Source organism: uncultured Fibrobacter sp., from assembly GCF_900316465.1.
Taxonomy (GTDB): Bacteria; Fibrobacterota; Fibrobacteria; order Fibrobacterales; family Fibrobacteraceae; genus Fibrobacter.
Window position 1 is genome coordinate 1 of sequence record NZ_ONDD01000006.1, and the last position, 102700, is coordinate 102700.

Consider the following 102700-nt stretch of genomic DNA (forward strand, 5'->3'; position numbering starts at 1 on the left):
TCGAGAGGACCTCTCCAGGTTCCCGAAACGGAAGACCCGATCTTTGCGAATGCACTTGACCGCCTGCGCGTAAGCCGCGTGAACCCTGAACTTTTGAAAGCACTGGAGGCAAACATGTTCGATCGTCATGAATACGAAGTTCTCGAAGCCGAAGCCTTCTTGAAGGGCCAAGCGAAAGGCCTTGCTAGTGGCATGGAAAAAGGTTTGGCGCAGGGCATGGAAAAAGGCGCCCAGCAGGAGCGCGAAAAGAATAATGCTGACAATGCTGTTCGCGACACCAAACGGGCCGACTACTTGCGTTCGCAGAACGTGCCGGAGAACGTGATTACGGCGATGCTCGCCTTGAAATAGCATTTTATGTTAGGTTAAAAAATCTAAAGTCGATCCTTGGGGTCGGCTTTTTCAATCTAAACATAGATGATGATATTTTTTTAAATTTGGCATAAAAGATTGAGGTTATTGGAGGTCTTCCATGAAAAAGATTTTTGCGTTATTGTCTCTTTTAGCCCTGCTCGCAGCATGTGGTGATGAATCTAGTAGCTCCGCTCCCGATCCAATCGGTGAAATCTCGTCGAGTAGCAATGAGGAGCTCGGTTCCAGTTCTTCTGTAGCGGAAAAGAATTCTTCTAGCTCCGTAAGTGGAAAGAATAGTAGCTCGTCGGTGGTTGAGCCGAGTAGTAGTGAATTGTTTTTCCATCGCTGTGATGATGGCGACTCAACATCTTCCCAAGGCGGTGGTTACATATACTATTTCATATGCAAAGATAATGAGTGGGAAGATTATAGAAAGGTTCGTAAAGATTCCCTTGATTCTCTCGCAGCAATCGAAAAAAATAAGGAACACCCCAATATGGATAGCCTTTTTTCGGGCTACGATGGAGAGTATTTAGAGTTCGAAGATCCACGAGATGGTCGCAAATACAAGTATTTTGAATTTGATGGATCCTCTGATTTTGGAAGCTATGCGACTTTTTATGTGATGGCTGAAAACTTGAATTATGGCAAGATGGTTCACAGCAGTACGACTAAATTTGACGACGAAGTGACAGAAAAAATGTGCTACGTAGACGACGAATGGTTCTGCGACAACCACTTTGGCGGTCTGTACACTTGGGCCGAGGCAATGAATTTACCCAAGGTTTGCGATTCTGTTGCCGTGGACAGTAATGACGCGTGCAAGGCCATAACAGAAAAACGTGGAAGTTATCCTGGTGAAGAGTATTTGAATATCATTTGGCAGGGAATTTGTCCCGATGGTTGGCATATTATGAACCAGAGGGAATGGAGATACGTCCATGGTGATATCCGTTCGAATATTCTGTGGAAAGATAACGCTGGGTATAATACAGCCGGCTTGGCGATTATTCCTGTTGGAACATATCATCCAAACGGTAACAGTGTGTTTAGTGGGGCTCGAGAACATGCTTCAATATGGATTTCGGCTGAAAAGAATGAAACAAATGCTTATAGCATATCTTTTTTTTCTTCATCGGGTGATCATTTTTTAAGACCTAGCAGTTCCACAAAAGGATCTTTCATCTCCGTCCGTTGTGTAATGGATTCCGACAATCCCTTAGCACAAAACTAGTCCATCCCTTTTGTTCGGGCGAGGAATGCTGATGCTGAACCCAGTTCAGCATGACAGGCGGGCCGGGGCGTTGCGGGGCGGCGAGCGCCCGCAGAGGGGGTAACGGCAGACACGGCGATAGCCTGGCCGCAAAGCGAACATTCCGGAACGGCCATGTGAGCGTGCGGAGCAGGCTGAGCCGTGGCTAGAGTTAGGGGGACCCCTCCCCCTTCAACATAAGCATATTTTTTTCAGTTTTATGTTCCATTGCCCATAAAAAATATACATTATGGGTGTAAACCCTTATTTTTAGGACACTTATGGCATTTTTCCGTGCAATTTTCTATTACCTGTTCATCGCAGTCGGACTATTCGTTGTTGGCATTCCCTTCATGTTCTACAAAGGCGTTCTTTGCAGGCGCTGGGCCGACAGCACCCGCGTTTGCATCCCGTTTTTCAATGTGCTTTTCAAGCTTTCGGGAATCAAGGTCGAAATCGTAGGCAAGGAAAACATCCCGGACCACAAGAAATTCGTGCTTATCGCGAACCACCAGAGTTTTTTGGACATCAACGTGATTTGGCCATCGATTACCATGACCTCGTTCATTGCGAAGGCGGAACTCTGGAAGATTCCCGTGTTCGGCTGGGTCTTGACTAAAATCGGCTGCATTCCGGTGCACAGGAACCCGCGCAAAAATCTGGGCATGGGCGCCACCGTGAAAAAGCGCCTCGAAGACAACGTGACGATTTCCGTGTTCCCCGAAGGCCACCGCAGCAACGACGGGCACATGCTCCCGTTCCAGAACGGCATTTTCCGCATGGCCAAGGAAAACGAATTCCCGCTCCTGCCGGTGACGATTGTCGATAGCGGCAAGCGGCTTTCCAAGACCAAGTGGGCGCAGACTCCGGGTGTGGTCAAGATTGTGGTGCACCCGCTGCAGACGCCCGAAAGTTTTAGAGACAAATCCGTCGCCCAGTTGCGCGACGAGATGCACAACATGATTTCATCCGCTTTGCCTTACAGACAAAACGCCCAACAGGAGGCTTAGTATGGCCCAGCATTTACCTAGTGAAGAACAGATTATTGCCATTTTACGCGACGAACCGATGGTCGGTAGCCGCTTACGTAGCGCGCTTGGCCTTCCGAAAAAGCAGAAGATGGCCTTTAAGCAGATGCTCGCCGACATGGTGGACCGCGGGCTGTTGAAGCGTACCAGCCACAAGGAATACCAGCTGGGCGATGGCGAAAGTGTCGAAGAAAAGCGCGAAAAACGCGTGAAGAAGATTGCGGAACAGTACCCCGAAGACAACCGCCGTCCGGGTGCCCGCAGCCGCCGCCAGACGGGCAAGGAAAACGAGACCCGCGTGAAACGCGGCATTCTGCACCAGACGGGCGAAGAAGACTGGGAAGTGCACGAACTCGATACCGGCAAGGTGTACGAGATGTGCCACCGCAGACAGGCCCCGGGCAAGGAAGGCGAAACCATCAGCTTTACGCTGTACCCGCATCCGAAACTCAAGCACAGCTACTTGGCAAAGGTAGACCGCACCGCCGAAGTCATGAACATCAGCTGGGACGAAGTCAAGACCAAGTTCATGGAAGACGCAAACTTGCCGAAGGACTTCAGCCCCGCTATCAAGAAGTATGTGGACGGCGTCAAGGAGCCGTGCGGCAAGGATTTCAAGGGCCGCGTAGATTACAGGCAGCTCACGATTCTCTGTATCGACCCCGATGGCGCCATGGACCATGACGACGCCATTAGCGTGGAACGCACCCCCAAGGGCGGCTATAGGCTGGGCGTGCACATTGCCGACGTGAGCTACTACGTGCCGGAAGGTTCCGAGCTCGACGAAGAGGCCCTGGAAAGGAGCTACACGCAGTACCTGCCGTGGACTGCCGTGCCGATGCTCCCGGAAAAACTTTCGAGCAATGTATGTAGTTTGCACCAGGGCGTTGACCGCTGCGCATTTACCTGCATGATGGAACTCGACAAGCACGCGAACGTGCTCAGCTGGGATTTCCACCGCAGTATCGTGAAGATTACCAAGTCCATCACCTACGAACAGGCGATGGAAATGATGCGAAACGGCGACGACGACATTAAGGCGCTCGCCGAGGTGACCGCACTCTTGAAGCAGAACCGCACCAAGGACGGCCTGCTGGAATTCCAGAGCACCGAATTCGGCTGCAAGTTCAACGAAAAGGGTGAACCGGAAAAGATTTACCCGCGCACGACCGACGAATCGAATTCGTGGGTGGAAGAATGCATGCTTATTGCGAACAACTGCTGCGCGAAAGAACTCAAGAAACGCAAGCTCCAGGGCATTTACCGTATCCATGAGGCTCCGGACACCAAGGACATCATGGAACTGTACTACATGTACCCGGACCTGTTCAAGGATTCTCCGGTGATGTTGCGCGACCTGGGCAAGCCCCGCAGCGGCGACACGAACCTGAACCCGACGGCATTCAAGCTGTACGAACATTTGGTGAAGCGCGCCCAGGGCGACGAGACTTTGACCAACCGCATTCTACGCAGCATGCAGAAGGCGCATTACGACAGCAACAGCTTCGGCCACTTCGCCTTGAACTGGCAGGACTACGCACACTTTACCAGCCCGATTCGCCGTTACGCCGATTTGTGGTGTCACCGTGAATTGGCGCGCAAGGGTGCCGAGATTACCGCCGAACGCAAGAACAGCGTGATTGAAGTCTGCGACCTGATTTCGGCAAACGAAGTCAAGAACCAGAAAACCGAACGCATCGCCATCAAGGTGTGCAGCTGCTGGATTTTGAAGAGCCACATCGGCGATGACTTTGAAGCTACGGTTTCGGGCATCGAGGAATGGGGCATCTACGTTTCTATCGCCGACCCGATTGCCGAAGGCCTGGTGCGCTTCCGCGATATCGCGGGCGATGACTTCTACGTATTCAACCCGGATCAGGGACTTGCCTTTGGCAAGAAGAGTGGGCGTACGTTCCGGCGCGGCGACAAGGTGCTGGTGCGCCTTTTGCGGGTAGACCCGCTGCGCGGTCAGGCTGACTTCAGCATTATCGAAAAGCTCTCTAGCGAACCGAAGAAGCGCCGCCGTCAGGGTGAATCGCGCGACGATTATGACGATTACCGCAACCGCGACGTTCGCGAACGCGCTGACCGCGCCGCCGCGGCGGAAGCCCTCGGCTACGTGAGCCAGCCCGACGAAGATTTTGACGATGACGTTCCGGAATTCGTTTCGGCACACAGCCACATGAACCGTGGCGGCCGCGGAAAATCACGCGGCGGCAGGTTCGATTCTGACGCTCCGAGCTTCGAGCGTTCTGGCCGCAGCTCTCGCGGCAGAGGCGGACGCAACGACCGTGGCGACGACCGCGAAGGATTCCACGTAGCAAGCAAACCGCGTAAGGGCGGCTCCCGCAAGGGTGCTGGCCGCAGCCAAAGCCGCGGACGCGGCGGCAGAAGGTAACGCGCAATAAGTAATGTGAGATGAGTAATGTCTAGTAACGGCAAGGTCATTCTTTACGCAAGCTACCAGACCGGGGAAAACCTTCCCGGGTATGTGCGGTTTGCGCTAAAGCACCTCGCCGAGACAGACTTTACCATCGTTCTGCTCACGAACAAGCGCCCGCTTTCGGCAGAGACGATGTCGTTCCTGGAAGACAACGAAATCAAGCTTTACCTGACCGAAAATCACGGGTTCGATTTCGGCATGTGGCGCCGGTTCTTGAAGGACCTCGCCAACGGGCGCAACAACCTGATTGAATTCAACAGCATCACTCGTCTGCTGCTCACAAACGATTCCATCGTTTACTTCCAGAACAACTTTGCCGACTTTATCCGCCGCGCCGAAGCGAGTACCGCCGACGTGGTATCGCTTACGCAAAACGACGAAGTGCGTCCGCACTTGCAATCGTTCTTCTTGTACCTCAAGCAAGAAGCCTTGGGCGCCTTCTACCTGCACTTGCTCGAAACACCCGAGCAAGAAACGTTCTACGACGTGGTGCATCGCCTGGAAATCGGCATGGCGAACGTCTTCGACGAAGCCGAAATCAAGACGGCATCGCTTTACAATACGCATTTGCGCGCCCTGTTCGCCTACCCCGAACTGATTGCGCAGGGCGGCGGGTTCATCAAGCGCAAACTCTTGCAGCACCGCTTTAGCTTTAAAGAGAAGGCTCATTTTATTCGCCAAAAGGCTTACAACGCCTTGAATGCCGATTACCACAAGATGATTCTTGATGCAGGCCTTGCGCCCGACTTTAAAGAAGAATGGCTCCCGAAACCCGTCGGGAACTTAACCAGCCAAGCCCTCGACAGACTTTGGCAAAAGGCCTTCTATAGAGTAGGCTGGCCCGTACTCAGGACAGCCATTAAAACGAAATACAAAATACTCGGCAAGCCGCTTGACGGCGACGAGTACAAGTAACTATTTCACCTTGATAAACGTGGTCACCTGAAGGGAATCGGTTTCAACGATTCCTTTTTCGTAATGCGTGTAGCCTAGAGTCCACGTGACCGTGGTGTCCGACGACGGCAATTCATCAGCAGCAAAATAATAGGAACGTTCTCTTATTTCTTCTTCCGAAGGCCAATACGTTATGATTGCGCCATCCTTTGTTGTAACAACATCGTATGTAGGTGTTGCGATTTTTACAGTGACAGGCAATTCCCAGAAATTCAACTTGGACTGAACCTTAAAAGAAACACGAGTGCTATCGGATCTGCTAAAATCAAGCGTATCTAAAAGCGCGCGCACCGCCGTAGAATCAAACGGACTCTTGGTCGCCTTATAAACAAACTCCGGTGGAATAAAATCTGTCTGGCGATTGTCTCCATAATTGACGAAAGTGGTATCGTTAATACTGACGTATTCTTCCTCGTGCCACGCATCAATATAAATCGTATCTAGAACATGGACGAAGATCGTATTCTCATCCGGCTCGAAGAAGACCTCATCGAGGGGTTCAATTCGAGTAATACAGCATTTATCCGTCCATACAATGTAGCGTTCCGCTTGGCAAGATACGCTGGAATCGTTCACATCACATGTCAAAGCTTTTGAATTCATCGTGACCGTATCGACCATTCCGCTATCCTTGCGATAAACAAAGCTCGTGTACGATGTGGTGTCATAAAGGGTGTCGTAAATCGTATCCTTGTAGACAACTAGAGTGTCATGCAAATATATCGTATCTTTTGCAATCTCAGGATTTTCGGGGCCGTCTACAACCACGGAATCCCCAGGAAGCATTTCAGCAATCTCCAAGGAATCATTCGCCGGATTGTCTACGGGATTATCAACAGGAGCTTTTGCCGTATCTTGCGGCAAAATGGCCGGCGTATTGGGGAGCGGATTTTCGGTGCTTCCATGCGGATTGGGGTCTTCCACCTCGATATTCAAAGAACACGCCCCCAAAAAGGCGGTAATCAGGAATGCCCCTATAGGGAAAAGTGTGCGTTTCATAAGTCCTCCTAGCTCAATCCAAACTTCTGTATACAAAAATAAAAACATCCTCGTCAAAACGGGGATGTTTTATTCATGTGTCAAAAATGAGTGACTTATGGCACGGATTTACGACATCCATGCGCGCAATCGAATTACTTCACGATTTCAGCGTCGACGACCTTCTTGCCGTTCATGGTTTTGGGGCCATTATTGCCGTTATCGCGGCGGATAATCTTGTACTGAATGATGCTCCAGAAGTTGGACACAATCCAGTAGAGCACGAGGCCAGAAGGCATCACGGCGCTGAACAGGAACATCATGGCAGGCATCATCCACACCATCATCTTCTGCTGGGCGGGATCCATGGCGCCGTTGCCGCTCATGGTCACCTTGGTCTGGAAGTAGGTGGTGACCACCATGATCCACGGGAGGAGTGCAAGGCCATCGGGCATGAGGAACGGAATGCTGAAGCCGTGGAAAATCACGTCGCTGCGGCTAAGGTCGGTAATCCAGAGGAAGGCCGGCATGCCGCGGAGTTCAACAGCGCGACCGAGCACGAAGAAGAGGCCCATGAAGATCGGCATCTGGATAATCATCGGGAGGCAGCCACCGGTGCAGCTAGCCAGCGGGTTCACACCGTTCTTGGCGTAGAGTTCCATGACGGCGGCCTGCTTCTTCTGCGGATCGCTGCGATACTTCACGTTGATTTCGTCGAGCTGCGGTTTGAGCTTGCTCATGGCAGAAGTCGACTTGAGCTGCTTGATGGTGAACGGAGTCGTAATACCGCGGACAATGAAGGTCACGAGGATAATGGCGACGCCGTAGTTCGGAATAATCGAGTAGAAGAACTTGAGCAGCTTGAGCAGCATGGCGCAAATCCACACGAACCAGACGCTGGAACCCGGGAACCACTTGGAACCGGTCACGATGATCTTTTCGTAGCCCTGGCCGAGAGCTTCGACTTCGGACCATTCGAGCGGGAGAACCATGAAGTTGTAAGCGATAGAATCACCGCGGACGGCGTCTGCAATGGAGAGGCTGTAGGTACCCGGATCCGGGTTGCCTTCGGTGGCGGTGTTAATGTGCTTGGCCTTGACCTGTGCGGGCACCGGAGAATCGAACTGCACCGACATAGCCACATACTTACGACGCATGCCGACCCAGTAGTAGTTGGCGTTGTCGAAGGTCATGGCGTCAGAGAAGGTTTCGCGTTCGGTGATTTCGTTGTTCTTGAAAATCACTTCGCTAAAGAAATAGCTTGTACCGCCGAAGCTCTTGCCCTTCGGAATCACTTCGGTTTCGCGCATGCCGCCCTTCCAGGAGAGCTCGTAGTTGTCGACGCGGAAACCCTTGAACTTGTTCACCTGGCGTACTGCGACGCCGGCCTTGGTGAAGCCGTAGCTACGCACCAACTGGTTGCCATTGGCATCGGTAAAGACGAACTGCACCGTGGTATCGTTTTCGACATTGATCCATTCCGGAGCGTCTACATTGAACATGACTTCGGAAAGGTCAGCACCGCCGAGGTTCAGGTCGAGGGCGCCGAGAGTCGTATCTTGAATGAGTTCGGGGAAATGGTTTGCGGAATCCGGCAGGGCCTTGACGATCACGCTCTGGACCTTACCGCCCTTATTAGAAAGGGTCATGATGAACTTGTCGTTTTCAACCGTGACCGTACGCTGGGCGATCGGCTTCGGGGCTTCGGCTGCGGCAGAGTCGCTTGCGGCAACCGAGGAATCCTTCACGGCGCTATCGGCAGCGACTTCGGTTGCGGCACCGAGAACCGGGGCAGCCTTGACTTCGGCAGTAGAGCCGGGGAGCACGAGTCCGTTTGCGGAAGGTGCTTCGGCAGAATCGGCGACCTGAGCGGCGGCTTCCTTCGCGGCAGCCTGCTTTGCGAGCTTGGCCTTTTCGGCAGCTTCGTTGTTTGCGTTCGTCATGGAGAACCACCAAATCATGATGGCTGCGATAAGGACTGATCCGATAAGAGTATTCTTGTTCATCTCTTTTCCTTTTTGGGCGGGACCGGGTCATAGCCGCCCTTGCAAAACGGGTTGCACCTTAAAATTCTATAAACCGCAAGAAAGAAACCTTTGAACACACCATGCACTTGGATTGCTTCGATCGCGTACTGAGAGCATGTCGGCTGGAACCTGCAAACCCCATGAAAGAAAAAGGGGTGAATCAACTGGTACAGCCGGATAGGCACAATCAAGGCGCCTTTCAAGACATCGTTAACCTTGTGCGTCCAAGCCATCGGTCCATTCCATTTTCTTGAACACCTTGAGCGCCGATTCACGCATGCGTTCCGAAGACATGACCTCGGAATTGTCGCTCACAATGATCATTGCCCAAACGGGCTTTGCGATATGGGGAACCCTTTCAAAAAACAGGGGCCGCAGTAATCTACGGCACTTGTTGCGGTAAACAGCGTTACCGTTCTTCTTTTTTGCCAAAAAGCAAAAACGACAAAAACCGTCCGGGCTTTCTATCCAACGCATCGTGAACGACGGCGTGCGGATGAACTTCCCATGGACGGCTACTTGCCGATAAGCTGGCTGGTTAGGCAGCCTATAGGAGCGCAACGAGGCTATGAGCCAATCCTACTTTTTGTAGATGGTGTCGCTCACGGTGAGGCGCTTGCGACCCTTGGCGCGACGACGGCTCAGAACAGCACGACCCCAACGGTCTTCCATGCGGGCACGGAAACCATGCTTGTTGGCGCGCTTACGATTATGAGGCTGGAATGTTCTTTTCATTGTAGTAACCTTTAGTAAAAGTCAAATTTTTGAGTCTCAAAATTAGAAAAATTCCTAGATAAATCAAGGGGTCAGGGGGCCACGTAAGCAAGTTTTACGGACATTTTTAGCCTTTCCCCCACGGGTCTATCAACATATCAACAATCTATCAACATCTATTTTGGGCGCACCCGACCCACGCCCACGCGACAAGACCAGGCCGGCATCCAAAAAAAGTTATATTTCCCGGCGCTATGAAGAAGAAAATCATTCTCGCTATTTCCCTTTCGGTGGCCACCCTGATCGCCGGATGCGCTAAGGGGCTCAAGCCGGATGACCCCGACGTTTACAAGAACAAGACCGGTATTATCGGCGTGTTCCGCCAGACCGCCTTCTACTGCGAAGACGTGATGCCCCAGTACATGACGCTTGGCGCCCAGAAGATCGTGGTGAAGCCGAGCTGGAGCCACGAACAGGACAACCTGTTCATTAGCGAAATGAAGCCGGGTATTGCTCCGCTGTACAAGTACGAATACGCCTGCGGTATCGACGAAACCAAGCTCACGCTCGATACCACCGACAACGGCAAGAAGCCCTTCCCGTACGCCGTGAAGATTCCGGACAAGGGATTCTGCAAGATCGTGATTTCGTTCCTCGAAAACGACAACCTGTTCTCGCATAACGACGACCTCTTGAGCGAATACTTCGAAAAGAACGAAGTGGCCGCCGGTTACCCGAACATTCCTTACTGCGACGTGATCGACACCAAGGGTAGCGTGGTGACCTTCATGAACCGCGACTCCCTTTACCGCGAACAGTACAAGGCCGCTCGCGAAACCGCCAAGAACCTCACTAACGACGACATTTACCCGCTGATCACCATCGAAGAAGGCTCCGACATGGCAAGCATGAGCGGCGACAACACCCAAGTGGTGCTGGTGACCTGGCACAACGACCCGGACCGTTTCAAGGATGGCGAAGTAACCACCCTGAAAGACGACGAAGTGCTTTGGGCCTACACCGACAAGGAATTCCTGAAATGGTTCCGTGAAAATCACGAAAAGGTGGACAACTGGGACATTCGTTTGAAGCAGCTTTTGGGCAAGTCCCCCGAAACGGACAACAGGTACTTTACCGTGTTCTGGGTAAGAGTGACCGACGTGTTCCGCCCGGCATACTTCCCCGAAATCAACAGCAACATGATGAATACGACCTTCACGAACACGCTTGAAGAAGACACCACTGCAAACGCCATGTGGTTCAAGAACTGGTTCGACAAGGAAAAGGTATCGCGCACCAAAGATGCCGCTCCGTGGACTCGCCTGGGCTATACTTACGACTGGGGCAATCCGGACAGCAAGTACGGGCTTTCGGAATTCATCGTGAAGGATGGAGCCGAAATCGAAGTGAAGTTCACGCGCAAGAACCGCGCCTTCCTCACGTGGCTTAAGGACAGACTCTAACCAGCGTCCTGTATAATTCCTGGCCGGCGGTTTGATACTTACGTTCGAAGGCCGTTTCAGGATTCTCGGGACTAAAGGCCGCGCACTCGACGCTGACATTTAACGAGAGACAGTCGCCTGCAATGCGGGCGGCTTCTTTGTATTCGCGGGCGTAGATTTCCCAATTGGTGCGGAGTTCCGTGACCGGGCTCAGGCGCATGAGCACCGGGAAAATCGGGTGCAAGTGAAAACGCCTGGTGGCTTCGCTTTCTTTGGGCCACGGGTTCGGGTAATAAAGCGCATGGTGCAAGATATTCCACTCGCCCGCATTCACTTTCTCGAGCGCGAGGCGCCAAAAATCCAAAAGTTCCGCGCGCACCCAGAAGGCATTCGCCGGAACATCGCAGGAGGCACCCGCCGAAACTTCGAGTTGCCGCTCGTTGCCCGCCTTCGAGAGGCGAACCGCCGACTTGTCGATACCGATGACCGGGACATTCGGGAACTTGCGGGCCAAATGGATGGTGCTTTCGCCTGTGCCGCAGCCGGAATCCAGCACGAGATCCAAGCGCCCCGTTGACCCGTAAAAAGAGCGCACGAATTCGGAGGCTTTTTCAAACGCTCCGCGGGTGTGATCCGCCACCGGACGCAAAAAAGTCGTGGCAGCGTACTTGCGCACCACGGCTTCTAAATTCTTGTAGATGTCGATTTGGTTGCTGGTAACAGAGCGAACGGTCACTACTTTTCCCAAATGGAGAGGCGGTCGCCACCGATCAGTTCGACATCGTCGAGCCAGACTTCGGCGTAGCCGTCGATCGTCTTGAAATCCCACGCCAACTGGTTCACGCACTTGAAGGCTTCCTTGTCGGCCGACAGCGGCACGCTCACTCGCACCCATACGCTATCAAGGCCGTATTCGGACTGAATCAACTTCTGATGGTCCGGTTCCAAGTTGGAATCGACGATGTTAAAGACCACGGAACCGATACCCTTGATACGGAAGGCAATGGAATCCACCGACGAGATATCGTTGCAAAGGGCCTTGTCGCTCTTGCCCAGTTCGACACCCATGGTTGCCCAGGGCCAGTGAGCGACTCCGGTAGAATCCTTGATGATATCGCCGAAGTGGGCCGCCACGTGAGCAAAGATGTTTCCGTCTTCGTTCGCAAGTGTAAAGAGATGGTTTTCGCCGATAATGAAGTCGGGGGTCACGTTGTCGGCAAAGTCAAAATACCACCAACCACCATCGTAGGTACGTGCCGGCATAAAGCGATTCTGGTAGTTGGAATCCTGGAAGTCTTCGAGCAACAGGGCTCGGCTTTCGTCAGCGAACGTGCCGGACACAGTGCTTTCGCCTGCGAGGACCTTCAAGTAAGTGCTGCTGGTATCGACGTCTTCGACATCGGGAATGAACACCAGGCTGAGCACGCCTTCGGGCAGGGAATCGAGCGTGAAGTTGCCGTCTTTCACCTTGGCGGAATGTTCCAGGCCGCGGACCTTGACAACGCCCTTCAGGGACTTGTCGCCCACAGAGCCAGAAACGGTCGCAGTCTTTTTAAGTCTGTCCTTACCGAGGTCGACACTTGCGCCCTTCACCTGGACCGGAATCTGCAGAGCTTCGCCAGCGAGCTTTGCTTCGAGCGTGTAGTCGCCATCGGCAACGCCTTCGATAGTCACGTTACCATTCTTGTCGGCTTCGGCAGAATAAGACTTTTCGCTATCGAGGCCTTCGCTGTCCATGAGACGGACCTTAGCGAGAGCCGCCGGAGACTTTTCGGCAGTCAAAATCTGTGCGGTAATGGCGTTACCGGCTTCGGTACCGCTCGGGCCACCGCCGGCTGTTTTAGTTTCGCCACAAGCCGAAAGACCAAGCCCGAAAGAAAGGGCGAGAATCGAGGTCGCGGCGAGCTTAGCCATATTTGCGGGGCATTCCTTTAACACGTCCCAAAAATAGAAATTTTCATTGAGTTCGCGCATTACACCCCCTTGTTTTGCGGAGCGGCACCAGTATCAGGGTCGTCCACCTTGTCAGACAAAGGGAACATCGCAATATTTAAAGCATAAACACGGTCGGCGCGTTCACTCTTACGAGCAAACTGCAACAGACCTCTACGGAATTCTTCGATGCGGTGACGGATCTCGGGCAGGTCGGATTCATCGGCCGTAAACACCACAGAAGAAATATCGCGTTCTTCGGGTTTGTGACGGTCAATCGATTCCTGAGCAAGTTCAATCGTATGCCTGTGGAAGTCGCGAACCGCCTGGCTCTTGACTTCGCCACCCGTACTGATAATCTGATCGGTAATATTCCAGCCGCCATTGCCATCGGGCACGACAAGGCCAAGCTGCTTGAGAATGCCAAGGGCAGAGCGGGCTTCATCCTGCGAAATAGCGGGGCTCAGGCTCTTGCCGAGTTTGCCGATATCGCTCGTGTCTTTGGTAATGCCAATCAGGGCGCGGAGTGCGGCACAAGCCCAGCTGCCGAAATACGAAAGCTCGGGTGCCGACAGCACGCGAGTTTCCATGGAACGCAATTCCATGAGTCGGTAGTACAACTCCGAAAGAGTCTGCTTTGCCTTGGTCTTGTTGAAACGGTATAAAGTCTTGAAGTATTCGGCACGACGGTCATCAAGTCCGCAAATGCGGATGAACGCCGGGAGCGTGCCTTCGTTCAAGTGGCCCTCTTTCTGGAATACGCGCACAAGCCAGGCCGGGTCTACGCCGGTCTTCTGACCAAGATAGCGGTACGAGGTGAAGGGGCTGCCTTTCTTGGTTTCGACGAACCAATCCTTCAGGAACTCGCGGTATTCCAAATAGTCTAATACTTCGGGCATGTCTATAATTTACCATTTAAAGATAGAAAATGTTTACAAATTTCATAAACCGAAGTATTTCCGTTGCAGAAATTTCAACAACCTCATCGGCCTTTCTGAAAGTTGTATCATATAGCAGCCATTTTGTTTCATTAACACAAAAATATTTTCAGCACATCATATTTTTCCGCATTTTTAGCTAAATTTCAAAGTTTTTGTATCATCACATATTGACTTTTGAGTTTTTAGAGCTATATTAGGAGCAGGAGGAAATCAATATGAGACCTATCACCGAATACCAAGATTACCGGCTTTACATGCGGGACTTTTACGAAGAACGCAAAAAGTCAGGCTTTACTTGGAGAGATTTTTCGAAGAGCGCCGGATTCGCCTCGCCCTCGTACCTGAAGCTGGTTTGCGAAGGCAAAAGCAGCCTGAGCCGCGTCGGACTCCCGCGAGTCGCAAACGCCATGGACCTTTCGGGCTACGAGTTCACCTACTTTGAAAAGATGGTGGAATTCGGGAACGCTACGAACGACGAAAAGAAAAAAGCCGCGTTTACAGAGCTCACCCGGATTGCAAAAGAGCAGAAGGCCCGCGTGATTGACGCCGACACATTCGCCTACTACGAATCGGGCATCAATTCTATTGTTCGCGAATTGGCGCCACTCATGCCAGGCGCACTCCCCAAGGACATGGCAAAAAAAATCAAGCACATTTTTACGGCACAACAAGTGCGCGATTCGCTTGAACTTTTGACCAAGGCAAAGTTCCTCGAAGAAACCGGCGAAAACACCTACCGTCAAGCGGACAAGGCCATTACCGGGTCTACCGAGGCAATCCCGCTGGCGCTCCGCTCCATGAATCGCGAAATGACCGACCTCGCGAAAGAAGCGATTGACAAAGTAGAGGCGAAGGACAAGAACATTTCGGGCGTCACCATGGGGGTCGACGCTCCGACGCTTGCACGCATTTCCGAAGAAATCGACAAATGCCGCAAGCGCGTTATCGCCCTCGCCAACGGCTGTAAAAACATCAACCAAGTTTACCGTTTGAATCTGCAACTTTTCCCGTTGACAGACAAAGTATAGGAGGAGAAACCATGAAACCCTACACCACAAAAATCGCCTTTGGGGGCATACTATTTGCAGTCTCGCTGTTTACCGCCTGCAGCGATTCCAAAATCACCGGCACCGACGAACAGTCCAGTTCCATAAACGCCCTAAACGCCGACTCCACTATTCAAACATGGCTGGAAGCCGATACGTTGAGACCAAATCCGGAATGCACAAATTGCTTGGACACCACAATCGACATCATTCACGATTTGCCTTCTGGAATCAAAACTAAAAATGGCGAGCTGAAACACGTCTACAAGACTAATTTTGAATCCGTTTTCTGCGAAACAACGGAGATGTGGTTCGTCTATTCTGTTTCCGTTTCCGACACAGCCGTCATAAAGTACTATGACATTCCCGACACCCTGTCGCCTGAATCCTTCAAGCAAGACTGCGCCAATGACGGAGGCATTATTGCAGAAGAAAGTCCTCTATTCCAAGGCCGATACGAACTCTCTTGCACATTGCCGGCTCCAATGAAGACCGAAATTACTCCGGGAGGCATGCAATACTTTGACGCCCATTGGAAAAAATACGCCCAGCAAATTATAGATGTCTGTGGAGAGCCGATAGAAGATAGAGAATCCCCAGAAGGCGACCCCTCCGTTATAATTGATGAAGAAGATGATCAGAAATTCCTTTCTGAAAACGAAGAAAAACTCGCCAGCTACTTACACAGCAATCCGCTTTCCAAGGAAATCCAAGTAGACAATCAGTGTGTCGAAACAGAGTTCACGTACGAATGCGGAAATAACGGCGTGCCCCTGGACAACGGAATTGTGTACTACACGTACCTCAACATCTTTGAATCCATTCGCTGCCAAAACTATATAAGCGATTCCTTGGGCGAAATCGAAAAAGTCCATTCCTATACCGTTTCCTTGGACGGCAATACCGTCACAAAGAAATGGAGTGAAGATGATTTCAATCGAATGCCGGCCGAAGAACTCGCCCTCGCCAAAAAGAATTTCACCGAATATTGCAATCTTGAAAACGGGGCCATCATTAGCGACACGTACAGAGAAATCACCTGCGAAATCAAAATCGAGCCTCTCAACAAAGACGACGTTGATGCGAACGGCGCAGAACCATTCTACAATTACTCTGACCCTGTATGGGACATTTACGGAACGAAAGTGATTGCAGCCTGTAGATACGGGAATTAGATTTAAATAATTTGATTTAAACAAAAAGCGCGGCAGTGATGCCGCGTTTTTTATAGTTCGATGCCCGTGTCGCGCTGAGCGACCGTTTCACAGGCCGACTTGAAAGCTTCGGGAGTGGCGAGGATGGTCACTGACTGTTTGGCGCGGGTTAGGCCCGTATAAAGAATCTGACGGTTCAAAAGCGGATGCCCCAAGCGCGTAGGCAAGAACATCAGCACATGATCGTATTCGGAGCCTTGGGCCTTGTGAATAGTCGAGGCATACGCCAGTTCAAAAACATCCTTCGGGAACAGGTATGTCGGATAAAAGACAAAGTCGTTTCCCTTCTTGAACATCACATAGCTTTCGCCGAACTTGTCGTAACAAAGAACGCACATGTCGCCGTTATAAAGCCGGAATGTTTTCTGGTTCTTGACCAACATGAGCATTTTGCAAACCTTTTTTCCACGATATTTTTCAAAGGTCTGCTTTTCTACAAACTGCTCTATATACTGGTTAATTGAATCGGTCCCGATAACACCCTGCCTTTCTGCCGAAAGGATTTTCGAATGCGTGCAGATATCCCAAACTTTCTGACGCAACTGAGATTCCTCATCTTGCGGAGAGCATTCCTTTTTCGGGTCAATTTGACTTGCCAAGGTTGCAAAGTCAAGCATGTATTGCTCAAACCATTTCTTAAGCAGGCTATCGATTTCTGCGCGGCTGATTTCTAGCGAGGTTGCAAGCAACTGCACTGCATTTTGCGACGTTTCGCTCGTCGCCCAAGAGGAGACAGGCTTGAAGGCAAAACGGCTTTCCACATTTTCAAGCGAGGCCAATTGACCGATTTCAGAATTCTTGTTGAACCTTCTAGAAACCGTCAGCTTTACAGTCGAATTGAGTTTTACGCCAAGCAAATCGCCGAGCACGGCGCCCGCATCGACAGGCGGCAATTGGTCGGCATCACCCAACAAGAAAATCTTGGCATTTCGCGGAATCGCTTTCAAGAACGCGCCGAAAAGCGTGATATCGACCATGCTCGATTCATCCATCACAAAGACCGCGTTTTCAGGGAACGGATTATCTTCGTCATGGAAAAACTTGTTTTCGTTCGGCAAGTAACCCAACAGGCGGTGAAGCGTATACGTTTCTGCCTTTGCAATCTTGTCATATACCGCAAAATTATTTTCAAGTTCCTCGGAACTGACCAAGTTCATGGAATTCACGATGCTTTCTTTCATGCGGTCTGCAGCTTTGCCACTCGGAGCCGCCAGATAAAGCGGATGTTCCAAAAGTTCCGGGTGCGTACAATAAAGTTCTCGCAGCAAGAAGAAGATAACCGTCGTTTTGCCGGTGCCCGGGCCGCCCGTAATAATCAGGTTTTCATAGACTCCGCGGAGAATAGCTTCGGCCTGAGCTTCTTCAAGACGCACCGGATTTCCAGCGCCATCCTTTGTGAAAGCGGCAACGCGGTCGATGCACCTAGCGATATTGTTCCTATCGAAAGAATGGGTGACAAATAATTCACGCACTCTCTTTTCGACGACTAGCTTGGAATAGAAATATTTTGAAGGATAAAGATAATTATCCTTCAGCGTAAACGGCTTTTTAAAGAAAGACTCTTCAGAATCGCCGCCACCCACAACGCCTTCGTAGCCGCCATCATTCATTTTCGCGACCGCATTCTGGAGCGATTCCATATAAGCGGGATTGCAAGGGACGGCAAAGCTTTCGAGTGTATTCAAAAGTCGCGATTCCAACCTATCCAATTCAAGCGGGATTCGCGTATCGCCGCGGCCTTGCCTACAAAGGAGTAACGCGAGCAAGTCTATCAAATGCGAATCGGCATCGGGGCAAAATTCGGGAATTGCATCAAGCAATCTCTTTTGCAAAAGAGTTACCGCGCCACATTCGACTAACGCATTCATCAAATTTTCGTTATTCTTGTCCATGGCTAGATAATCCCGTTATAAAGATTGCTCAGTTCTTCGTAAGATTCAAACGTACTCGACATGATGCCTGACAATTGCCCTTCGGCGCAGCCTCTAAAGAATACGTAATAAATACCGCCGAAATACTTTTCGAAAATCTGCTGTTCTGTCAAGTCCGCATAAAAGCCCTTGAGCCAACAAATCAGCACATAAGAATAGAGAATCTGCTGGACATCATAATGCCTGAGCATCATGTGTTCCTTCATCGATTCATTCCCGTAATCGGCAAGTACGTCTGATTTCCAGTCGAGAATGCAGTAGCGACCATTCCGCACAAACAGAAGGTCGATAAAGCCTTTGCAATAGCGGTCCAGAAGTTCTGTCCCTTTCACGCCATCTAGCGCCATATGGAACGGCAATTCACTCCGGCGATTTGCGAAGGAGACTTCTTTAAGATTGAACACCTCGTTTTTCTTTTGCGGGCCTTCCACAACTTCCAAATTGCCATTCAGCGTATGCCACACCATTTCGATGGTGCGCGTCACCCACCCCGGATGATGTTCGATATCCAGGTTTTCTTCGGTAAAGGAATTCTGCACCAGCGTCAAAAGCGGAAGATATTCCTGCGCTTCAGCAAGCGTCAACTTGCCCACTTCTTCGAAGTCTACCAATTCAAAAATCTTGTGGATGGCATTACCGAGTTCTGCGCCGCGGGGGTAATTGTCCGCTACCGGTTGCGGAGCGCTCTCTTGTTTTGCGGGCGTATTGTCGACTTCATCTTTTTGCAGACGGCCTTCGTCCGTTTCTTGTTCCTGCGTTCCGTGGGCAATCTGCGAATACGAAGTGGAATGCGGGAACTTGCGCCATACTTCAAAAGACTTGAGAACCTGCGCCGCAGATTCTACGCTCGCAGCCGAGACGGTATCACCGTTTTCTTGCATCGTTTCAAGAATCGACTGCATGGTCTTTTTGCGATCGGCAAAATTCTTGTTTTGGAGATAATCAAAAAACGCCTTGTTTTCTTTTTTAGCGCAAAAGCCCGCAAGAATATCGACATACCAATCCATGGCCTTGCAGCGAGCGCGCATTTTCCCGTTCTTGTCCATCTTTTGTTTCGGGAACCACGGCAAAATCATGAGGTACGACGCTCTGGTGAACGCGACATAGAAAAGCCTGCGCCATTCTTCTTCAGTCTCATGCTGGCAAATATCTTTTCCGTCTTGTTCAAAAGTCATTTCGCGGGAAAGGTCACCCGACTGGCTGTTATAAACATACGGCCCCGAAGACCCAACATGCCCACGTTCGCTGGCCACCGAAATCACCACCGGGAATTCGAGGCCCTTGGACGCGTGAATCGTCATGGTCTGTACCACGTCAAGGTCCGTACCCTTCGCAACAATATTTGAATTTTCAAGAGCGTCTTCGCTACCGACGGCAAGGCCGTCTAAATGGCGAATCAATTCTTCAAGCGAGGCGTTGGCGGTATACAAGTATTCAATGGAGTAGTCGCCCACTTGGCGAATCTTGTTCAGGCTCTGGAGCTGTTCCGGGTCATTGAGGCTTACAATATTGTAAGCGTCTCGATAAATCGATTCTTGCAATTCTGCCCAACGACGCTGTTCAGCCAAGGCATGCCACTGCGTAAAAATGGAAATAAACTGCGCGCCGTCTTCATCCGGTTTGAAGGCATTGATATAATCCATATCCTTGCCAAAGAAATCGGTCATGAGCGCCGTATAAAGCAAGCTTCTATTTCGATCGGAATAATCATCGGCATCGATTGCCCTGAAAAGAGCGGTCCATTCAGCGCATTCGCGGCTCCGAAACAAATTGTTGTCCATGTAACGCAAGAACGGGATGCCGGCCTTTTTCATTCCGTATTCAATATTCTCCAGTTCTGCACGGGTTCTCGCTAGAACCGCAAAATCCGAGAACTTGACATTACGCAAGGCTCCCGTATTCTTATCGGGAATCTGAAGGTTAGTCTTATTGCCTTTAAACGTACACAGGTCTACAATATTATTGACAACCGTTTCGGCGTAATCCTTCGGTTCCGTATCGGGTTCGCTAATCCAAAACGGTTTAACTACTTTGTCCTTATAAGTCGCATCATTCTTTTCTTTTTCAGGACTTAGGGAAGGTTCAAAATCAAAACCAAATGGTGGGAAAAGCGCATTGCACGCTTCAATCATTGATCTAGAAGAGCGCCAGTTTGTCGAAAGAACCTTTCCATTTGCAATTTGTGAAACAGCGTTTTCGTAGACCTTGACGTTTGCGCCCTGGAAACTATAAATTGATTGCTTCGGGTCGCCCACCACCAAAATATGGTGCATTCCGTCATCCGCATCAAAGAACACGCGCTTGAAAATTTCCCACTGCAACAAGTTCGTATCTTGGAACTCATCGATAATCGCGAAAAGGTACTTTTGGCGCAAGGACTGCACCAGCTGAGAATCATCTGCGATAACAGCCTTATAGACATTTCGAATCATGTCATTAAAGGACTGAATCTTACTCACATTCTTGTGGAGCTGCCAAGCGTCAAAAAGCTTGGGAATGTATTCGTAAAGGCAGCGATGCAATAACAGCTGTTCAACTCCGCCCGATTTTTCATCCAGCAGAGCCTTGAGATCCTTGATAACGCCAAGAGCAGAGTCCAATTCCTCGCCGTTTCCCGACACCTTGAATCGGAATGAGACGCCGTTATACAAGGCGGAGCCTTTTTCCCATGATGACACCACCTTAAGCAAATCGCCTGCCGTCTTGGATTTAGAAATCGGTTCGTCCTGATGGATTTTGAGGACATCACAAGCGGCATCGACGCAAGAAATTTTCCGAAGGTCTTTAAATGAGACCGCCTCAGCCAAGGCGCCTGCTTCGTCGAGGTCAAAGCCTTCTGCACCGAGATGGAATCCCGCATCGCCCGAGAGAGAAATTGTTTCAGGAATATAGCCGGCAATAGCCGCCTTCAAAAGTTCCGTAAAGGTATCGATATCGCCGTTGTACTTCACAAATGTCCGGAAGAGTTCATCATGAGCCCAGACATCGCGAATCATTTTTTGAATTCGTTCTTCAACAGCGCTGTCGTCAATCAGTTCCTGCTTGAGCGGGACATCGGTTTCGTAAGCGAATTCCTGCGTGACCTTTTGGCAGAACGAATGAATCGTGCCAATAGGCGCCCCCTGCACATCATGCAAAGCCTGCTGCAAGTAAATATTTCCGCTATCCTTCTTGAATTCTTCTTCAATCTTTTTGCGAATACGGTCTTTGAGCTCGCCTGCAGCCTTTTCGGTATAAGTCACAATCAAAATCTGGTTCAGGTTCATTCCCTGAGCCACAAGCTTACCCACAACTTGTTGAATCGTGTAGGTTTTGCCCGTACCTGCCGAAGCTGCGATAAAGAGGTTTTCGCTTCCGTCAAATTTTTTTATGTCGAAAACTTCATTACTCATCTTCTTCGCTCCAGATAGGATCCAGCAAGTGGATCTGTTCCGACACGGCATCATTCCAGTCGTTCAAGAAATTATCGCGGGAGAAACCGGAAAATTTTTCGGGGTCAAAAAGATTCTTGCCGTCAAAATAAGACCAGGCGCCAAACTTGCCCGCCAATTTTGTGCGGTAGCTGACAAAAGTCTGAACGTCGCGTTCGTCGTACATTTTTGCCGGAACGCATTTGCGGTAATTTTCGACAAAGCAACGGTGGTATATCTGTTTCAAGCGAAGAACTGCATCAGTCCAGCTAATGACAAACTCTTTTTTGACCTCCTCGTTCTTGCTCGAGAAAATTCTCAGTTCAAAGGGAGTCACACTATCAGGGTCTTGTTTAGCAGCGGCAATCAACAATGCATCCAAGAAAAGCTTAGTAAAATCGGTATTGGAAACACTGCCGGACTTTACGCTGAACAACCGGTGCGTTCCATCGACCATAACTTGATGCCAGTCCAGTTTAGAGCGCAGCGTCCAACTATGGGAACCTTCCGACAAAGAAACTTCCACTTTTTCTTGATAAGCTATAGATTTGCCCTTGAAACTATCGGAAATCAAGTTGAAAATCACCGATGATTCTGCATTGATATCATCGAGAGCGACCTCGCCGAACACTCCACGCGGAATTTTCTTCTTTAGAATCCATTCCTGTTCTGTCGTAGAATCCTTGATTTTTTCGCTATCCAAAATGGATTGCACAAAATCCTTGAGCAAGATGGACTTGTCAAGATTATTGAGCGATACTGGTTCGTAGAGTTCCTTTTCGGGGTCGTTTTCGACCGAGGGCAGCGTTACCTTTCGAGAAAGCTGGAACTGGAACGGATCATCAAAGAAACGCTTGAAATCTCGCACATTCACTGTATCGGGCAAGGCAATTTGCAACTCTTGCGGTTGAGCATCCTGATTTTCTGTCGGGCTTACAAAGACTCGGTTCAACTTATTACGAATTGAACGGAGCGTGAAAAGTTCGTCATCGGCACGGGTTTCGTCCAACGGAATCTTGCGTTCCTTAAAGGCAGCACTATTCGGGCAGGCGCTTTCGCCAATAAAGAATTGCAAGTCCCTAATCACCGAAGACGGGAAAAGTTCTTCATCTTTTTTCAGGTTTCTGTTAACATAGCTGATGTGGAATCCTTCTGCGGCGCTCATCAGCTGGCACAAGAAGGTATAGCAATTCTTGTCAACCGGAGTATCGTCACCCGGCCAGCGAGTCGTTTGCGTACGCAAATCCATCGTATTCGCTTTCTTTTGCCCAGGGAACACGCCCGCATTCGCCCCGATAAAGAAGATATGCCTTGCGGGAACAACCCTGTTGACCGCGAACCGCATAAATGTAAGGCCATTGCTGAAAAGTCGCGTATTGCCCGTGCGGGAATCTTCGCAAGCACTCGAAAGCATCTGGCCGACAATTTTCCACGAAATGAGCGGAGCTCCCGCATCGAACTGAAATTCCATCAGGTCAATTGCATTCTGAACCTTCTGCCAAATTTTCTTTTCGACCGCAAAGCGGTCTTCTTTGGCATTCAGGCCCACCCAATGCGCCAAATGCGTTTTCAGCAAAGCAAGCGAATTGGCCTGAGTCTTCTCAATGCCTTCTGCCGCGAAACGAATCCAGCGATTGAGTTCATCGATGCAGTTGATAAACTTCAGCGTGAGATTGCCATCGGACGATTCAATATCTTCGTAAGGCAAGTAGCGCTCATGGGCCGAGGCAAACGGAGCATCGGTCACCTGCGAAAATAGCATCTGATTTATGCAGCGACTCCAATCGTCTTCGCCGGCGTGGCGGTAAACGTTCATGTTCACCACCCACTTTTCCCAAGCGGCGACATCGCTGTCGGTAATCTGCAAAGTCGATTGTACTACAGGATTCTTGACAAGGTCAAAGAACGCGGGTCTCGAAATAGAGCGCTGCTGATGGATATCCAGAAGGTTCGCGATGGCCTTGCCGACCAGGGAATCTTTTTCAGGATAGTCCGTAATCGCATACGGAATATAAAATTCACTGTCACGCGGAGCCGCATTGAACACCTGTTCAATCGGGGTCCTGTAAAAATCAAGATCCGGAGCGATAACCACCATCTCGTCGAGGCGCACGCCCTGTTTTAAAAGCTGGCACACCTGCGTATGCAAGTTTTCAACTTCGCGCAAAGAAGATGGGGCTGCCGCAAGCGTCAGCGAAGCATCCGTTCCGGGCGTTTCAAGCGCAACCGCCTCAGATTCGTCAAAGCGATTCAAACGGTGCGAAACAAGGTACTGCACCTGATGCAACAGCGAATCCGGCGTGTATTCGTAACCGACAAAATCAAACGTGTAATCCGATGCCAAACACCACAAGCGAATGTTTTCTCGACCAGTACGTCCCCAATTTTTGAGCAACATGTTTTCGTTTTCAGCAAGACCTTCTTCCGTCAAGGAATCCTTGGGTGCCGGGAGCGCAATTCGCGAAGGTTCATTTTTCTTGCTCCAACGGGTAACCGGCTTACTCCCGACATCTTCCCAGAATTCCATACACGGATTCTGGATAAAGGCAAAAATATCGTGCTCCGCGGCGAACTGCTGCAAAATAACACGGTAAAACTGGCCCATACCCGAAAGGCCGAAAACAAACACAGGCTTTGTCCACTGCGAAGTATCAACACGTTGCGAGAACAAGTAAGGAATCGTCAAGAAAGCCGTATTGCTACCGGTACGCTTGCAAGTTGCCTCGAAAACCTGGGTCAACAGCGATTTGCCCTCTGTGTTATGGAACAGGCGAGCATATATTTCACGCTGCCATTTTTCTTTAGGCAAGGGCCGATTTTCTTCTGAGAAAAAGTCGCGCAAGGCCCCCTGCTTCCAATAGGCGAGCAAGCCCTCGTGATGCTTGTTCTGCAAAGGCGAAATGAATCCGCCCGGACGGCTCGTTTCATATTCCAAGAAAAGGCCTGCCAACGTGCGCGCGAAATCAAATAGTTTCGATTCATCGATTTCGCCGGATTTTTTATAAAGATAATTCCGGATTTCTTTCGGGATAGACGCTGCCTTACCAGAATACGCCTCGTTAAAATAAGCAATCAGCACATTGCACAAAATATCTGCGGTCAACTTCTGCTTAGAAGAATCCCCTTGCGTCAAATACTTGAACAGAAATTTATCGAGTGTGACAATCTCTAAATTCGCAAGAACGCCGCACTTGGCAATATAACGCAACCTGAACCATTGCTCAATTTTAGGGTCCGGAAAAACGACAATGGGCGAATCAAAAGGATCCGTCCAATGCTTGCCGAGAGCGTCGATCATCTCGTCGGCAAGGTTTTCCAGATTCAATGCAAATTTCAGGTGCAGCATAGCGATAATATAGTCAAATAATTTGTCACTTGAGTGTCAATTTCGCGACTTTGTTTATCCATGATATAGAGCAATCAACCTCACCCCAACATATCAATCATCGCATGATAAATTTCCGTGCATTCAACCTGCATAATGGAGGTAATTTTATTGCCCGCATCTTTGGAAGAAGCTCCACAATGGAACAATTTTTCATTTTTTGACCCATAATCCAAGAAAATATAACGGTCGTAGAATCTTTCGTAGCTGATGGCTTTTGGGCATAGGAGCTCCTCGAAAAAAAAAGAAAAACATTTGATAATCATCAAATGCCTTTCGGAGCCTACACTATTAGGAACCGCGGGAGAAATGTAGCATATACGCTAAAGTTGGCTAGGGGCCTAAGGAAATTTTACACTGAGAATCAGTACTTCACTTGTTCAGGAATACACTGGATCAGTCTTTCTTTAGGGATTGTCAAGAAATACTTGACGAGTTCGGCGTCCAGCTGCGTACCAGCAACATCCTTAATAATCTCAAGCGCGTCTTCGTGAGTCTTGGGCGCTTTGTAGGAGCGACGCATGGTAATGGCCGAATATGTATCGGCAATGGAAATAATTCGAGCGGGCAACGGAATTTTGTCGCCCGGACAGCTGTAGTAACCGTGGCCATCGATTCGTTCATGATGGTAAAGAATCCAGCTCATGATATGTCCAAAGGTCTGGAGCGGTTGCAAAATCTTGACGCCGACTTTGGGGTGGCGCTTCATGACAACCCATTCGTCCGCATTTAGTTGAGCGGGCTTGTTCAAAATAGATTCCGGAACGCCCAATTTGCCCACATCGTGCATCAGTGCTGCATATTCCAAACTAACCGGGTTAATGCCTCGCTTGATAGATGCGGGCAGGTATTCGTAGAACAGCATTGTCAACCGCTGGACATGACGACTATGCCCATTAAGGTTTGGGTCACGAGCATCGATAACGCCCACCAAGACTTCTGCAATATCAATACTTCTGGCTTTAGCGGTTTCAAGCAACCGGAACATAAGTGTCAGAACTATGGCTACAAAGACGCTCCCGCCAAAGAGAATCATCGCCATCACAATGTCCGGCTCCCCCACAAACGCACAGAACAAGTAGCCTATCAAGAAAAAACACAGCAAGATTCCGGCAATAATTTTCCAGACGCGGTCACGTTGACTCCCTGCCGAAAGCACATCGTGGGTGCTCTTGACAAAATGGAAATACCTGACGATGTTTACCACCATCAGAATTGCCCCCAAAATAATCAACAATGTTACCAAAGCGTCCACTAAAAAGAAAATACATCTTTTTCAGAGGAAAGCAAGCCGATATATATTCCAAGTTGGAAAAAAAGTCCAAAAAATCAAATTTTTTCAGCAAAGCTGATCCCGAATGACTTGGGAATGACGATTTCCTTATAGGCGTTCATCAGGTAGTCATCGGTCATGCCGGAGACATAGTCGGCGACAACGCGCGGCTTGGGGGTCGAATCTTTATATTCGGCGCTCATGGAATTGAACCAGTGATTGATGCCGGTGACTTTTTTGTCGGAGCCGAGTTCTTCGAGGCATTCATTCAGAACCGTCTGGAACATCGTCTTGATTTTTTCGTCTTGCGTTGACTTTTTCGGATTCAGGTAGATGTTCTTGTAGTTCCAATCTTTCAGGCGGTTCAGAGCGTCAAAAACAGCCGGCGAGAAACTGAGCGTTTCCTTGTCGATGCTGTTATTGACCAAATCCTTGATTAGCGTATCCACGATGGTGCTATTCTTATCGCCAAGCACTTCCGTGACTTCGCGGGGCAAGCTTTCGCGTTCCACCAACTTCAAGATGATAGCATCTTCGATGTCGCGGCCCACGTAGGCAATCACATCCGAGATGCGCATGACGCAGCCTTCGAGCGTCATCGGCACCATGTCTTTCGATTTAAAAGTTCCCTTCAGACTTTCGCGGTATTCTGCAAGCAACTTTTCGGGGGTCTTGTTGCGGTCGCAGCCATAACAGTTCTGCAGAATTTCGCCGTTGTGGCAGATGATTCCGTCAAGAACTTGTGCGGTAAGGTTCAAGCCTTTTCCGTAAGCTTCGAGGTCGTGGAATAAGCGGAAACTTTGAACATTGTGTTCAAATATGCCTGCGCCTTGTTCTTGCAGAAAGGCAGAAATGATTCTTTCACCGTCGTGGCCAAAAGGCGTGTGGCCGACATCGTGCCCTAACGAAATCGCCTCAATCAAGTCTTCGTTCAAATTCAAGAATCGCCCGATGGTTCTTGCGATTTTCGCCACCAGTTGCACATGGAGCACGCGGTGCGTAATGTGGTCATTTTCAACCAGATAAAAAACTTGCGTCTTGTCGATGTAGCGGCTGTAGCAATAGGAATGGATAATCTTGTCCGCATCGTGGAAAAAATTCGGGCGGAGATCTTCGGGAGCCTCGTGAAAACGAATCGCTTGGGCAGACTTGCAGGCGTATGCGGCAAGCGAGTTTTCTTTTTCGTTCAAGCGAGATTCAATTCGTTCTTTTGTTTCGGCATTCCATTCCATAGAAAATCCTTGTTCGCGCGGGGCTATTCTGCCGTAGAACTATTCCGCAAATCCCGGAGGCGGCAAGTGCATGCCGGCCATGGTGAGTTTGTTGTCGCGGGCGTATTGCATTAGGCGCTTGCGGCTTTCGATGGACTTTTCCTTGTCCATGTCATAATTGGAATTGATTTCAGGATGGTCCTTCTGCAAGGCATAACCGTGCATCAAATCGCCAATCACGAGCAGGTTCGAAACTTGGAAGGCGGTGTGGCCGGGAGTATGGCCCACGGCATCGAGCGCGAGCACCCCCTGCGGCAAGCTGTCGCCGAAAGCGAACAGATGGAGCTTATCCTTGTAGATACCCATGACGGCTTTCTGCAAGTCGTTTTTCGGGATATCGTTCATCCAGGCGTCATATTCCACTTTGCCTGCGTATACCGTAGCGTTATTGAAAACCTTTACGTCTTTGCCGGCAGAATCTTTTGTAACCATGCCTGCGATGTGATCCACATGGAAATGCGTCAAGTAAATCAGATCGATTTTGTCAGGAGTTACGTCTAAAGCGGCGAGGCGATCCAAAGTCTGGCCGCCGAAGGCGCCGAGGCCCGCATCAAACAAGATGTTCTTGCCGTCAACCTGCAGCAGGAACGTGCTCACCGAGGCGGGAATGCCGTCGGGCAAATTCAAACTTGCAAACAGGGAATCGCTTGCATCGCTAAAGAGGCTACGGGGGTTCAGCTTTTCGCCCTGATTGTCCTGAATCCAGGTCACGCTCGCGCCATTTGCGAGCTTGATCGTTTTGGCAACCTGTACAACATTCGCGGCTTCTGCAGGGGCTGCATTTTCTGCCGGTTCCGTAGCGGGTTTGGCATGCTCCGCCGTTTTTTCAGTAGCGGGGGTCTTGGTGTCGCTGCAGCCGAATACGGCGAAAGACGCCACAATGGCAATGAGAGAAAGAAAATGCTTTTTCATAAGGACTCCTGTTTAGAGTGAATATAAAAAAGAATTTCTCGATTTCAATTAATTATTTCTTTTCAAACTCGAGAATGTCAGCCTGGAGGGTGACATCGTCCGGGAAGTAGCTCTGGGCAGTGCGCAGCAGGCGCAAGGCTTCGTCGTCGCGCCTTTGGGCGTGGGCGTCGTAAGCCATGTTCTTGTAGCCGAATACGGCTTCGGCGTTACCTTGTTTGGCAGCGAGTTCGTAGGCGGATTCGGCGCGGTCGAGGAACTTGGCGTCGTAAGCCAGGTTCCCGAGGAAGATGGCAGCATCGCTAAAGTCAGGCTTGATTTGCGTGAGGTTATTGAGCACATCCATCGCGACAAAGGGTTTATTGTCTTCGGCGAGAACGTCAGCAAGCTTGTACATGGTCGCCGGGTCATCGGGGCGCACGCCCAACGCTTCGCGGTAGGCAGCGGCGCTTTCTTCGTACTGTTTGTTCAGACGGTAAACATCACCTAGGTAAACCAAGAAGTCGATTTCTTCGGGGTGGGCGGCATAGCCTTCGCGAATCACGGTCACAGCGCGTTCGAAATCGTTCAGCGAGATGTTCGCTTCGGAAAGCTGGTACACGATGCTGATATCTTCTTTGTCGAGCTGGTAAGCTTTTTCGATGGCACGCAAGGCGCCGACCGCGTCGCCGGTTTTACTGTAGGCTTCGCCTAAGTAAAGCCAACCGGAAACATTTTCCGGTTCCAGTTTCAACGCGCGGTGATACGCCGCCACACATTCCGGATACTGTTTGAGTCTAAAATACACGCTCGCCATGTTGAAGAGCGCAGGCGAAAATGCGCCGTTCGAAAAATCGATCGCCTTGCGGTAAGTGGCGGCGGCTTCGGGCAAATTTTCCAGCTGGTAATAGCTGTTCGCGATGTTGAAACTGGTGGCGACGGGGTCCGCGCCGCGAGATTCCGCCTTGCGGTAAAGTGTAATGGCCTGCTTGAATTTTCCGTCGCGGTAAAGGGCATTCGCGCGTTCCATCAAATCGTAAGAAGACTGCGCAGCAAAAGAGAGCGAAGCGAAAACAGCGACAGCGATGAGTAATGAGCGATAAATCATGACCTAGTCCCTAAACTTCACTTCGAACGGTTGTTCCATACCACAGAAAGGCACTGCCTTGCCCGCCTTTTCAGCAGGGCTAAACGTCATGCGGCCAAGAGCCTCGCGACCGGCCTGCGCAAGCCCAGAGCCCGCAGGAGATTCTTCCAGGACCTTGATGTCGTAAGCCTTGCCGCTGACATCGACGCAAAAACTGAGTCGGAGTGTTGCATCGATTTCGTTATCGCGAATCTTGGGCGGCACCTGGAAATTTGCCATGCTGCGACTTTCAGGCTTCTTATCCACATCGCCCTTTTCCGTCGAGAGCGCGCCGCCGCGGAAATCGGCCACCAAGTCGCGGCTTACAGCGGCGCCACCGTTGCCCGAAGCAGCCCCCAAGTTCATTGCAAAACGCGGGCCAGCCTTAGGCGAGCGGGAATTTGACTTCATGCGATTCGGCTTGCGTGCAGGCTTTTTCTTTTCGACTTTTTTTTCGACTTCGTCTACCTTCTTTACGGCGATTTCGGTCTTATTGTATTTCTTTTCGTGAAACACCTTGCCCGTCAGGAACAAGTTCGCCATCGTCACCGAGAACACGAGAAGCATACTCGCGAGAATCGCCGCAAGCAAAATGCTAAAACGCTTGAAAATCTTTTTCAAAAAATGCAACATTATTCCGCCTGAGCCGCAATCGAAACCTTCTTGACTCCAGCCAAGTTGCACATGTCAATCACCTGCACCAACACGCCCGTTTCGGCACCCTTGTCAGCAATCACCACCGCTTCACGATCCGGCGCCTTCGCAAGCGACTGCTTCAAGATATCCTGCAAACTCGCCAAGTCTACCTGACGTTCGTTCATGTGAATCGTGCCTTCGCGCGTAATGGCAATCAGCAAGTTCTCTTTTTCGAGCTGGCTTGCAGACTGTGCCTGCGGCTTAGTCACATCCACACCCGTTTCACGCGTAAACGAAGACGTCACCACAAAGAAAATGAGCAAGATGAACACGATATCCATCAGCGGGCCCATTTCGATGCCCATATCTTTCTGCTTTCTTCTCGGCAAATTGAATTCCATAACTAGCCTTCAGCCTTTTCCACAAAATAGTTTTCAATCACAGTCGCGCCCAGCTCCATCTTCTGACGCAAAATTTCAACACGTTCATCCAGGCGCTGTTTCAAAAGCGTGAGCGGGAATGCCACAAGCAAGCCACTCTGCGTCGAGATCAACGCTTCGGAAATGCCATCGGCCATGAGCACCGGGTTCTGGTTTCCGTAAAGCGTAATCACTTCAAAGGTTGAGACCATGCCCGTCACGGTTCCAAGCAAGCCCAGGAGCGGTGCGGCCGAGGCCATTACAGACACAATGTGGTTTCCTTGCTCCATGTAGCGCACCGTCTTGGCCAAGCGCACTTGCATGTAGTCGCGGAATCCTTCAGGATTGTTCTGCGCCACATTAATCGCTTCGCTCAGTTCGCGGCCCAAAAGCCCACCACGCTTGCGGAGCCTGCGCAAGGCCTTTTCGACGCTCGGGGGTTCAGCATTCTTTTCGTATTCTTCGTTGCCGCCGTTCAAGTCAAGACGCATACGCTTGATGACCCTGTGGATGTCGGCGCGGAAGAAATCACTCCCGATGCGGAACCAGCTCGAAAACAGGAAGTAGAATCCGATAACGCCTGCCAAGAGGATCGGGAGCATAACCACGCCGCCCGCCTGGTAAGTGTTCTGCAGAGACTCCAGGAATATGTAATGGGTGTTAGACATGCCCGATTACGCTTCCTTCCCGAAAATTCTGTTCAACAGCGAGGTACTCTGCACATACATTTCGCTCGTGACCTTTTCAATCTTTTCGCTCAAAAGGCCGTGCAAAATCATCACCGGAATGGCAATCACAAGGCCCGTTTCCGTCGTCACCAAGGCTTCGGAAATACCGCCAGCCAAAACGCGTGCGTCGTTGGTGCCGACTTCGGTAATCACGGTAAAGAGCGTAATGATACCAGTCACCGTACCGAGCAAGCCAAGCAGCGGAGCAATCGTTCCCATGGCAGCCAACAGGCCCATGCGGCGTTCCAATTTCGGCTGTTCACGGAGCATCGCTTCTTGCAGTGAGCGCTCGGCGTCTTCACGCTTGTCGCGGGCACGGTTCAGCACTGCAAACAGCACCAGCGAAAGACTCGTTTCCTTTTTCAGGCAAAGATTCGCAGCGTCTTCGTAACGGGATTCCTTGACAAGCGCATTCAACTTTTTCAAGAAGCGGCGGCCCAAATGTCCGCGGAAAGTCAATACTAAGAAGCGTTCCAAGCAAAGGAGCAACGCAAAGATCGCCACCAGCATGAGCGGGTACATCACGATACCGCCCTTCTTGAAGAATTCCTTGAACTGTTCGGTCATCGTGAGTTCCTTGGTATCGGTAATCGCATTCTTGATTGCCTTATTCTGGAGCACATCCAGCGGAATCACGACCGTCGGCGAAGCAGTTTCGCCAGCAGAACCTGCCTGCACCACAGCCTGCTTCACGTTACCGGCCATTTCAGGCGGGAGTACCGCATTCCATTCAAACACTTTACCCTGCAAGGCGCCAGAGCGGAGCAATGCCTGCACATCGCCATTGTCCTGCGCGACTTCGCCGAGGAACACGGTACCCAAGCGCAAACGGTTCACGTTCACATCGGGGCGACTGCCCACCTGCGAAGTTTCGCGACCATAGAACTGCGTATAAGTCAGTTCATGGCGGATCAGCAAATCATCCATGTAGCTCTGCACCGCACCAATCGTATTCGGTGTCGCCTTTTCGGCTTCGTTAGAAGCTTGCTTCAGGCGAATCAAGCGGCCGTTCATGCCCACCGGATAATCACCCATGGCATCGCCAAGTGTCTTGTCGATCGAAAGTTTCACCTGCGTATTCAATGCATCATAGGCCGATTCTTCGGACTGCGCCTTTTCTTCGGCTTCTTCGGTCAGGCTCTTGCTTGCCGCCACTTCTTCGCTCACGCGGCCAAGATCTGTCGAAAGCTTGGAATAGCGGGCGTCAAGCTCGCGCGATGCCGCCTGGTGTTCTTCAGTCAGCTGGGATTCGGCATAACGCTTGCGCCAGTGTTCGGCTTCAAGCTTTTCAAGCGAATCGGCCTTCTGCAGGCGAATGCGGGTCAAAGCCTCTACTTCGCGCTGCAAGTTGCGAACTTCTTCAGTCTGCAGGGAATCCTTGATTCGAGCCTGGTCTTCGGCAGAGGGCTTACTTTCGCCCGAACCCGACCACGGCCACGCAAAAGCGGATGTCGCCGAAATCATCAAGGCGCACAATGCAACATTCTTATTCAAAATCATTTCTCTCCCCCCACCACAGAAAGGCTTACGGGCAACTTCACGACCTGAGGCGGCTTTTTCGCCTGCTTCACGTCAAGCGCAAGCTTTACCGCAGCGCGTTCTTCCAAATTCAAGTCTTCGTTCCATTCGTAGACAATCTTGCCATCCACCATCTTGCGTACGAGCGTTCCGAAAACGGTGCCGTTGTCATCGCTGTAAACCATCCACTGGTTACCGATGCGCAGAATCGCTGCGTTAATGAGTTCGCCGTCTTTACGGGTCAGCGGGCTGTTGATGATTGCCACTTCATCACCGAACTTGGTTTCTTCGGCAACGAGCGATTTCAGGCGAGAAAAGGCTTCTTCTTCACTGGCGTTACCGCTTTCGATATCGCGGGTGAGCGATTTGACACGGTCCAGTCTGCTTTCGCGTTCCCACGGGAGCGTCTGGGCGACTTGCGCTTCTAAACGCTTGCTGATGCCGGCGAGTTCTTCGCGCAAAGCCTTGCGCTTGGATGCCACATTGTCGCTCTTGTTCTTGGCGCGGGCCTGCTTGTTGCGCTCCGTCTGGAGTTCGGCAGCCACGTTCTTGATTTTGGCATTCAAGGTATCGATTTCGCTACGACGGCGTTCCGTGTCGGCCTTGTAACGGGCCTGCAACGTCTTGTAACGGGAATCGTCCGCCTTGAGCATCGAATCGGTCGAGGCGATCTGGCGGTTCAATTTCTGGATTTCGGAATTCAGCTTGTCTTTTTCCAGCTTCAAATCGCGAATTTCGGCGTCACGATCAGCAAATGCCACCCCCGAAAGGAGCATCACGACAAGCGTCAACGGTAATAATTTCAGTCGTTTCATAACTTTCCGCAATAAGTGAGACATCAAAATTTACATAAATAAAACACCTGACCAAAACAAAAGTGTTACCGATATATCAAAAAAACTTTAGCGTTTGGCCCCATCCGGCGCCCCATTCCGCCCCTTTTTAATTGACATGAACCGGCCTTCAATGTATATTTATGTTTACAAAATTAAGAAGGTGATTATGGATATTAAAAAAATTGGCACATTCAGTGCTATTGTTGCCCTATGTTTCTTTTCCGCCTGTAGCGACGACGGCTCCACTGGCGCCATAGAATGGCCCGGAGAAAAAACGGCTCCGCTCGCCGAATGCACAATGCCAGCATTCCTGAAAAAAAGCGACAAGGTTGCCCTAATTTCGCCCTCGTACACCACCCCCGATTCCAACATCCAAAAGACCGCCGATGTCATCAAGGAATGGGGATTCACGCCCGTTATCGGCAAGAACGTGGGCAAACTTGAAGCAGGCAAATACGCCGGCACCGCCGAAGAACGCGCCAAAGACTTTATTACCGCACTCAAGGACACAAGCATCAAAGCTATTCTCTGCAATCGAGGCGGCTACGGCACCATTCAACTGGTCGACCTCATTGACCCGAAACTTGTGAAAAAGAACCCCAAGTGGCTTATTGGCTATAGCGACATCACCACGCTGCACGCCATGCAGACCAAGGCGGGCGTCATGAGCATTCACGGCACCATGAGTTCAAGCATCGCCAAGACCGCAGGCAAAGACGACAACAGTACACTCCTGCGCGACTTGCTCAAGGGCGAAGTGCCGACTTACAAGGTCCCCAAGCACAAATACAACCAGAAGGGCAAAGCCGAAGGCATTCTCGTAGGCGGCAACATGACCACCTTCGTGCCACTCATTGGCACAAGCGACATCGATATTTTCCAGAACGACGGAATCATCTTGTTCATGGAAGAAATCGGCGAGAACCTGCGTAACATCGACCGCATGTTCCATTCCATCGAGTTGCATGGTGTCATGGAAAATGTACGCGGCGTAATTCTCGGCGAATTCGTAGATTCCGGCACCGATCTCGATTACGAAAGCACCGAGGCCATGCTTTCAAGCTACCTCAAGAAATACGACATTCCTGTGATGTGCGGATTCCCTGCCGGTCATGACGATGTGAACTTGCCGCTCGTCATGGGTGCAAAGGTTGAGATGAATGTAACCGACAAAGGCGCCACACTCGCCTTTGACATCGGCGGCAAAAACAAAGACGTCGATACAGACAAACTCACAAACAAGACTACCCTTTCGAAGGCAATTCGCCTGATGCTTTCGGGTAAGATTTTTTCAATTGAATAATTTTTGAGATGTTTATGGATTTCAAGAAAAACGTCATTGCAAGCATCGCGCGGCAATCCATTTTTGCATTATCGTTAACCCTGACACTAGTCGCCTGCGGCGATGATTCTTCGTCATCGGCTTCTGACGATTCTAAAGATAACGCCACGATTGACGTAAGCAAGATGTCGATTCGCGAAAAAGTGGGACATATGTTCTTCATTCGCCCCGAAGCGCTTGACACGAGCATTCACTGGAACGAATACGCGGAACTTCCAGATTACAAGCTACAGCACGTGAACAAGACCATGCTCGCCATCAACAAGAACTACCCCATTGGCGGCATGATTCTTTACGCCCACAACATTGTAGACGAAGACCAGCTCGGCGAATTCATTGCTGAAATCAGAAAGTTGAATGGCAATCCGCTCCTTGCCATCGACGAAGAGGGCGGCCGCGTTGCCCGTATCGCGAACAACGAGAACTTTGACGTTCCCAAGTACGAAAGCATGGCCGCCATTGCCGAAAGCGGCGACCCGAACGAAGCCTATAAGGCGGCGTTCACCATCGGAAGCTACATCAAGGAATACGGTTTCGACATCGACTACGCCCCGGTCGCCGACGTGAACACGAACCCTGAAAACATCGTCATCGGGGCGCGCGCCTTCTCGGACGACCCCGAGACCGCCGCCGATTTTGTGGTAAGTTACCTCAACGGCCTCGATTCCGCAGGCATTATCGGCACGCTCAAGCATTTCCCTGGCCACGGCGACGTAAAGACCGACACGCATTCCGGCTACGCCGAGACCAACAAGACCTGGAAAGAAATGCTCAAGTGCGAAATGATCCCGTTCAAGGCCGGCATCAAGGCAGGCGCCCAGATGATCATGACCGCCCACATCGCGGCTCCGAAAGTCACTGGCGACGATCTGCCCGCGACACTTTCTCCTGTCATTCTGCAAGACAAGCTCCGCGGCGAACTCGGTTTCAAGGGAGTCATCGTGACCGACGCCATGGATATGGGCGCCATCACCACGCAATTCGGCAACGCCGAAGCCGCCATCAAGTCTATCCAGGCAGGTGTCGACGTGGTGCTTTGCTCCCGCGAATTTACACAGGTATTTGACGCTGTCGTCAAGGCCGTCGAAAAGGGCGACATCAAAGAATCCCGCATCGACGAAAGCGTCAAGCGCATCCTCGCATTAAAGAAGAAATAACTCTTCAGCATTCACAAAACTTGCATACAGAAAGGGCCCCGGCTTTATCGCCGGGGCTCTTGTCTTACAAACTTATTGCCATAACGTTACTGGCATTTCATGCGACCATCTTTCTGCTTTTCACACCAGTTGTCGCAAATAACGGGGTGGTAACGGTTGCAGATTTTCTGGGCTTCGCGCTTGAGAATGCTTGACTTCTGTTCCTTGAGGTAGTAGCGGCTCACCAAGGCGCTCTGACACTGTTCAATATCCGGCCAGTCACGGTCGGCGCACCAGGTCCACAGATATTCCTTGCAGTAATTATCTTCCGGATTCACGATGCAAAGCTCGTACAAGTTGTAGCAATCGGCAATCTTGTTGTTCTCGAAGTTGCTCGCCACACAATAACGCTTGAGGCCGTCGGCGTAGGCTCTGGACTTGTCTTCCGCATTGATCGTGTCGGGCAGGAACATGGACCACTTGGTGGTATCGAGCATCATGGCGGCCTTCACGTTCGAGGCATAGCATTCCTTAGAATCCCTGCTGTATACAGAATCTCGGTAGGTTTCGTAGGCATACCTATTCTGATTCGCCAAGTCACCTGTCCAATTGAGATCAATTCCCGCGCAGTAAATATCCTGGTAAAGTCTGCAACCCTTGGAATCCCAGCTATCCGAAAGGTCGCCCTCGGTATTGTAGCAGTTGTGATGAGCAATGTGCTTCATGTTCACGCCCTTACCGTTGACATGCAGCAACACCGTCGCCTTAGACATTCCGGTAAACACGCCCATGCCGTTTTCGATATTGGATTCCGGAATGATGCGCGAGTCGTTCACCGATTCCTTCACCTTGTCTATATAATCGATATAGGATTCATCTGTCGAATACAAGTCCACAGAGACATCGCCCAAGGGGAGCATCATGTTCATCAGGTAGGCGGTGTCCAGCGCACGGAAATCTGCCACCTTGCGGTTCGAGGTAAAGCCCAAATTTTCAGTCAGTTCCAAAGGGTCATGAATCGCAATACCGCGGTAGCCTTGGTCATCTTCGTCGGTAAAGCCCTTGAACATGTTGTTGATGGTCGTATTCTGCGATTCGGCATTACCCATGTCGTAATTCATCACCGCAATGACGCCTCTCACAGACTGATCGTAATCCAGGGCGCACTTCACGAATTCCATGTCCATGGGAAATTCCAGGAAGTCTATTTCGAACCGGGGACTATCCTCATCGTAAGCCATCCACTCATAGTCACCATTTTGCAGAGGAACATTCAAACCCTTGACTTTAACAGCTGGCGGAATAACCGCCTCCGCCTTGTAACGGGATTTCACCTTGTGGCCCAAGCTGTCCCATTCGAAGTAGGCTTCTAGCTTGTAGGTCTCGCCGATAACGCCTTCGTAAGTATCGCCGCCAAAGCAATTCGGCTTGTGACTGTAACGTCTCAAGACAAGCGTCGTATCCGCCTCGTCAATACTGCTGTAATGACTGTCAAAATGGCCCGATACCGTTACGTAGGCACTGTCGTAAAACGCAAAGTTTTCGGCCGCCGTTTCGTCAAGTTCGTAAACCTTCGAAAAGCAGACATAAGGAGATTCGCCACTGATAACGTAGCCGTAGGTGTAGATACCCGTGTACACGTCGCGCTTTTCGGGGTAATATTCCCACGGACCGTGAAAATCGCACGCCACCAACATGAACAACGCGCAAAGAGCGAACGGCAAAAAACGACGAGATGTAAGCAATTGTTTCATTGTACCCTGCAAATTTACATATTTGAAACACCTATACACCGCAAAAGTGTCACCACTGACAATTGTTTTTTTAATAAAAAAAGAGCCGCACCTTTACGATGCGGCCCCCATTCAAGCTTTATAAGGCTTATCCGAAAATCTTGGCGCAGAGTTCCGGTGCAAACTTGGACAGGTAACCCTGAATCAGGAGGATCGAAACCAGCAGCGGCAAGACCCACTTGAAGTAGATTCTAAATGCGGCGTTGTACGGAATCTTGTAACCCTTACCGGCGTTCATTTCGGTAAAGAACTTTTCCTGACCCCAACCATAGCGGCTAGAGCAGAAGATGGCGATGAACATGCCACCAGCCGGGAGCATGGTGTTGCTCACGATAAAGTCTTCAAGGTCCAGAACGCAGCTGCCGGGGCCGAACGGTTCAAAGCCCGAAAGCATGTTGAAGCCGAGGGCGCAAGGGAGCGAAAGCACGAACACGATCAAGATATTCCAATAGGCAACCTTGCGGCGTTTGAAACCCTTGAGGTCCATCCAGAACGACACCAGGTTTTCGAAAACGGCAATCAAGGTGGACATGGCCGCAAACGACATGAACAGGAAGAAGGCGGCACCGAAGAATCTACCGGCAGGCATCATGGCGAACACGTTAGAAAGCGTCACGAAGATAAGGCCCGGGCCCTGACCAGGAGACTGGTGGAAGGCAAAGCAGCTGGGAATCACAATGATGCCCGCGACCAAGGCGACGACGGTATCAAGAATACAGACGCTCGTGGCTTCTTTTGCCAGGGAATGATTCTTTCCGATGTAGCTACCGAAAATAGCCATGCTACCGATACCGAGGCTCAAGGTAAAGAAGGCGTGTGCAAAGGCGGCAAAGATAGCCTCGCCCAGCCCCTTGCCCGATTGCGTAAGGCGTTCCAAGGACGGCAACAGGTAGAACTCAAGGCCAGCCGTAGAGCCGGGGAGCGTCACGGCGCGAATCGCAAGGATTACCATAATGACAAGCAAGCAAATCATCATGCCCTTGGTGATGCGTTCCACACCCTTCTGGAGGCCAAGCGACACAATAAAGAGGCCAATGACAATGGCAACCGTCATCCAGAAAATCATGAGGCCCGGATTTGAAAGCATTTCACCGAAGCCAGCAGCAATCTGATCCGGAGTACCCATGAGGAACTTGGGGTCGGTAACCATCTTGTAGAAGTAATAGAACATCCAACCGGTCACCACCGAATAGAAGGCCATCAATATGTAGTTGGCCGAAATCAGCGGGAACTTGGCCCAATGCCACTTGGTGCCCGGTTTTTCCAGGTTGTCGAATGCGCGAGCGATACCGCTCTTACCGCCACGACCCAAGGCAAGTTCTGCCATTAAAATGGGCAGGCCCAAGAAGAGCAAGAAGCCGAGGTACGGGAGCACAAAGGCCGCTCCACCGTACTGGCCAGCAATGTAAGGGAAACGCCACACGTTGCCCAGACCAATGGCACAACCGGCGGCAATGAGGATAAATCCGAGTCTTGATTTAAAGGTTTCGCGTTCCATAGTATTAAAAACTATAGAAAAATCTAGACCCTTGTCAGCCCCACTTTATTCAAAATGCTAGAAATAATACTCGTAACTGAGCATAACCGGCAAGAACGGGAACTGGGTAACTTCCGTTTTTTCGGGCGGATTCTTGCTTGTATCGTAGAATGTGTAGAACATATTCTCGTGATCGGTTACGTTAATAAAGGTCCAGCTAAAGTTCCACTTGTTTTCACGACCGATATCGATAGCCTTGATATCGACACGGAAATAGTCCGTCTGGCGGGCGGCATTGCGGCTACCCGGCAACACCACTGTCGCATCGGTATACTGCTGGTGACCCATATCCTGCGACACGTAGTAACCCTTGTATTCGCTAATGGGCATGCCCGCTGAATACTTCATGATAACCGAGGTTCGAATATACATGTCCTTTTGGGTCGGGTGCACCGTCAACGCATCTTCCGGGCCGCGCCAGTTAATGCCCAAGTCCATCTTGAGGGCATAAGGCTGATGCCAGCTCGGGAAATACGGCTTGGTGCCGTCATCCGTCTTCATGACGCTAATGCTCTGGCTCCAGTTAATGCCGCCGAACCACCAGCCCTTATCTTTACGCAGCGAAAGTTCGTAACCGAAGGAATAGCCTTCTGCCGTTCCGAAGCCATCGGCCAGCACAAAGTCGTCGGAGGCGGTTTCATCGTTACTGTCCAGCACAGACACAAACGTATTCAGGTTGCTTTGGGTCTTGTAGTAAACGCCCACGGTCGCATCGTAATCTTCCATAATGCCGCGCTGGCTATATTCCGCGGCAAACAGCCACGAAGACGCCGGCTCGATATGCTTGCCCTTGGTAGTCGTGGTTGCCGGGTAATAGAATTCGTTCAGAGTTTCCTGGTCGGTATAGACAAGCGCATTCAAGTACTGCAGGTAATAACCGCCGTAGAATTCCAAGGTCTTGTCGTCGTCGATATTCACGGTCAAGGAGGCGCGCGGTTCTACGCCAAAGTCTTTTGCAGCCGTCTGGTAATTAAAGCGAAGGCCGTATTGCAACAGGTAATCGGGTGCAAACTTCCAGGCATCTTGCAGGTAGCCCACATGGTGGAAGGGTTTCTGAATATCAGCCACGCTGATGGTGGACATCTGTTCGCGGTAGCGCTCGTAGATGTATTCCAGTTCGTAGCCGGCAGTGAGCGTGTGGTTCGGAATGCCGCGATAGTTAACCCACTGCTTGCCTGCGAAGGTGTAAAGGAACATCTCGATAGACATCAGTTCACCGATTTTCATGGTCTGGTAGAACTCGCTGAACGCAAGAGTCGCGTTGTAGTCCCAGTCGCCATTGATGCGGTGCGTAATGTTGAGCGGAATGGCTACGTTACCCCAGTCCATATAAAGCGGGTCAAAACTCAAGCGGTCTTTACCGACATAGAAGCTAAGTTTCATGCGGGTGTCATCGGTAAAGTTATACATGAACGTGCCCTGCACGTCTGTAAATTCGTAGTCCAGGTTCAGGTCGATAATGTCGAGGGCGTTCATCAAATCGAGCATGTAGCCGATGTAGGTGGTACGGCCTGCCACCACCCAGCGTGCAGGGCCCTGATGGCCTTCGGTATGGAGTTGCGCCGCAAACGTACTGATCTTGATGCTTGACTTGCTGAACCATTCATTGACGGTATCCTGACCGCCGGCGCGGCCATCCATCTTGAGCACGGAACTCAGGCGGTTACCATACTGCGCCGGGAAACCACTCTTGTAGAATTGCACATCGTCAATGCCTTCGACCAGGAAGGTACTGAACAGTCCGAAGAAATGCACCGGAGAGTAAACGACCGCGTTGTCGAACAGGAAGAGGTTCTGGTCGGCGGCTCCACCGCGAACATAAATCTTGGAGCTGAAATCGGAGCTGGCGACCACGCCCGGGAGCGCCTGGATACTCTTGATGACGTCGGCTTCGGCGAGGCTGGGCATACGCTTGATGGACTTAGCCGACACTACAGATTCGCCGGGCTTGCGCTTAGGGCGACGGCGCAGCTGGACTACGACTTTCTTGAGTTCGGTGACCTTGGCGTTGTCGCCGCCAGCAAGGAGGGCATCGACATCGACGTCCTGGCTTGCGGAATCTTGCGCCAGCGTATCGGGGCGTTGCGGGGTGTCCCCACCCCCGCTAGAAGGGGTAGCGGATGCCGTGTCAGCGGCAGCAGCGAGGGGAAGGCCTTCCCCTTCTACTATAGAATCGGGTTCTGCAAAAGCCTCGCCCAGTGCCTGCGAGAAACTGCGTTCAGCGCCAATGTACTTGAGTTCGTAGCATTTTTCTTTTTCGGCGCCCGCCGTGTCCGAATTCGTGACGCACACATTCCAAAGGGTATCTTCGGGAAGCACAATGCTAAAGGGCGTGCCCACGGTGGTTTGCAGCGCCTCGCCCGATTCCAGGATTTCGACATTGAGTTTTTCGCCTGGGGCAAACGAGGAATCCTGTACGATTCCGTTAAAGGTGATTCCTTGGGGTGCAAGCGAATCGGGCACAGGTTCTTGTGCCACGGCAGCTACACTCAACATAGCCAGCAACAAAGCAAAAATTTCAATATAACGTTTCAAAATAACTCGCGTTCTAACAAAAATAGCAAATAGGAAACCCTATTTGCTATTGTAACACTATAAGGAGCAAAAAGTGTCACTTGTTTTTTAGAATTTTCTTTTAGAATCTTCCCACAGTAATGCCCGAGTAGAAGCCGGGCCACCAACGAGCCTTATGCTTTTCGCTACCAAAATCGTCGTGGTAGTTGTTCCAAGGCTTGAGCCAAATCTCGTCCGCATCGCCAATCGTCGCCCAGTTCAGCGAGCCACCCACCGTAAGGCCTAACCCTGGGAACAGCTTATGTACAAAGCCCAAGCGCAGGCGGTGGTGGTAATTGTAATTGTTTTCACCGCTGAAAGCAACATTTTCGAAGGCATTCAGGAACATGTATTCCAACTCAAAGTGGTTGCCGTACTTGCCGAACTGCGTACCGATACCGTAACCGCTTTCGTAGCGGTCTTCAAAGCGTTTGAATCCTTCACCCTTTTCAAAGGGACGAGCCCATTCAAAGGCGGTGTAGAAATAAGCTGTACCCAAGTGGAGCGAAAGATCCAGAGCACCCATTTCATTCAAGGATGTAGTTGCAGACCATACGCCGTTACCCACCACGCTAATAAAGCCGACCGGAGTCTTTTCGCATTCCAAGCATACGTTCACAAAACCCACCTGGCGACCCTTGGACTTGGGAGCCACATTCACATAGCCCACCTGCGTGCCGCCTTCCCAAGCCGTGGCATTCACAAAGCCCACGCCTACACGGGAATTGACCGCCACGTTCGTAAAGCCCACCTGAACATCGGCGTCCTTAGCGACATCGACAAAGCCCACCTGCACTTTGGAGCCCATATTTGTGTTCACAAAGCCAACATTAGTCTTGCTGTATTCAGAAGCATTCACAAAACCCAGCTGCAAGTATCGCATGGTATCGAGAGCGGCGTTCACAAAACCGATCTGCGCACCTTCGGATTTTTCAGACGCCCAGTTGATATAGGATAGCTGCAAACCATCAACGCTTTCGGCATAGTTCACGGCACCCGAAATCTGCGCGCCGTCAATATTTTCGTTCGCGATATTCAAGATACCTGTTATTTGAATGCCTCGCATATCTTTACTTGCGCTGTTCACAAACAAGCTCACCTGCGAACCGACCATGTAGTCTTTCGTCTTGGTGGCAAAGAGACCCAATTGCACGCCCTTGCGCGGATCCTTGTCGCGATCGTAAAAACCAAACGTTGTGCGGGAAACTCCGTTGCGGTCAAGCGAATCCAGGGAGCATTTTGCCGTATCGCCATTAGCGCAAGAACGTTCGCTCTTGATTTCGCCGCGAAGAGCCGTCTTTTCGACAGCGACCGCCGTGAACTGCTTTTTGCCGAGACGCGCACGGTTGTTGTCATAAAGCGTGATCGACGCTTCCTTATATTCGGCAGGACGTTCCAAGCGTACGCTGTACTTGCCGGCAGGGAACCCGAGGCTCATGGCGCGACCAGATTTCTTGTAAAGTTCGGCGACAAGTTCACCCTTTTCGTCGCGAATGAACAAGTGACCGTCTACATTCTCGTCCAATTCCAAGCCTGCGCTCGTGCTGCGCAAATCCGTCATCACCACATCCCCGGTGCCCGCCAAGTTCATGTCGCGGCTGGGGTGCTGGGCGCCACCCATGGTGGCTTCGGTCTTCTGGAGAGTTTCATTGAAGGCGAACTGGTAAGCTTCAGAAAGCGTCACCTTGCCGTCACCGCTCGCATCGCCTGCGCCGCGAAGGCCGCTCACCAGCGAATGCGTAAAGAAGGAACCCTTGAGTTTGTCGCTTTCCTGGCTAGATTCATCTTGAGTGCTGCTGGTGATAAAGGCGTAGCCTTTCATGTCGCTGCTTTTGTCGACCATGAACGCCGGCACAGCGACACCGCCCTTCGCGCGGGTAATAGCACCCGAGCCGCAAGCGTCAATCACGGCAATCTTCACGTCGGCATTCAAGGCATCCACACGCTTGCGGAATTCTTTCCAGCTATAAATTTCTTCACCGAGGCGCAGTCCCTTTTCGTCGGCGTGACCGCTGTAATACACCAGCACTTCTTCGCGGGAATTAGCGTCGGCGCCCTTCGCAGACTTTGCAGACTGCAACTTTTTATCAAGAGATTCCAGCTGGCTCTGCAACGAGGCCACACTCGGTTCCGTCACGCGGTACACATTCTGCTTGGGCACGCCACCCATCTGCGAAAGCACATTCGCAAAGGCGCGGGCATCGCTTTCGGCATAACGCAGCACCGGGCGGCCCTTACCGCCGTTATTCGCACTCACCGCGAACACGTAACGGTTAATCGCGATCTCGCCGGAATTCGCAGCGGCATGGGCATTGCTTGCAGCCGCCAAAATCGCCACCAGGCACACCAGGCAGAAAATGGCAGAGCCCGACAAAAAATCGCAGAATAAAATCTTACCCAAAATCTTTTTCATTTTCTCCCCCTTATTTCCCAACTTTGCGGAGCGTAAACGAAACGTTTTCTACACCAGCCTGCTTCAAGCTCTTGTCAATATCGTTGCCGTCAATTTCAAAAGCATTCTGCGACGTGAGCAAGAAGAACTTTTCGAATTTCGGAGCGTTATCAAGCTTGTAGGCAAACGGAAGCGTCGTCATTTTGCCGGGTTCCAGCTCAATAGCCTTGTTGCCTTCGCCCATGTGCATGGTAATGGTTCCGTTGCCGTCCATGCTAAAAAGCATGCCGAAGCACTTTTGCGGAACACGGTAACGCAACTGGATTTCGTCGCCTTCGTGGGCATCGCCCAGGTTCACCATTTGCACGGCACTGTCGCCCGTCTTTTTCCAGACTTCCAAAGAAGCCTGCATACCCTTGATTCGCGTGCCGTCATCTACATCGGCCATGGCGACTTCCATCGAGGCGACATTGTTGTCGTAAGTCGCCACATCGCGATTCAACACAACCACCGAGAAAATACCCAGCGCAATCACCAACGCGGCAGCCACCTTGAGCCACAAAATATTCTGGCCAGCCTTCTCGGCAGAATTCCCGGCGGCTTCGGCAGCCTCAATGCGTTCTTCAAGATCCGCAAACGGATTTTCCACTAAAAAGCGCTTGCCCTGCAGGCGCATTTCAGCCACGCGGGCGGCAAAGATTTCGTCGCTCAATTCGCGTTCCTGGAGTTCACGCATTTCTTTTTCGGAGAGTTCCCCGAGCAGATAGCGTTCCAGATTGAAATCGGAAATTTTATTGACAGATGTCATCTTTCAACCTCCAGATTCTTGATCTTGGCTTGCAGGGTACGCAAACGCTTGCGCACGCCACTCACCGAAAGTCCAACAGTTTCAGCAGTTTCTTCCAGAGTCATGCCGTCTACATAATGCAGCGTCGCAATCGTGCGGGTCGATTCCTGCTCCTTCGAGAAAATCTTTGCCAAAAGGCCCTTGGCCTCATAACCGTCATCTTCTTCGGCGCAGGCGATGGTGAGCAAGAGTTCGCTCGAATCACAATCAAGCCCGCGGCGTTTCTTGTCGCGAATACGGTTCAGGCAAAGTCTGGTTGCCGTATTCCACAACAAACTCGACGGCTGCGAAAGATCCAAGGTGTCCATGCGCTCGTATACACGCAAAAACACATTTTGCACCATGTCTTTGGCTTCGGCATCGTCCTTGAGCAAAAAGACACAGCGTCTGTAAACCATCGGGGCATATGCCTCGTACAGTTTCGAAAAAGCCATGCGATCAAGGAGATTTTTCCCGTTCATACCATTGTAACACTAGTGGAAGTTAAAAGTGTCACCGCAAATTTAAAAAAAAGAAAGCCCCGCTTGTGCGGGGCAATATCTGTATAAATATTGGGCAAACGCCAATTTTTACTTTTTGGCAGCGGGTTTTGCAGCTTCGGCAGGCTTTGCTTCTGCCTTTTTCTCTGCAGGCTTGGCTTCCGGCTTCTTTTCAGCAGCGGGCTTAGCCTCGGCCTTCTTTTCCGCCGGCTTGGCTTCAGCCTTCGCAGGCTCTGCAGCAGGTGCCACAGGCACGGCTGTGCTGTCGATAGCGGGCACTTCGGCATAAACCTTCAAGAGTTCCACCTCGAACACAAGCATCGCATTCGCCGGAATCATCGGAGGCACGCCCGCTTCGCCATAGGCAAGGGCACTCGGAATCCAGGCCTTCACCTTGTCGCCTTCCTTCATGACCTGCAGCAAGTCCTGCCAGCCTTCAATCACGGCACTCACCGGGAATTCCAGCGGTTCACCGCGCTTGACGCTATTGTCGAATTCCGTACCGTCGAGGAGCGCTCCAATATAGTGCACCTGCACCTTGTCGCTCATCTTGGGGCTAATGCCAGCACCGGCCTTAATCACCTTGTACTGCACGCCCTTCGGAGTCTTCTTGACAGTCGTATCCTTGGCATTTTCGGCAAGGAACTTCGTCTGTTCATCCAACAGCTTCTGGGCCTGGGCCTTTTCGTCGGATTCCTTCTTCTTCTGCATCTGCAAAAGCAAATCCTGCAAGGCGGATTCCGCGGTAGAATCGGCCATCTGCACCGGGCGGGTAGAATCTACCTGGTCCTTGATAGCGCCCATGAGCACGTCCATGTTCAGCGGCACGTTCACGTTCGCAATCGCCTTGCCCAAGTCCATACCCAGCGCATAGCTGTAACGGTCGGTAGGGTTATTCAAATCCGGCAATGCAGACTTGGTATTGGCAGCAGAATCAGTCTGAGCCTCGGGATCCACAGCGGGTTTTTGACCGCCACCGCAAGCAACCAGCACCGAACAGAGTGCCAAAGAAGCCGAAAAAACATGATTAATCTTCATATAATTCCTTGATCTATAGCGAGTTACATCGCAAATTCCAGTGATATACGACACACACAAAAATAGAAAAGGCTTTAAAGAACGCGTCGTGAACACTTTTTAGAACAATCTTTTCGCCCTAAAATGTACAAAATTTTGACTTTTTAGAAAAAATTTTAAGTGAAAATTGTCGTTTTTAGCAAAATTTAAACACTTTTATCCAAATAGGCAACAACTTTCCTTACACAAATGCCGTAAACGGGCGTTTACAAAGGGGTTGCTAAAACAGATTTTTGTTACTAAATTTACACATAAGAGTGAGAAATATAAGGAAATTGTATGAACTACCGTTTCGAAAATTTCATAAATTCGGCCTCCGCTAACAAGCAGGCTTTCGAAAGCTCCATCGAGAGCGTTCGTAGCGAGCTCGATAGCATGGTCAGCTCGAATACCGTTCGTGCAGTCCCGAGCCCTGCCAAGACTGGTTGGCTTAAGGGTTCGCTTTCCTACCCGTGGGTAATCGTTTGCTCCTTGGTTCCGTCCCTCAAGGACATGTTCTAAGATTTAAGAACCTTACATTTTTCAAATTTTGTAGCCTCGCCTTCCGCGGGGCTTTATTTTTTTCTTTGGCGCAAAACTAATGACTAACCCCAGACTCTTTTCTATCTTTGGGGCAAACAATCGCGCACAATGCGCACCGGAGACCTTATGGCAGCACTCATCCTCGACGGCAAGGCCCTTGCCAAGACCACTGAAGAAGAACTCAGCGCCCGCGTGGCGCGTCTCAAGGAAAAGACGGGCAAGACCCCGATCCTTGCGACTATCCTCGTTGGCGACGATCCGGCATCGGCCACTTACGTGAAGATGAAGGGCAACGCCTGCGCCCGCGTGGGTATGGAAAGCATCCGCGTGGTGCTCCCGAAGAACACCACCACCGAAGAACTCCTCAACAAAATTCAGGAATTGAACGAGAACCGCGACGTGCACGGCATTCTGCTGCAGCACCCGGTTCCGCGCCACATTGACGAACGCGCCGCTTTCGAAGCCATTGACGCTCGCAAGGACGTGGACGGCGTGACCTGCCTCGGTTTTGGCCGCATGGCGATGGGCGAACCCGCTTACGGTTGCGCAACGCCCGCAGGCATTATGCGTTTGTTGAAGGCTTACAACATTCCGCTCAAGGGTAAGCACGCCGTGGTTGTAGGCCGCAGCGCTATTCTTGGCAAGCCCATGGCTCTCATGCTCTTGAATGCAGACTGCACCGTGACCATTTGCCACAGCAAGACCGAAAACCTGCCCGAATTCGTGAAGCAGGCCGATATCTTGGTCGGTGCGGTCGGCAAGCCGGAATTCATCAAGAAGGAATGGATCAAGCAGGGCGCTGTCGTGGTCGATGCCGGTTACCATCCGGGTGGCGTTGGCGATATCGAAAAGGGTCTTGACGACGTGGCTTCCGCCTACACTCCGGTTCCGGGCGGCGTAGGCCCCATGACCATCAACACGCTCATTTACCAGAGCGTGGAATCCGGCGAGAAATACTTAGGATAACCCGAGCCTATCGTCTCGTGCGTTCCAGTTCGACGGCGTCGGTTTCGGCAGAATTGGGCGAAAGCATGCCTTTCATGATGTCGCCTACGAATTCAGCGCCGACACCTATCAACGTCCCGACGGTAGAATCGTTTGAAATCTTGCGACTGTCCATTTCGACAGTTGCATCTTTTATGGCAGACTTTTCGTTTTCTTTAGGGTCCGCATAGACAACCGGGCCTTTCTTGTCGCCAAGATCAATGGAATCGGCAGCCGTCGGCGCCTTCTTTTGCACCAATTGGGCACATGCAATGCCCGCAAGCATAAATATGGCCAATCCAAAAAGTTTCATTTTTGCACCCTTCGGTGCAAAATATAGTAAGACCTCGGCAACGCGAATTACGCGCCCCTAGAACTTAGTCAAGAATTCCTTGGCGTCCATGGACTGCACCAGAGTATCGCCCAAAAGCGCCCGCAGGCGTTCCAAATCAGGGTGGCCTTCGCGTTCGAACACCACCACCTTCTTAAAGCGATCACGGTGGCGCAACAAGAATTCCAGATTGTTCATGTCGGACTTCGGGAATCCATAGCCCAAGAAGAAAATCTCTTCGGCATTCTTGAGATAGTAATCGGCCTTACTCCACAACAAATTAAACAGGCTCCCGCGCAAGAAAGATTCCTTGGCATGCGCCATCGGAATGTAAATCGGAGTGTCTTCACGATAAATCGGAAAACTGCGGTCGCAAGGTTCCACCTGGCACACATTCTTTAAATCAAGCGGATCAGAAGCGCCCTTGACCGGGTACCAGTTCAGCGAGCCATGCAGCTTGAGCAAATCAATCGAATGAGTCCGCGGAGCACGAACCGCACTGCGGTCAGCAGGGTCAATACGCACGCCGTAATCCACCGCCACATTTGCACTCATCTTAGGGTCATCGGCAATGATGTTTTCAATCAACGTGTCGTAATTAAAGCTGAGCAGCAAGGTATCGCGTACGCCCTCGCTCGGGCAATTCACACAGCCCGCCAAAAACTTGCGGAGAATGGCCGCCGACTGGGAATCTACCGCATGGTCATGGCGAATGGCACCCGCAATAAAGCGCAACAGTTCAAAACGCAGGCTCGAATGGTAAAGGCTCTCGCGCACACCGGGGAAAATCTGTGCCGACAAAATCGACGTCGAAAGCGTTTCGATATTCAGGTATTCCGCCTGGTTATTGCAAAGTTCCAGAAACCGCCTGCAGTAATCACGCAGGTGCGGGAACTCGTCCGAAATTCCAAAGGGAATCAGTTCGTTCAAGTCACGCAGCGTAGGCATTTGCGGACAAAACGACTTGCTGAATCCAGAACCCAGCACAAAAATGCGGCGGTATGTACTCGATGCGATATCCATACCCTTAATGTATAATAATTTCAGCGGAAGTGCAATAAAAAACGCCTCACGCCAAAACGTGAGACGCATCAATCCAGAAATGTTCCTTACGGCTTATTCGGCGCGCAGTTTCTTTGCGGCTGCCACAAGGTTCTTGAGGCTTGCCGTGGTTTCGGTTTCGCCGCGGGTCTTGAGGCCGCAATCGGGGTTCACCCACACGTTTTCTTGCGGGACCTTCGCGATAATCTTGTGGAGCGCATCCACAATTTCCTGTTCCGAGGGCACGCGCGGAGAGTGAATGTCATACACGCCCGGCCCCACCTGCGTTTCGAACTTGGCTTCGTTCAGGGCGTCAAGCAGCTTGAGGTCGGAACGGCTTGCCTCGAAGGTGATCACGTCAGCATCCATGTTATCAATATCGCGCACGATGTCGTTGAATTCGCTATAACACATGTGCGTGTGGATTTGCGTTTCGGGCTTGACCTTCGCATGCACCAGGCGGAATGCGGGGATTGCCCAGTCGAGGTATTCCTTGTGCCAATCGCTCTTGCGGAGCGGCAGCTTTTCGCGGAGGGCGGCTTCGTCAATCTGGATAATGCGAATGCCGTTCTTTTCGAGGTCCAGGACTTCGTCGCGGATAGCGAAACCGATTTCCTGTGCCTGCACCTTCAGCGAAACATCTTCGCGCGGGAACGACCAGTTGAGAATCGTCACCGGGCCCGTGAGCATGCCCTTCACCGGTTTCTTGGTGCAGCTCTGGGCGTATACGGACCATTCGACCGTAATCGGGGCGCTGCGACTCACGTCGCCCCAAACTACAGGCGGCTTCACGCAACGGGTGCCGTAGCTCTGCACCCAGGCATTCTGCGTAAACACGAATCCGTCAATCTTCGAGCCGAAATATTCCACCATGTCGTTGCGTTCGAATTCACCGTGCACAATCACGTCGAGGCCGATTTCTTCTTGCAGCTTGATGCATTCGGCAATCTTTTTGCGGTTGAATTCCACATACTGTTTCTTGGAAATTTCACCCTTGCGGAAGGCGGCGCGGTTTGCGCGGACTTCGGCCGTCTGCGGGAAAGACCCGATGGTAGTCGTGGGGAATGCGGGCAGTTTGAATTCAGCCTTCTGCACTTCGCGGCGCTTGAGGCGGCTCGGTTTGCGTTCGAAATCAGCGGCGGTGAGGGCGGCAAGTTCCGCCTGTACCTTGGCGTTCGCCTGCACACGCGGGGTGGCGAACAGAGCCTTATTCTTTGCGAGAGCGGCAGCATCACCGCTTGCAATTTCAGCAAGTTCAACGAGCTTCTCTTCAGCGAAGGCGAAATGCTTGAGAATGTCGGCCGAGAGTTTCTGTTCAGCAGCAACCGTATACGGCACATGCAACAGCGAGCAAGAAGTTCCGACCACTACGTTTTCTGCACCGACAGCACTCACGATTTCGGCGAGCAAGGCATTCTTCTGTGCGTAATCGGCACGCCAGATATTCTTGCCGTTCACGACGCCGGCGAGCAGGAGCGTATTCTTCGGGAAACCAGACTTGATGAGTTCCAGCGACTTGAGGCCTTCCACAAAATCAAGACCGATGGCATCGAAACCGAGAGCAACCACATCCTGGTACACATCGCGGATATCACCAAAGTAAGTCTGCAAGGCAACCTTGAGGCCTGCGGCACGCACCTTCTTGACGAGTTCCACATAAATAGATTTAAAAAGTTCCTTTTCTTCGGCGGTCACGTCAAACACCAAAGCGGGTTCGGCGAAGCTGATCCATTCGGCACCGGCAGCGGCGAGCAATTCGGCGACCTTCGCGTAGGCAGCGACTGCAGAGGCGGCGAAATCCTTAGCCTTCTTTTGGCCGTTGTAGCGGGCCAAGCGGAGGAACGTGTAGGCGCCAATCAAAGTCGGCACGGTCTGGATTCCGGCAGCCTTTGCTTCGTTGAATTCCTGCACCGGCTTGGAACCATCCACCTTGAATTCAGAAGCGTCATCGATTTCCGGAACAATGTAGTGGTAGTTCGTGTTAAACCACTTCTTCATGGGGAGCGCCTTCACGTCGCCCTTTTCACCCTGGTAACCGTGAGCGGCTGCGAAATACTTTTCGAGCGTGCTCAAGTTCAGGCTTTTGTAACGTTCCGGAACAATGCCGAACAAGAATGCAGTGTCGAGAACGTTATCATAGAAAGAGAAGTCGTTCGACGGAATAAAGTCGATACCTGCGGCCTTCTGCTTCTGCCAACCATACTGACGGATTTCGGCGGCGACGTTCTGGAGTTCAGCTTCGGAGATTTCACCCTTAAAGAACTTTTCGCTTGCAAACTTGAGTTCACGGGCCTTACCGATACGCGGGAAACCAATTACAGATGTTTTTTTATTGCTCATAGTGTTTTACCTACCTTTTTTGTTTGTTTTTCGTTTACGCCGCCAAATATACCTCCGTTTTCATCATCGGTAAAATACTATTTTTTATGCATTCACCATAGATTTTTCCTATGGAACAAACAAAAACATTTGAATAACTAGCTATAAGAAAGCCCTATGACTTTACAACAACTTAAGTACGCCATCGCCATCGCCGATACGCGCAATATTACCGAAGCATCCAAGCGCGTATTCATCTCGCAACCGAGCCTTACGGCGGCCATTCATGACCTCGAAGAAGAAATGGGCGTCACCATCTTTAACCGCTCCAATAAAGGCGTCACGATCACTAACGAGGGTGATGAATTCCTCTCTTACGCCAGGCAAGTTTTGGAACAAGCGACCCTCATGGAAGACCGTTACAAGGGTGGCAAAAGTGGCAACACCATCTTCTCCGTGAGCTGTCAGCATTACTCTTTTGCGGTCAACGCATTCGTCGATGTCATCCGTAAATTCGGCGGTCCGAGCTACGATTTTACGCTCCGAGAGACCCAAACAAATGAAATTATTGACGATATTGCGAAGCTAAAAAGCGAAATTGGGGTACTTTATTTGAGCGATAAGAACGAAAAAGTCATCAAAAAACTGATTCAAAAGAACAATTTGGTCTTTGAAGAGCTCTTTGCGACCCCCTTGCACGTGTTTATGTCGTCTAAAAACCCGCTCGCCAAGAAAGAAAAAATCACATTGGAAGACTTGAAGCCGTATCCGTACCTGACCTACGAACAAGGCGATTTCAATTCCTTCTACTTTGCCGAAGAGCCCCTAACCGCCATTGATTTCGATTGCCCGCGCAATATCAAGGTCCGCGACCGCGCCACGCTTTTCAACCTACTTATCGGCCTTGACGGCTACACCATTTGCTCCGGCGTGATCAGCCACAAGCTCAACGGCCGCAACATTATCGCAAGGCAACTCGACGTTCACGACAAAATGACCATCGGTTACGTGATGCGAAAAGGCGTAACGCCGTCGCGCTACGCCAAAGCCTACATTGCCGCACTCCTGCGACACTGCAAATAAATTACTTATCGATAATCGCCGAGGCGACCACACCATCGCCAGCGTAAAGCACCAGCACCTGGCCGGGGGCGGCAGCGAATTGCGGGGTTTCGAATTCCACGCGAATGCGGCCCCGCTCCAAGTCAAGAATCTTTGCCGGAGAACCCTTGTGGCCCAAGCGAATGTGGGCGTCTAGCGGTCCCCTAAGCAGTGGCGAGTTTTCGTTGATCATCAAGTTTAAGTCAATGGCAGAAACTTGAATGCAGGAAAGAGCGCTGCGGGGGCCGAGAATCACCTGATTCTTGGCGGCGTCAATGGCCACCACAAAAAGCGGTTCCTTTTGGCCGCCAATGTTCAAGCCCTTGCGCTGGCCCACGGTATAATTCACGATTCCCTTGTGGCGGCCAAGCACCTTGCCGCTCACATCCACGAAATCGCCCGGCACCTGGTCCGATTCTTCGAACAGCACCGAGTAATCACCGCATTCGATAAAATCCTGGCTTTCGCGCTTGGTAGCAAAATCTTCCCAGCCGATTTCAGCGGCGAGAGCCTTTACATCTTGCTTGTGCATACCGCCCAGCGGGAAAAGCACCGTCGAAAGTTGCTCCGCCGAGAGGCGCGACAGAAAATAAGTCTGGTCCTTGCCCGTATCCAGGGCGCGATACAAAAAGGGTTCATTCTCGTTTTTGAAATCAAGGCGCGCATAATGCCCGGTGGCAAAATAATCGAATTCAATTCCCATTTTGCGGGCGGCCAAATGCAATGCGCCAAACTTGATAGACTGATTGCAGCGCACGCACGGGTTCGGCGTACGGCCAGCGCGGTATTCGGCGCGGAAATAATCCAGCACCTTGGTTTTATATTCGTCGGCGACAGGAACCACATAATGCGGGATTCCCAAGCGATCTGCCACCAATTTCGCTTCTTCAATATTTTTGTCTTCGCTCGGGCCGTAGCAGCCTTCACGACCTTCTACCGCAGGCATATTCACCGAGCCGTCCCACGTTGCCATGGTGAGGCCCACCACATCGTACCCCTGCTTTTGCAACAGGTACGCCGAAAGGGCGGAATCTACACCGCCCGATAAACCGACTGCCACTTTTTTTGTCATTGAGCCAAATGTAGAAGTCGCAAAAACAAATGTCTAATAAAGTTTTTTGATACCTAGGTATCGTTAAAAATTATACCGGCGGGTTCGTCCAAATACATGACTTCGCCGATTTCCGGCATCAGCACGGGCTTGCCAGATTCCTTGGCGGCCCGCTTTGCATTTTCGAGCGGTTCAAAGTAAGCGTGTTTGCTCAGGCAGAATTTTGAGTGATGAACGGTGAGGTAGCGCTTAGCGCCAAGTTCCGTCATTTCTTTGCCCAAATATTCCGGCATGGTATGGATTTGCGCCCAGTCCGGATTGTACTGGCCATTTTCCATAATGCCCAAATCGATATTCTGGAACTTTTCGCCAATCTGCTTGAAATGCTTGCCGTAACCGCCGTCGCCGCCAATCCAGACAGTACGTTTTGGCGATTCATAGATAAACGACGCCCAAAAGGTCTTGTTCTTGTTCAGGTCTCGACCCGAAAAATGCCTTGCCGGAGTTGCCGTGACGCGGTTGCCGTCGCCAAGGTCCATAGATTCCCACCAGTCGAATTCTAGAAGTTTTTCAACAGGGTAATGCCAATATTCCAGATGCGAACCGACACCGAGTGCCGTAACCACCTTCTTGACGCGCGGTTCCAATTCCACAACGGTTTCATAATCCAAATGATCCCAATGATCATGCGTAATCACCAAGTAATCAATATCCGGCATATCGGCAGGTTTATAGATATCTGTACCCTTGAACATTTTGTTCGCAAAACTCACTGGAGACCCCTTATAAAATACGGGATCTACCAAGATTTTTTTGCCGGAAAGGTTCAAAAGGTAAGACGAATGGCCAAACCAAACGACCCAATCCTTATCGCCGGGCAGTTTTTTCAGGTCAGTCTTGATAGCAGGTAGGGCGGTGTCCGGAACCGTTTGCTGTTTAGTGTTGAACATGAACTCCCGCCATACGGCAAGCGTGCTCTTGTTTCCGGTCATAAAGAGCGTTTCTTCTTCGTTCACGAACTGCTTACCGTCGTAATGCGGGGACTGCTTGATTCGTTCGAGGCGCGCGCCATGCGGGATTTTCCCGAAACTAGGCTGACCAAGGAACAATGCGCCCACATTACAAATCAGAAAGAATACCGAAAAAAAGATTGCCGTAACCATACGTATTAAAGAATAAAAATTATTCCATTAATCCGCAGATTCCAGCAAAGAAATTCCGACAGAAGTATAAAATCAGTCGATTAAATCGTTCTAAAAACGCAACACTACACCGGCAATTTCGAGCACAGTTTTTCCACTGTGTCCGAAAGCAGTTTTTTCACGTCATCACGGTTGCAGGCATCCAGCTGTTCCAGGCACGCCGTCAAAGTCAACACAATGGTCTCCCTAAAGGCGTACTCTTCTTGCAATTTGCGTTCCTTGCCGTATTCCCACAAGGCAAAGATCAGCGCAAATACCGCCATCGAAGACATGGCGACATTGATCACCACATCGGCCCATACAGAATCCGTATGCACGCCGAATCGAGTAAACACATTATAAATCCACCAGGACGCACCGCCGAACAGCACCAAACTTAGGAACAGCCAAAGGCGCGCCTTGCGGCCCAAGCTCCGCTTTCTCTTGCTAAAACTGCTGCCCAAAGAGCCGCCGCCCACAAAGTCTGTCATCTTCTTGATTTTTTCGACTTTTTCGCTAGACGTCGTCAAGCAAGCTTGAACACCCTTCAAGCTATTCTCCGTCATGCTGTCGATTTCAGAAATCTTGGCACTAACCTGATCAATCAAACTCTGGGCAGATTCCATTTTCTCGGAGAATTGCCTGTCCTTGTCTTCGGCATCAGTCATCTTGAGCGTCAAAGATTCTTTAAGTTCTTCCAAGCCCTGCTTTCGGGCATCCAGCTGTTCTGTCAGAGCCTGAATTTCGGCAACCTTTTCTGCTGCCTCTGCAGACTTCGCCTTTGCGCTCTGTTCCGCTTCCGTCACAGACATCATCTGGGTTTTTACCAAGTCCGTCATCTTCAGGATTCTTTCGAATTCTTCCGACGCTTTGTCAAACAGCTCGCCCGTCTTTTCCTCTGCCTCGGTAATGGCCGCCACACGTTCATCCAGATTGTCTTTCTGCGGGGCATTCCAAAAACCGAACATCATCTCGTATACGGCAAGATTTCTCGTACAAATAGAAAGAACCGTGACATTCTGCTTCTTGATAGACGCCGCAATCATCACGATTAACTGCGCAAGCGTTTTGGGCGGCAATCCGAAATAAGTCAGCTCCGAATCCCTTACGCGGGCGGGTTCCGGCAAGTCGAAAGGCAAATACAGCCAATCGCACGTTTTCATCTTTTCGCACAATTGGGCGAAAGGCCGCTTCACGTTTTCAAGCGCCTTCCGCAGCTGCACCGACCTGACAGTGCGATCGTGAACGCTCACACCAGCATAGGTATGGAGATATTCATCTCGGCTATTTTCTAAAAGATTGATGCTATCAAGAAGCTCTTCGCGCTGCTGACGATTCATCCCTAACCCCTTTTTAAAAAAACGCGCACAAGATAACTTTTTTTAACGCGTTTCAGGGATTATTTTTCGTACAACATTATTCCTTAATGCTTAACTAAACATTACAAACGCTATAGCGACAAGCCCTTTTCGAATTCGGCTAAAAATGCACGTCCCTGCACCCATTCGCCCAAATTTGAATCGGAATTGATGTGCCCTAGCGCGCCTGCATTAAACAACTTTGCGCCCCACGCCTCGGCAAAGAATTTCGTACGCTCGGGCGTCATGTACGGGTCGTTTTCGCTCCCCACAATGCAAACGGGCACCGGCATTTTTTCGGTAGGCATCGGAGCAAAGTTCTTGATGACATCAACCGTGTCGGCATCGGCAGGAGCCACAAGGAAGGCCCCCTTGATATTCGCCGGAAGATTCCCTTGCTGTTTCGCACGTAAAAGCCAGAGAGCCGTCGTTACGACGCCCAGACTATGTGAAACCAGAATCGTGTCGCCCTTCAGCTGGCGGACAGCTTCATCGAGTGTCGCAATCCAATCCTCTTTTTGGGGCTTATCCCAGCAATGCTGATAGACTCGGCTTGCGCTAGGCAGGCTTTTGGTCCAAAAAGTTTGCCAATGGTTCGGGCCAGAATTATTTAAACCGGGAACAATCAAGTAGTGCATTCGAGAAGTCCTTTTCTTTCCTATAAAAATAGTATATAAATAAAGACACCGCTTGACACTTTTTCCATTTTGCCTACTTTACCGCCGCTATCAGACGCACGGAATCGAACGCCTTCAGGTTTCCCATCAGAAAATACCGCTGCTGTAGCGCATTTTCGCCGAGAAATTCGTCGACCTTGAATCCGTAACGCTCAAGCACCTCGAAAACTTCGCGGTCCAGGTAGCCTTCGGCCATGGTTTCGCCGCAATCGGCAACAATTTTTCGCAATTCCTGAACCGAATTCGAATAGGCATCTTTTTGCAGGTAATCAAATACAATCGAAATGCCGGTTGATGCAATCTCTGAAAACTGGCGCACGGTTTCTGCGAAAACAGAAAGCGGAAGGTAATATGAGACGCCCAGAATGCTAATAACTGTCGGCTTTTTGCAGTCAAAGCCATTTGCGACAAGTCTTTCGACAATGCTGTCCTTGCTGAAGTCGATCGCCACAAAATGGACATTCTCCGAAACGCTCCACTTGAGTTCGCGAATGCGATTTTTCTTGTAGCTTTGCGTCGGAAGCAAATCCAGTTCAAAAACTTCGACATTCGGGTCTTTGTTGCGGAACGAGAACGTGTCTACGCCCGCACCGCAAATTACATATTGAATCTTTCCCGAACGGGCAAGGAGCTTAACGCGATCTTCGGCGAAGCGACTCCTCGAAAGTACAATCGGGAGGAAGTATTTCCGGTTGAAATATTCGACCGAATTTTCTGATTCCTGCGGAAACCGCTTTAGAATCAAGCGCGAAACATTTTCGTACTCCTCGCGGCCCATCAAGTCGAACGCCAAAAAGTCATTGAAAACGGTATGGTCCGATTGTAGAGAATGCCAGGCACGGGCAAATGCGCATAATTTTGCTGTTAAGCTTTCCATTTATTTTTCCTTTTTAAATATGAGATGAAGGCCAATGCCCATAAGAAACGCCCGCGTAGGCTAACCATACACGGGCGACAAAAATGAATACCGCAATAAACGCCCGTCAACATCGGCCGTTCATACAACAAAATTTTGCAATTTGGAGCATCATTTTATTTGTCCTGTAATCCCTTGAGTCTCTGGGTGCGTTCCGCTATCTTTTTACGGTATACGTTGATTTTGGCAATTGCTTCGGCGATGGGGAGCGCAATGTCGAAAGCGCGCACATTAAAGCGCGTTAAAGCCTGCACCGCCTGCGGGCCAAGCTGCGAGCAAAGAACGTAATCTAAATCGGCTAGATTTTTCGCGGCCGAGAACATGGATGAACGTTCTACATCTCGCTGCCCACAAGCGCCGTCTCCGCACGTGCCGTCGCAATGCTCCGGCTTAACGCGGACCTCGACTTTTTCAAATTTTCCGCTTTCTTCATCGACTTCGTAGACGTCGAACGCCGCGGCATGTCCAAAGTGAACATTGACATTTTCGCCATCGTTTGTGGCGACTGCAACTCTATATTTAGCCATGAGAGAAAGTCTCCTTTACACGGATACGGTCCATGTAGATTTGCGCGCCGACATCGTAAACGCCCGGGACGCCAACGGCGTCGGCACGGCAATGGGCGCAATGCTTGAATACGTTGATGAATACGCCCGCCTGTTCCTGCGCAATCGCAAGAGTTTTCGGTGTCGGAGCGGGAATATCCTTAAAGCCATTTTGCGGAATCAACGGAATGATATTGTACATGATGGCGCCCGCTTCGCGCACGGTGGCCGCCACATCTTCGATGTGCTTGTCGTTAATGCCCGGGCAAAGAACCGTATTCACTTTGATAAGCGTTCCACTCTTTGCGACTTTGCGAATGCCTTCGAGCTGGTTGTGAATCAGAATTTCTGCCGCTTCTACGCCCGTGTAGGTTTTTCCGTGATAGAAAATTCTTGCATTGATCATCGCCTCGATTTCAGGGTCCACGGCATTCACCGTGACCGTGAGCGAATCAATGCCCACATCGATGACTTCATCTGCCTTGTCATTCAGCAAAAGCCCATTGGTGCTCATGCAGCGAATAAGCTGCGGGAATTCCTTTTTTACCAAGCGGAATGTATCTAGCGCAAAAGGAGTTGCCAAGGTGTCGCCTGGGCCTGCGATTCCCACCGTCGTGAGTTCCGGCACAAATTCCAAAGCCTTGCGAATGTATCCGCATGCCTCTTCGGGCTTAATCACCTTACTCGTATTTCCCGGTACCTGAGCATCTTCGTTAATGCGCCTATCACAAAAACGGCACTCGATGTTGCAACCTGGGGCGACAGGCAAATGAATGCGTCCCTTTCGGTTTTTGCAAGCACCAAAACACGGGTGTTCTCTAAAAACTGTTTCTTGACTGGTTGCCATAAAACCTCGCAAGGTATGTAAACCTTGCACAAAAATGATCGGCAAAGAACCGATTTAGTTTGTATTAAATATTGTGAACGTTTTGCCTAGCGTTCTGTAGCGTGATTAATGCTTTAACTTCTTAGCCAAAGAAGTATGGCTATAAAGTTAAAAAACAGAATTGTCAAATTCAATATGAATCCAAGAGCGAAAATAAAAAAAGTTCATTTTTTTGAGAGAGCGATAGCTTTATGCTAACGCATGTTATAGGCGTTCGCTATCGCAAAATACTTTTTCGCATGCGCAATAGATTCACGCTAATAAGGGTTATAAGCGGAATTTATAACAACTTAAAAAAAGTGATTTTTTTTGACTAAACGGGTTCAAAAAGTATTGGAAAGAGTTGACTTTAATTCTAACTTGCCTTTGCCTAGTATTTTTGTAGGAAAACATCAAGGAGACACGATAACATGTCTAAGAAATTACGTCAAATCGCTATTTACGGAAAGGGTGGCATCGGTAAGTCCACCACGACTCAAAACCTGACCGCAGGCCTTGTAGAACAGGGGAAACACGTTCTTGTGGTCGGTTGCGACCCCAAAGCAGACTCCACCCGCCTTTTGCTCGGCGGCCTTCACCAGAAAACGGTGCTCGATACCATTCGTGACAATAAGACTGAAATTCAGCTTTCTGACCTTGAAAAGGTCGGCTTTAAGGGCGTGCGTTGCGTAGAATCCGGTGGCCCGGAACCGGGCGTGGGTTGCGCAGGCCGTGGCATCATCACCTCCATTAGCATGCTCGAACAGCTCGGCGCCTACACCGAAGACCTTGATTACGTTTTCTACGATGTGTTGGGTGACGTGGTGTGCGGCGGTTTCGCCATGCCGATTCGTGAAGGTAAGGCCAAGGAAATTTACATCGTGGCCTCCGGCGAAATGATGGCCCTTTATGCGGCAAACAATATTTGTAAGGGTATCGCCAAGTATGCCCAGCACGGCGAAGTGCGCTTGGGCGGTATCATTTGTAACAGCCGTAACGTGGATAACGAACTTGACCTGCTCCGTGCATTCACCAAGGAACTCAACACGCAGCTGATTCAGTATGTGCCGCGCAACAACATTGTGCAGCAGGCCGAAATCCGCAAGAAAACCGTGATTGAATTCGAACCTAAGTCCAGCCAGGCAAACGTCTATCGTGAACTCGCCAAGAATATCGACGAAAACGAACTCTTCACCATTCCGACCCCGATGACGCAGGATCGTTTGGAACAGATTCTCATCGATTACGGCATGATGGAAAAAGACTACCAGATTTAATGTGAGGGTTCATGGCCAAGACTAATATTAATTTGAACATGACCTCAGTCGAAAACCGCGAGTATCGACTGGGTACAATTATCGGCTGGGACGGCAAGGCGAGCGACCTAATCAAGGAATCGGCCTACGACGAACGCAGTGCGAAAAAGCATGGCGGTTGCGCGGGCAAGGGCTCGGGCTGCAAACTTTGCGAATTGAATTCCCCGCTGAACCAAGAAACAATGTGCTCTAACGCAATTGTGCAGTGCCAGGTGGGTAACCTTACGGACTGCGCCCTGATTGACCATTCTCCTATCGGTTGCAGCGGCGAAAACTCCAAGTTTAACCTCTCGATGCATAACGGCCTTCGCCGCCGTGGAAAGCCCCTGCAGAATACGCTGAACATCAGCACGAACCTGAAAGAAAAGGACATGGTTTTCGGCGCTTCTGAAAAGCTCCGCCAGACTATCCTTGACGCAAAGGAACGCTTTAACCCTAAGGCGATCTTCATTGGCATGGCGTGTGCAACCGCTATTATCGGCGAAGACATTGACTCTATCGCCGAAGAAATGGAGCCGGAAGTCGGCGTGCCTATTATTCCGCTGCACTGCGAAGGTTTCCGTTCCAAGCACTGGTCTACGGGTTTTGACGTCGCTTTCCATGGTGTGCTTCGCCAGATTGTGGAACGCCACCCGACCAAGAAACAGATTGACTTGATCAACATCGTTGCCCTCTGGGGTTCGGACTATTTCTCCGAAATGCTTGCTCCGCTTGGACTGCGCGTAAACTACCTTTTGGATACCGCCTCTTTCGAAGAAATTCGCCAGGCCTCCGAAGCAGTCGGTACCGCTACCTTCTGCGATACGTTGGGCGGCTACATGGCAACAGCACTTGAAGAATCTTTCGGTGTTCCGCAGATTGACGCTCCGCAGCCTTACGGCATCAAGGGTACCGATGCATGGCTTCGCGCTATCGCAAAGGTGGTCGGCAAAGAAAAAGAAGCCGAAGAATACATCGAAAGCGAACACAAGCGCATTGCCCCGAAGCTTGCCGAACTCCGCGAATTTTTCAAGGGCAAGAACGGCATCGTGATGACGGGTTCTGCATACGCACACGGCCTCATCAGCGTGCTTTCGGAACTGGGAATCGGCCACGACGCTGCACTCGTGTTCCACCACGACCCCGTTTACGACGGCGGTGGCGAACATCAGGATACCTTGAAGGAACTGGTCGAAACCTACGGCGACATTCCGCACTATACCGTCAGTAAGACTCGCGCCTTCCAGCTTCCGCAGCTTCTGAAGCGCGCCAAGACGGATTTCTTGCTCATTCGCCATCCGGGCCTCGCTTCTGTCGCGGGCCATCTCGGATTCCCGACCCTCACCATGGGCGACGAACATATTCCGGTGGGCTATCAGGGCATTCTCCGCATTGGCGAAATGCTCAAGGGCGTGATTGCACGTACCAAGTTTAACCAGGTGCTTAAACGCAACGTGAAACTTCCGTATTCCGACTGGTGGCTTGCTCAGGACGATCCGTTCTACCTGACGCACCATCCGGAAGCACTTGAAGATTTGCCGGAACCGAGAAATCTCAAACTGAAAATTGGTACAGAATCCAATTCGACTAGCGTATAATAAGGGGATTTTTAACAATGGCTACAATTCAAAAGAAAAAAAGTAATTCTATTTCGGACCCCCGATACGCTTGCGCAGTTGGTGCATCTCATACTGTTGTCGCTATTAAGGGCGCTGTTCCTATTGCCAACTGCTCTCCGGGCTGCCAGCTTAAGCAAACCGCATTCCTCACGTTTGAAAACGGTTTCCAGGGTAGCATTTACGCCGGTGCCGGTAACATGCCGAGCGCAAACTCTACCGAAAACGACATCGTTTTTGGCGGCATCAAGACATTGGATCAGTTGATCAAGTCGACGCTCAAGGTGTTCAATGGCGATCTCTACGTTGTGCTTACCGGTTGTGTGGGCGGCCTTATCGGTGATGACGTTTCCACGTTGGTGCGCAATTACCGCGATTTGGGTTACCCGATTGTGTCTGTCGATACCGCCGGTTTCAAGGGCAACAACCTTTTCGGTCACGAAGAAGTCGTAAACGCCATCGTTGACCAGTTTGTGGGCGATTACAGCGGCGAACGCAAAAAGGGCCTGGTAAACCTTTGGTTCGAAACTCCCTACTACAACCAGAACTGGCGTGGTGACTACCAGGAAATCGCCCGCATTTTGCGCGGCGCAGGCTTCGAAGTCAATGTGCTGTTCGGACCCGAAAATAATGGCGTCGCGGACTGGCTGCGCATTCCCGAGGCACAATTCAACTTGGTGATTTCACCCTGGGTTGGCGTCCGAAACGCAGAACACCTCCAGGAAAAATACGGTCAGCCGTTCCTGCACATTCCTGAAATTCCTCTCGGCGCCGAAGCGACAAGCGAATTTATCCGTAAAGTTGTCGAATTTGCCGGAATTGACAAGGAACAGAGCGAAAAGTTCATCAAGGAAGAAAACAGAATCTATTACTACTATCTGGAACACTTCTCTGAATTCTTCGCCGAATACTGGTTCGGTATGCCCAGCGAATTTGCCATTACCGCAGATTCCGCCTACACGCTTGCCTACACCAAGTTCCTCGTAGACCAAATCGGTCTTATTCCGCGCAAGGCTATCATCAGTGACGATCCTCCGCAGAAGTTCCGCGAACAAATCGAAAATGCCTTCCACAACATTAGTGAAGGTGTCGATATTGATGTGGAATTTGAAGAAGATGGCTACCTGATTGAAAAGTCTATTAAGGAAGTGAATTTCTCTTCTGGAAAGCCTTTGATTCTCGCCTCTTCGTGGGAAATCAATATCGCCAACGAAAAGAATGCATTGCTTTTCGAAATTACTCCGCCCTCTAGCGAAACGTTGATTATCAATCGCAGCTTCGTTGGTTACAAGGGTGCGCTTAATTTGCTCGAAAAGATTTATAGCACTTCTGTCGGTGGCAAATAATTTCAAGACAAATTAAACAATTCTTTTTACTCTCCAAATAAATGTCGCTTGATTATTCAGGCGGCATTTTCTTAAAAACATCAAAGTCACTTTTTGTCACGACATCTGTTCAAGCCTAACCCTATATTAAGCTATAAAGAAAAAGTATTTTACAAACTCATTTTTATTTCTACTTTTGTCGTACAAAAATTCGAGAACGTCATGTTCCGAAGAGCAAACAAATCAGAACGAGGATACCTATATGTGTAGACTTTATAATTTTGCTCAAGGCATTCGCCAGTAAGCACTCAACCCCACCAAACAAAATTTAATCAAGTCGTGCAAAAAAAGTTTTTTGCATGGTTGCTCAACCCATAAAAATTTTCAATCAGGAGATTTATAAATGAATATCAATTCGAAAAATATTGCTGCCAAGATTATCCTTTTATCTGCAATCACCTCTTTCGCTGCCGAACCGATTTCGGTCACCACAAAAACCGGCGTAACCGCAACCCTTTACGGTTTTGCATCTCTCAACGCCGCCTACGAAGATTCCAAGAGCAATAACGGTAACTTCGCCAACTTCGTTGCCGCTTCTGACCTCACCAATGAAAACGATGGCGGCTGGCACTTGACTCCGAACCTGACTCGAATCGGTTTCAATCTTTCGAGCGGTAACGATACGACTTATTTCAAGGCCAACGGTAAAGTCGAAGTAGACTTTTACGGTGGCGGCTCAGCCAACAATCCTAACCCGCGTCTCCGCCACGGCTACGGTGAAATTTCTTTCAGCAAGACTGGCTTCTCTATTTTGGGCGGTCAAACTTGGGACGTGATTTCTCCGTTGGTAACCCCGACGCTTAACGCAGGCGTTCTCAATAACTCCGGCGACGCAGGCCTTCGTAGAGCTCAGCTGAGACTCACCGAGAAAATCCCCGTTGGTGAAGGTTCTGTGGATATTGCCGCCGCTGTTGTCCGCACCATCGGTGAAAACCAGCCGTACAATTCCTCCTCTGCCTCGGAAACCGGTACCGACGCCGACATTCCTACTTTCCAGGGCCGCATCGGCATTGCGCTTCCGCTGTGGGTGGAAAACAAGAAGGCTGGTTTGGGCGTTTCTGGCCATTACGGACAAGAAGAAATCGACTTGGACGCAACCGGCAAAACCAAGGATATTCCCACCTGGTCTGCTAACGTCGACTTGACTCTCCCCATCACAAGCGCAATCACCTTTCTTGGCGAAGGATTCGTCGGTGAAAACCTGGATACATACGCTGCCGGCATCGGTCGCGGATTTGTCGCCAACACCGAAGATCCCGAAAGCGTCAAGAGCATCAAGGCTTACGGTGGTTGGTTCGCTCTGCAAGCTAAACTGATCCAAAAACTGGCAATTAATGGTGGCGCAGGTATTGACAAACTGGACCGCGATGACATCGAAACCGTGGGCGGCCGCGAGCAGAACATTTCCATTTTCGCAAACGCCACCTACAGCCTGACCGATGCATTCTCGCTCGGATTTGAATACTTGCACGTTCAAACCGATTACCTGACCGCCGGCACCGTGAAAGAAGCCGACTTGAACCGCTATCAACTTTCTGCAACTTATGGTTTCTAACGAAGGAGACTTGAATAATGAATCAGAAACAAATTTTCAATAAAATCCGCAATCGAATTGCTTTCACAATCCTCTTTAGCCTCGCCTGCGCCACTTCTGCAATCGCCGCAGACAAGATTTCCATCGGTTACCTGTCTTCTACAGGTCAAGGAAAATTCTTTATCGCTAAAGATGCTGGCATTTTCGAGAAAAACGGTCTTGACGTAACGCTCGTAGAATTTTCGAATTCCGGCGACGGCATTGCTGCTGTCCGCGCAGGTAAACTCGATGCAGGCGCATTCGGTTCGCTCGCTCCGCTTATTCACATTTCGCAGGGTGCCGACATCCGCGTGATTGGAGGCATCATGGGTGGCGACCAGGCTGTGATTACCCGCAAGGAAAACGCAGCCTCCGTCAAAAAGCTGAGTGACCTCAAGGGCAAGAAAATCGCCACCATTCGCTTGGGCACCGCCGACGCCATCGTTCGCGGCGGCCTCAAGAAAGAAGGCGTTGACTGGCGCAAGGATGTCACCATCGTAGAACTCAAGAATCCGCCTGCAGTGATCGAAGCCGTCAAGAATGGCAGCGTATTTGCAGGCGTTACTTGGGGCCCGCACGACCTCCGCGCCGAAGAAGCAGGCCTTTCTGTGGTGCTCCGCAGTAAGGACATCAATCCCGGCCATATTTGCTGCCGCTTAATTGCCTCGCTCCGCAAGATTGACGGCCGCGAAGATGTCTATAAGCGTTTGGTCAAATCGCTAATCGAAGCTGAAGAACTGGTGCAAAATGACCACAAGAAGAGCGTGGAAATTATTGCCAAGTGGATCAAGCTTGATACCGCTCTTGTCAACAAGGCGTTCTACAGCGGGCACGTCACGCAGGATACCGACCCGAACGTGAAGGGTGTTGAATTCTTCTGGGATTTCTTGAAAGATGCTGAATTTATCAAGTCCGACAAGAAAGTCTCCGAATACGTGCGCACCGATTTCTATAAGGCCGCCATCGCGGAACTGCGCAAAGAAAAACCCAAGTCCGAATTTTACGTCAAGGCCGAAAACATTTTCAAGTCCAGGAACTAAGAATAGTATGGCAATAAAGCAAAATGGTTTTGAAACAACGAATCTCGGTTTTTCGTACGATGGCAGGGCCATCTTGAAAAACATCAACTTGAAAATCAACCAAGGTGAGTTCGTATGCCTGCTAGGCGAAAGCGGTAGTGGCAAGACCACTTTGCTTAACCTTCTCGCCGGGCTTACCAAGCCGAGCGAGGGGCATGTCTACTGGAAAGGAAAAGAAATCGAAAAGCCTTCTGCAGAAAGGAGTGTAGTCTTTCAGGACTACACCCTTTTCCCTTGGCTTACCCTTCTCCAAAATGTAACGCTCGCCATTAAAAAGACAAAAAAGCTGAAGACGAGCTACGCCAAAAATTTAGCCGAAGAATACTTGAACTTAGTAGGACTTTCTGGAAGCCTACATAAATACCCCTTTGAACTTTCGGGCGGAATGCGCCAGCGCGGAGCCATAGCGCGTGCCTTAAGTGTCAGCGCTGACGCCCTTCTTTTAGACGAACCCTTTGGCGCTCTCGATCCCGTAAACCGTGCAAGCCTCCAAGATTTGGTGCTGGAACTTTGCCGCGGTGTCAAGGACCGCCCAATCACCACACTGTTTGTCACGCACGACATTCGCGAAGCCGTTTATCTCGGAAGCCGCATTATCGTTTTAGGGGCAACCCCCGGTCGCATCATTGCAGACATCCCGCTTGATTTCCCGGTAAAGAAGAATCGTGGTGAATGGTTCCGCAACGAAAAAGTCCAACAAACCATTGCAACCATTGAAGACGCCTACCACAAGGACATCCTTGAAAAACTAGGCCACATTGTACAAGGAGGTGCCAGCATATGAGAACTTTTACAAAATACTTATCCAAGTTTTCGGGGAACCTTTTTCTTCTCTTTTTACTTGGAATTTGGGTGTTGATCAGCTGCGGTCCCGAATGGGACAGCCAATATTTGTTCCCGTCTCCTAAGGCTATACTGAAAGCCCTCTTCGATTCTCGTGAAGAACTTTTGCGCAGTGCAGGAGCCTCTCTTTTAAAACTGGTGCCCGCCTATTTGGTGGCGTCGATTGTCGGAATCTCTATCGGAATCGTTTCCGGTTCCATTCCGTGGGTATCGAACATGCTGAAACCCATTTCCAGGTTTGCGGCCCCCATTCCCCCCAACGTTTATATTCCTTACGCGATAGCGATTCTTCCGACGTTCTATTTGTCTTCGACCTTTATCATCTTTATTGCCGCTTTTTGGCCCATTTACTTGAATACGGCTGCCGGCGCGGCTGAAATCCCCGAAAAATACAGGCGCAACGCCGCCATTATCGGAATTGGAAAGTTTGAATACTTGTGGAGAATCGCCCTTGTAGCAAGCCTGCCGTCAATATTTTCGGGGCTTTCTGTAGGCATGGGACTTTCGTTCATCATGCTCACCGTGGCTGAACTTTTCGGCGAAAACACGGGGCTCGGTCACTTTGTGCAATTTTACGCCGACTATTCCGATTACCCCAACATGGTTGCAGGCATTCTCTGGACAGGCATTGTGGTACTTGCGATTATGGAACTGTTTGAACTTGTTAAACGCAAGCTCCTGTTCTGGACAAAAGCGAACTAGTCATGATTAGTAACACTTCAAAAATATTTATATTGGCAGTGAAAATTGGAGATTTAAAATGAGCTTGACCGTCGAACGCGCAAAAGAAATCAGCAAGGGCCACGTGACCGAAGAATCGCTGGTCATCCATTCCCTCAACGTATGCTACGCCATGGGCGCCATGGCCAAACACTTCGGCGAAGACGTTGAACACTGGCAAGCCGTGGGCTACCTGCACGATTACGACTATCAGGAATTCCCCGAAGAACACCTGCAGCACACCGAAAAGGAACTGCTTGCGCAGGGCGTCTCCGAAGAAGACGTGCGCGCCATTTTGGCACACGGCTTTGAAATCGTGAACCAGGTGGAACCCAAGACCAACATGGAAAAGAGCCTGTTCACCGTCGACGAACTCACCGGAATCATCCAGGCCTGCGCAAGAATGCGCCCCAACGGAATTTTGGACCTCGAAGTGAAAAGTTTCATGAAGAAGTTCAAGGACAAAAAATTCGCCGCCAAGTGCAACCGTGACTACATTCTGAAAGGCTGCGCCCTGCTCGGCATGGACGTGAAAGACGTCGCCGCCATCTGCATCGAGGGTATGCGCGAACACGCCGCCGAAATCGGCCTAGCGGGGAACGCCGCGTAATTACGACGCTATCCAAAATCCGTAAAATTTTCCAAAAACTGTAACGAAAAATGCCAAAGTATCTTGTGAAAGAGCTTTGGCATATTTTTTGCATTCTATGGGGCGCAGGATTTAATATGATTACGCTGAACGACTATTTATATTCTGGAAACACGGTACTGAAAATTTTGCACCAGTATTCTAACGACCTCAGGAACGGTGCGAAGGAAACGCGCAACAGCATCGACCTTGCGCATTCGAATTTTCTGATTCAGATTATTGAATTGCTGGAGCACAATGACTTTTTGACTTCGCAGTCTCAGCGGATCAAGGAATTCTACAAGTTCATGACGCGGGAATACCCGTTCTTGGCTTTTACTTTCAAGGGTCGCATTAAGTCGCTGATTCGCGCCGAAGAAAAATTCAATGGTTACATCCTTGAATACATTTACGGCTACTACAAAAAAAACGGGAAGTTCCCGACAGAAGCCGAAATCAAGAGCAAGCTGAACTTTCGCGACTTGATTGCTTACCGCATTGTGATTTCGATGCCGGTTTGCCACATTAAAAAGGGCGAGAACCGCCGCGAAGTAGAAGAAAAGTATCTGTACGAAATCGCGAACGTGCTGCCGGAATTCTTGGAAGAGCGCGGCTTTACGGCAGAAATCACGAAGTACACGGAAGACGGTCATTCGGAATTGTTGAATGAACAAGTGCGGCCGTATTACCACGATTCGGTGGCATTCCCGAGGAGTTCGGGTTACCAGTCGCTGCATATTATTTTCTACGACAATCTGGCCCGCTGCTTTACCGAAGTGCAGTTGCGCACCAAGGATATGGATGACTTTGCCGAAATCGGCGAGGCAAACCATTTTGGCTACGAGAAAACGCAAGAGGCGCGCCGCAGCAAGCACGACGAGATTCCGAGCGGCGAATGCGTGTATTTTGACGAAGCCTACGAGCGCCTGACAAAATTGCAGGAAATTGAGCTCGCGAATGTAGACGTGAACATGTTCAAGGCAATCAACAACCAGCTGATCAACGACGGTTGCGGCCTTTTCCGCGGTCGGCAAATTTTGCCGTTCGAGCATCTATCGCGCTTCCAGAACGATTTGATTGACTGATTTGATTGAAAAGCTATAAAAAAATTGTATATCCCGAAATATTGCGCCGCTTAGGTGCAATTTGTATTTTTGCTTGTCACACTTTTAACTCTGTGAGTCACCACCACTAAACGCTTTTCTACACGACAAAATGTCCGAAGTCAAAAAATTCCTTGCAAAAGATTTCTACAAGATTGATTCCCAAAATTCAACGCTACTCGATGTTCGCGAAACGAGTGAAGCCATCGTGCGCCCTGTGAACGGGGCGCTGCAGGTTCCGTTCTTTGAACTGTCCAAGAAGATAGATAGCATCCCGAAAGACAAGCCCGTTTACGTATTCTGCTCCACGGGAGACCGTTCCGAAGAGGTTGCCGAAATTTTCGCCGATCGCGATTACGACGTGTACAATGTAGAAGGCGGGCTTGACGCCGTCCCGAAAATTCACTTCGTTGATGCCAAGGGTCTCAAGTGCCCGGGCCCCATCGTGAAGGTGGACGAAGCGGTCAAAAGTGTGTCCGTCGGCGAAGAAGTCCAGGTGGAAGCGACCGAGAAAGCATTCTTCTCGGATGTGGATGTCTGGTGCCAGCGTACCGGCAACGAATTGAAATCGCTTTCCGAAAAAGACGGCGTGATCTATGCGACAATCGTAAAGCGAGACACACCCCAGTCTCTCGAAAAAAGGGATTTTGAGCACGGCAAGACGTTTGTCGTTTTCAGTGGCGATTTGGATAAAGCGATAGCCTCTTTCATTATGGCAAACGGAGCTGCCGCCATGGGACGCCCGGTTACCATGTTCTTCACCTTCTGGGGAGTAAGCATTTTGCGCAGGCCCGAAAAGGTGCGCGTCAAGAAATCGCTCATCGGAAAAATGTTTGGATTCATGATGCCCCGCGGTTCCAAGAAACTCGGACTTTCGCGCATGAACTTTGGCGGAATCGGCGCCAAGATGATTCGCGCGGTCATGAAGCAGAACGGCGTTTCTTCGCTAGAAGAACTGATTGAAAGCGCAAGGCGGAAGGGCGTGAAGTTTGTCGCCTGTCAGATGTCGATGGAACTCATGGGAATCACAGCCGAAGAGTTGATTGACGGCGTTGAACTCGGCGGCGTCGCGACGATGCTCGGCTCCACCGAAAAATCCGACTTGACATATTTTATTTAAGGCCCCGTTATGATAAACAGACAAGCCGCTCTTGAAATTTTGAATGCGAACGCAGATTCGTTACCGAACTTGATTGAACAGGCATATCAGCTGCGTACCAAGTACAAAGGCAACCGCGTAAGCATTCAGTTGCTCACCAATGTCCGCAGCGGAAACTGTACGCAGAACTGCGCCTATTGTGCCCAGTCGCGCGATTCTGCAGCTCCGATTGAAAAGTATCGTTATGTAGAAGACAAAAAGCTGTATGGCGACAACGATCTCGTTGACGAAATGCATTTGGCGAGGCACTGCATCGGGCTCAGCGGCATTCGTTTTGCAGACGACGATATCGAAAAACTTGCCGAACGCATCCGCAAGATGAAAAAGAACGACACGCAAATCTGTTGTTCCATCGGGTTCCCGACCGAAAAGCAGGCGCTGATTCTTAAAGAAGCCGGCCTCAACCGCATCAATCACAACCTGAAGAAGACGCTCTTCAAGGTAGCCGACTCTATTTTTGCGTCAGGCTACCTCACCGAAGGCGGCCAGAGTCTCGAAGAGACCTTCCGCACCATCGAGGCGGCAGGCTTCACCTGGCAAGTGGAAAGCGAATCATCCCACTAACTTCAAGAAATACTGGTGAATGCTCGTGTCGCTATTGAGTTCCGGATGGAACGAAAGCGCAATTTGGTTCTTGTAGCGAACGGCAACGATTTGCTCGGGAGCATCTGCATTATTCGAACTTGCCGTACGCGAAAGGACTTCGACGCCATCGCCGACCGATTCAAAGAAGGGCGCGCGAATAAAGGTCTGCGGCACTTTTCCGATGTGCGCGACTTCGTTTTCCGTAAAGAAGCTGCCGAGCTGCCTTCCGTAAGCATTCCTGCGGATAATCGCGGGGAGTGTCGCGAAATGCGCCTTGTTTTCGCCTGCAATTTTTTCGGCGAGGAGGATTGCGCCAGCACATGTTGCAAGCACAGGCAATCCTTCGGCAATCTTTTTTCGAAGAGGCTCGAAAAGTCCCAAATCGTGGAGCAGTTTCCCTTGCACGGTACTTTCTCCACCGGGGAGTACGAGACCGTCTAAATGGAGGTCAAGGTCGCGTAACTGCCTGATTTCAAATACTTCGGCGCCCAGCGATTTGAGGATGCGTTCGTGTTCAATGAACGCCCCCTGCACCGCGAGTACGCCAATTTGCGGTTTGTTAATTCCCATTACTTTCCCCTTTCGGCCATCAGCAGCGCGATTTCCTGTTCGTTGATACCGACCATGGCTTCGCCCAAGTCTTCAGAAAGCTTGGCGATCAGCTTTGCATCGGTATAGTTGGTAACTGCCTGCACAATGGCGGCGGCACGCTTGGCGGGGTTGCCGGACTTGAAGATTCCGGAGCCTACGAAAACGCCTTCGGCACCGAGTTGCATCATGAGGGCGGCATCGGCGGGGGTGGCAACACCACCGGCAGCGAAGTTCACCACGGGGAGTTTCTTGTGGTCGTGAACGAAGCGCACCAGGTCGTACGACACCTGGAGTTCCTTGGCGCGATTGAAGAGTTCATCTTCGCGCATGCTCGAAATGCGGGCGATTTCCTGGTTCATCAGGCGCATGTGTCGTACGGCCTGGACGATGTCGCCCGTCCCCGGCTCGCCCTTGGTACGGATCATCGATGCGCCTTCTTCGATACGGCGCAGCGCTTCGCCCAAATCCTTCGCGCCGCACACGAACGGAACGTCGAATTCGCGCTTGTTGATGTGAAAAATATCGTCGGCAGGAGAAAGCACTTCGCTTTCGTCGATGTAGTCAATCTCGATGGCCTGCAAAATTTGCGCTTCGGCAAAGTGGCCGATGCGGCACTTGGCCATTACGGGTATTGAAACTGCGTCCTGAATCCCCTTGATCATCTTGGGGTCGCTCATGCGCGACACACCGCCTGCAGCGCGGATATCGGCAGGGATGCGTTCCAATGCCATCACGGCGGCGGCCCCAGCGGCTTCGGCGATTTTGGCTTGTTCGGGGGTTGTCACGTCCATAATGACGCCACCCTTGAGCATCTGGGCAAGGTTCTTGTTGAGTTCGTAACGGTTCTGGTCAGACATGTAAATCTCCTTGGTTGTGGAATGGTTTAATTTCAGGCTGTAATTTAAAACATTCGCTTGACCTGCACAATATTCAGTTTTTTACTATTTTTATAAGGTCAGTTAAATATCAGATTAACAATATTAATAAGGTCAGTTTCATGTTCACTTACGATATGTCCAAGGCGGGAGCAAATAGCCTCTACCATTACCTTTATCAATGCATCAAAAAAGATATCGTAAGCGGAAACGTCCTTGCCGAAGAACAACTCCCTTCCAAACGCAACCTCGCGCAGAATCTCGGCATTAGCGTCGTAACAGTTGAAAACGCTTACGCACAGCTCTTGGCCGAAGGCTACATCTACTCGCTCCCTAAAAAAGGCTTCTTTGTTGCAGACATCAACGCAACGGCGGAACCTTGTGCTCAACGCAAACGCAAGATGCCGCGTACCCGCAGGCTCCGCGCAGAACTCACCGACGAGTCAGAACATATCAACCCGAAATACATTGCCGACTTTGCAAGTAACGGTTCCGATATCGAGGCGTTCCCCTTTACCACTTGGGCAAAAATCACTCGCGAGGTCCTTTGCGAAAGGCAAAATGATTTGCTGCAAGTTTCTCCGGGAATGGGCTCGCTAGAACTTCGCCGAGCCATTGCCCGCATGCTCCGCGAATTCAGAAATATCCAGGTATCGCCCGAACAGATTGTCATTGGCGCCGGAACTGATTACCTTTATGGCTTGCTAGTACAATTGCTTGGATTTGACAAGTGCTATGGCGTAGAAGACCCTGGCTGGGGTAAAATTTCAAAATTGTACAGCCAATACGGCGTCAAGGTGTGTCATATTCCCATTGCGGCAGAAAGTTTCGTGGACTCCGTCAAGAAATCTGACGTCGATGTCGTGCATATTTCCCCAGCGCACCATTTTCCGACCGGGATGGTAATGCCCGTCGGCGAACGCTATCGCTTGCTCAGTTGGGCTGCCGAATCCCCAAATCGCTACATCGTTGAAGATGACTATGACAGCGAATTCCGCATGACCGGAAAACCCATTCCCGCATTACAGAATATCGATGTTACCGAAAAGGTGATTTACCTGAATACCTTTTCCAAGACGATGACTTCTGCGATTCGCCTCAGTTATATGGTGCTCCCGCCGCATCTTGCCGAGAAATTCCATAACAAACTTTCGTTCTATTCGTGTACGGTTTCGAACCTTGATCAGTATGTAATGGCCAGGTTCATTGATCTCGGTTACTACGAGACGCACATCAATCGCATGCGTAACCTGTACCGGGCCAAGCGCGATATGCTCCTGTCGGCTATCCGCAAAAGCAAACTTTCAAATGTCGCCCGAATTTACGAAGAAGATGCCGGACTCCACTTTATCTTGGAAGTGGACACGAAATGTTCCGATATTGAATTCTGCAACCGCGCCCGATTTCGCGGGGTAAACATCCGCGCCCTTTCGGAGTATTATTTTGAGGCGAAGCCATCGCAGCACAACTTTGTCGTGAACTACTCGTCAGTAGATAAAGCGAGCATGCAAAAAGCAGTGCAGATACTCGCGAGCCTTTGCAACTAAAAAGTTTAATGTTTCAAATCGCAAGCAGCCTGTTCGTAGTCAATGAGCTGCGTAATGGTCGGGTGTGTTCCGCAAACGGCGCAGTCGTCGTTATGGCTCGGGAGCTTCACCTTGCGGAATTCCGCCGTGAGTGCGTTGTAGGTGAGTAGGTAGCCTGTCAATAAATCGCCTACGCCAAGAATATACTTGATTGCTTCCATTGCCTGCAAACTTCCGATGACGCCTGCAATTGCCCCAATCACGCCTGCCTCTTTGCAAGTCGGCACAGAACCCTTCGGGGGCGGTTCCTCGAAAATGCAGCGGTAGCAAGGCCCCTGCTCCGGCACGTATGTCATCAACTGCCCCTGAAATCCGACAATACCTGCATGAGAAAAAGGCTTCTTCGCCATGACGCAGGCATCGTTAATCAAAAATTTTGTCGGAAAATTGTCGGTGCCGTCAACGATAAAATCGTAATCCTTAATGAGGTCGAGAATGTTTTCGCTCGTTACGAAAGTATGGTACGTGATCACCTTGACATCCGTGTTCATCGCTTCCATGGTTTCTTTCGCGGATTGCACCTTGGGCTTACCCACATCTTGCGTGGCGTGTATTATCTGACGTTGTAAATTTGAAAGGTCAACCACATCGGCATCGGCAATGCCGATCGTGCCCACGCCGGCGGCGGCAAGATACATCGCCACAGGAGCGCCAAGGCCACCCGCACCAATGACGAGTACCTTCGCGTTCAAGAGCTTCTTTTGGCCCTTTACGCCGACATCTTTAAGAATGATGTGGCGCGAATACCGTTCCAGTTGTTCGTTGGTAAAAGCCATTTTTCTATTGAATTTTCAACCTCAATCACACGTACTTCGAGAGCGTCACGACATCTTCGCCGCTCCATGTGTAAAGCGCGAGCAAAGGCTCATCCCTTGTTTGCATTGAATGTACATGGTTCGAGGGGTGCAGAATAAATTCTCCGGGACCGCGGACTTTTGAAACACCGTCTAAAGTCCAAACGGCAAGGCCCGAAAGCACCACGTAAAGTTCCGTGGCAGGGTGGTAATGCGCCGGGTACAAGGTATTCTTTCCGAGAAGCGTAAATCCGAAACAAAAATGCTCGTCGTGATACGGCGCTTCTGGCCCGAGGATTTCTCCCCAGCCCATACGGTTTCCTAAATCAGGCATATCGGCGCGAGGCTCGTAATTATATTTCCACGGCAAAAAAGGGAGTGCGGGCTTTAGCGCTTTCAGCAAATTTGCAGTCTCTGAACTTCCGTGTTTTGCGGAATCTTCAATCCAGCGAATCAGCGGAGAATCGCTTTTTTCAAAAGTCCCGCTCGGGGCAGGAATTTCACGTGCTACAAACTTGGCCGCCTCTTGACCGATATCATCGTCAATTTGGGCACGTTCATTCAGAAATCGCTTCGATTCTTCAATTAAACGGGCGATAAAATCTTGCATCAAAATACACTCGTTTTACTTCAAGCTTGATTTCAGTACGGCAACCGTATGGCCGATCACTTCGCCCTTTAGGAATGCTTCGTAAGCTTCTTTAGCAGTAAGCTTCGAAGATTCAAGCGACTTCTCGATTTCGAAAGCGTTCTTGCCGGATTCCTTCACCGAAATATCGGCGAATGCTTTTTGCAAGTCGCTTGCGCGGTAGAATCGGAACGGCCCGAGCCCCGCCTTTTCTTGTGCGGCATAACCCGAAATCACGTCTTCGGGTTCCGCCTGCACCTTCCAGGAATACGTGAAGATTTCAGAAGAAAGGCCCGCCAATTCGCCGAGCTTGATAAACGCACTGAGCGGCACGCGGCCACCGAGTGTAGAATAGACGGCACCCTTGTCGGCCAGGTAATCGCGGGCCTGCTTAAGCGCCAGATAATGCAAATCCAGCATCTGTTCGTGTACGAATTCCGGAATCACTTCGACGCGCTTTTCCAGGTAATGGCCGCTGTTTCGTTTGTCTTCAATCTTGGTGTTATCGGTTAGCGGAACATTGGGCAGGTTCTCGTAAATCACGTCGTAACGGCGCTTGCCATTTTGAAGAGGCTGCAACAAATCGCCTGCGCCGAATTCCAACTCAACCGAATCTGCATCTTTCAAATTCTTCTTGATATTTTCGGCCGCGGCGTCCACCACGCTTTCCAGCAAGTCGGTAAAACCTACGCGCTTGGCACCCAAAAGTTCAATGCCCGTCAAGACATCGATGCCGGAACCCGTTCCGATTGAAGCGAACGCTTCCACATCGTGCCCCAGGTTCTCGCGGATCAGCTTGAATGCAGGTGCCGCGATGTAGGCCACCCAATCGCTAGTAATATCTTCAGTCTTTGGCAAATAGGCGTGATCCGTTACACCCACGGAAAGGTAATCTTGAACATGTTTCGGTGCTTCTTCTAAAGCCAGATACTTTTTAACATCAACTAAAATACTCATTATAGTTTACCTCACTTTTTTTGAGTGCAAATATAGATGTGGACTATAGCCGCGTCCAATACAAAATTTCTAGCGCTCGCTATCAATTTTTTGTATAAGTAAAAGGCCGTTTTTCGCTTGACAAAGTTTATGCATTTATGTAGATTTATGCATAGAAATTCAAACCACGTTTTTTCAGCGCTTGGGAATGCTCAAAAATGCGACGTTCTTTTCGGTGCTGTTAACAAAAGGAGCCTTATACAATGGCACATTATCTCTTTACTTCTGAATCGGTGTCCAAGGGACACCCCGACAAAGTTTGCGACCAGATCTCGGATGCAATTCTCGACGCCTGCCTCGCCCAAGACCCGAACAGCCGCGTGGCTTGCGAAACGCTCGCCAACACCGGTCTCGTCGTGATTTCTGGCGAAATTACCACCAAGGCTGTGATTGACTACCAGCAGATTGCACGCAAGACTATTAAGAGCATCGGTTATGTGAACCCGGAACTCGCTTTTGATTATAAGGGCTGCTCCGTGCTCGTTGCAGTAGACAAGCAGTCTCCCGATATTGCGCAGGGCGTTGATGCCAAGGCTGCCGAAGGCAAGGAAGATGACAAGCAGGGCGCAGGAGATCAGGGCATGATGTTCGGTTACGCCGTGAACGAAACCAAGGAACTGATGCCGCTTCCGATTAGCCTTGCTCACAAGCTCATGGAAGAAATCCAGAACCTCCGCGAATCCGGCAAAATCAAATGGCTCCGCCCCGATGCAAAATCGCAGGTGACTGTCGAATACGACGAAAATGACAAGCCTGTGCGCGTCGATACCGTGGTGGTCAGCACCCAGCACGACGAATTCGTGAACGGCAAGGAACTCAAGCATTCTACCATCGAAAAGGAAATCATCGAAAAGCTCATCAAGAAGGTGATTCCGGCAAAGCTTTTGGACAAGAAAACTCGCTTCCTCATCAATCCGACGGGTAAATTCGTGATTGGTGGCCCGCATGGTGACTGCGGCCTGACGGGTCGTAAGATTATTGTGGATACCTACGGCGGCATGGGACGTCATGGTGGTGGTGCATTCAGCGGCAAGGACCCTTCCAAGGTGGACCGCAGCGCTGCTTACGCCGCACGCTATGTAGCAAAGAATATTGTCGCCGCAGGCCTTGCAGACCGTTGCGAAGTTCAGCTCGCTTACGCCATCGGTTACTCCAAGCCGGTGTCTGTGCTGGTGAACACCTTCAAGACCGGCAAGATTGATGACCGCAAGATTGAAGAAATCGTGAAGAAGACCTTCGACCTTTCTCCGGCAGGCATCGTGAAGATGCTCGATTTGAAGAAGCCCGGCTACCAGGCAACTGCCGCGCTCGGCCATTTCGGCCGCACCGGTGCACGCTTCACTTGGGAAAAGACGGACAAGGCTGCAACTTTGAAGAAACTCGCCAAAGCATAAGCGAATTCTCTCTAGTAAAAAAATTAAGGCTCGTCAAACGACGAGCCTTTTTCGTTTTAACCGCTATTTAGTTTCTTTAGATGAAACTTGTAATGCTTGACGTTCTTCTTCCGATTTTTTCAGAACTTCATTTAGTGTGAATTTTTCCTTGCTAAAAAAGAAAGTATTCGTTCCCAAATCCTTGAGCGAAGCTCCGAAATGGTACGCAGTATCATCAATAAATAAGAATCTATCGTGCATCCCGTAGCTAGGCAGAATTTCAATCGGACAATCAGCGTATTGCGCATTGTATGTTGCCAAGTCAACATTGAAAACCTTACTCTTGTCGTAGGTATAAATTGTCACTGATACGCCCGCATTCCGCTTGAGCATCATTGCCAACACTTTCTCGTCCACATAACGGTCTACAAGGACAATCCGCTTTTTTGCTTTACGAATCAGGTTGCATACGAATACATAAGCGTCAAATACCTGATTGTTATAGAATAATCCTTTCGACTTAAGCTCTCCGCGATCCATTGCCTCGAAAACTTCATCCAGTTTGTGGCTAAATTCCATATTTTTACGGTCATGTTCCAATACTTTTACTTCTACATTTGTAAGCCGATTAACAATTCCCCCATTTTCGTACAAATATTGCCGCATAGCAACGAAAGCGTCCATAATAGCGATGGATACATTTACCGCTATTTTACTTTTTAATACGGAAGAAAGCATGGCAAATCCTTGCTCCGTAAAAACAAATGGCTTAAATCTGTCACCGCCCCAACTTGAAATCACATTTTGTGATTTCAAGTTTTCCATTTCATCTTTCGTCAATTGAAAGCAATATCTTTCTGGAAACCGTTCTGCATTTCTCTTCACCGCTTGATTAATGGCTCTAGTTTCTACACCATAAAGAACTGCCAAATCACGATCAAGTAACACCTGTTTACCCCGAACGACTTGAATCATTTTCTCGACATTTGATTCCACAAGCGAGCGCGGTCCAATCACTACCGTTTTTTCAGTCTTTTTATTCATTTTTACTCCTATAAACAAAAAAGCCGGCTTTTGGATATATTAAAATCCCAATAATTATTGGGGATATACCAAAAAGCCGACTTCTCTAGTCGAATATGGCTTGCAGACGGAATTCCGCTACCAGTGCCTGTCGGGGGATAATATACTAATTCATTCCAAGTTGGACTATGCCAAAACTGATGATTTTAGTGGAAATAAGCCGAGTTTCTTTACTTGAGCACATTTTTTGCGAATAAAGGCGTTCATATTGTAAATATTTATGTTATTTTTAAAGTGAAATAGAGTTTAGCTCTTGTTCTTCACGTGAAATCTGCAAATTTCAAAAGAATGAGGACAAGGCGAACGCTCACGCAGGCATATCGTTTCTTGCGGTATGTTTCAGTTTGCTGTACCGACTTTTTAGTCGGTCTTTGGTCGTATGACCAAGGGGCAACAGCCCTTTCGGGGCGTGGGTCGTTTGCGTTTATCATTCTTGGGCAATGCAGAGCCTCACGTGAATAAATGCAACGACTCGCGCCTTTTTGTATTCTCGCAAAATTTGCTCGATTCTTGCTTTACTACAAGAGTGAATTTCACAGGTGTTTATACAAAGGGGATCCAAATGAGTAAGAATTTTGATTTCTTGGGTGATTTGGCAAATGCATTGAAAAAGAATGATTGGAGCATTATGCACATATCCAGAGTTGCGGAATTGCTTAATCTGAATGGAATAAAAAATAAGAGAGGGGGAAAATATAAAGAGTCTGGGCGAGGAATATTTAAACTAGTATCCTCTGCCTGCGCATATTTTGCGAAAAAGGGTGATAAAGAAACTGCAACCAATGTCGCTAGTGCGTTCACTAATGATAAAAATCAACATGTTTGGAAAAAATAGGTCCATTTTTTTTCACATTATTAGCTAAATAAAGGAGAAAATAAATGAAACGATTTCTTTTTGCCGTGATAGGCCTACTTTCATTTTGTTTTGCAGATATTCATCCTGGATTAAAGAACGCCATTGACAATGGCGATGTAAAAACAGCTGAAAATCTCGTGAAAAAATTCGGAGTTAAAGATGTGTATTGCCCTGCAAATCTTTCTTTTGAAAACGCAAATAGGATTTATGAGAATGCGTTTTCATTAAATCCATTGGTAATGTGGCAAAATTGTGCATCTGATTTTATAAAAAATGCAGAAAACAGAGTTCGTGGAGAATCAGTTCCTTTATGCAAACATTATTTGGAAAAACTCTTTCAAAAAGGAGATGTCGACAAGCTTGACTCTGTTCTTGCGCAAATTCTCCAATCAAAGCTATACGTTCAAAAAGAAAAAAGAGAAGTTGAACAACTTGAAATTGTGAAAACTTCAAAGCAAGAATGTATGGATCAACTCGATTTACATCGAAAAGAAATTGTCGATTCTCTTATAAATTGGCACGATATTGATTGTAAAATATTATTTGATGCGACAATATGCTCAAAGTTATTCTCTACATATGGTATGGCCAATATTGATTCAATAAACAAAGTGTTTTCGTCAAAAATAAAAACATGCAAGAAAAAGCCTACAATGGCTATGAAAAAGAATGTAGAACAAGAAGTTTTTGTCAATCCATTCCTATATGAAATAGAATATTATGGGTTGCTTTTATCAAATAAAATGAAGAATCCTTTTTACACAAATCCTAATGCTTTGGAAACATACAAAAAACTAAAAAGCATTAATGTTGCCGCACAGAATTCAATAAACAAAATTAAAATATATTCAGATGTCCTGAATACAAATACGGCAGCATATTGCTTAACGCTACCTGAAAGAGAATTCAATGTAAGTATCTGCAATAAAGTAATAAATTATGTTACTAATAATTTTAATTTAACATCTAGCGAAAATTCTCTAATCAAGGAAATTTCTAATCTGTACGCAAAGAATGCTTCTGTACCAGATTCGTTAATAGCGTTTTCGTGTAAACTTTATCCAGAAATTGACAAGTATTTTTACAAAATTATGGATGTTAATATTTTTGACTGTAATGCAATAAATGAATACGTATCGCGTAATGAGGCGTGCAAAAATTCAAATGAAAATTACTTTTGGACAGCTCCTTCAGGAATCAAATACATTTGCGAGAATAGAAAAATGAGAGAGCCAAAGTCGAAAGAATTGGAAAACGGAATATGCATGAAGGACGCTGAGATAAAAAACGGCATGTACTGCTCAATAAAAAATGGATGGATCGAAAATGTTGATTACAAAAGATTTACTGATAAACGAGATGGTCAAATATATCGAGCAACAAAAATCGGCGATCAAATATGGATGGCTGAAAATTTAAATTATAACATTGCCGATAGCTACTGCTATGAAAACAACCCTGACAACTGCTTAAAATTTGGTCGATTGTACACATGGAATTCCATTATGTCAAAAAATGATAATGGGTGCAAAGAAAATTACGAAAAATGTTTGGAAAAAAATATCAAAGGGATTTGCCCAGATGGATGGCATTTGCCCTCTGTAGAGGACTTTAACCAATTGGTAAATAATGTAGGATCAACTAGGTCGTCTTATGTAGTAAAATTAAAGGCTTCTAGTGAATGGGATAATGGAAAAAAAGGAAGCAATTCTTATGGGTTTAACGCCTATCCTGCCGGATCCATGCGATTAACAGAGGAAAAACAAATGTACTTCATTAATCAAAAAAAATCAACATCGTTTTGGACTGTCGTAGGAGGGAGTGGCTACACAGAAGCCTATGCCTTTTTTATAGAGAATGAATCTGATAAAAGTTCTGGCTTTTCATATGATCGGAAAAAAAATGGTCATTCCGTTCGGTGTTTAAAAGATAAAAAATAACTTTATCTTTTAAAACATATATCATTAATGTCGAAGAAATACTTTTTCATCGTTCTTATGGCATCGTGTTTTGTGTCCGCAACACACGATGCTATTTTATCAAAAGAAAAAAGATGTTCAAAAATAACTTTGTCCTCCAACGATGGTTTTTCTGAAACAGGAAACAAATACGACGGATATTATTGTGGTGATACAACTTCAAAGGATCTTTTTGCTCGCGCATCATGTAAAGAGGGTGACTTATATTTTGCGGGAGATAAATTAGCAACATTGGAATGGGGTCAAGGTGTAGAACCGTCCGTAATCTGCGTGCAATCAAATTTCAAATGTCCTAAAGGGCGCTTTTTAGCAGAGTACAAATATGGAAAACAAATATTTTACGCATGCGTTGAACCGCCTAACAACGCCCATTTTGATTCGCAGTTAAAAAGAATTACTTGTGATAATAATTTTTCCAATCATGAATACCGTAATTGTGAAAGTGAATTTTGTGACGATAACAGCGATGACCTAATGCTAAAATGTATTCCTAAATGTTCAAAAGATAAATATCTTGATTTTATGGAAGAAAAATGCAAAGCTATACCAATGGGTGCGCGCAAAATTGATGAATACACTTGGGAATGCGATAAGAAATTTTCTCGATACAACGATAAAGATGAATGCAGACCTTGGCCTAAGAACGCTGAGCCGTCAAAAGGTTGCTGGTATAGCTCCATAAAAATTTCAGATTTAGCAATAAAAGCTAAAGAGTGTCCAGAATCCATAATAATTGATGGTGAAGAGTATTATTGCTATGATCCTGTTGATGAAGAAAATGGCTGTACATTAATCAATTGTCTTGAAAAAATGGGAAATAGCTTGCGTGCTCCTTTGGGAACTGAAGTCATCTTCAATTTTTCCAATGAAAAAATTTCTATGAAAATGAAGCAGATCTTTACTCAAAATGAGTTACTTGGCAGATGGTCTGGATGTTGGAAATGCCCTAAAGGAACCATTTTTGACATGGACAAAAATGAATGTGTTCCCAAATAGCAACATTTCTGCGTTAGGGGGCGTCGCACTTTTGTGGCGAGACGCGTAGCGGCTCGATGAGCCGAAGGCGAGCAGCACCCGACCCGGCGAGCCGGGGAACGCCCATAAAAAACACCCCCGGCAACATGTGTTGCCGAGGGGTCCCTGCGCGGAGAGTAGTGCACAGGAATTTAGGAGTACAAATTATTACTTATGCCAGTCGACTTCGCGGTAGATTTTTTCGGTGAATTCGTCGGCATTCAGCTGCAGGTATCCGACTTTATGCAGCAGGTCTGCAAAGTAGTGCAAGTCGGCTTTCAAGTTGCGGCCACTCTTGATTTTCTGTTCAGGAGACTGGTATTCGTAAGACTTGATGAGTGCGGTTGCGAATTCCTTGTCTTCGATGGCGGAGTGCTTGCCGGCCTGCATGAGCTCCACGGTTTCTTCCGGGTGTTCGCTAATCCAGGTGTGAGCCTGTTCAAGAGCGCGAAGGAGAGCCTTGATCTTTTCCGGTTCCTTTTCCAGAAGGACGCCCGAAACATAGTAGAAGCAGCAATAGCGGCCTGCAAAAACAGGGTCGGTTGCCAAATCCATCAGCACATCGGCACGGCCATCAACAGCGGCGAGGCTTCCCAGCGGGTCCCAAAGCGAAACCGCTTCGACCTGCCCGCGTTCCAAGGCCTCGAGCGCCAAGTTGCCATCGGCATAGGGCAAGAACTGCACATCGTTTATGGCAGAGACTCCGTTTGCTTCAAGCCAAAGTGTTGCGGCCTGGTGCGGGGTTGCCCCAATGGCGTTCACGGCAATCTTCTTGCCTTTCAATCCTTGAGCGTTACGAATCGGCGAGCCCTTCTTGACAAGCAGATGAATGCAACCGATATGGAATCCTTCGACCACCTTAATATTCACGCCGTTTTCGACGGACTGGAAAAAGGCGAAGTCGGAGTTCGTAATCGGATACGTTCCGTTGTTGAGCCCGATTTTACGGGTTTCCGCATTTGCCGACACGAATTTCACATCGACACCTTCTTTAGCAAAGAAACCTTTTTCTTTGGCGACAAAGAACGGCGCAATGCAAAGGGTGCCATCGGAAACGGGGATTTCGACCGTGCCGAATTTAAAAGCAGATTCTTCGTTTTTTTCGGTCTTTTCAGTTTTTTCTTCTTCGCAAGCGGTGAGTGCAAATCCCAAAGTAAAAGCGGCTGCGAAAGACAGTAATGTTTGAATGAATTTCATTTAAAATCTCCTATGATTAATTTTTTTTAGATCCTTCACTGCGTTCAGGATGACACGATGAGGATGTTTAATGCTTTGTTGTACTTGCCTTAATTGCCTGTTCGAAATCGGCGATAATGTCGCGCGGATCTTCGATACCGACGGACACGCGAATCATGTCGTCAGGAATTCCTGCGGCAAGCCTGTCCTTCGGCGAAAGCTGGGAATGTGTACTTGTTGCCGGGTGCAGCACGCTTGTGCGGGCATCGCCCACATGCACCACCAAGGCAGCAACTTTCAAGGCCTTCACGAACGAGCGAATGGCAGCCTTGCCTCCCTTGAGGCCAAAGGTCAGCACGCCGCTTCCGCCCTGGTAATCGAAATACTTGCGAATGCGCTTGTTATTCGGGCTAGATTTGAGCGCCGGATAGTTGACCCAGTTTACTGCCGGATGCTTGGAAAGGTATTCGGCCAAAGCCAAAGCATTAGAACTGTGCTGCGGCATACGCAAATGGAGCGTTTCAAGACCCAAGTTCAAAAGGAATGCGTTGAAGGGGCTCTGGGCTGCACCGAAATCGCGCAAAAACTGGGCGCGGGCCTTGACAATGTAGGCGGCGCGGCCGAATTTTTCAGTGTAAGAAGTGTTTGCGTACTGCGCATCGGGATTGACAAGATCCGGGAACTTTCCATTATTCCAGTTGTAATTGCCTCCATCAATCACGACACCGCCCAAGGCGATGGCATGACCGTCAATGTACTTGGTTGCAGAATGAATGACGACATTTGCCCCATGCTTCAAGGGCTTCACCAAGAACGGCGTTGCAAGAGTGTTGTCCACAAGGAACGGCACGTCGAATTCCTTGGCAAGCTTCGAGAACTTTTCAAAATCCAAAACGCCAAGCGCCGGGTTTCCAATCGTTTCGCCGAAGATCAACTTGGTATTGGGACGGAATGCCTTGCGAAGTTCTGCAATAGGGGCTTCCGGGTCAATAAAAGTCGTTTCAACGCCGAGCTTAGAAAGTCGAACATCAAGCAGCGTGTAGGTTCCGCCATACACCGCCTTAGAAGCCACAATGTGATCGCCTGCCTTCACCAAATTTGAAATTGCGAGCAATACGGCCGACTGTCCCGAAGCTGTTGCGACAGCGCCCACGCCGCCTTCCAACTCGGTAATTTTTGCTTCAAAAGCGGCTACCGTCGGGTTGCCCGTACGCGTATACTTGTTGCCCGACTGCTTGAGGGCGAAAAGACGTTCTACTTCGTCAACATCTTCGTACTTGTAAGTGGTTGACTGGAAAATCGGCAAAACGCGGGGCTCGCCCACTTTCGGCTTCCAGCCCGCCTGCAGGCACTTGGTGCCGAAATTCCAATTTGCCGGATTCGTAACATCCGCTGAGATTTTACTTGACTTTTTCGATGTTTTAATTGACATGTGAATCACTCTCCTTATAAATTTCAATGCGAAAAATAGAAAGGGACTTACACTTTTTCTAATACTTTGTTTTTATGCGGAATTATCAAAAATTTTTATAACGAAAATGCCCCCGACCGAGTCGAGGGCAACATCACTTAATATTGATTTATTTATAATCCGCCGTAATCAGATTCACCGTTCGGCAAGAGTCTCCCCTTGTGCATGGTGTAAATGCGGTCGCCATACTTGAAGCCGCGAGGATCATGGGTAGCCACAAGTACCGACGTTCCCGACTGCGCAAATTCCCCCAAAAGGTCAAAGACAATCTTGGCATTAGTTTCGTCAAGGTTGCTGGTCGGTTCGTCAGCAATCACGATATCGGGATTGTTAACAAGAGCGCGCACAATCGAGGCCCGCTTGAGTTCGCCACCCGAAAGTTCCGCCGGCATTTCATTCACCAAATGGGCAATGCCGAGAGTTTCGAGTTTTGAATGAATATCAATATCGACCAATTCCGAAATATCCCTCACCTCAATCTTATTGCCCTCGCGAATCGCCCGCGGCAAGAAGATATTTTCAAGCACGGTAAATTGCGGCAAGAAAACGGATTCTTGTGGAATGTAGCCGATTTTATCGTTACGAATCGCGGAAAGTTCGGCATCTGTCAAACTTGCAAAATCAACACCATTAAAAATGATAGATCCCTGCGAGGGGCGATTGATTCCCGAAAGGAGCGATAAAAGCGTACTCTTTCCGCTTCCCGATTCGCCATAGATTACCGAGAAATCACCGGACCAGGCAAAAAATTCAACATCTTCGACGGCATTGAATTCTTCGCCGCGGCGGGTATAAGTTTTATATAAATTAGAGACGTTTAAAATCAATGTTCTACCTCCCTCAAAGCGGCGTAGGCATCAATCTTACTCACCTTATTTGCCACGCCGAAAACCGCCACCGGCCCCACCGAATGCAAAAGCAAAATCACCACAGCGTAAACAGCGGCGATTTCGGCATTTCCAGGAACAATAAAGGGCACGTTCACATGTTCGCCAATCCAAATTTTAAAAGTGAAAAACGCCACGCTCGAAAGCAGCAAGCCAATGTACGTTCCTACCGCCGAAACCAGCAGCGATTCGCCCAGCACAAGAGTCCTTAAACGTTTGCGGGCATAGCCCACAATTCGCAAAAGCGCATATTCACGCCTGCGTTCGCGAGTCGAAAGTGAAAACGAAATCACAATCGCGGCAACCGCAATCACCAAGAAAAGGGACACGATCGACCACACCACAATCTGCAAAAAGTTCGCCGACTTTTCAAGACCCGAGAACAAATCCTTACGGGTGCGAATTTGCACGCCGTCAAAGCGGGTATGAATTTCTCGAGAGAGGCGCTCGATATCAGCCCCTGCGCGAAGTTTAATTAAAACGCTGGAGTAAATCGGCGAATCCGAACCTTCGGATTTGACATCCTGATGCAAGAAAATCACGCCCTTGGCCTTAGCTGCCTCGCGGATATCGGCAAGTGTCGCCACATCTACAAAAACGGCCTGGTCCAACTTGTTGCCGACCGGTTCAAGAGAGGCCGCCACGGGGTATTCATGGTCAAAGAACTTGACGGTCTTTTTCTCGCCCACGCTAATATCGCCGCCCACCACGATAGCACCCTTAGGGAGTTTATCCGTAAGGACCTCGTGAATCCAAGGCTGAATCACAAAATCAGATGCCGGCTCGAAACCGATAATCATGACCTTCTGATCGCAGCAGCTAGAACTCAAGGTGGTCAAAAAATACTGCGGCGTCGCAATTTCTACACCTTCAAGACCACGAATAAATTCCAGCGAGCCCTGCGGCAAATAGGCATACTTGGAATCGCCCTGCAAAAGAACCGATTGATCATTAATCTCGGTCCCCTGCGGAATCACAATGACATCGGCCCCCAAGCGAGACGAAAGGCGATTCAGGCCCTTCGAAAGCGAAAACGACAAAAGTCCACCCACCAAAAGCACCGAGGCGAGCAAGGCAATCAAAAGTGAAAGCCCAAAACTGCGGAATGGGTTTCGCAAGTAATTTTCAATAATCAAATTCAAATCAGTCTTGTTCATTTCGCCTCCTCAGTTTCAAGTAAATCAAATTCAGCGCCGCAAAAAGCGCAATCAGCACACCAAACACAGCAAGCACCGGCCCCGTTATCACGTGACATGCCATTTGAGCATGTTGGCATGTTCCAACAATTACCGTTGGCACAAGCGAAACAAAAACACCCACCACAAGCGTTACTGCAGAAAGAATGGCATGTGCTTTCTTTTTAAGGAGCCCCGCAGCAACGACGGCATTTGCTAGCAATGCAAGTCCTAAAAAAGCATCTACCGTCGTCGAAATTTCACAGCTCATGGTTCCGCCATCAATCGGATGGCAAACAGGCAAAATCAACTTGGTTAGTACAATCAGCAATACGCCGAAAATAAGATTAGCAACAACAAATACTTTGTACTGTTTCATATATAACTCCTTGTTGACTAAATGACGTATTCCGGCGCCGTATTGGAACGTGCAAGATTAAAGCGTTCCAAAATATTGCGGCGTTTTTCCAGGAACTGCGCCGAGCCTCTTTCACGCGGGAAGCTGTCGCGAATTTCAAGCACCTCGCTAATGCGCCCCGGACGCGGCGTCATAATCACGATACGATCAGACAAATAAAGCGCTTCGTCAATATCGTGCGTCACCAGAATCATGGTGGTGTTGCGTTCCTTGCGAAGCTCCAAAAGCAAGTTCTGGATGTCAGCACGGGTAAACGAATCCAGCGCCCCCATGGGTTCATCAAGCAACAAGATTTCAGGATCATTAATCAACGCACGCGCAATTGCCACGCGCTGCGCCATACCGCCACTAATCTGGTGCGGGAAATTCTTTTCGAATCCGCCAAGACCGATTTTTTCGATAAAATCGTGAACCTTGTCCTTATTCTGCTTATAAACGCCACGAATCTTGAGACCCATCGCGATGTTGTCTTCTACCGTGAGCCACGGGAAAAGGCAACCCTGCTGGAACACGTAACCGCGCTTGGAATCTGGCCCATGCACCGGTTCGCCATCAAGAATAATCTTGCCGTCTTGAACAGGATCGAGCCCCGCAATCAAGCGCAAAAGCGTCGTCTTGCCGCAACCCGATGCGCCCAGAATCGAAATGAATTCGCCCTCAAAAACAGAAAGATTGATATCTTTCAAAATCTGTCGCGGTTCGCCCGTGCGTTCATCGATAAAGGAGCGGTTTACATCGCGAATCTTCAAGATTTTTTCTTTATCTAAAATATCCGTCATCAAAGCCTCCTATCGCACAACGCCTTTCTGCCAGCGAAGCACATAACGCTGCACCACGCCAACCACCTTCAAAATCGCCGAGAACAGCACCGCCATCACGACAATCGCCGCAAACACCTTGTAATAAGCGCTCCAGACTTTTGAAGTGTTAATGTAGTAGCCAAGACCGCCCGGTTGCCCCATCATTTCGGCCATCACGAGCGTAGTAAAGCCAAACGCAGCCGCCGTCATAATGCCCGTAAAAATCTGCGGCATTGCATGGGGAATCGCAATATGGAAAATCTGGTACAGCTGCCCCGCGCCAAAAGTGCGCGAAAGTTCAAACAACGACTTCGGCGTACCCTGCACCCCGTCGGCCGTCATGGTCGCCACCGGGAACCAGGAGCAAATCGCTATCAAGAAAGTCGCCGCCGCAAACGAAGTCGGGAAAAGCGTCAAGGCAAAAGGCATCCACGCCACCGCCGGAATCACGCCGCAAATATTGAGCACCGGCAAAATCCAGTAGCGAGCCTTCGGATACCAGCCAATCAGCACACCCGTCACCACGCCAGTCACCACACCCACCGAGAATCCGGCTACAAAAAGGCGCAGCGAATAAAGCGTATTCTGCCAAATGAATTTGGTATCGCCAATAAAGGCATCCATAATAATCGCAGGTCCCGGAAAGAACGGTTGCGGCAAAAACAGCAGCTTGGTTCCGAGAATATCCCACGCGGCAAGCGCAAGCCCCACCGCAAAACGGAACTTCGCGCCCGCAAAAAACTTCGCAATCTTATCGGCACTTGCCTTGCGGACAAACAGCACTACCGTATAGACCGCGTAATAGGCAATAATGGCAAGCAAAACTAAGCGGTAAGCCAAATTGTCGTCAACTCTAAACCCGCCAAAAACATATTCCTTGATTCGCACATTTTCGGCCACCTGCGGAAAAAGCAAGTTTACCAAGAAGGCGATCAGGAATCCTGAAATCGTCAGTACAAAATTCATTCTGTCTCCGTGAAAAGGTTCAAAAAAAAGCGCCCCTGAAAATGGACTTCGAATATTTCCAGGAGCGCCGGGTTGTACGGAGAGTACAAATTACTTGATATTTTCTCTCCAAGTTGCCGGCTTGAACAATTCCTTCAAGGGCAACAGACGCTTGTCAACGTCGACGCCCAAGACAGAATTAAAGTTGTTCGTCGCCTGCATCTGAGCGCCAAAGCCCACGATAATGATGATCTGTTCGTCGGTATAGAACTTGCGGAGACCTTCGAAAAGTTCGTCCGGAACCTTAGTCGGATCTTTCACGATCTGCTGGCCCAGCTGCTGCAAAAGCTTTTCGTTTTCCGAAGTTTCGAAATTGTTCGGATCGAGACCCAGAGCCTTCAGGTCGCTAATGAAGAACAGCGAGCAGAGAAGGCAGCCGTTAGTCGTAGAAACCGAGTGGGCAAAAATCGTTGCCGCACGCAGACCCACCGTCTTTTCGAGGCTTTCCCAAGCATCGTACCAGCCCATGAAAGCCTTGTAGATGCCGTAGTCCTGGAGCATCACCAGCTTCATGTTGGTCACCTTGCCAGCAGCATCCAACTTTTCGTAAGCGGCCTTTGCTTCGCCAGTCAATTCATTCGGTTGTTTTAAATGTACTCTAGCCATTGTTTATACTCTCCTTGTGGTGCTAAGCACCGTTTTTTTTGTTATGCTAGGTTTTATTCCCTACCATTTTTGTAGGCTTTAAGATAGAATAAGAATATACCATAGTCAAGGCATAAACACATACTATTTAACTATGGTTTGTTATAAAAGAAAGCTATTGCTTCCGCATCAAAAAAACTCCGCCAACCTGGTGGAGTTTTGAAGACAGAGGTAATATCAACTAGTGACTTTTACTCGTACAATCCCTTGCTAAAGTAACGGTCGCCGCGGTCGGGGGCTACGAACACGATGTTCCCGCGGGCACCCGAGGCGATGAGCTTTTTGGCTGCGGTGAATGCTGCACCCGAAGAAGATCCTGCAATGAGTCCTTCTTTCTTGGCGAGTTCGCGAGCGCCGCCAAAAGCGTCGTCATCGTTAATCTTGATGACCTGATCCACAAGCGACATGTCCATGGTGTCGGCGATAAAGTCGTTGCCAATTCCTTCGATGTTGTAGTCGCCATGTTCGCCACCGCCCATAGTAGAACCTACGGGGTCTGCGAGCACACCCTTGATGTTCGGGTTCTTTTCCTTGAGCGCCTTGAGAATGCCGCTGAAGGTACCGCCACTTCCTGCGCCTGCCACCACGTAGTCAACTTGTCCATCCAAATCTTCGTAGATTTCGGGGCCGGTGGTTTCGTAATGGGCCAGCGGGTTGGACATGTTGCGGAACTGCCTGAGCGAAACAGAGCCCGGAATTTGCGTCAAAAGTTCTTCGGCTTTCTTTTCGGCGCCGAGCATCCCGTCTTCGCGGGGGGTGTTGATGAGTTCTGCTCCGAGAGCGCGCATGAGCGTCTGCTTTTCTTGCGAGAACTTGGTGGGCACCACGAATATCACGCGGATGCCGCGGTTGAGGGCTGCAAAAGCGATGCCGAGGCCTGTATTGCCTGCGGTGGCTTCGACAATGGTTCCACCCGGTTTCAGGAGACCCTTTTCAATCGCGTCGTTCACCATGTAAAGGCCGGTGCGGTCCTTCACGCTACCCGAGGGATTCCAGAGCTCGAGTTTGGCAAACAGGTTTACACCTTCGGGGAGTCCCACGTGCGTAAGCTTTACAAGCGGAGTCTTCCCGATTAAAGATTGCATCGATTCATAGTAATGCATATTATGCTTCCTTCGCGGCGTTAATGCCGGCGTTCAAATCCAAGATAATGTCATCGACTTTTTCGATACCTACAGACAAACGAATGAGTCCGTCGGTAATGCCCACCTTCTCACGAATTTCCTTCGGAATAGAGGCATGGGTCATGGTAGCCGGATGGCATACGAGGCTTTCAACACCGCCTAAACTTTCGGCCAGCGAAATCAGCTGCAGGGCCTTGAAGAATTTCTTGATGTCGTAGTTTTCGTAAAGTTCGAACGAAATCATGGCGCCACCGTTCTTGGCCTGCTTCTTGTTGATTTCGTAACCCTGAGCAGTCGGGAGTCCCGGATAGTAAACATGCTTCACGGCTTCGTGCTGTTCCAGGTAGCGGGCAATGCGTTCCGCATTTTCGGTATGGCGATCAAGGCGCACGCCAAGCGTCTTAATACCGCGAATCAGGAGGAATGAATCGAAGGGGCCGAGCACCGCGCCCACGGCATTCTGATTGAATGCGAGCTTTTCTGCGATTTCTTTATTGTTGGTCACTGCAAGGCCAGCCACCACATCGCTATGGCCGCCCAAGTACTTGGTCGCAGAATGCACCACGATGTCGGCGCCAAGTTCCAGCGGACGCTGCAAATAAGGCGTCATGAAGGTGTTATCAACAATCGTCAGAATTCCATGCTTCTTGGCAATAGCAGCAACGCCAGCCAAGTCCGTCACGGTCAGGAGCGGGTTCGCCGGGCTTTCGATAAAGAAAGCCTTTACATCGGGCGTCACCTTGGTATCGAGCGTTGCCAAGTCGGTGGTATCTTCGATAGAATAGGTAACGCCGAGGTTCTTGAATACTTTGTCCAAAACGCGGAAGGTTCCGCCATAAACATTGCTCGAGATAATAATGCGATCGCCCTGCTTAAACAGCGAAAGCACCGTAGAGGTAGCCGCCATGCCGCTACCAAAAGCAAAGCCTGCTACACCGCCTTCGAGGTCTGCAATCAATGCTTCGAGCGCTGCGCGCGTGGGGTTACCCGTGCGGGAATATTCCCAACCGGTATTTTCGCCGAGACCCGCCTGTTTGTAGGTAGAAGTCTGGTAGATGGGCACGTTAACGGCTCCGGTAACCTTGTCGCCATCGATGCCGCCGTGGATGAGTTTCGTTTCAATATACTTGGAAGTTGACATTTTTTGAAGTCCTTTAGCGCCTTGCGCCTTTTAATGTTTAAATTCGAATAAAAAATCCCGCTCCGGAGACAAAACCGAGCGGGAATCTGTTTTAGATAAAAGCCTAAAAACTAGTCGCCCGTTCGACATCGACCCCAACAGAAACAACACTTGTTCATCAAGTAATGAGCCATTCTTTTATTTCCTATCATTTACGTAGGAATAATATAGACAAAAACAATAACGCTGTCAACTGAAAACGGGCTATCCAGTTATACTATTTTTCTTTGGTTTGTTATAGTTTAAAACGATAACCAGCCGGTATCTAGGCCTGTCACGGGCTCAATCCGCTTCACATTCTTCTGCGCATCGGTAACCACGGCCATTCCCGTCAGGTAATTCATCCAGCGTTGCGGCGTAAAGGTCATCTTGCAAAAGTGCGTGAGACACGGAACAACCCAAGCATCGTGCGTCGCAAAAATATTGAAGCGGGCGCCACCCTTTTCAAGCATCATCGCAAGCATCTCTTCGGAACGGGCAGGCAGCGGAGCAAACGCTTCTTTTTCACCACGTGGGTTACCTGTGGCCTCATTCTTTAGCCATTCGCAAATGCCTTCGTAAAATCCGGCGCGCAACACCTTGGTGTATTCGCCGTAATCTTGAACAAAGTATTCAGCCAAGCAATCGAGCTTTTCGACATGCGGATTTTCAACGCCACGGCCCTTGCCTATAAATTCAGCAGTTTCGACACAGCGACCTACCGGGCTTGAATAAAAGCAGATATCGCCTTCGGCAGGAATGCACTTACCCAGCGACAGAGCCTGTTCGCGACCGCGCTCCGTAAGGCCCACATGCGCACCGAAGTCAGGGTCATTAGGCGTAATATGGTTGCGTTCACCGTGACGCACCAACAGGAATACGCGTTCGTCAGACGCAAGCGAATTGAAGAAGGTTGACGCGGGAATGAACATATAAGCCTTATTTGTCTTCCCGGCCTTGAGCCGGGATCTCCTATTCTAAGCAATCATTCCCGAAACCGGAATCCAAATGGCATGCGCAATCGCAAAACTTAAAACGCCCAGCAAGAAACCGCAAATAATATCCGTGAGCCAATGCACGCCAAAGTACACGCGCAAAAGTCCCCATGTGAGCGGCAAGAGCATCATGATCCAGCCGTACTGCGGCACCGCATAAAACACCGCCGAGGCCACCGCCAAGTTGTTCATGGTATGGCCAGACGGAAAGCTGTACTTGTCGAGAGGCGGAACCTCCGCCTTGATTTGCGGATTCACCGCAAATGGCCTCGGTCGCTTGGTAGAAAGCTTTACACCCTCATACAAGCCGAGCGATACCACCACCGCCACCAAAGCCTGCGCCAAAATCGGCCAAAATGCCGACCAGCCCAAATGCAAAAAAAGGAACAAAGCAAAAACGCCCCAAATGTAGCCGTCACCCAGACGCACATAAAACTTGAGAAACTTCGTCGTCTTCTCGGAAAAATGCCGGTTAGTCCAATAAACCGACACGCGATTGTCAAACTCTGCAATTTTCTTGAACATCAACGAGGAATTTAGTAAATAAGGCTGCACTAGGCCTTGCCCCTAATGAATTCCGGCGCGAAATCAACGCCATTGCTCCACACGACCGTATTCGCCTGAACCTTGAAATCCCTGAACAAATCCAGGCTCGAAAGCTGCCGAACAATTGGCCGATGGTCGCCCTTGACAACGCCCTCAAAATCAGCAACAGAACGACACCCATCGTCAAACACGACGGATATCTTGTAGTCACTAATGTATTCGGCGGCAATTATGTGAAGCATAGGGAACCTTAAAAGGTATCATTTCTCCATTAAACAGGCATATCTTTTATTCATTTCGTTAATTGAATCATGTATTGCCTTGGATAGAGATTGCGGCTGCAAAACCAATATTTCTCCAAAAGCTGCTGAGAGTTCGCGCTTCAATTCGTAATTTACGACGCACGAAATTTCAAAGAAATGTCCACCTGTAGGAACTGCGTATTTTTCTCGCAATTCTTTACCAGCCTTCTTCATTTCCTTTTGCGATGAATGAATAGGCTTACTTCTTATGTACGCTGATTGTTTATCTGAAGCCCAAAAGAGAATTTTTTTCACGTCATCATCGTCTTTTTTGGACACACCTACAATATCCTCAAAGTAGTCTGTCCAACGGATTTTTGCCGGCTCAATTTTCTTTGTTATCGGTTTTATTGATTTGAATTGATCTAAAGAAAAGGTTAAAACTTTCCCATCTTCCACATTTGCAAACAAGAACCATCTATTATTGTACTGTTTTAAGAATCTTGGTAATAAATCTACTTCTCCAGATTTACTTCCATCAATGGATTTATAGCTAACTCTTAATGATTGGGCCATTTCAATGTAGCCTAAGAGTTTAGGAAGGAGCTCTTTCTTTTCCAGATATGAATTCGTTTCAAATGAAATGATGGGTTCGTCTAGTTCTTCGTTATGCGAAAGATTTTTTAAGAAATCAAAATCACTCAAGCCATCTATACGGCCCAAAATATGCGATACTGCTTGCAATAATTTTCGTTCAGATTGTGAAACTTTTTGATTGAATATGCTGTCCGAGCGACTTTCGTATGAAACTATAGTACTTTTACCTGCACGGGTTCTTTTGATGTTTCCAAATTCCTGTTGTAGAAATTCAAGATCCTTTTCCAGGCATCGTCTTGAAACGGGATCAAACCCTTTACCTTTGAGTTCCTCGTTACATCGGGCTGCCAAGTCGCTCATACTATAGCGGGCAGCAACACTTTCAGATAATAACTGGTCAAGAATCTTGAATCGCAAAAATGCATTTTTATTCGTCGGCATTTTGTTCTTCTCCAGTTTCTATTTTCCTTGTCTTGATGGAGTGTAGTTGTTCGACCAAGTGTCTCGATGCATGGGGGTCAGCCGTATCATATTGCCAATTATGATTAAAGCAATCAATCGTACTTTGGTTTCCGCTTGTTCCTATGACTAGGCTGTAGAATTCGGTATTCTTCTCTTTTTCAGCATTGATGGAATCAACCAAATTATTCGGGAGACTTCCCATTACAAAATCCGATATCATCAACACATCGGCATTTTTATATCCATCTGTTTGGAGCATCTCTACGGCATGCTGCAATGCTGGAGAAGCATCGGTCCCCCCATTGAATGACATTTCAAGGAAATGGACCAGTTTCTGCAGACTTTCTCCCTTTTTAAAATCGCTCAAATCAAGAGTTTCTATCCCTGTGGAGAACGAAATCAAATAGCATTTTCGCTCTTCCTCGATTGCAATTTTTGACAACGCAAAGGTCACAGTTTTTGCAATGTTTTCAGGGGTTCCATGCATAGAACCGCTAGCATCCACGCAAATTATAATCGGCCCCTTGGGTTCCTTCTTTTCTATAGAAAATTCTTCTTGAATTGTTTCTTCCCTAGTCCTCTGAACCTTTCGTTGAAAATCAAAAGACATCAATTGCTTTTGAGCAAAACGAAGCTGAAACAGCTTTTTTGTTGCAGGATTTTTCATCAAAGCCAGTTCACTCGGCAAGACTGTCGAAATGTCATTTGAATAGCAAATGCCCTTGATTTCACCTCGATAAGCATTTTGCGGATGCCACTCCGATTTCACAACAACCTCATCCCTAAGTTCTTTTTCAAAAACAGATTGGGCACGACTTTGCTTGCCCAATATTTCAGCCAGTTCCTGCAAAGATTGGTCTTGTTCAAGAATCTTAGCGAATCGCTCCAAAATTTCAAAGCCACTCGTTTCAAATACACCCGCCGACAAATCCCACAAACGACCAAGATCGTTAATGAACGGAGAAAGTAACTTTTCAAGACACTTAAAATTCTGTATCCGTTTATACAAATCTTCTAGGAACTTTCTGCGCATTTCATCAATGCGTTCTTGTTCCCATTTGTGCTTACGATCAACAAAATTCCGTTCCATGTCTCCGATAAAATTACGGCGAAGAACCTCCAGCTGTTCCATCGATTTCCACTGAACCGAAGTGCTGATTTTACCTGTTTTTTTCTGCTGTTTGGCAAATTCCGCACTATAAAACTTAAAGTCAAGATTGCTCGGAGCAATTTTCCCACGTTGAGAATCACTAATAGACGGTAATTGCCTATAATGAGCTTCGATGTTCGATTGTTCTCTCGAAAGATCGTTTGCAACATCTATTGCAGATAACTTCTTTTGTTGTGCTACAAAAAGAGCTTCTTCAAAGAAAGGATCCTCTTTTTCCAAGGTTTCATTCGTTTGTTGCAACCAATCCAAAATATCCGTCTGGATATTTTCAGACACACCCTCATGCGACTGGATATAATCTTTCACATTATCATGAGCAAGGACTTCCGAAAGCGTTTTTTCAGCAATCTTCGCATAGTCATTTTGGAGGAACTCAATCTTAATATCCGTGGGTTCAACAGGAGATGCCATATCTTCCATAGCATCCACAAGTTGTTTACGATCCGACTCCGAACCAAAAGCTTTCGGAGAAGCGAAATTCTCAAATTTTCGCTTTTTCTTAGATTCCGTTTTTATCTTAGGAACAATACCTTGAAGGTCATTCAACATATCATCAACGTTCGAAAAGAACTTGGAGCACAAGTTTCCAAACGTATGATCATCAGAAAAATCAAGTTGATGCGATGTATCATTTCTAGAAATACGCAAAGTTTCAAACCATTTCGGTTTACCCCCAGGGAACCAAATATGTTTCACATTTTCTCGGACAATTTGAACAGACCGTTCAAGCCATGCTCTAGCTTCGTCACCAATTGTAGAAACTTCACCTATTCCACTTGGATATTTCGTAATAATCTGTTTTAAAATTTCGATAGCCTTTTTAGCATACTTGCGAGACTTACTGTTCTGCCTTGCCATGATTCACCCTACCTACAGCATTCTCAATTTCACCCATATTATCAAAAACAAAAGACACAATTCTCTGCATTTCATCATCAGGAATTTCCTCTGTCGCATGCATCAATCGTTTTCCAATCTTTTGCAGATGCAAAAACGTTTGGGAAGGAGCAACACAATCCGCCAACAATTGGATTTTCATCTGAAGCCATGCCTTTTGTTCGTCCGAAAGAGAACGAACATCAGGCATAGCCGGAAATTTTTGATGAAGTGCATTCAGCACAATTTGCGCATTTTGAGAATTCAAAGCTTAATCCTTCGTCCATTCACGAATGACAATAATTGAGAATTCGTGATCTTTGGTTGTATGATCCGCTTTTCCTTCATCATCGAATAACTGATATACAGCAGCAGATCCTTTATACTCTGTTGAAGACCAGTATGCGGTTTCGCCCAATACACAAATTTCATTGCTTAACGCCATCAACGATTCATTGATGCGGCCTTTATTCTTCCAAATATCATTAAGAAGATTTTTATCAGGAACCATCCAATCAGACTTAAATTCATTAGGCAAATCATTAGCTTCACCATATTCAGAAGCCAGTTTCAATTCAGCAATGTTATCCCACGTGTCCTCATATTGCACCACACCCATTGCATATGTCTTTTCACCGGCAACACATACAACCGCAACAACGTTTTTCTTCTGATCATCGGTAAGTGTTCCAACTTCTTCAGCAGAATAAATCATCCCACTTTTAAGAATTACATCTCCAACAGAGAGTTTTGCAGAAAGTTCAGATTTATAATAACGATTACGTTGTTTGTCCAACTGAATCTTCGCATCTTCAATTTGACGAATTGCACCATCAAGCTTCGATGTTATACTAACATTATACTCTTGATTTGCAAAAAGGTTCGCCTTGAAAGGAACTTCATCCGCACTCTTCTTATCCTTTAAAGCCTTTATTTCCGCTTGAATCCGCTCAACAATCGGTGCGTAATATTCCTTATCAAATTCCTTTTGATACATTTCATGAGCAATGTCAGAAAGTTTCTTAAACTCCAAATGAGTTTTTGCAGGATTCTTTTTTACCGTAAAATTAGACCAACATGTTATTTTATTTCCTGATTTAGTCATTCTATAATCAGAAGAGTATAGTGACATTTTCGAATCATATACATCATGATCATCTGAATAATAAGCATGAACTCCTTTTGCGACACTCACATACCAAGTTTCATTATACCCATCCCGAGTACACTCGTAACATTGTTGTCCATCAACGGTCACAATTTTATCCGTTGCCGGATCAGTCACTTTGTCATACCATTTCTCATCAATTTTCTTCTTAAAATTCTCTATCTGCTCATTGATTTCATCAATTGCAGAATCGCAATCCAAGCCGTTCTGCTTGATACATTTTTCAACAATATCGCGAGCCAATTTTTGCTGTTTTTCCGTACTCCAAATGCAATATTCAATCAACTGGCAGTCCATCAAATCGACTTCAGTGCGGTCATTCAAGAAAGCCGATGTTTTCAAGATGTGGACAATTTTCTTCCAACGACGGTCGCCCACTTCAAATGTTTCGCCAGCAAGTTTATCAGCATCATCCATAGCCGCGTTACGCGAGGCATATTCCTTACGGATTGCCAAAATAACAGACTTAGCCCCTTCAGAAAGAGTCACCTCATCTATCTTTTCTTTCCATTCCTGCAATTCAGCATTAGTAATTTGCAGTTTTTTCACATCATCAGAAAGTTCAAACTTCGAAGACGATGGGGCCTCGACCATTTCAAAGAAGTTATTTTCGTCTTTAATAAACGAAACCATCAAACGAAGAACAAGGCGGTCATACAAAGCCTCCAATCCTTGATTTTTGGCAGGCAATTCATTTGACGCCGCAAAGAGCGTTTTCAACGGGACTTCAACAACTTTACTGCCGTTATGGAATTTACGTTCATTGACAATCGTCAAGAGAGTATTCAAAATGGCCGAGCCCGCTTTCCAAATTTCATCCAAGAAAGCAATGTCCGCTTCAGGCAGCATATTTTCTGTAAGGCGGCGGTACTCCTCCTTACCTTTACATTCATCAAGTTCCCCATTCAAAGCCTTCAAAGAAACATTTCCAAAAACTTCGTCCGGAGTCGTGTATTCATTCAGAAGAGTTTCAAAATATTTGACAGCATCTTTACCATCAGCCTTAAAAGCCTGAACAATTCGTCTTGCAATCATACTTTTGGCACAGCCCGGCTCACCCAAGAGAAAAATACTTTCGCCCGCAATCGCCGTAAGCAATGCTAGACGAACCACTTCGTCTTTTTCATACAACCCTTGTGACAAAGCATCACGTAATGTTTTAATTCTATCGTGAAGGCTAAAAGTAATTTTTTTCTCTGCATTTTCTTGATTCATGGAAATCTCCATCGGTTTAAAATTTTTCATGCAAACCATGACGTCTTCTTTTTTAAAGTCCAGCTTAAATTCGCCCGACTTTTTCAGAAGTTCCACACACACCTGTTTGGATTTTTTCGCAAAACCAGCCTTGCGAAGAAGATCTTCCAAGGGAACGACGATCGCATTCTTTTCCCTAGACAGCGTTTCAAAACCGGCTTTTAATTTTCCAAGCATTTCAGTGTCATTCATAGTTTGCTCCTTGACTCATTCAAAGATAATCTTTTTTGTGACAAAAAGCTACAACTTTTTCACACCCACTTCTAATTACGAACATAGAATTCGTACGAAAATAGAATTCGCATAATGAACTTATATTACGAATACATTTCTTAAAAAAAGGAAATGTATCACACTACACCACAAAGGAGATTTATGTCAAAGCACAATGGACAACCACCAATCAATCCAAACGGTGCCGGTTGGCCTTCTACTACAGGAGGCAAATCAGGAGGCGGCCGTGGTGGCAATCCACCTAAAAGCAAATAACGACCAATTAACCTTCTCCCTCGAACCTTGTGCTCGGGGGAGTTTTTCCCATCCCAAAAGCCAGCCGAACCTCAAAATACTATTTTTCCTAGTGCAAGTTTAATATCTGGTCTAGATCCTTCGACTTCGTCCTTCGGACTCCGCTCAGGATGACACCCCTAGAACCTAGACTCTAATTCTAACCACTAGTAATTAATTATGCGCGTACTCGTTCTTAATTGCGGCAGCTCCTCGGTCAAGTTCGCCGTTATCGACACCCAGACCAAAGAATCCATCTCTAGCGGCCTCGTCGAAAACATCGGCGTGAATGGCCACGTCAAGGCCAAGGGCCCCGAAGGCAACATCGACTTCAATTTCGATTGCCCGACCCATGCCGAAGCCGTTGCCGAAGTCCAGAAGTTCCTCGCCGAACAGAAGCTCATCGACACCATCGAAGCTATCGGCCACCGCGTGGTGCATGGCGGTAAGTACATCAAGAGCGAACGCGTCACGCAGGAAGTCATCGACTACATTCGTAGCATCACTCTGTTTGCCCCGCTCCACGAACCGGCTCACGCAACCGGTATGGAATGCGCCACCAAGTTCTTCCCGACGCTCCCGCAGGTCGCCGTGTTCGACACAGCCTTCCACCAGACCATGCCCCGCAAGGCATACCTCTACGGCATCCCCTACAAGTTCTACGAAGAAGACAAGATCCGTCGCTACGGCGCCCACGGCACAAGCCACCGCTTCGTGACCGGCGAGGCCGCCAAGATTCTGGGCAAGAAGCCCGAAGAAGTCTGCCTCATCACGGCCCACCTCGGTAACGGTTCCAGCTGCTCCGCCATTTTGAACGGCCAGTGCGTTGACACCACCATGGGCTTCACCCCGCTCGAGGGCCTCATCATGGGCACCCGCTCCGGAAGCATCGACCCGGCAATCCTCTTCTTCATCAGCAAGAAGTACGGCTACGATATCGACCGTCTCGACAAGCTTGTAAACAAGGAATCCGGCCTTCTCGGCCTCTCCGGACTCAGCAACGACATGCGCACCCTGACGCAGGCCGCAAGCGAAGGCCACGTCGGCGCACAGATTGCCCTCGAAACGTTCGCCTACAGGCTCACCCGCGAAATCGGCGGCATCGCCATGGCACTCCCGCGCATCGACGCCCTGGTGTTCACCGGCGGTATCGGCGAGAACAGCAAGCTTGTCCGCAAGATGGCGATGGACAACCTCAAGATTCTCGGCTACCAGATCGACGAAGCCCGCAACGAAAAGAACGGCAAGGAATCCGGCCACATCATCAGCAAGGACGGCACCCCGACCGCCATGGTCGTCGCCACCAACGAAGAACTCCTCATCGCTCTCGACACCGAAGCTCTCGTAAAGTAAGCGATTTTAACGCATTAAAAAAGTGACCCGCCGGCGAAGCCGGCGGTTCTTCATATACGGGCGTAGCCCTACAATACCAGCGGCGTGCAAGGGCACGCACATCAATCTGCCACCT

At 49.2% G+C, this 102700-nt stretch carries 89 protein-coding genes and 1 pseudogene; 30 read left to right on the plus strand and 60 right to left on the minus strand.

Annotated elements, in window-relative coordinates; genetic code table 11:
- From QZN53_RS03380 to QZN53_RS03400, 5 genes and pseudogenes are all read left to right on the plus strand, one after another.
- Positions 1–351 (plus strand): annotated as a pseudogene (locus tag QZN53_RS03380) (hypothetical protein); the annotation flags it as partial.
- A gap of 121 nt (positions 352–472) precedes the next feature.
- Positions 473–1588, plus strand: coding sequence for an FISUMP domain-containing protein (locus QZN53_RS03385; RefSeq protein ID WP_163437527.1), 1116 nt, complete (start codon positions 473–475; stop codon positions 1586–1588).
- 299 nt (positions 1589–1887) lie between these two features.
- On the plus strand, positions 1888–2616 hold the full coding sequence (locus QZN53_RS03390; protein ID WP_072798110.1) for a 1-acyl-sn-glycerol-3-phosphate acyltransferase: 729 nt from the start codon (positions 1888–1890) through the stop codon (positions 2614–2616).
- A 1-nt stretch (position 2617) separates the two neighbouring features.
- Complete coding sequence (locus QZN53_RS03395) at positions 2618–5032, plus strand: RNB domain-containing ribonuclease (RefSeq protein ID WP_163437528.1); 2415 nt, start codon at positions 2618–2620, stop codon at positions 5030–5032.
- Positions 5033–5059: 27 nt separating this feature from the next.
- Positions 5060–5992 (plus strand): hypothetical protein, encoded by a 933-nt coding sequence (locus QZN53_RS03400; RefSeq protein WP_163437529.1) that lies wholly within the window; start codon positions 5060–5062, stop codon positions 5990–5992.
- Here QZN53_RS03400 and QZN53_RS03405 read toward each other — a convergent pair whose 3' ends face one another.
- From QZN53_RS03405 to rpmH, 5 genes are all read right to left on the minus strand, one after another.
- Positions 5993–7030: a hypothetical protein gene (locus tag QZN53_RS03405; RefSeq protein WP_163437530.1), complete on the minus strand. Its 1038-nt coding sequence runs from the start codon at positions 7028–7030 to the stop codon at positions 5993–5995. It lies immediately after the preceding gene.
- A 134-nt stretch (positions 7031–7164) separates the two neighbouring features.
- Entirely contained in the window at positions 7165–9015 is a 1851-nt protein-coding gene (locus QZN53_RS03410) for a YidC/Oxa1 family insertase periplasmic-domain containing protein (protein ID WP_163437531.1), read from the minus strand.
- Positions 9012–9269 carry a membrane protein insertion efficiency factor YidD gene (yidD, locus tag QZN53_RS03415; protein ID WP_088626851.1) on the minus strand — a complete coding sequence of 86 codons (258 nt, stop codon included), beginning with the start codon at positions 9267–9269 and terminating at the stop codon, positions 9012–9014. Before yidD ends, QZN53_RS03410 begins: the two co-directional genes overlap by 4 nt.
- Entirely contained in the window at positions 9247–9597 is a 351-nt protein-coding gene (locus QZN53_RS03420; protein WP_233144200.1) for a ribonuclease P protein component, read from the minus strand. The genes yidD and QZN53_RS03420 overlap by 23 nt, the downstream gene beginning before the upstream one ends.
- An 18-nt stretch (positions 9598–9615) precedes the next feature.
- Positions 9616–9771: a 50S ribosomal protein L34 gene (rpmH, locus tag QZN53_RS03425; RefSeq protein ID WP_072979488.1), complete on the minus strand. Its 156-nt coding sequence runs from the start codon at positions 9769–9771 to the stop codon at positions 9616–9618.
- A gap of 233 nt (positions 9772–10004) precedes the next feature.
- On the opposite strand from rpmH, the gene QZN53_RS03430 reads away from it, so the two are divergent.
- Positions 10005–11213, plus strand: a complete 1209-nt coding sequence (locus tag QZN53_RS03430; RefSeq protein ID WP_163437532.1) for a hypothetical protein — start codon at positions 10005–10007, stop codon at positions 11211–11213.
- Here QZN53_RS03430 and QZN53_RS03435 read toward each other — a convergent pair.
- From QZN53_RS03435 to QZN53_RS03445, 3 genes are read right to left on the minus strand one after another with little or no spacing between them, the layout of a single operon-like run.
- Positions 11197–11940, minus strand: coding sequence for a methyltransferase domain-containing protein (locus tag QZN53_RS03435; protein WP_163437533.1), 744 nt, complete (start codon positions 11938–11940; stop codon positions 11197–11199). The genes QZN53_RS03430 and QZN53_RS03435 overlap by 17 nt on opposite strands.
- A complete protein-coding gene (locus QZN53_RS03440) occupies positions 11928–13166 on the minus strand; it encodes a carboxypeptidase regulatory-like domain-containing protein (RefSeq protein ID WP_163437534.1) in 1239 nt (412 codons plus the stop codon). The genes QZN53_RS03435 and QZN53_RS03440 overlap by 13 nt, the downstream gene beginning before the upstream one ends.
- On the minus strand, positions 13166–14023 hold the full coding sequence (locus QZN53_RS03445; protein WP_163437535.1) for a TIGR02147 family protein: 858 nt from the start codon (positions 14021–14023) through the stop codon (positions 13166–13168). Before QZN53_RS03445 ends, QZN53_RS03440 begins: the two co-directional genes overlap by 1 nt.
- A gap of 257 nt (positions 14024–14280) precedes the next feature.
- Between QZN53_RS03445 and QZN53_RS03450 the strand changes: the two genes are divergently transcribed.
- Both QZN53_RS03450 and QZN53_RS03455 read left to right on the plus strand, forming a co-directional pair.
- Positions 14281–15093, plus strand: coding sequence for a TIGR02147 family protein (locus QZN53_RS03450; protein ID WP_163437536.1), 813 nt, complete (start codon positions 14281–14283; stop codon positions 15091–15093).
- An 11-nt stretch (positions 15094–15104) separates the two neighbouring features.
- Positions 15105–16286 (plus strand): hypothetical protein, encoded by a 1182-nt coding sequence (locus tag QZN53_RS03455; protein WP_163437537.1) that lies wholly within the window; start codon positions 15105–15107, stop codon positions 16284–16286.
- A gap of 50 nt (positions 16287–16336) precedes the next feature.
- Here the strand turns inward: QZN53_RS03455 and QZN53_RS03460 are convergent, their stop codons facing one another.
- From QZN53_RS03460 to QZN53_RS03515, 12 genes are all read right to left on the minus strand, one after another.
- Complete coding sequence (locus QZN53_RS03460; protein WP_163437538.1) at positions 16337–18217, minus strand: ATP-dependent RecD-like DNA helicase; 1881 nt, start codon at positions 18215–18217, stop codon at positions 16337–16339.
- Positions 18218–18219: 2 nt separating this feature from the next.
- Positions 18220–21648: an exodeoxyribonuclease V subunit beta gene (locus QZN53_RS03465; protein ID WP_163437539.1), complete on the minus strand. Its 3429-nt coding sequence runs from the start codon at positions 21646–21648 to the stop codon at positions 18220–18222.
- Positions 21641–25012 (minus strand): exodeoxyribonuclease V subunit gamma, encoded by a 3372-nt coding sequence (locus QZN53_RS03470; protein WP_163437540.1) that lies wholly within the window; start codon positions 25010–25012, stop codon positions 21641–21643. The genes QZN53_RS03465 and QZN53_RS03470 overlap by 8 nt, the downstream gene beginning before the upstream one ends.
- Positions 25013–25415: 403 nt before the next feature.
- Entirely contained in the window at positions 25416–26306 is an 891-nt protein-coding gene (locus tag QZN53_RS03475; RefSeq protein ID WP_205428117.1) for an HD domain-containing phosphohydrolase, read from the minus strand.
- 74 nt (positions 26307–26380) lie between these two features.
- Positions 26381–27556, minus strand: a complete 1176-nt coding sequence (locus tag QZN53_RS03480; protein ID WP_163437541.1) for an HD domain-containing protein — start codon at positions 27554–27556, stop codon at positions 26381–26383.
- Between the two features lie 39 nt (positions 27557–27595).
- Positions 27596–28507 carry an MBL fold metallo-hydrolase gene (locus QZN53_RS03485; protein WP_163437542.1) on the minus strand — a complete coding sequence of 304 codons (912 nt, stop codon included), beginning with the start codon at positions 28505–28507 and terminating at the stop codon, positions 27596–27598.
- A 52-nt stretch (positions 28508–28559) separates the two neighbouring features.
- Positions 28560–29591, minus strand: coding sequence for a tetratricopeptide repeat protein (locus QZN53_RS03490; protein WP_163437543.1), 1032 nt, complete (start codon positions 29589–29591; stop codon positions 28560–28562).
- A 3-nt stretch (positions 29592–29594) separates the two neighbouring features.
- Positions 29595–30230: an energy transducer TonB gene (locus QZN53_RS03495; RefSeq protein ID WP_294651646.1), complete on the minus strand. Its 636-nt coding sequence runs from the start codon at positions 30228–30230 to the stop codon at positions 29595–29597.
- An 11-nt stretch (positions 30231–30241) separates the two neighbouring features.
- The gene (locus tag QZN53_RS03500) at positions 30242–30646 is read right to left on the minus strand and encodes a biopolymer transporter ExbD (RefSeq protein ID WP_072798016.1); all 405 of its coding nucleotides are present in this window, start codon (positions 30644–30646) and stop codon (positions 30242–30244) included.
- Positions 30647–30648: 2 nt separating this feature from the next.
- Positions 30649–31332 carry a MotA/TolQ/ExbB proton channel family protein gene (locus tag QZN53_RS03505; protein ID WP_163437544.1) on the minus strand — a complete coding sequence of 228 codons (684 nt, stop codon included), beginning with the start codon at positions 31330–31332 and terminating at the stop codon, positions 30649–30651.
- A 6-nt stretch (positions 31333–31338) separates the two neighbouring features.
- Positions 31339–32892 carry a MotA/TolQ/ExbB proton channel family protein gene (locus QZN53_RS03510; protein ID WP_163437545.1) on the minus strand — a complete coding sequence of 518 codons (1554 nt, stop codon included), beginning with the start codon at positions 32890–32892 and terminating at the stop codon, positions 31339–31341.
- Positions 32889–33725: a DUF3450 family protein gene (locus tag QZN53_RS03515; protein ID WP_072798008.1), complete on the minus strand. Its 837-nt coding sequence runs from the start codon at positions 33723–33725 to the stop codon at positions 32889–32891. The genes QZN53_RS03510 and QZN53_RS03515 overlap by 4 nt, the downstream gene beginning before the upstream one ends.
- Positions 33726–33912: 187 nt before the next feature.
- On the opposite strand from QZN53_RS03515, the gene QZN53_RS03520 reads away from it, so the two are divergent.
- Together QZN53_RS03520 and QZN53_RS03525 are read left to right on the plus strand one after the other, a co-directional pair.
- Positions 33913–35049: an LD-carboxypeptidase gene (locus QZN53_RS03520; protein ID WP_163437546.1), complete on the plus strand. Its 1137-nt coding sequence runs from the start codon at positions 33913–33915 to the stop codon at positions 35047–35049.
- A 14-nt stretch (positions 35050–35063) separates the two neighbouring features.
- Complete coding sequence (locus QZN53_RS03525) at positions 35064–36245, plus strand: glycoside hydrolase family 3 protein (protein ID WP_163437547.1); 1182 nt, start codon at positions 35064–35066, stop codon at positions 36243–36245.
- Between the two features lie 86 nt (positions 36246–36331).
- Here QZN53_RS03525 and QZN53_RS03530 read toward each other — a convergent pair whose 3' ends face one another.
- From QZN53_RS03530 to QZN53_RS03560, 7 genes are all read right to left on the minus strand, one after another.
- Positions 36332–37978, minus strand: coding sequence for a hypothetical protein (locus QZN53_RS03530; RefSeq protein ID WP_163437548.1), 1647 nt, complete (start codon positions 37976–37978; stop codon positions 36332–36334).
- A 127-nt stretch (positions 37979–38105) separates the two neighbouring features.
- Positions 38106–39515: a sodium-dependent transporter gene (locus QZN53_RS03535; RefSeq protein WP_163437549.1), complete on the minus strand. Its 1410-nt coding sequence runs from the start codon at positions 39513–39515 to the stop codon at positions 38106–38108.
- A gap of 57 nt (positions 39516–39572) precedes the next feature.
- The gene (locus tag QZN53_RS03540; RefSeq protein WP_163437598.1) at positions 39573–42050 is read right to left on the minus strand and encodes a TonB-dependent siderophore receptor; all 2478 of its coding nucleotides are present in this window, start codon (positions 42048–42050) and stop codon (positions 39573–39575) included.
- A gap of 139 nt (positions 42051–42189) precedes the next feature.
- Positions 42190–44520, minus strand: a complete 2331-nt coding sequence (locus QZN53_RS03545; protein ID WP_163437550.1) for a caspase family protein — start codon at positions 44518–44520, stop codon at positions 42190–42192.
- 10 nt (positions 44521–44530) lie between these two features.
- On the minus strand, positions 44531–45307 hold the full coding sequence (locus QZN53_RS03550) for a hypothetical protein (protein ID WP_163437551.1): 777 nt from the start codon (positions 45305–45307) through the stop codon (positions 44531–44533).
- Positions 45304–45780: a sigma-70 family RNA polymerase sigma factor gene (locus QZN53_RS03555; RefSeq protein ID WP_233144195.1), complete on the minus strand. Its 477-nt coding sequence runs from the start codon at positions 45778–45780 to the stop codon at positions 45304–45306. The genes QZN53_RS03550 and QZN53_RS03555 overlap by 4 nt, the downstream gene beginning before the upstream one ends.
- A gap of 135 nt (positions 45781–45915) precedes the next feature.
- Complete coding sequence (locus QZN53_RS03560; RefSeq protein ID WP_163437552.1) at positions 45916–46863, minus strand: FKBP-type peptidyl-prolyl cis-trans isomerase; 948 nt, start codon at positions 46861–46863, stop codon at positions 45916–45918.
- 318 nt (positions 46864–47181) lie between these two features.
- Between QZN53_RS03560 and QZN53_RS03565 the strand changes: the two genes are divergently transcribed.
- A complete protein-coding gene (locus QZN53_RS03565) occupies positions 47182–47403 on the plus strand; it encodes a hypothetical protein (RefSeq protein WP_163437553.1) in 222 nt (73 codons plus the stop codon).
- Between the two features lie 147 nt (positions 47404–47550).
- Positions 47551–48390 carry a bifunctional methylenetetrahydrofolate dehydrogenase/methenyltetrahydrofolate cyclohydrolase FolD gene (gene folD / locus QZN53_RS03570; RefSeq protein ID WP_163437554.1) on the plus strand — a complete coding sequence of 280 codons (840 nt, stop codon included), beginning with the start codon at positions 47551–47553 and terminating at the stop codon, positions 48388–48390.
- A 7-nt stretch (positions 48391–48397) separates the two neighbouring features.
- Here the strand turns inward: folD and QZN53_RS03575 are convergent, their stop codons facing one another.
- From QZN53_RS03575 to metE, 3 genes are read right to left on the minus strand one after another with little or no spacing between them, the layout of a single operon-like run.
- A complete protein-coding gene (locus QZN53_RS03575; RefSeq protein ID WP_163437555.1) occupies positions 48398–48721 on the minus strand; it encodes a hypothetical protein in 324 nt (107 codons plus the stop codon).
- 57 nt (positions 48722–48778) lie between these two features.
- Positions 48779–49831, minus strand: coding sequence for a hypothetical protein (locus tag QZN53_RS03580; protein ID WP_163437556.1), 1053 nt, complete (start codon positions 49829–49831; stop codon positions 48779–48781).
- 24 nt (positions 49832–49855) lie between these two features.
- A complete protein-coding gene (metE, locus tag QZN53_RS03585; protein WP_163437557.1) occupies positions 49856–52120 on the minus strand; it encodes a 5-methyltetrahydropteroyltriglutamate--homocysteine S-methyltransferase in 2265 nt (754 codons plus the stop codon).
- A gap of 156 nt (positions 52121–52276) precedes the next feature.
- Here metE and QZN53_RS03590 point away from each other — a divergent pair, with 156 nt between their 5' ends.
- On the plus strand, positions 52277–53182 hold the full coding sequence (locus QZN53_RS03590) for a LysR family transcriptional regulator (RefSeq protein WP_163437558.1): 906 nt from the start codon (positions 52277–52279) through the stop codon (positions 53180–53182).
- Position 53183: 1 nt separating this feature from the next.
- Here QZN53_RS03590 and mnmA read toward each other — a convergent pair whose 3' ends face one another.
- From mnmA to QZN53_RS03625, 7 genes are all read right to left on the minus strand, one after another.
- The gene (gene mnmA / locus QZN53_RS03595) at positions 53184–54272 is read right to left on the minus strand and encodes a tRNA 2-thiouridine(34) synthase MnmA (RefSeq protein ID WP_163437559.1); all 1089 of its coding nucleotides are present in this window, start codon (positions 54270–54272) and stop codon (positions 53184–53186) included.
- A gap of 53 nt (positions 54273–54325) precedes the next feature.
- Complete coding sequence (locus QZN53_RS03600; protein WP_163437560.1) at positions 54326–55414, minus strand: MBL fold metallo-hydrolase; 1089 nt, start codon at positions 55412–55414, stop codon at positions 54326–54328.
- Positions 55415–55518: 104 nt separating this feature from the next.
- The gene (locus tag QZN53_RS03605) at positions 55519–56772 is read right to left on the minus strand and encodes a hypothetical protein (RefSeq protein ID WP_163437561.1); all 1254 of its coding nucleotides are present in this window, start codon (positions 56770–56772) and stop codon (positions 55519–55521) included.
- Positions 56773–56882: 110 nt separating this feature from the next.
- Entirely contained in the window at positions 56883–57428 is a 546-nt protein-coding gene (locus QZN53_RS03610; protein ID WP_163437562.1) for an alpha/beta hydrolase, read from the minus strand.
- A gap of 73 nt (positions 57429–57501) precedes the next feature.
- The gene (locus QZN53_RS03615) at positions 57502–58344 is read right to left on the minus strand and encodes a class I SAM-dependent methyltransferase (RefSeq protein ID WP_073056574.1); all 843 of its coding nucleotides are present in this window, start codon (positions 58342–58344) and stop codon (positions 57502–57504) included.
- A 155-nt stretch (positions 58345–58499) separates the two neighbouring features.
- On the minus strand, positions 58500–58910 hold the full coding sequence (locus QZN53_RS03620) for a NifB/NifX family molybdenum-iron cluster-binding protein (RefSeq protein ID WP_072801406.1): 411 nt from the start codon (positions 58908–58910) through the stop codon (positions 58500–58502).
- Positions 58903–59775, minus strand: coding sequence for a radical SAM protein (locus QZN53_RS03625; protein ID WP_073056572.1), 873 nt, complete (start codon positions 59773–59775; stop codon positions 58903–58905). The genes QZN53_RS03620 and QZN53_RS03625 overlap by 8 nt, the downstream gene beginning before the upstream one ends.
- 449 nt (positions 59776–60224) lie before the next feature.
- Here QZN53_RS03625 and nifH point away from each other — a divergent pair, with 449 nt between their 5' ends.
- The 11 genes from nifH to QZN53_RS03680 all read left to right on the plus strand — a co-directional run bounded on the left by nifH (position 60225) and on the right by QZN53_RS03680 (position 71758).
- The gene (gene nifH / locus QZN53_RS03630) at positions 60225–61070 is read left to right on the plus strand and encodes a nitrogenase iron protein (RefSeq protein ID WP_072801408.1); all 846 of its coding nucleotides are present in this window, start codon (positions 60225–60227) and stop codon (positions 61068–61070) included.
- An 11-nt stretch (positions 61071–61081) separates the two neighbouring features.
- The gene (locus tag QZN53_RS03635; RefSeq protein WP_163437563.1) at positions 61082–62686 is read left to right on the plus strand and encodes a nitrogenase component 1; all 1605 of its coding nucleotides are present in this window, start codon (positions 61082–61084) and stop codon (positions 62684–62686) included.
- Positions 62687–62703: 17 nt separating this feature from the next.
- The gene (locus QZN53_RS03640) at positions 62704–64050 is read left to right on the plus strand and encodes a nitrogenase component 1 (protein ID WP_163437564.1); all 1347 of its coding nucleotides are present in this window, start codon (positions 62704–62706) and stop codon (positions 64048–64050) included.
- 382 nt (positions 64051–64432) lie between these two features.
- Positions 64433–65644, plus strand: a complete 1212-nt coding sequence (locus QZN53_RS03645; protein WP_163437565.1) for a hypothetical protein — start codon at positions 64433–64435, stop codon at positions 65642–65644.
- A 17-nt stretch (positions 65645–65661) separates the two neighbouring features.
- Positions 65662–66702 carry an ABC transporter substrate-binding protein gene (locus QZN53_RS03650; protein ID WP_163437566.1) on the plus strand — a complete coding sequence of 347 codons (1041 nt, stop codon included), beginning with the start codon at positions 65662–65664 and terminating at the stop codon, positions 66700–66702.
- Positions 66703–66709: 7 nt separating this feature from the next.
- The gene (locus tag QZN53_RS03655) at positions 66710–67525 is read left to right on the plus strand and encodes an ABC transporter ATP-binding protein (RefSeq protein WP_163437567.1); all 816 of its coding nucleotides are present in this window, start codon (positions 66710–66712) and stop codon (positions 67523–67525) included.
- A gap of 68 nt (positions 67526–67593) precedes the next feature.
- Positions 67594–68286 carry an ABC transporter permease gene (locus tag QZN53_RS03660; protein WP_294651700.1) on the plus strand — a complete coding sequence of 231 codons (693 nt, stop codon included), beginning with the start codon at positions 67594–67596 and terminating at the stop codon, positions 68284–68286.
- A 58-nt stretch (positions 68287–68344) separates the two neighbouring features.
- Positions 68345–68914: an HD domain-containing protein gene (locus tag QZN53_RS03665; protein WP_163437569.1), complete on the plus strand. Its 570-nt coding sequence runs from the start codon at positions 68345–68347 to the stop codon at positions 68912–68914.
- 116 nt (positions 68915–69030) lie between these two features.
- Complete coding sequence (locus tag QZN53_RS03670) at positions 69031–70017, plus strand: guanosine polyphosphate pyrophosphohydrolase (protein WP_163437570.1); 987 nt, start codon at positions 69031–69033, stop codon at positions 70015–70017.
- A 130-nt stretch (positions 70018–70147) separates the two neighbouring features.
- Positions 70148–71155: a DsrE/DsrF/DrsH-like family protein gene (locus tag QZN53_RS03675; RefSeq protein ID WP_205428118.1), complete on the plus strand. Its 1008-nt coding sequence runs from the start codon at positions 70148–70150 to the stop codon at positions 71153–71155.
- A gap of 9 nt (positions 71156–71164) precedes the next feature.
- A complete protein-coding gene (locus QZN53_RS03680; protein WP_163437571.1) occupies positions 71165–71758 on the plus strand; it encodes a radical SAM protein in 594 nt (197 codons plus the stop codon).
- On the opposite strand, the gene pdxT is transcribed toward QZN53_RS03680, so the two are convergent.
- Together pdxT and pdxS are read right to left on the minus strand one after the other, a co-directional pair.
- Complete coding sequence (pdxT, locus tag QZN53_RS03685) at positions 71747–72349, minus strand: pyridoxal 5'-phosphate synthase glutaminase subunit PdxT (RefSeq protein ID WP_163437572.1); 603 nt, start codon at positions 72347–72349, stop codon at positions 71747–71749. The genes QZN53_RS03680 and pdxT overlap by 12 nt on opposite strands.
- Positions 72349–73227: a pyridoxal 5'-phosphate synthase lyase subunit PdxS gene (gene pdxS, locus QZN53_RS03690; RefSeq protein ID WP_163415294.1), complete on the minus strand. Its 879-nt coding sequence runs from the start codon at positions 73225–73227 to the stop codon at positions 72349–72351. Before pdxS ends, pdxT begins: the two co-directional genes overlap by 1 nt.
- 140 nt (positions 73228–73367) lie before the next feature.
- Between pdxS and QZN53_RS03695 the strand changes: the two genes are divergently transcribed.
- On the plus strand, positions 73368–74792 hold the full coding sequence (locus tag QZN53_RS03695) for a PLP-dependent aminotransferase family protein (protein ID WP_163437573.1): 1425 nt from the start codon (positions 73368–73370) through the stop codon (positions 74790–74792).
- 5 nt (positions 74793–74797) lie between these two features.
- Here QZN53_RS03695 and thiF read toward each other — a convergent pair whose 3' ends face one another.
- The 3 genes from thiF to QZN53_RS03710 are packed head-to-tail and all read right to left on the minus strand — an operon-like array spanning position 74798 to position 77210.
- Positions 74798–75607, minus strand: a complete 810-nt coding sequence (thiF, locus tag QZN53_RS03700; RefSeq protein ID WP_163437574.1) for a thiazole biosynthesis adenylyltransferase ThiF — start codon at positions 75605–75607, stop codon at positions 74798–74800.
- Positions 75608–75632: 25 nt separating this feature from the next.
- A complete protein-coding gene (locus QZN53_RS03705; RefSeq protein ID WP_088626773.1) occupies positions 75633–76235 on the minus strand; it encodes a dimethylsulfonioproprionate lyase family protein in 603 nt (200 codons plus the stop codon).
- Between the two features lie 15 nt (positions 76236–76250).
- Entirely contained in the window at positions 76251–77210 is a 960-nt protein-coding gene (locus QZN53_RS03710; protein WP_163437575.1) for a 50S ribosomal protein L11 methyltransferase, read from the minus strand.
- Between the two features lie 242 nt (positions 77211–77452).
- Here QZN53_RS03710 and metK point away from each other — a divergent pair, with 242 nt between their 5' ends.
- On the plus strand, positions 77453–78643 hold the full coding sequence (gene metK / locus QZN53_RS03715) for a methionine adenosyltransferase (protein WP_088626771.1): 1191 nt from the start codon (positions 77453–77455) through the stop codon (positions 78641–78643).
- A gap of 63 nt (positions 78644–78706) precedes the next feature.
- On the opposite strand, the gene QZN53_RS03720 is transcribed toward metK, so the two are convergent.
- Entirely contained in the window at positions 78707–79666 is a 960-nt protein-coding gene (locus tag QZN53_RS03720) for an ORF6N domain-containing protein (RefSeq protein ID WP_163437576.1), read from the minus strand.
- Positions 79667–80267: 601 nt separating this feature from the next.
- Here QZN53_RS03720 and QZN53_RS03725 point away from each other — a divergent pair.
- From QZN53_RS03725 to QZN53_RS03735, 3 genes are read left to right on the plus strand one after another with little or no spacing between them, the layout of a single operon-like run.
- On the plus strand, positions 80268–80540 hold the full coding sequence (locus QZN53_RS03725) for a hypothetical protein (protein WP_163437577.1): 273 nt from the start codon (positions 80268–80270) through the stop codon (positions 80538–80540).
- A 44-nt stretch (positions 80541–80584) separates the two neighbouring features.
- Positions 80585–82501: a fibrobacter succinogenes major paralogous domain-containing protein gene (locus QZN53_RS03730; RefSeq protein WP_163437578.1), complete on the plus strand. Its 1917-nt coding sequence runs from the start codon at positions 80585–80587 to the stop codon at positions 82499–82501.
- Between the two features lie 27 nt (positions 82502–82528).
- On the plus strand, positions 82529–83536 hold the full coding sequence (locus QZN53_RS03735) for a hypothetical protein (RefSeq protein ID WP_163437579.1): 1008 nt from the start codon (positions 82529–82531) through the stop codon (positions 83534–83536).
- Positions 83537–83722: 186 nt separating this feature from the next.
- Here QZN53_RS03735 and QZN53_RS03740 read toward each other — a convergent pair whose 3' ends face one another.
- The 17 genes from QZN53_RS03740 to QZN53_RS03820 form a co-directional block, all read right to left on the minus strand.
- Positions 83723–84751 (minus strand): ABC transporter substrate-binding protein, encoded by a 1029-nt coding sequence (locus QZN53_RS03740; RefSeq protein WP_163437580.1) that lies wholly within the window; start codon positions 84749–84751, stop codon positions 83723–83725.
- A 67-nt stretch (positions 84752–84818) separates the two neighbouring features.
- Entirely contained in the window at positions 84819–86162 is a 1344-nt protein-coding gene (locus QZN53_RS03745) for an O-acetylhomoserine aminocarboxypropyltransferase/cysteine synthase family protein (RefSeq protein WP_163437581.1), read from the minus strand.
- A 152-nt stretch (positions 86163–86314) separates the two neighbouring features.
- Positions 86315–87028, minus strand: coding sequence for an ABC transporter ATP-binding protein (locus QZN53_RS03750; protein WP_163437582.1), 714 nt, complete (start codon positions 87026–87028; stop codon positions 86315–86317).
- Positions 87025–88245 (minus strand): ABC transporter permease, encoded by a 1221-nt coding sequence (locus QZN53_RS03755; protein WP_163437583.1) that lies wholly within the window; start codon positions 88243–88245, stop codon positions 87025–87027. The genes QZN53_RS03750 and QZN53_RS03755 overlap by 4 nt, the downstream gene beginning before the upstream one ends.
- Positions 88232–88642 carry a DUF4418 family protein gene (locus tag QZN53_RS03760; RefSeq protein ID WP_163437584.1) on the minus strand — a complete coding sequence of 137 codons (411 nt, stop codon included), beginning with the start codon at positions 88640–88642 and terminating at the stop codon, positions 88232–88234. Before QZN53_RS03760 ends, QZN53_RS03755 begins: the two co-directional genes overlap by 14 nt.
- Before the next feature lie 17 nt (positions 88643–88659).
- On the minus strand, positions 88660–89460 hold the full coding sequence (locus tag QZN53_RS03765) for an ABC transporter ATP-binding protein (protein ID WP_163437585.1): 801 nt from the start codon (positions 89458–89460) through the stop codon (positions 88660–88662).
- A gap of 9 nt (positions 89461–89469) precedes the next feature.
- Positions 89470–90447, minus strand: a complete 978-nt coding sequence (locus tag QZN53_RS03770; protein WP_163437586.1) for an ABC transporter permease — start codon at positions 90445–90447, stop codon at positions 89470–89472.
- A gap of 90 nt (positions 90448–90537) precedes the next feature.
- Positions 90538–91092, minus strand: a complete 555-nt coding sequence (locus tag QZN53_RS03775) for a carboxymuconolactone decarboxylase family protein (RefSeq protein WP_073321672.1) — start codon at positions 91090–91092, stop codon at positions 90538–90540.
- Positions 91093–91322: 230 nt separating this feature from the next.
- On the minus strand, positions 91323–92234 hold the full coding sequence (locus QZN53_RS03780) for a PLP-dependent cysteine synthase family protein (protein ID WP_163437587.1): 912 nt from the start codon (positions 92232–92234) through the stop codon (positions 91323–91325).
- 1 nt (position 92235) lies between these two features.
- Entirely contained in the window at positions 92236–93396 is a 1161-nt protein-coding gene (locus QZN53_RS03785; protein WP_088658265.1) for a PLP-dependent aspartate aminotransferase family protein, read from the minus strand.
- Between the two features lie 281 nt (positions 93397–93677).
- A complete protein-coding gene (locus QZN53_RS03790) occupies positions 93678–94346 on the minus strand; it encodes a histidine phosphatase family protein (protein ID WP_163437588.1) in 669 nt (222 codons plus the stop codon).
- 45 nt (positions 94347–94391) lie between these two features.
- Positions 94392–94934: a phosphatase PAP2 family protein gene (locus QZN53_RS03795; protein ID WP_163437589.1), complete on the minus strand. Its 543-nt coding sequence runs from the start codon at positions 94932–94934 to the stop codon at positions 94392–94394.
- Positions 94935–94963: 29 nt separating this feature from the next.
- On the minus strand, positions 94964–95197 hold the full coding sequence (locus QZN53_RS03800) for a DUF2442 domain-containing protein (protein WP_163437590.1): 234 nt from the start codon (positions 95195–95197) through the stop codon (positions 94964–94966).
- Between the two features lie 18 nt (positions 95198–95215).
- Positions 95216–96235, minus strand: coding sequence for a WYL domain-containing protein (locus QZN53_RS03805; protein WP_163437591.1), 1020 nt, complete (start codon positions 96233–96235; stop codon positions 95216–95218).
- Positions 96222–98285: a VWA domain-containing protein gene (locus QZN53_RS03810; protein ID WP_163437592.1), complete on the minus strand. Its 2064-nt coding sequence runs from the start codon at positions 98283–98285 to the stop codon at positions 96222–96224. Before QZN53_RS03810 ends, QZN53_RS03805 begins: the two co-directional genes overlap by 14 nt.
- Positions 98266–98571: a hypothetical protein gene (locus QZN53_RS03815; RefSeq protein ID WP_163437593.1), complete on the minus strand. Its 306-nt coding sequence runs from the start codon at positions 98569–98571 to the stop codon at positions 98266–98268. Before QZN53_RS03815 ends, QZN53_RS03810 begins: the two co-directional genes overlap by 20 nt.
- A gap of 3 nt (positions 98572–98574) precedes the next feature.
- Positions 98575–100917, minus strand: a complete 2343-nt coding sequence (locus tag QZN53_RS03820; protein ID WP_163437594.1) for an AAA family ATPase — start codon at positions 100915–100917, stop codon at positions 98575–98577.
- Positions 100918–101412: 495 nt separating this feature from the next.
- Here QZN53_RS03820 and QZN53_RS03825 point away from each other — a divergent pair, with 495 nt between their 5' ends.
- A complete protein-coding gene (locus QZN53_RS03825) occupies positions 101413–102585 on the plus strand; it encodes an acetate/propionate family kinase (protein ID WP_163437595.1) in 1173 nt (390 codons plus the stop codon).
- The last annotated feature ends 115 nt before the right edge of the window (positions 102586–102700 follow it).

Coding starts and splice junctions, on each gene's coding strand:
- QZN53_RS03385 (WP_163437527.1), top strand. CDS start 473: ATGAAAAAGATTTTTGCGTTATTGTCTCTTTTAGCCCTGCTCGCAGCA.
- QZN53_RS03390 (WP_072798110.1), top strand. CDS start 1,888: ATGGCATTTTTCCGTGCAATTTTCTATTACCTGTTCATCGCAGTCGGA.
- QZN53_RS03395 (WP_163437528.1), top strand. CDS start 2,618: ATGGCCCAGCATTTACCTAGTGAAGAACAGATTATTGCCATTTTACGC.
- QZN53_RS03400 (WP_163437529.1), top strand. CDS start 5,060: ATGTCTAGTAACGGCAAGGTCATTCTTTACGCAAGCTACCAGACCGGG.
- QZN53_RS03405 (WP_163437530.1), bottom strand. CDS start 7,030: ATGAAACGCACACTTTTCCCTATAGGGGCATTCCTGATTACCGCCTTT.
- QZN53_RS03410 (WP_163437531.1), bottom strand. CDS start 9,015: ATGAACAAGAATACTCTTATCGGATCAGTCCTTATCGCAGCCATCATG.
- yidD (WP_088626851.1), bottom strand. CDS start 9,269: ATGGCTTGGACGCACAAGGTTAACGATGTCTTGAAAGGCGCCTTGATT.
- rpmH (WP_072979488.1), bottom strand. CDS start 9,771: ATGAAAAGAACATTCCAGCCTCATAATCGTAAGCGCGCCAACAAGCAT.
- QZN53_RS03430 (WP_163437532.1), top strand. CDS start 10,005: ATGAAGAAGAAAATCATTCTCGCTATTTCCCTTTCGGTGGCCACCCTG.
- QZN53_RS03440 (WP_163437534.1), bottom strand. CDS start 13,166: ATGCGCGAACTCAATGAAAATTTCTATTTTTGGGACGTGTTAAAGGAA.
- QZN53_RS03445 (WP_163437535.1), bottom strand. CDS start 14,023: ATGCCCGAAGTATTAGACTATTTGGAATACCGCGAGTTCCTGAAGGAT.
- QZN53_RS03450 (WP_163437536.1), top strand. CDS start 14,281: ATGAGACCTATCACCGAATACCAAGATTACCGGCTTTACATGCGGGAC.
- QZN53_RS03455 (WP_163437537.1), top strand. CDS start 15,105: ATGAAACCCTACACCACAAAAATCGCCTTTGGGGGCATACTATTTGCA.
- QZN53_RS03460 (WP_163437538.1), bottom strand. CDS start 18,217: ATGGACAAGAATAACGAAAATTTGATGAATGCGTTAGTCGAATGTGGC.
- QZN53_RS03465 (WP_163437539.1), bottom strand. CDS start 21,648: ATGAGTAATGAAGTTTTCGACATAAAAAAATTTGACGGAAGCGAAAAC.
- QZN53_RS03470 (WP_163437540.1), bottom strand. CDS start 25,012: ATGCTGCACCTGAAATTTGCATTGAATCTGGAAAACCTTGCCGACGAG.
- QZN53_RS03480 (WP_163437541.1), bottom strand. CDS start 27,556: ATGGAATGGAATGCCGAAACAAAAGAACGAATTGAATCTCGCTTGAAC.
- QZN53_RS03485 (WP_163437542.1), bottom strand. CDS start 28,507: ATGAAAAAGCATTTTCTTTCTCTCATTGCCATTGTGGCGTCTTTCGCC.
- QZN53_RS03490 (WP_163437543.1), bottom strand. CDS start 29,591: ATGATTTATCGCTCATTACTCATCGCTGTCGCTGTTTTCGCTTCGCTC.
- QZN53_RS03500 (WP_072798016.1), bottom strand. CDS start 30,646: ATGGAATTCAATTTGCCGAGAAGAAAGCAGAAAGATATGGGCATCGAA.
- QZN53_RS03505 (WP_163437544.1), bottom strand. CDS start 31,332: ATGTCTAACACCCATTACATATTCCTGGAGTCTCTGCAGAACACTTAC.
- QZN53_RS03510 (WP_163437545.1), bottom strand. CDS start 32,892: ATGATTTTGAATAAGAATGTTGCATTGTGCGCCTTGATGATTTCGGCG.
- QZN53_RS03515 (WP_072798008.1), bottom strand. CDS start 33,725: ATGAAACGACTGAAATTATTACCGTTGACGCTTGTCGTGATGCTCCTT.
- QZN53_RS03520 (WP_163437546.1), top strand. CDS start 33,913: ATGGATATTAAAAAAATTGGCACATTCAGTGCTATTGTTGCCCTATGT.
- QZN53_RS03525 (WP_163437547.1), top strand. CDS start 35,064: ATGGATTTCAAGAAAAACGTCATTGCAAGCATCGCGCGGCAATCCATT.
- QZN53_RS03530 (WP_163437548.1), bottom strand. CDS start 37,978: ATGAAACAATTGCTTACATCTCGTCGTTTTTTGCCGTTCGCTCTTTGC.
- QZN53_RS03535 (WP_163437549.1), bottom strand. CDS start 39,515: ATGGAACGCGAAACCTTTAAATCAAGACTCGGATTTATCCTCATTGCC.
- QZN53_RS03540 (WP_163437598.1), bottom strand. CDS start 42,050: ATGTTGAGTGTAGCTGCCGTGGCACAAGAACCTGTGCCCGATTCGCTT.
- QZN53_RS03545 (WP_163437550.1), bottom strand. CDS start 44,520: ATGAAAAAGATTTTGGGTAAGATTTTATTCTGCGATTTTTTGTCGGGC.
- QZN53_RS03550 (WP_163437551.1), bottom strand. CDS start 45,307: ATGACATCTGTCAATAAAATTTCCGATTTCAATCTGGAACGCTATCTG.
- QZN53_RS03555 (WP_233144195.1), bottom strand. CDS start 45,780: ATGGCTTTTTCGAAACTGTACGAGGCATATGCCCCGATGGTTTACAGA.
- QZN53_RS03560 (WP_163437552.1), bottom strand. CDS start 46,863: ATGAAGATTAATCATGTTTTTTCGGCTTCTTTGGCACTCTGTTCGGTG.
- QZN53_RS03565 (WP_163437553.1), top strand. CDS start 47,182: ATGAACTACCGTTTCGAAAATTTCATAAATTCGGCCTCCGCTAACAAG.
- folD (WP_163437554.1), top strand. CDS start 47,551: ATGGCAGCACTCATCCTCGACGGCAAGGCCCTTGCCAAGACCACTGAA.
- QZN53_RS03575 (WP_163437555.1), bottom strand. CDS start 48,721: ATGAAACTTTTTGGATTGGCCATATTTATGCTTGCGGGCATTGCATGT.
- QZN53_RS03580 (WP_163437556.1), bottom strand. CDS start 49,831: ATGCGTCTCACGTTTTGGCGTGAGGCGTTTTTTATTGCACTTCCGCTG.
- metE (WP_163437557.1), bottom strand. CDS start 52,120: ATGAGCAATAAAAAAACATCTGTAATTGGTTTCCCGCGTATCGGTAAG.
- QZN53_RS03590 (WP_163437558.1), top strand. CDS start 52,277: ATGACTTTACAACAACTTAAGTACGCCATCGCCATCGCCGATACGCGC.
- mnmA (WP_163437559.1), bottom strand. CDS start 54,272: ATGACAAAAAAAGTGGCAGTCGGTTTATCGGGCGGTGTAGATTCCGCC.
- QZN53_RS03600 (WP_163437560.1), bottom strand. CDS start 55,414: ATGGTTACGGCAATCTTTTTTTCGGTATTCTTTCTGATTTGTAATGTG.
- QZN53_RS03605 (WP_163437561.1), bottom strand. CDS start 56,772: ATGAATCGTCAGCAGCGCGAAGAGCTTCTTGATAGCATCAATCTTTTA.
- QZN53_RS03610 (WP_163437562.1), bottom strand. CDS start 57,428: ATGCACTACTTGATTGTTCCCGGTTTAAATAATTCTGGCCCGAACCAT.
- QZN53_RS03615 (WP_073056574.1), bottom strand. CDS start 58,344: ATGGAAAGCTTAACAGCAAAATTATGCGCATTTGCCCGTGCCTGGCAT.
- QZN53_RS03620 (WP_072801406.1), bottom strand. CDS start 58,910: ATGGCTAAATATAGAGTTGCAGTCGCCACAAACGATGGCGAAAATGTC.
- QZN53_RS03625 (WP_073056572.1), bottom strand. CDS start 59,775: ATGGCAACCAGTCAAGAAACAGTTTTTAGAGAACACCCGTGTTTTGGT.
- nifH (WP_072801408.1), top strand. CDS start 60,225: ATGTCTAAGAAATTACGTCAAATCGCTATTTACGGAAAGGGTGGCATC.
- QZN53_RS03635 (WP_163437563.1), top strand. CDS start 61,082: ATGGCCAAGACTAATATTAATTTGAACATGACCTCAGTCGAAAACCGC.
- QZN53_RS03640 (WP_163437564.1), top strand. CDS start 62,704: ATGGCTACAATTCAAAAGAAAAAAAGTAATTCTATTTCGGACCCCCGA.
- QZN53_RS03645 (WP_163437565.1), top strand. CDS start 64,433: ATGAATATCAATTCGAAAAATATTGCTGCCAAGATTATCCTTTTATCT.
- QZN53_RS03650 (WP_163437566.1), top strand. CDS start 65,662: ATGAATCAGAAACAAATTTTCAATAAAATCCGCAATCGAATTGCTTTC.
- QZN53_RS03655 (WP_163437567.1), top strand. CDS start 66,710: ATGGCAATAAAGCAAAATGGTTTTGAAACAACGAATCTCGGTTTTTCG.
- QZN53_RS03665 (WP_163437569.1), top strand. CDS start 68,345: ATGAGCTTGACCGTCGAACGCGCAAAAGAAATCAGCAAGGGCCACGTG.
- QZN53_RS03670 (WP_163437570.1), top strand. CDS start 69,031: ATGATTACGCTGAACGACTATTTATATTCTGGAAACACGGTACTGAAA.
- QZN53_RS03675 (WP_205428118.1), top strand. CDS start 70,148: ATGTCCGAAGTCAAAAAATTCCTTGCAAAAGATTTCTACAAGATTGAT.
- QZN53_RS03680 (WP_163437571.1), top strand. CDS start 71,165: ATGATAAACAGACAAGCCGCTCTTGAAATTTTGAATGCGAACGCAGAT.
- pdxT (WP_163437572.1), bottom strand. CDS start 72,349: ATGGGAATTAACAAACCGCAAATTGGCGTACTCGCGGTGCAGGGGGCG.
- pdxS (WP_163415294.1), bottom strand. CDS start 73,227: ATGTCTGACCAGAACCGTTACGAACTCAACAAGAACCTTGCCCAGATG.
- QZN53_RS03695 (WP_163437573.1), top strand. CDS start 73,368: ATGTTCACTTACGATATGTCCAAGGCGGGAGCAAATAGCCTCTACCAT.
- thiF (WP_163437574.1), bottom strand. CDS start 75,607: ATGGCTTTTACCAACGAACAACTGGAACGGTATTCGCGCCACATCATT.
- QZN53_RS03705 (WP_088626773.1), bottom strand. CDS start 76,235: ATGCAAGATTTTATCGCCCGTTTAATTGAAGAATCGAAGCGATTTCTG.
- QZN53_RS03710 (WP_163437575.1), bottom strand. CDS start 77,210: ATGAGTATTTTAGTTGATGTTAAAAAGTATCTGGCTTTAGAAGAAGCA.
- metK (WP_088626771.1), top strand. CDS start 77,453: ATGGCACATTATCTCTTTACTTCTGAATCGGTGTCCAAGGGACACCCC.
- QZN53_RS03720 (WP_163437576.1), bottom strand. CDS start 79,666: ATGAATAAAAAGACTGAAAAAACGGTAGTGATTGGACCGCGCTCGCTT.
- QZN53_RS03725 (WP_163437577.1), top strand. CDS start 80,268: ATGAGTAAGAATTTTGATTTCTTGGGTGATTTGGCAAATGCATTGAAA.
- QZN53_RS03730 (WP_163437578.1), top strand. CDS start 80,585: ATGAAACGATTTCTTTTTGCCGTGATAGGCCTACTTTCATTTTGTTTT.
- QZN53_RS03735 (WP_163437579.1), top strand. CDS start 82,529: ATGTCGAAGAAATACTTTTTCATCGTTCTTATGGCATCGTGTTTTGTG.
- QZN53_RS03740 (WP_163437580.1), bottom strand. CDS start 84,751: ATGAAATTCATTCAAACATTACTGTCTTTCGCAGCCGCTTTTACTTTG.
- QZN53_RS03745 (WP_163437581.1), bottom strand. CDS start 86,162: ATGTCAATTAAAACATCGAAAAAGTCAAGTAAAATCTCAGCGGATGTT.
- QZN53_RS03755 (WP_163437583.1), bottom strand. CDS start 88,245: ATGAACAAGACTGATTTGAATTTGATTATTGAAAATTACTTGCGAAAC.
- QZN53_RS03760 (WP_163437584.1), bottom strand. CDS start 88,642: ATGAAACAGTACAAAGTATTTGTTGTTGCTAATCTTATTTTCGGCGTA.
- QZN53_RS03765 (WP_163437585.1), bottom strand. CDS start 89,460: ATGACGGATATTTTAGATAAAGAAAAAATCTTGAAGATTCGCGATGTA.
- QZN53_RS03770 (WP_163437586.1), bottom strand. CDS start 90,447: ATGAATTTTGTACTGACGATTTCAGGATTCCTGATCGCCTTCTTGGTA.
- QZN53_RS03775 (WP_073321672.1), bottom strand. CDS start 91,092: ATGGCTAGAGTACATTTAAAACAACCGAATGAATTGACTGGCGAAGCA.
- QZN53_RS03780 (WP_163437587.1), bottom strand. CDS start 92,234: ATGCATTACTATGAATCGATGCAATCTTTAATCGGGAAGACTCCGCTT.
- QZN53_RS03785 (WP_088658265.1), bottom strand. CDS start 93,396: ATGTCAACTTCCAAGTATATTGAAACGAAACTCATCCACGGCGGCATC.
- QZN53_RS03790 (WP_163437588.1), bottom strand. CDS start 94,346: ATGTTCATTCCCGCGTCAACCTTCTTCAATTCGCTTGCGTCTGACGAA.
- QZN53_RS03795 (WP_163437589.1), bottom strand. CDS start 94,934: ATGTTCAAGAAAATTGCAGAGTTTGACAATCGCGTGTCGGTTTATTGG.
- QZN53_RS03800 (WP_163437590.1), bottom strand. CDS start 95,197: ATGCTTCACATAATTGCCGCCGAATACATTAGTGACTACAAGATATCC.
- QZN53_RS03805 (WP_163437591.1), bottom strand. CDS start 96,235: ATGCCGACGAATAAAAATGCATTTTTGCGATTCAAGATTCTTGACCAG.
- QZN53_RS03810 (WP_163437592.1), bottom strand. CDS start 98,285: ATGGCAAGGCAGAACAGTAAGTCTCGCAAGTATGCTAAAAAGGCTATC.
- QZN53_RS03820 (WP_163437594.1), bottom strand. CDS start 100,917: ATGAATGACACTGAAATGCTTGGAAAATTAAAAGCCGGTTTTGAAACG.
- QZN53_RS03825 (WP_163437595.1), top strand. CDS start 101,413: ATGCGCGTACTCGTTCTTAATTGCGGCAGCTCCTCGGTCAAGTTCGCC.